Raw genomic sequence first — 115,343 nt, 5'->3', positions numbered from 1 at the left:
TCTGCTCTTTAAGCTGCTCAGCACCACGCACTTGAGTCACAGAGATAGTTCGAGTTTGATCTTTACAGTCTTGCAGAACAATTTGACCGACTTCTTCGGTCATTTCTTCCAGTAAACGGTTACGCTGCTTAAGCGTTAGTTCACCTTCAGTCACCATAGCGTTCAGCAGGATCTTGATGTTCACTTCGTTATCTGAACAGTCCACACCACCAACGTTATCCACGAAGTCAGTGTTGATTCGACCACCATTAGCTGCATATTCGATACGACCTAACTGAGTACAACCTAAGTTACCTCCCTCGCCGACAATCTTAGCACGCAGTTCGCCACCGTTGACCCGCAGAGCATCGTTAGCGCGATCGCCAACTTCAGCGTGGGTTTCACGTGAAGATTTCACATACGTACCGATACCGCCGTTCCAGATCAAATCCACTGGCATTTTCAACAGTTCTTTCATCAGCTCAGTTGGGGTCATAGAGGTTTTCTCTGTGGCCAACATTTGCTTCATCTCTGCCGATAATGGAATGGATTTAGATGAACGGAGGAAAATACCGCCACCTTTAGAAATCAACTTGCTGCTGTAGTCTTCCCAGCTTGAACGTGGCAGAGCGAATAAACGCGCCCGTTCATCATAACTTAATGCCGTATCCGGATTTGGATCGATAAAGATATGCATATGGTTAAAGGCTGCAACCAGTTTAGTGTGCTTAGACAACAACATACCGTTACCGAATACGTCGCCCGCCATGTCACCTATACCTAAACAGGTAAAGTCTGTAGTTTGGCAATCAATACCGACTTCGCGGAAATGACGCTTAACCGATTCCCAGCCGCCTTTGGCCGTGATACCCATTTTCTTATGGTCATAACCGTTACTGCCACCTGATGCGAATGCATCACCGAGCCAAAAGCGGTATTCGAGGGAAATCGAGTTCGCGATATCAGAGAATGTCGCTGTGCCTTTATCGGCTGCTACCACTAAATATGGGTCATCTTCATCGTGACGAACCACATCCAATGGATGGACGATTTCACCGTTCAAAATGTTATCGGTAATATCGAGCAATGCACGGATAAAGATGCGGTAACATTCTTGACCTTCGGTGAAGAAAGCTTCACGGCCGCCTTCAGTTGGCAATTGTTTACAAACAAAGCCACCTTTAGCACCCACAGGCACAATCACAGTGTTTTTCACTTGCTGTGCTTTTACCAAACCTAATACTTCGGTACGGAAATCTTCACGGCGATCTGACCAACGCAGACCACCACGAGCCACTTTACCGTAACGTAAATGCACACCTTCAACCCGTGGCGAATAAACGAATATTTCGAATTTCGGCAGTGGACGTGGCATTTCAGGGATCAGTGAAGGCATGAATTTAAACGAGATATAACTCTTAGATTCGCCTTTGGCATCCAGTTGGTAGAAGTTGGTACGCAGAGTGGCGTTAATCAAGTCTAAATAACGACGAATAATACGGTCATCATCTAAGCTAGACACTTCGTCTAAACGTAAATTGATCTGCTCCAAAAACTTGCCCAGAGTACGGGTTTTCAGTTTAGGGTTAAATTTACGGATGAACATCTTCACCAACAAATCAGCGATTTGTGGGTAACGACCGAAGGTTTCTTCAATATATGACTGACTGAAAGTTGCATCGATTTGACGCATGTATTTCGCATACGCGCGCAATACAGAGACTTCACGGCCGGTTAAACCTGACGCCAGAATAATGCGGTTGAAGCCGTCATCTTCTAACTTCTTTTGCCACACTTGTGACAGTGCAGTTTGGAATCTATCTTGGCTATCAGCGATGTTATCTGTGTTGACGACTTTAACTGTCATCAAGAAGTCTAAGATCCAGAAGGTAGAACCGTCTGAAGTCGTGACTTCATATGGACGCTCGTTGATCACGCGCAGACCAAAGTTTTCGAGCATTGGCAACACGTCAGATAGATGAATAGGCTCATCTTTATGGAATAGCTTTAAACGCACTTTGTTGTCGTTCAGCGCCGCTTCCTGCGGTTGATAGAACAACATGCCGAGCTTGTGTTCATCATCCAGTGCTTCGAGCTGTTGCATGTCAACGACGGCAGAACTTGGTAATACGTCTTCTTTATAGCTTTGTTCAAACGCATTGAAATAACGCTTAGTCAGATGAGTGCCAGCTTCTTCGCCGAGTGCACTGTTAAGCGCAGTGCTTAACTTATCTTCCCACGAACGTGCCGCTTCTATTAAGTTGTTCTCTATGGCAGCCACATCTACATCCATATTATTGTTATCAACTTTGACTATGTAGTGAGTGCGGGCTAGCGTCGACTCGGAAAAATAAGTCGTAAACTCTACATCTTCTTTGCTGTTAAAGTGCTGGGCCAGAATACGTTGAGTATCTTGGCGGAGTTTAGTGTTGTAACGATCCTTAGAAACGTACACTAAACAGGATAAGAAACGGCCAAAGCCATCTTTGCGTACAAAGAGTTTCAGCTTGTCTCTGTCTTGCATTTCTAACACGCCATGAGCCATGTGCGATAAATCATCAACATTGGCTTGAATTAGCTCGTCACGAGGTAAATTCTCAAGGATGTTTAGCAGGGCTTTATAGTCGTGTGAACGTGGGGTCAAGCCTGAACGATCTAACACACGCTGCACTTTTTCATTCAGCAGTGGGATTTCACGTGGGCTACGGTTATACAGGTTTGACGCATATAAACCGATAAATCTATCTTCGCCAATCACATTGCCTTTCTTATCGAAACGCTTAATACCGATATAATCGACATAAGCTGGGCGATGCACGCGGCTCTTAGCACTGCTCTTAGTGAGGATCAGTAAGCTGTGGTCTAAGGCTTCTTTGCGGGCACTATCGGAGAAGCTAGATAACAACAAACCTTGCTCAGGTTGCGCTTTAGTGTGCTTGTTCATCAAACCTAAACTAGAGGCGATATTAGGCACTAATTCAACGTCACCTTCGACACGCTTCAAATCGTATTGACGGTAACCTAGTAGCGTAAAGTGATGATTATTCAAGTAAGTCAGGAAGTTAATCGCTTCTTCTAACTCTTGCTTATCGCCCGGGAACGGACGTTTTGGCAATTCCTTGATCATCTCAGCCAACTTGGCAGACATGACTTCCCAGTCATTGACTGATGAAGCGACATCGGCAAGCACAGACTGAATTTCGCGCTCTAATGCTTTGATATCGACAGTGCTGCTTTGACGGTCAATTTCAATCAAAAATACGGCGACATGCTCAGTGCTTTCAGGGCTCTTATTAAGATAAGTGACATTCGTCACACCACTTTCTGAACGCTCAATCGCCAGTGGAGTGTGCAACATCATGTGAGCAGTAATACCCATTCGCTTCAATGCCATACCAACTGAATCGACCAAGAATGGCATGTCAGGTTGGATAACTTCAATGATCGAGTGAGTCGATTGCCAGCCGTGTTTGGCTTGGCTAGGATTGAACACTCTCAGATGAGTGTTACCTTTTGGTGTTTTGTTCAGGGCGTTCCATAAACTGAGAACCGCACCGTATAAATCACTGTCATTACGCGCATTGAGATCGTCTTTCGACATGTGGGCATAAAGGCAGGTGGCGAACTGTTCAACTTGCTTGGCTTGTGAATTAGGGACTTTAGCGTGAATTAAACTGACTACATTTTCAAGTAGTACTGAAGGCATTGCATCTTTCAAGGCCATGTTGCTGTTTCCTTAAGCGTCTATGGCAGCGCTTTTTTCATTATTTGGATGCTTCGGCTTAACAATCGCAGATAAATTAATGTGATCTAGATCGTCGCGCGAAGTTTATTACTAAAACCGCTGTATTTCGAGGAAAATTTTAGTGGTACATCCTCTTGAAATCCAGTATTGGCGTAAACAAGGAATGACAAATGACCAAACAATCGATAAAGCAGACTAAGTATTCAAAAGTAAATGGGGAGCTTAGCTCCCCATTTGTAGACTCTACTTAGGTTGGCGCCAGAAAATGGCGGCCAATGCAGGTAGGATAATTATGGCACCGAGCATATTTACCACAAACATGAATGTTAACAATATTCCCATGTCCATTTGGAATTTAAGTGCCGAGAAGAACCAAGTACTGACACCAATCGCCAATGTAAGGCCCGTAAAGATCACCGCACTACCCCGTTCGACCAACGCCTCATAGTAAGCCTGCTGTACTGGCATACCATTCGATAGCTTAGACGACATAGTCGAGAGGATATAAATACCATAGTCCACACCAATACCAACCCCCAGCGCAATGACAGGTAAGGTACTGACAGCTAAGCCAATATCGAGCTGAGTCATCAAAGCTTGTGCCAGTGTCGACACGACATATAACGGAATAATGACCGCCACAGTGGCTTTAAAAGATTTAAAGCTGATTAAGCAGAGTACAAACACTGCACCATAGACGTATATCATCATAGGTAACTGTGCCTCAGCCACCGCTTCGTTAGTCGCTGCCATTACACCCACAGGACCCGACGCCAGTTTAAACTGCAACTTCTCGTTGTCCATTTTCGCGGCGACGGCTTTGACCTTAGCGACCACAGTTTCTATGGTTTCGGCCTTGTGATCTTTCATAAACAGATACACAGGCATGACAGAACAATCGCCATTTAATAAACCTGAAGTCGTGGGAATTTGGCCAATAGCCTGTACTAAGCTCGCCGTTGTACGCGGCAACACTTCCCATCTTGGATTACCTTCGTTGAAGCCTGCATTCACTTTTTTAGCGACTGACGCCAAACTCACAGTCGACTCCACCCCTGGGGTATTGCGTACTAACCACTCAAACTGATCAATTTGAGTGAGCACATCGTGGTAAGTACAGGCTTCAGGTGCTGCCTCAACAATCACAGTCATCACATCTGTGGTGATAGAGAAATGATCTGTGATGAAGAAGGTATCGAGGTTATAACGCGAATCTTGATGTAACGCTGGCGCGCCGCCCTGTAAGTCACCAATCTTCATCTGATTGGCTTGTTGCAAACCCACAAAATACAACACCACAGTGGCAATAATGACTACCACAGCATATTTAGGCGTCGCAAAACGCGCCATGAAGCGCCAAATAGCCTCAGTTCGCACTTCTTCAGCAGTTGGTTCTGCGTGTTTATTGACTTTGATTTCAGTAAAAGAAATTACCAAAGGCAACAGGATAAGGTTAGTGAAAATGATCACGCCAACACCGAGCGAGGCAGAAATCGCCAGCTCGCGAATAATCCCAATATCGATAAATAACAGGGTAATAAAACCAACAGTATCAGACAGTAATGCCACACCACCCGGCACTAATAAACTACGAAATGCCGACGCCGAAGCCGCTTTTGTCGTTTGCCCGTCGAGCACTCGACGCCGTACAGCATTGATGATCTGCACCCCGTGGCTCACACCGATGGCGAAGACTAAAAACGGTACCAGAATCGACATAGGATCGAGACCGAAACCTATCACAGTCAATAAACCAAGCTGCCAGACCACAGCCGTTAAACTGCAGACCAGTGGCAGCATGGTCAAGATGATTGATTTAGAAAAGAGGTAAACCATGATGGCGGTGACCAAAATCGCGATCACGAAGAACAGCAATACACCCTTAGCACCATCAGCCACATCCCCCGCCATTTTGGCGAAACCTATGATGTGAATTTTAACCTTATCGGTTTCGAACTTGCCCCTAAGCTCTTTTTCTAATTGTGCAGCAAAAGCAATGGTATCAAGCGGTTTACCCGTCTGTGGATCAAAATCCATTAATTGAGCCGACACCATAGCCGCACTGTAATCGTTGGCAATTAATCGGCCGACAATCCCTGCTTTTTCAATATTATCGCGAACCGTTTCTAACCCAGACACTGAAGTTGAAAAATCCGCTGGAATAACTGGCCCGCCAGCAAAACCATCCTCAACGACTTCAGTAAAACGAGTGGAAGGCGAAAAAATTGATTTCACCTGCGCACGATCAACCCCTGGAATAAAAAACAGCTGATCATGCACGTTTTTTAAGGTATCAAAATAGTTAGCATTAAAAATATTACCGCTGGTATCCTCAACCGCCACCATGATGCTGTTGGCACCACCAAAATCTTTTTGGTGTTTCAGGTAGGTCTGCATATAACTGTGCTGCAGGGGAATATTTTTGATAAAAGCCGCATCCATTTTGAGTTGACTGGCCTGATAGCCAAAAAACAACGTCAAAAACACAAAAATGCCGACGACCCATGCGCGATTGCGAAACAAAAATGACTCAAATCCGTTGACCAGTTTTTCTAACATCTTCTCGGCCCTGTTATTTATTGTAGTTTTAAAATTTTATGGCTTAAGAATAAACAGCCCTTGGCTGCCGGATAACCACATATTCCCTTGATTATCCTTCGCAATAGACACTAAGTTTTCCCCTTGGCGACGAGTCACGATACTGCTAGTGTCGTCCTCATTTAGCTTGATCACTATCCCCGCATTACCCACTAAATATAGCGCGTCGTCAGAAACAACCATGGCACCGTTGATTGAGGATTGCACAGGCAGTTCTATTTGATTCCATTGGCTTAAAGTCACATCAGCTTTGAATATATGACCGCGAAGGCCCATCACATACACAGCATTTTTCGTTTCTACGGCGTTAAACATAGAACCATCGTAATCAAAATTGGTACGCGTAAATGTTTTACCTTGATCACCAGAAACAGCGACTAAGCCCAGCTCGCCAACCAATAATAAACGTCCATCGGTTAAGGTTAAAATACGATTAAAGTGCGGCAATAATGAAGCGCGCGCACTCAAATAGGCCGATTGATCGCTGCCTTTTAACTCCGCCAAATAAGCCACATCCTCTTCAGCTAAAAGCTCCTCATGGAACTCCTCGCGCCACTGGGCACCGCCATCGTTGGTGCGATAAAACAAACCGTAAGCGCCAATGGCAATACCATTGTTTTCGTCTAAAAACACCACATCGAGGAAAGGCTTTTCAATCTCTGGCGAATGCATTTGTAACTGCCAAGTTTGACCGCCATCCTGAGTATGTAAAATGGTTGCATCATGACCTACAGCCCAACCGCGTTTTTCATTGAGGAAAAAGACTTTGGTCAGCTGTGAACTCACGGGCGTTGCCACTTGATGCCAACTGCCGTCATATACCAGAGCATGACCACGTTCACCCACAGCCACTAAACCTGCGCCTACGTTGGCAATATCTAAAATCAAAGATGAAACAGCAAGAGGTTGAACTTGAGAAAAAATCGGATCAGAGGGCGTTGCAGATAACGTAGAAGGAAAAAAAGCGCCACCGAAACTTAATACAGCGACACACTGAAGGATGCGAAACGACATACAAACTTCCTTAAACTAATGAGGGGCGCTAAGCGCCCCTTTGTACGTGGCCTATTAACGGATACCTTCACGACGCAATGCATCGGGGGTAAAGTTAGCTTCAGTCAGTTTGGCATCGAAGTTATACATGCCACTTTGGTTGTCTAAGCCCATAGCGAGATAACGACGGGATTGCAAATCATGGAAGACTTCTAAAGTATCCCACTGTGCAGGTACTTCGTAGTAATTCAAGCCATGTGCAACGGCCACACGATATAACTGATCACGGTTGTCGTAGAGATCGGCGATTGACACTTGCCATGAATCTTCATCAAGGTACATATCGCGCACTTTATAAATGTGGCGCATACCATCTTTCAGCGTCGCCCTCACTTGCCATACGCGGTGTTTTTCCCAACGAACGTATTCAGGATTCACATGACCAGGTTTCAATATTTGGTCATATTTCAGCTTATCTGAATGCAGTTTGTAATCGTTGTACGGGATATAAATTTCTTTTTTGCCAACCAGTTCCCAGTTGTAACGCACTGGAGAGCCGTTAAACATATCGAAATCATCTGTCGTACGCAGACCATCTGACACTGTACCCGGTGTATCAAAAGCCACGTTCGGCGCTTTACGGACTCGACGTTGACCTGTGTTATAGGTCCAAGCTTGGCGTGGAAGCGCCTCTTGATCCATGGTTTCTTTAACCAATAAGGCTGTACCTGCTAAACGTGCAGGCTGAGTCACCACTTGCTTAAAGTAGAACAGCGTATTGCTGGCTTTAAGCTGAACTAAGGTAATTTCTGGACGAGAATATTCGAAGCGAATTTCCTCAGCCGTTTCCACTAAGCTATAGCTACCATCGGCTGTCGGTGCAGCTTGGCTACGGGAAGTTTCGATATCGATACCACGAAAACGCAAAATATGGTTCCAAATTGCTTCTAAACCATTTGCAGGGATCGGGAATGGAATACCAATAGCCGCGCCAGAAATACCATTGCCCTGTGCAATCAGTTCAGCACGAGTCGCGTTAACTTTAGTCGCATCGTAAACGAACTGTGGTACAGAAGCGCTACGGCGAGTCTTATACACATTCATCTTGTAGGTATCAGGATAAAGTTCGAACAACTTAATCTGACCCGGCGTTAAAAAATCTTTATATTGCGCTTTGTTAGCATTGGTAATAGTAAATTCAATCTTATCCTCAGGGAAAGGATCTGGGTGATGCATCCCTTTGGTATAACCCGCCACAGGCTTAGTAATACCACCATCCCACGCAGGAATAGAACCATCAGCATTACCTGCTTTTTCAGCACCTAAAGGGGTAAGTTCATTGCCAAGTTTTGCCGCATCAGCTTCTGATATCTTAGCCATAGCGACTGGTGCTGCGAACGCCAGCATGACTGCACTCGCCAATATCGTCAGTTTCTTCATTGTTTGAGTCCTTTTAGATCGAATACTTGATATTGAATGAAACATAATCACGATCTGCCATCGCATTCGTCGTACCGACACCGCCAAAGAAATTGTTATAGGAGATATCTGCACCCCAACGGTTTTGATAGTCGAAGTTAACGCCTAGCGCGACAGACTTACGTCCTTCCGTGAACAGGAACATAGGATCAGGTGTAATACCATCAACGTCATGGGAGAAAATCACCCGTGGAGACATATTGACCCCAGCAAATACGTTGTTGAAATCCGCCTTTCCAACTAAACGGTATCCCCAAGCAAAGTCGGTTGGAAACGGGTTAGTTTCAGGACCATTGTGCAAGGCTTGAATGATGCCGGGCATATCTGGGTTGCCGCCAGAACGTGACGTACCAGGACCATTGAGACGTAGCTCATCAAAACCTGGCATATCATGGATCCACACGCCACCCACTTCGGCCAACATAGTCAAGTTATCTAAACCTAACGTTGGACCAAATAAATGGGTGAAAGTCATCTGCGCCTGAGTGGTATCAAGACGGATAAAGCCATCCACGGTTTCACCCGGCTTAACATCTTTAATCTGTGAAATACCATCGAGATCTGGACGAAGACCAGCGTTAGCTAACTGCTGTGGCATACCGGCAAACAACAATTCCACGTCATCAATTTGCAACGGCTCATCTTGACGATGGGCAATTTCAGCCGCGACAGAGGTATCACCAACCAAGGTATTGAAACTGAAACCGTAAAGCTTGATATCTTCTGGATAAACGATTTGCGCCTTAGAGAAACTCTTCAAATTGAGCAGCAATTCACGATTGATATCACCCGCATTTAAGCCAATAGTCGCGAGATCCGATATGATTGCGGTATTACTAAAATCCGCCGCTGTACCACTGATCAGTGGACGACGGCTATGGTAGTTCATAAAATAGAAACCAAATTCGGTTTCACCCAGTGAAGGCGCGTAATAACCCAGCTTGATACCGTATTGGCCATCATTGCTTGGCTCTTCTTCGTCCTGTACTAGTGTCACTTTAGTAGGGTAAGCGAGGGCCATTGCCGCCAACTGTTCTATCGCAGGTTGGCCGCTGGCAATCATGCCCGCTAAACGCTCATATTCTTGAATCACAAAGTCTAAATTGATGTCAGGGTTAGCATTAAACCCAAGCTGAGCGTTTTGAGCGTAACCACCGAAACCCGCAAAATCGTTAGTCGCAAAAATAGAACCCGGCGTTGGTACCCAAATAGGTTGCCAATCATATTGATAGAATGCTTCTACCGTTAATGAATCCGTCAAACCAAGGGAAGCCCACACCATGCCTTGAGGTCTGAACGCTTCTTTGAGTTCAGCACCTGGCGCATTAAGTATGTTCAAGTCAACGGCGTTGATTTCACTGATCCCATGGGCAATCAGTGTACTTTCACCCCATGACACCACTTGATTACCTACACGAATAGATAATGGATTAGCGCCATCGTTGAGGTCAAAGTTGCCATACACAAACGCATCGAGTAAGCGAATATCTTTACATTGAACTTCTGAAGCACGGTTATCTTCGCAAGGGTCAAACTCTTTGCCCGTTATCGGATCATTAAAATCATAATTACCGTCATTGAGTTTGCGATCATAGAAATACATACCACGAGCGAATAAACCGTAGTTTTTGTATTTCAATGACAATTCATGCAAACCTTTAACGATTTCGGACGTAGTATCGCCTTGAGAATAAAGTAAATTACTTAAGTCATTGTTACTGGAATACGATCCGGGCTGGGCCCAAATCTCAGCAGAAGTATATTTAGTATTGCCAAATGCGCTGTAATTAGACCAATCGAATTGGGGTTGATTAACCTTACCAATTTGACCTTCCCAATCGCGCTCCCCTACACGCCAGCTCGCACCAGCAGTCCAAGTTGAGTCAAATGTGCCCTCAACCTCTCCCCAATTAAAAGATACTGCATTAACGCTTGGGATCATTAACAAACTCAATGCCGACGCCACCCCCAAAGCAAGCGCCGATTTGTTAAAACTATTTTTAACAATTTTCATTTTAGCTCTCCGTACCCTGCTGGATTCTTTGTTTTAGGAATTACAACCAACATCTTGTTAGCTCACAGGCAACATCATTGTTACAGCAATTAATCCCCTTGAGCAAGGCGCAGTTAGAGAAAATTTTCTAAAGAATTAAGCATGTAGGTACATTTGTACCGATAACTAAAAAGGAGAGATTTAAATTAGCGAAAAGCGGAATAGGAATGAAACATAAAAACACATTAAAAAATCATATAATTCATTAACATATTTAAAAATGAAATATCACAAAGCGAGCTTAGTAATCAGCCGACCGTTTAAAGTAATTGCTCTAAGTAAAGATAAACAAATTAAGACTAAACTCGATTTAATGAAACAAATTGTCCCTTGTCATCTAAAACCAATTTGAAATAGCCTTGAATGCCATTTTCGGTTAAAAAACGCCTAAAATGACGGCCATTAATCCACAAAATCCGCCCTTGAGTTTCACGAACCTCGACTTTATCGGCAAGCCCTTGATAATAAGGTAAGAAATCTCGATAGCTGATCGATAGTTTGAAATACAGTTCCATAATATCAAGGCAGCACAGACTGCTGCCCTCCTCCTACAAACTGCTATTTTGCCAATGCTTTAGAGACTTTTTCGTACATATCCTTAGATAAGTCAGGCAAAGCCAAAAGTTGCCCTAAACAGGCTTTTATCAATGTTTGGCGGTCTAAGTCGAATTTATGATACTGGATCAATGGCGTCACCATACGGGCCGCAACCTGCGGATTGAGCTTATTAAGGGTCATTAAGCATTCGGTTAAGAAAGCATAACCCTTACCGTCTCTACGGTGGAATTGATAAATATTACCAGCAGCAAAACTGCCCACTAAAGCACGCACTCGGTTTGGATTGCTCATACTAAAACACTTGTGTTGCTGCAACTGACGCAAACACTCAATCACATCATCTGCATCACGGGTCGCTTGCAACATAAACCATTTATCCATCACCAATGGCGTATCCTGCCAACGTAGCTCAAATGTCGTCATCAGTTCATCACGACAAGGTAAATTCCCAACATTGGCTGCCGTCAACGCACCAAGAGAATCCGTCATATTACTGGCGTTATCGAACTGAGAAATCACTAACCCCTCGGCCTCATCCGACACCCGAGCTAACCAAGTTAAACACTGATTTTTAAGGGCTCTTGCCTGCGTACTCTCTACTGCGACTAAAGAACGATATAGCGCAATCAATTCATCTTCACTATGTGAAGCGAGCTCTATTAGTACAAATTCACGTGCTAAAGCTAACGCATCTAGATCAACATTCTCTGTTTGCTCAATCAAAGCCGAAGCCGTAGGTATCGCTAATATTTCGGCGATCAATGCCGGATCAAGCTGAGTGTCTAACAACACACCTTTAAAACTATCGCGCACACGGGGATCGAGAGCCATAGCTTGTTGCTGTTGTAAACTCGCCACATTTTGCCAAATAGCTTGGCTCACTAGGGTCACAGAGGCTTCCCAACGCGCCACTTCGCTGCTAGCAAAACGCATCAAGTGGACGAGTTGATCCACATTGAATCGATATTGTAATTTGACGGGCGCGGAGAAGTTTTGCAATAACGAAGCGACGGGTTTATGAGTGAGTCCATCAAAGCTAAACACTTGTTCAGTTTGAGTAAAATTGAGGATTTCATTCACTAAAGAATGGCCCTTCGCATCTAAGAGCTCTAAGCTAAACGGAATATGCAGCGGTGATGCACAGTTCGCTAGACTTTGTTTAAGGGTCAATTGATAAACGCCCGTTTGCGCATCAAAACTGTCCATCGCAGTCACAATCGGCGTACCGGCTTGGCTATACCATAAACGGAATTGGGTTAAATCCACTCCGCTGGCATCTTCCATTGCCGCCACAAAATCATCACAGGTGACAGCTTGGCCGTCGTGGCGTTTAAAATACAGTTTCATTCCCGCCTGAAACTTTTCTTCGCCGAGCAAAGTGTGCATCATGCGGATGACTTCAGCGCCCTTGTTATACACAGTCACAGTGTAGAAATTATTCATCTCAATGACAGATTCTGGACGAATAGGATGGGACATAGGGCCAGAATCTTCTGCAAATTGCTGATTTTTGATCACTTTAATTGCATGAATTCGATTCACAGCACGAGAGCCTAAATCTGAGCTAAATTCTTGATCGCGAAAAACCGTTAAGCCTTCTTTCAAACTTAACTGGAACCAATCGCGGCACGTTACGCGGTTTCCTGTCCAATTATGGAAATACTCATGGCCTACAACCGATTCAATGCCGTGATAATCCTCGTCGGTGGCCGTTAAGGTATCTGCGAGCACATATTTAGTGTTAAAGATATTTAAGCCTTTGTTTTCCATCGCACCCATATTGAAAAAGTCGACGGCCACTATCATGTAAATATCTAAATCATACTCAAGATCAAAACGGCTCTCATCCCATGCCATGGATTTCTTAAGTGATGCCATCGCATGGTGTGCTTTATGTAAATTACCTTTATCAACAAAAACTTGCAGGATCACTTTACGACGACTGCGAGTAATGAACTCATCTTGCAATAGATCAAAATCGCCAGCGACTAAGGCAAATAAATACGCTGGTTTTGGAAATGGATCTTGCCAGCAAACATAATGGCGTCCGCCATCTAACTCACCTTGATCAATCAAATTACCGTTACTCAGTAAAAACGGGAATGCGGCGCTATCGGCTTCGATACGAACTGTGTATTTAGCTAATACATCAGGGCGATCAAGGAAATAAGTGATACGTCGAAAGCCCTCTGCCTCGCATTGCGTGCAGTAGGCACCATCGGACATATATAGCCCTTCAAGGCTCGAATTAGCTTCAGGATCGAGCTTAGTGATAATGTTAAGCTCAAACTCATCAAGCTCAGTTTCTAGAACTAATTGACCTGCACTAACATGGTAAGGCACAGCATCACCATTAACTGTCAGTGAAACAATGGTCAAATCTTCGCCATCCAACACTAAGGCTTGTGCATGTTTTGAAGTGCGTTTTATACGACTGATCGCCTGCACTTGGGTTTCATTGCCTGCCAAATTAAACGCTAAATCGATAGTCTCTATCGTAAAAAGTGGCGCTTGATAATCTTTTAAGTATTTTGCTTGAGCTTGTGTCATTTCTATCCCTTTAACGCTGATCTAAATAAGAAAAAACGCGCCATAAGCGCGTTTTGATATCGGATAAATCGACTCGACTAGCGCCTACTTAGCACTAGTTTTAGCCATTTTTTGCACATCAGCCATATCTAAGGTGATATAAGCGGTTTCGTCTAAAAATGCATCTGGCAATTCAGCGTCGTCTTTAATGTCTTCCATTGATTTAACCGGTGCTAAACCATTGGCGACTCGACGCTCGTTTGTTCTGTCGAGGACTTTTTTCTCATCGGCTTCGCGGGAAGCAATACGCTCACTTTCAACCAGAGATACTGTTTTCTCTTTGTGATGCTTTTTAAAGTCGGCAATATCTTGATTGATATAGGCAAACTCTACGCTGTTTTTTATACGGTTAAGGTGCTTAGATTCAAGGCTAGTCACTAACTCAGGCGTAACATCATTAAGCGTACCATATTGCGCCATTGGCACTTTATCCCAAGGTAAAGCATTTTTCTCTTCAGCTTCACCGTACTCGCCCGGCTCCAACGCACTTGGGTAAGCAATGTTGGGGGTCACACCTTTAATCTGTGTACTACCACCATTAATACGGTAGAACTTTTGAATCGTATACTGCACATGGCCAATTGGCTTCTCATACATGTCGTAGATACGGCCTAGGCTCTTATGCTGCTGTACTGTGCCTTTCCCAAAACTCGACTCACCGACAATCAGTGCACGGTCATAATCTTGCAATGCGGCAGCAAAAATTTCAGAGGCTGAAGCACTGTAACGGTCAACCATCACAGTCAATGGTCCTGCATAACTGGTTTTACCGTCGTTATCACGATGCGCAGACACTCGTCCATCGGCATCACGAATTTGCACTACAGGGCCCATATCGATAAAGAGTCCCGTCAGCAGCACGGCTTCCGTTAATGCCCCCCCACCGTTACCTCTAAGGTCGATGACTATGCCTTCTACTTTGGCGTCGTTTAACTTCACTAGCTCTTTTTCAACGTCCTGCGACAAATTCATATAAAAACCAGGAATTTGGATCACACCGACTTTGCGATTAGCATACTCACCGTCTTTAGGCTCAATCACCTTAGAGGTTGCAGCTCTATCTTCAAGACGAATTTTGTCGCGAACTAAGGTAACGTCGAACGGCTTCGCATTCGAACCGCCTTTCTTCGGTAAAATTTGCAAAACAACTTTACTGCCCTTAGGACCTTTGATCAGATCAACCACGTCGTCTAAACGCCAGCCGATCACATCAACAATTTCACCGCCTTCTTGACCGACACCGACAATCTTGTCTTCCGGTGACAGTTTTTCACTGCCCGCAGCAGGGCCGCCAGTAATTAAACTTTTAATGACAGTGTAATCGTCTTCGAGTTGCAGTTGAGCACCAATGCCTTCAAGGCTCAAGTTCATTTCCATTTGGAAACGTTCAGCATTGCGTGGTGAAAGGTAACTTGTATGTGGCTCAATGCTACGAGAGAAGGCATTCATCACGCCTTGGAACACGTCTTCACTGTTAGTTTGAATCAACCGTTTAATCGCGTTGTTGTAACGCTTTTGGAGGATATCAACAATCTCAGGCCATTGCTTACCTGTGAGTTTAAGATTTAGTGCATCGTATTTAACACGTTGACGCCATAACTCATTAATTTCTGTCTGGTCTTTTGGCCATGCGGCCTCATCGCGGTCGTACTCATAGGCATCACCGGGCGCAGAAAAATCCATCTCTTTATCTAATAGAGATAAAGCATAGACAAAGCCTTCATAGCGGCGCTTTTGGACGATATCAAACATTTTATAGGCAGGCTCAAGTTCACCAGAACTGAGCATGTCATCGAATTGGGTTGCATAAGGTTTAAAACTATCGACATCCGCTTGGGTTAACACATTGCGGCGATAATCCAACTGCTGCAGATAACGATCAAAAATTTGCGCAGAAAAGGCGTCATCAAGATTGAATCTATGATAGTGCGAACGAGTGTATAAGTCCGTTACCCTTTTGCTCGCAACCTTATGTTGCGCTTCCTGCTTGAGAGTGGGTAACTCGCTGATTTGAATCGTGGGTGGTACGGCCCAAGCCGAGAATCCGACAAAAACAGTGGCGATCGAGGTAGCCAAAGTGAGTTTTCGCATCAACAAGTTACTCCGTTTTAATAAATGATTACAGCAGGATATGTTCTGCTCTAACTTTAATCGTTAGGCCACTATCAAGCTGAACATGAATATCTTCCTTGTTAATGTCAGTAATCACACCGGCTACGGGTGTCATACCTAATTTAACATTGACGCGTTGTTTTTTCGTTAAATCAGTCAATTGTGCTTGAACATAATTGACGACTGGCGCTGCAGCTTTTGGTGCAGGCTTAGCAGGACGCTCAGTTTTAGGACGCTGAGGAACGGCCACCTTTTTAGGTGTTTTCTTCGCCGCGGGCTTAGGTGCAAGTGCTGCACGTTTCGCTTTGGCCTTATCCTGACTCTCTTTCAACATGGCTTGAGCATGATCAATGTGCTCTTGCTCTAACTCGCCGCAAGGTTCGCCATCCAGGTTTACGCGTTGTGCGCCTGCTTTAACGCACTTTAAATAGCGCCAGCTGCTGGTGTAACGTCTCAAGGCAACTCTGAGCTGAGTTTTACTGACTTTAGAATCATCAGCCAACCTTTCAGCCAAATCTTGAAACAATCCGATTTTTAATGGCTTAGTTTCACCTTCAGCAATAAAGCACAAAGGAAATGTTTCATACAAATACGCCAAAATTGCATTGGTGTCGGTCAACTTTTCTGTTGATTCCATCATTACTTCCACAGTCAAAAAGGGACATCGATTCGAGGTGATATATATCAGCTTCTTACATGTCGTTTATCTTCGTTAAACTCAATATTGAGTCAACGTACAAATTAGCATCCTAGCCGCGTTTACTAAAGTTAAAAAATATACCTTAACAAATTTTGTCAGCTCAAAACACTAAGCTTATTCATTGCATGCCAATCAAACCAGCTTAATGCGTGCAGGCGCATATTATAAGGCGCACGCCACCGATTGCGACTATGAATTATGCGTTATTGTACGCAAATTAATCAAATAGGCAGTTTTCAAAACTTTTAACCAGTAATTCCAGCCCCTTTTGGTCTTCTTCATCGAAACGATCGAAGATAGGACTGTCAATATCGAGCACGGCAACCACGTTACCTTGCGCACGAACTGGCACAACGATTTCAGAATTACTGGCAGAATCACAGGCAATATGACCATCAAATTGATGGACATCGGCCACTCGCTGAGTTTGATTAGTGAATGCTGCTGTACCACACACACCTTTTCCTAACGGAATGCGTGTACAAGCCACTTTACCTTGAAACGGGCCAAGTACCAGTTGTTCGCCACGCATGACGTAGAATCCCACCCAGTTCAGCTCAGTTAAATTATCATTGAGCAAGGCTGAAAAATTCGCCATCGCCGCAACAAGGTCATCTTCCCCTTCCAACAAGGCCAAGGCTTGACGGTTAAGTGACTCATAAAATTTCGATTTCATTACATTTCCTAACAATTTTATTCTGCTGCTTCGGTCTTTTTAGCCGCTTTTTTCGCTGCAGGCGGATTCGTTGGCGTACTATTAACCTGAACGGCGCCTTTAAGCAAGTTCGTCAGCTCATCTTTATTGTTAGCAAAATAGAATGCGAGCTTTTCGCCCACACTTTCATCTATACCCAAATCAGCTTTTTGAATGAAGGGGATAAGGTTATCGGCGATATCGAGCATCTTATCGTAGGCATCAGCCTCCTTCTTAGATGTGAATGTCATCTTTTCAACCCCTTCTCTGACCACGACAAACTGTGTTATTACTGCCATGACTGCCCTCGCACTGTTTTTATATACAGTAACTAGAGTGACATAGATTGAACTTGTGATGCAAGTGTTCTGATTAATCTGATATTATTAGCGTACTTTCGTTGCCAAGATTATAAAGCGCTAGACGTGGCTTAACAGCTAACTAGCACGACACTTTGTACCGATCTCGCTGTTATTACTCCTATTAGGCTAATATATATTTTTATATGCATGAAAACGCAGCAGAAAATTCAGTAACCCTATGCCGCTCCTGCGATTTAGCAGTCCGCAAACGTGCCTTGCCTAGCGGCGTTAGAGCAATCTGTCCTCGTTGCAGCACTGCACTTTATGACACGCCATACTGCTCTGTGAATGGTATGTTAGCCCTATGTATTTCTGCATTAGTGTTTTATTTCCCAGCCAATTTTTTACCCGTACTCGAGATCCACTTTTTCGGCAGTATTCGTACTACCACGGTTTTCCAAGGGGCATTTGCAGTATTTGACCAAGGCTATTGGGTTGTAGGTGTCGCCGTACTTGCCGCCGCGGTGATAGGCCCTGGCTTATTACTGTTATCGATATTGACACAGATTTTAATTGTGAAATGGGGATTGAGTAGCCTTTTTTGGCGTAACTCATTGAAGCAGTTATTAAAATTTCATGGTATCTTATCGCAGCTCACTATGCTGGAAATTTATGTGATCAGCTTCTTAGTTTCATCATTTCAGCTATCTGATTTTTCGGACATTTATTTTGGTATGGGCACATTTTGCTTCACTATGCTGTTTCTCGTGACCTTGTTTCTACAAAGAGAATACGATTTAGAACATATGTGGACGTTATTGGAAGGTCATAGCTGATATGAAACAACAAGGTAAAGATATCGGCCTATGTCTCTGTAAAGTGTGTCGCCAACTCAACAGCAGTGAACTCACGCACTGTCAGCGCTGTGAAACTGAGTTGCACGTCAGAGACTATTCCAGCCTGCAAAAAAGTTGGGCTTTGTTGATTACCGCTGCCATCTTACTGGTGCCAGCCAACATTTACCCTATCACTATGCTGACCAATCAAGGGCAAGTGCGGCACGACACCATTTTTTCAGGCATTTTGCATTTAGTGCATTCAGATATGCTGCCTATTGCCATCATAGTGTTTACCGCCAGTATTTTAGTACCATGGATTAAAATCATCGGCTTATCCATTTATCTGTGTGCGATCAGCTTTGACATTCCGATTTCAAAAAAGAAATTGATGGTGGGTTTTCACATCATCGAATGGATTGGCCGCTGGTCAATGCTCGATTTATTTGTCATCTCAATCACAGTTGCATTAGTGAACATGGGACAATTACTCGACGCGAAACCCGCGCCTGCGGCTACCGCATTTGCCTTGGTTATTCTGTTAACTCAGTTAGCCGCAAAAGTTTTAGACACTCGTTTACTCTGGGATCGATTGGAACCTCAAGATGACACAAATTGAATCGCCGAAAGTTGTAAAGAAAAAACTCTTTTCGCCCATTTGGCTGCTTCCTATTGTCGCGTTGGCATTAGGTGCTTGGCTGGGCATTAAGAGCATTAAAGAATCGGGGGTTGAAATTCAAATTCACTTTCCGAGCGCCACAGGGATTGATGTGGGTAAAACCTTAGTCAAATACCAAGGTTTGACTGTCGGTAAAGTTAAAGACATTGGCATAGATGACGATCTCAAAGGCGTGAACGTCAAGGTCATGATGGACTACCGCGCGAAGCCTTTCTTGAATAAAGAAACCCTCTTCTGGCTTGTCACACCTAAAGCAAGTATTACAGGTGTTGAAGGCTTAGATGCGCTGTTTTCCGGTAACTACATTGCTATTCAACCCGGTAAAGGCAATGCATCAACCTTCTTCGAGGCAGAACGCCAACCGCCGCCGATGCAAATCGGCTCAGAAGGTGTGATGGTCGAATTGACCTCCGATAAACTCGGTTCGCTCGATGTTGGCTCGCCAATATTTTTCCGCCAAATCCCAGTGGGTAGCGTGGTCAGCTATCGTTTAGATGGCAATCAAAGAGTCATTATCAGCGCTTTCATTCAAGAGCAATACGCGCGATTAGTGAAGAAAAATTCTCACTTTTGGAATGTTTCTGGCGTCAAAATTGATGCTTCACTAACTGGAGTTAAAGTCAGTTCAGAGAGTTTGGCATCCATTCTGGCTGGCGGCGTGAGTTTCAGCTCTGACGATAAAGCAGACATAGCTAAAAACGGTGACGTTTTTTCGCTTTATGATTCAGAAACCACCGCCCTTGGCGGCATAGAAATAAGCTTGACCATGGCTGACGCTAACGGTGTCGACAAAGGCACTCGTATCGTTTATCGCGGCATCAATATTGGCAGTATTTTAAGTAAACAACTCACGTCCAATGGTGTTACAGCCGTGGCTAAATTTGAACCTCAATACGGTTCACTGTTAACTAACGACGGCGTGTTTTGGCTTGAAGGTGCTGATATTTCCCTCTCAGGCATTAAGAATCCAGAACGCTTACTGACAGGTAGCGTGATCAACTTCCTGCCAGGCATCAACACCAAAAGCGCGGTACCAAGCAGCTTTGCCTTACAAGCCAAAGCGCCTGATTTACTGCAATCGAAGAAGCGTTTCTTGACCTTAACCTCAGCCGAAAACATGGGCATTTCAGCGGGCGCTCAAGTTCGCTTCAAGCAAATCCCCATTGGTTCAGTGCTTGCAGTTAAGTTAACCAAAGATTTATCGGCGGTGGAATACCAACTCGAGCTACAACCTGAGTTTGCCAGTCTAATACGCAGCGACAGCTATTTTGTGCCTGAGTCAGCATTAACGGTAAACGCATCGTTAGACGGGGTATCAGTCAAAGCAAGGGATTTTACAACACTCACTCAAGGTGCAGTTAGCTTGATCCAAGGTCACAGCGACACACCTTTAGTTGCTAACAGCGCTCTGCCCCTCTTTAGCTCTGTGGATGCCGCGACAGCTTTTTATGATCGTCAGCAGCAAGTGCATTTAACGTTAATCAGTCAAGATGGCGCCGATGTCAGCCAAGGCTCACCGATTTACTATAAAAAAATGCAAATTGGCACAGTTGACTCAGTGAACTGGCAAAGCAAAACCGAAGACTTCGCTATCAAGCTCGCTATCGACAAACAGTTTCAACCCTTGCTGAAAAAGCCAAAAGTATTCTGGCGTAACAGCGCCGTGGATATCAGTGCCAGTCTTGCGGGCATTGATGTTGCGGTCGCGCCGCTTCAAGGAGCATTAAAGGGCAGCATCAGTCTGGGATTACTTGATAGTAATGACAAAGCCAGCAATGCAGCTAACTTAAAACTCTATGAGAGCAAGCAGTTGGCATTAACTCAGGCGCAGGCAATTCGCCTCACATTACCCGCCTCCAGCAAACTGACGGCCAAGGCCGCGATTCGCTATCAAGGTCATCAAGTGGGTGAAGTGTCGCAGGTGAAGCTCAATGCGGATCTCAATACACTCACAGCTAGCGCATATCTCTACGGGGAATATGCCGAACATTTCAGCCGCAGTGACTGTGAATATCATTTAGTGGATGCACAAATTTCTCTGGCGGGGATCAAAGCGCCAGAAACCTTGATCACAGGTCCTTACATAGGAGTCTTACCGGGTAAGAGTAGTCAAAAAGCGACCCAGTTTGTTGCCAACCTCGCTGCCAGCAGCTATGCCAATGTTGCCGAAGATGCGCTGAAATTCATTCTAGAAGATACTAGCCTAGGCTCAATGAAAGTCGGCACACCTATCTTCTTCCGAGGGATTAAAGTCGGTCAAATCGACGGTTATAGCCTATCGACACAGGGGAATAGTGTATTGATGCAGGCCCATATCGAGGCACAGTACAGTCACTTAGTGAATCAAAGCAGTCAGTTCTGGGATGCCTCAGGGATTAAAGTCGATGTCGGCCTCTTTTCAGGTGCCCAAATCGAAGCGGGCTCGCTGGAAACCTTACTCGCTGGCGGCATCAATGTGGCGACTAAGGACACGACTCAAGGGGATAATCGTTTAGCGACTGGCACAGTATTAAGATTGCAACACAAAGCCGAAAACGAATGGCAGCAATGGGCACCAGCCCAGTAATTATTTTCATCAAAATACTTACACCAACGCACTAATATTAAAGCTCTTACAAATAAATCAGGCGCATAATGCGCCTGATTTATTTTTAGCTTCTCGCAATGTTATTGAGACATTCTAGGTAGCTCAATACTCTAGCCCCCTTATCCATAGAACCAATAACAAACGGCAATCGCGGCACTGATCCCCGCAAAATCCGCGGTTAAACCGCAAGCCAAGGCGTGGCGTCCATGGCGAATACCCACAGAACCAAAATACACAGCGAGAACATAGAAAGTGGTTTCAGTGCTACCCTGAAAAATCGCCGCTAATCGACCCGCAAAGGAATCTACTCCGTGGTGATCCATTGTCTCAAGCATCATAGCTCTGGCGCCTGAGCCACTAAAAGGTTTCATCAGTGCGGTCGGCATTGCATCGACAAAACGCGTATCAAAACCCAATATCCGCACACCAGTGGCAATCAACTGCAACAGATAATCCAAGGCGCCGGATGCACGCAGTAAACCAATCGCTAATAACATAGCAAGCAAATAAGGGATCAACTGGATAGATTGAGCAAAACCCGCCTTTGCCCCTTCAATAAACTCATCATAAACCGCCACCTTGCGAATGCCCGCAACAATCACGAAGGTAAATACCAATAACAGCAAAATACCATTGCCCATTGCCGTCGACACTGTGCCAATGGCCTCAGCACTTAAGGTCATCAGATAAAAACCACTCGCCACTAACCCTGAGAGCATCAAGGCGCCATAACCGAGCACCACTGAGTTTAATAATGAAATCCGCTGCACTAACGCCACAACCAGCAAGCCCGCCAATGTCGATGCCGAAGTAGCCAGTAAAATCGGCAAGAAAATATCCGCAGGCGCAGCGGCACCTTGCTGGGCACGATAAAGGAATACCGTCACAGGCACTAAGGTCACAGAGGAAGTATTGAGTACTAAAAATAAGATTTGCGCATTAGTCGCCACGGTTTTTAGCGGATTTAAACTCTGTAAATCATGCATCGCCTTTAAACCAAGTGGTGTGGCAGCATTATCTAACCCAAAGATATTCGCTGTTAAATTCATCGTGATACTGCCAAAGGCCGGATGCCCCTTGGGCACTTCAGGCATCAAACGGCGCAGTAATGGCTCAAACACAAAGGCAATAGCGCCGACAACGCCAGCCTTTTCTCCAACCTGCATCAATCCCATCCACAGAGAAAGCACGCCAATCAGCCCAAGGGAAATTTCAGCAGCAAGCTTAGCACTCGCAAATAATGCGGCGACCGAAGCCGATAGGACTTCTATGTGCCCATTGAACAGTTGCACCGCTATTGCAAGCAATGCTGTGATAAAAAAAGCCAACCACACGCGATTCAGCACGCTAATCCCCTTATTTTTATTTGTTTTTATTCTATTAGCTCATGGCTACTGAGTGCTAGCTTTATGGCGACTCATTCCAATATCGCTGAAATCGTCAAAGTATAAACATTAAATCACAATAGCAGCCTTGGCTGCTCGGGAGAAAATCTCAGACCCAATAAGGGATTATGATATACTCGCGCCAGTTGATACACAGTCTATTTTCCTATGGTTCAATGAAATCAATGGTCCAATTAAATCAAAATTTTATCGATACAATCACCCAAGAACTCCCCGCCCATTTATCCATGGACGAGTTTATTGCCGCCTGCGACAGGCCGCTTAGACGTTCAATTCGGGTCAATACCTTAAAAATCAGCAGCGACGACTTTAAGACCTTGATGCAACCTAAGGGCTGGACGTTCGATCCTATTCCTTGGTGTGAAGACGGATTTTGGATCAGTTACGATGAAGAAGAACAACTCGGCAATGCCTTAGAGCATATTCAGGGCTTATTCTACATTCAAGAAGCCAGCTCTATGTTGCCGCCGACCGCACTTTTTACACCGAATGCACATTGGCAGTGCGTTCTCGATCTTGCCTCCGCACCCGGTTCAAAAACCACGCAAATGGCCGCATTAATGCAAAACCAAGGCTTATTAGTGGCAAATGAATATTCGGCAAGCCGCGTAAAAGTATTGCACGCCAATGTGCTGCGCATGGGCGCGAGCCACTGCGCCCTCACCCATTTCGATGGCCGTGTATTTGGCGAATACCTGTACGAAAGTTTTGATGCCGTGCTTATCGATGCGCCCTGTGGCGGTGAAGGCACAGTGCGTAAAGACGCCGATGCGCTAAAACACTGGAGCCTAGACGATGTGCTGGCGATTAGCGAAACCCAAAAAGCCTTAATCGAATCGGCGTTTCTCGCCCTGAAACCCGGCGGCAGTTTGGTCTACTCAACCTGCACCTTAAACCGCCTCGAAAACCAAGGCGTGTGCGAGTATTTAAAGCAAGTCTACGGCGATGCGGTGCAATTTGAATCCTTAAGCGATTTATTTGATGGCGCAGATCGAGCTACAACGCCCGAAGGCTTCTTACATGTCTGGCCACAGATTTACGACAGTGAAGGTTTCTTTGTCGCTAAATTGACAAAAACCGCCTCAGTGCCGCGTTTACAGCCTGAGCCTAAACTGCAGAAAAACTTCCCCTTCACGCCCGCATCAGCGAAACAAGCCCAAGGGATCAAAGACTATTTTCAGCAGGATTTAGGCATCAGCTTACCGGACGAACTCATCATGGTTCGCGATGATGAATTCTGGCTATTCCCGCATGAATTCAACGCTTTTATCGGCCGTATGCGCTTTCAGCGTATTGGCATTAAACTCGCCGATAACAGTAAACACGGCTTTAAAGTCCGCCATGAAGCGATTATTGCATTAGCAGGAAAACAGCTCAGCCCAACCGCAAAAACGGTCGATGTGAGCGATGTTGAAGCGAAAGAGTATTTGATGGGGCGAGATATTGCCCTAAACACCGCAGTGAAAGCTCAAGGTGAAGTGATCGTCTGTTATGGCGGTGCACCATTAGGGATGGCGAAACATTTAGGCAATAAGTTAAAAAACAACCTACCCAGAGACTTAGTGAAAGATAAAGTGTTACTGCTACCAGAACAGACGAAATCGTTATAATTTCGCTGTTTTTTAGCGATAAATAACCTAAAAAAGGGGGAAAGTGAGCGCGACTATAAGACAAAAGCTCGACTACACTGAGTCTATTGTAAAGCGCACTGCATGGCGCTTTCACCTGTAGCGCACGGCTCTTCAATGAGCCATTCCCCTAGGCCCAAACAGCTTTAATCGTTTTGGGCCTTTTTTTATGCCTGTACGCTAACAATCACGCAATCGCATAAAGTGATTCAAAGCACTTGCTGCTAACGGCCAACTAAACGCGCTGCATCTTTGAATAAATTAAAGAAGTTATTGCTGGTGTATTCAGCAAGATCTTCGTAACGCTCACCTCTAAGCTCTGCCACAAACTCAGCCACATCGCGCACATAGGCAGGCTGATTCTCTTGTCCACGGTGTGGGATCGGCGCCAAATAAGGCGAATCAGTTTCAACTAGCAGACGATCCTGAGGCACTTTGCGAATAACGGTTCGCAGATCACCCGCATTTTTAAAAGTGACTATGCCTGAAACCGAAATATAAAAGCCGAGATCAATCGCCGCTTTCGCCATCTCCCAGTTCTCGGTAAAGCAATGCAGCACGCCGCCAACGTTATCCGCGTTGCCCTGCTTAAGCATATTGATCGTATCTTCACGTGCATCACGGGTATGGACAATTAAAGGTTTATTCACTTCGACCGCAAGGGCAATCTGCTGCTCAAAACATTGCTGTTGCAACAGCTTAGTGTCGTCTGCATAAAAATAATCTAACCCCGTTTCACCAATCGCGACCACTTTAGGATCGGTGGCAAAGCGGCGGATTTGCTCAACATCGAGGCCTTCTTTAACGTCTAATGGATGCACGCCCGATGATAAAAATACCTGATCGAAGGCTGCAACTTTATCTCGCATCGATTCAAATCCCTGCTGGCGCACGTTGACGCATAGCATATAGTCCACGCCACGGGCTTTCGCGCTGGCCAGAATATGTTCTAGAGTTTGTTGATCAGGCGCCGCTTTAAGGCGATCGAGATGGCAGTGTGAATCAATAAGCACAGGGATTTCCAAGCTGAATAACAAAAGGACGACAAGGATACCCAGCCAAGGGATCGAGGTCAAATTCAACAGAAGTAAATAGTCAGTTTAGGCAGTGATCAGACGTTTAAACCAGAGCAATAATGCAGGCTAACCTACATAGTACAGGTTAAATCGCCAGAGGCGAGTTCGCGGGACAGTAACTTTTCGATATGGTGTTTATGGCTATCTGGCTCAGAAATAATTTTAATGCCAATCCCCACAGGGCGGCCCCCCGACGCTCCTAAGGGATTAATCCACACCACAACACCACGAAATTCATTAGTGAGGGTTGCGCCGGGTAAACGATACGCAATCGTCAGCGGTTGGCCAAGATAATGACTTTCACTGGTCGCAATAAATAATCCTGCCGGCTTAATAAAAGGCATATAGGCACGATATAACTGATGTAAGGTATCAAAATTAACGACGAGATCTACCATGGCATATTACTTATTTGTTATCTCTCTATATTCTAAGACATAACTTTGACACAGGGCCAGATAATTGACGCTCGGCATTGTGCTTAAGCTATGACACATTCCCATGATCTTAGCCGCCAAATTCCCGAGCTGCGCATGAACAAACGCATCTTGATGGCTATTTTTCAGTAAAACCTGTCGTATAAGTAGGTACAAAACCTTAAGAACATCAATTATTTGTTGTTCACTTATTATTAACAAACTAGCACACAGATGACCAGACGACAAACTTTGTGCCCAATCTTTGCGAAATTGTAGCAAGGATTGATACCGACTCTGTTGGCTCCCCTCAGACTGCAAGCTCTCAGCCAACTTTAATGGCCCACCCACCACACTCAAACACCAAGTTACATCCTCTTGAATACCGCATCGCTGGGCAAGCCAGTTTTTGATGACCTCTCGACTCGGAACGACAAAAGGAATGCGTTGACAACGACTGCTAACCGTCGCCATCAAACGTGCAGGCGTATCCGACTGCAAAATCAGTAAGGTGTCTTTACCAGGCTCCTCAAGGGTTTTAAGGAGTGCGTTCGCGGCAGCGGAGTTAAGACGCTCGCTGTGGTGGATAATCGCTACACGCCTGCCACTTTGCTGTGCAGTGGCCGTCAGACGCGTACACAGCTCACGAATTTGATCGACTTTAATTTGATTGCCATCGGCGGCGATATGATAAAAATCAGGATGATTGCCCGCATCATAGAGCTGACAAGACTTACAAAAACCGCACGCTCCCACAGGCGTTGGCTGCACACACATAGCCGCGCGCGCCATAAACACACTCAGCAACTCACCGCCATAGGCTGAATCAATGCCCACGAGTTGTGCGTGAGGTATTTTTTGACGCGCTAATTGAGCTAAAAATGCCTGTCTTGGCCCTTCGAGCCAAGGTAATTGCTCAGCCGTAAATCCGGACTCGGCTACCATACCATCGCCTGAAGCACGGCTAAGATATCTTTGTGCACTTCGGCCATAGTTTGGCTCGCGTCTATAACCACAATACTGTCGTCTTCGCTGGCAAGTTTGAGATATGTAGCGCGTGCTCGCTCAAAGAAATCAATCGCTTGTTGCTCAATTCTATCAAGCTCACCACGTTTAGCTGCACGGGTAAGCCCAAGCTTAGGATCTAAATCTAAGTACAAAGTAAGATCGGGTTTAAATCCCTTTAGTGTTGCAGTGCTCACCGCTTCCACTAACGGCATTAACCCTCTGCCACCACCTTGATAAGCTAATGACGATAGATTGTGTCTATCACCCAATACCCATTGCCCTTGCGCAAGCGCGGGCTTTATGACATTGGCAACTAACTGAGCTCTGGCAGCATAAATGAGTAAACACTCGGCCTCATCACACAGGGGATCGTTCGCATCGGCAATCTTAACTAAATCACGGATACGTTCAGCCAATGGTGTACCGCCCGGTTCGCGGGTGCAAATCGGCGCTTTACCCGTATGTTTTTCAATAAAGTCGCGAATAAGGTTAATCGCACTCGACTTACCTGCGCCTTCTAAACCTTCAATAACGATAAATTTTGCAAAAACTGACATTGGATTTTCTTTCTCTGCATTTTTACTTTGGTGATTTTTCTGGCGTCGCTGGTTTTATCTTACGCTGATAGACGTCTACGGCGTGATTGTGTTCTTCAAGCGTGGTTGAAAACACATGGGTGCCATCGTTGCGCGATACAAAATAAAGGTAACTCACACTGGCGGGCTTAGACACGGCCATCAATGAGGCTTTACTCGGTGCAGCTATCGGCGTTGGCGGCAATCCAAAGATGCGATAAGTATTAAAAGGCGTCTCTTCGACTAAATCTTTGCGGGTGATATTACCCTTATAGCGATCACCCATGCCGTAAATAACGGTCGGATCGGTTTGCAGACGCATACCTAGGTTAAGACGATTAACAAATACACCGGCGATTTGCTCACGCTCATGGGCTTGGCCGGTTTCCTTCTCAACTATCGATGCCAAAATCAGCATTTCATAGGGCGATTTTAACGGCAAATTTGGCGCCCGTTCTGCCCACGCTTTGGCAAGCTCCTGCTCCATCATTTTATAGCTTTGAGTCAGCATGACTTTAGCATCCGCCTCGGCGGTATAATGATAAGTGTCGGGGAAGAATTTTCCTTCAGGCAAACCAGAATCATCGCCTTGTGCCATCAATACCGCTGCAAATGCTTCTGGTGACATTTGTAAATGCGGAGCACTGGTAAGCTGTTGTTCCCATTCCACAATAGTTTTACCTTCAACTAAGGTCAAACTGAAGGTTTTTACTTTGCCGGCAATCAAATCATTGAGTAAATCAGTAATCGTTTGTGAAGGTGATATTTCATAAAGTCCCGTGCGAATTTTGGCAAGCTCAGGACGAAACTTAAGTAGCCACTTGAGTTTCCACGTATCTTGAATAACGCCGTCATCGGCAAGTTGCTGCGCCAGTTGATTTACACTGGTGCCGCGTTCAACCTTCAACTCTTTAGGCTCGCTAAGACTCAGCGGCGTTTGACTGTATTCGACAACCGTTTGATAGCCCCAAAAGGCTCCCAAACAGACTAAGGTTAGCAAGGTCAACAGGGTTGAACTGGCGATAATAATGATTTTTTTCATAGAGTGAGTGAAAGTGTCTGTCTAAGTTGCGCGGTAATCGGAGCACGGGTGAACTTGAGCGAGTCTATCGCCAGTACATCCACAATCCCTAAAACGCTGTTAGTGATAAACGCTGAGTCAAATTCGATTAAACGCTCGGCGCCAACGGGCAAACATTCGATATTCATGTTCTGTTCAAGCAAGGCCAACATTATCTGTTCGCGCATCACACCCGCCACGCCACACAGGGCTAATGAAGGCGTGATAATGCGATTATCTTTGATAAAAAACACATTCGCCATCGAAGATTCAATCACATTCTCCTCGATATCTTTGACTAACCAGTCATCAAATCCCTGCGGTAAAGAGTGTGATTTAATCAAAACTTGTTCGAGTCGATTTAAATGCTTCATCCCTGCCAACATAGGCTGCAAACCCAATCGTACCGACGAAGTTTTAAGGCTAATACCCTGTTGCTGCCACTGAGCATAATGGCCGGGGATAGTATGAACTGAGACGATTTCGGTAGGATTAACCGTTTCTGGCGGTGTATAGCCACGGCCACCAGCACCACGGGAAACGATTAACTTAATGCAATGATGAGGATATTCAATGGCTAAGGTATTCAGTTGCTGTTGCAATGCTTCACTCATTTGCCATTGAAATCCAAGCCTTGCGGCGCCTGCGGTTAAACGGGCTTGGTGGGCTTCAAAAAACATAATCCCCTCAGCGTCCGTTCGCATCGTTGCAAACAGACCATCACCGTAGGCAAGCCCTCGATCGGAAGGGTCGACACTTGCCTGCGATGCGCCATTCACCCAGAACACGCGTGTTAGTCCTGACTGATACGGCTAGCCACCGCTTCTTGCTGATCTTTGTACTTGGCACTCTTACGGGTGTTATAAGGACGTGCAACCGCATGATTTAAGCGTTCAAAGTTAAGCGCACCTATAGTCATGCGTGGACGCAAAGCTAAAGGCAACTTGCCGCTGTTATAAAACTCGAGCACAATTTTACCTTGCCAACCCGGATCGATACGGTGCGCCGTTACGTGTACCATCAGGCCTAAACGCGCTAGAGACGAACGGCCATCAAGCCAACCGACGATATCAGCAGGTAAAGTTACGCTCTCGTAAGTCACAGCCAAAGCCAATTCGCCAGGATGCAAGAAAAATGCTTCCCCATCGGGGATTTCGATAATCTCACTCATCACCCGATCGAGCGCCGCTTGCATCTCAGCACTTGGACCACTCAAGTCGATAAAAGGCGCGGTATGATCTTTAAAGACGCGAAACTGTCCACCTAAGCGCACATCAACACTGACGCCTGAAATAGCTTCTATGCCTGGGCGAGGTTCTATTACGATAGTGCCGTTATCAAGGGCCTGTTCAATTTCGATATCGGTTAAGCGCATCTTGCCTATTACTCCTTGAGTTTTATGTCGTTATTTTGCCAGTAAATGTTGGATACGAGTCTTTAAAATATCGGTCGCAATACGATTTTTGCCGCCACGGGGAACGATAATATCGGCGTATTGTTTCGAGGGTTCGATAAACTGTAAGAACATAGGACGCACGGTTTTCTTGTACTGTGAAATCACAGACTCCATAGTACGGCCCCGCTCGGCCACATCACGAGTTAAGCGACGTAGGAAACAAATGTCCAGCGGCGTGTCCATAAACACACTCGCGTCCATCAGGGCACGTAACTTAGGATCGGTCAGCAATAAGATACCTTCTAAAATGATCACCTTTTTCGGTGTCATCTTTAAAGTTTCTGCAGTGCGTGTATGTTCTGTATAGCTATAACAAGGGATATCAACAGCTTCGCCAGACTTGAGCAACTGTAAATGCGTGCACAACAATTGATGGTCCAGCGCTTTTGGATGATCGTAATTCGTTAATACCCGTTCATCCATGGATAAATGACTCTGATCGCGATAGTACGCGTCTTCATTAATTACCCCAATTTGATCTGTGCCTAAATCGCGGCGCAATTCGTCAAAAATCGTTTTGGCAATTAAACTTTTGCCCGATGCTGACGCGCCAGCAATTGCAATAATGACACACTGCTGAGAATTCATACCCTTAAACCTTACTCGTCATCTGAAACACTAATAGAAACTGTTTTCTGGCTTTGCTTTAAAGCCAATTCTGCGCCCACTTTACGGGCAATTTCCCGATAAAGAGCAGCGACTTCACTGTCAGGATCGGCAACGACGGTCGGCGCACCATTATCCATGGCTTCACGGATATTGATGTGCAGCGGCAAAGCGCCTAACAGTGGAACTTGATAGCGTTCAGCAATTTTACTGCCGCCGTGTGTTCCAAATGGATGTTCTTTATGACCACACTCAGGACATAAATGGAAACTCATGTTCTCGACAATACCCAGCACAGGAATGTTCACTTTCTGGAACATATTGATGCCCTTCTTGGCATCGGCCAGCGCGATATCCTGCGGTGTAGTCACGATAACAGCGCCGCTCACAGGAACTTTTTGCGATAACGTGAGCTGAATATCCCCTGTGCCAGGTGGCATATCAACGACTAAATAATCCAGTTCTGGCCATTGGGTTTCATTCAGTAACTGGGCCAACGCGCCCGCGGCCATTGGGCCACGCCACACGGCAGCTTCATCACCACTGAGCATAAAACCAATCGACTGCGCGGCAATGCCATGGGCACTGGCGGCTGTCATATGTTTACCATCTGGGGAAAGCGGTCTGAAATTAGGAATACCTAACATCATAGGCACTGACGGGCCGTAAATATCCGCATCGAGAATACCCACCTGCGCACCTTCGGCCGCTAATGCCAAAGCTAAGTTCACCGCTGTGGTTGACTTACCCACGCCGCCCTTACCTGAGGCTACGGCAATCACTTGCTTCACATTGACAATCGGCGCAATAGAAGATAACGCTGAGTAGGCTTTAGGTTGAAAATCGATTTCACACTCGACTTCATCAATAGCATCGAGCACCGCTAACTTATTCGTCAGCGCCATAACAGTGTCGCGATACTGAGTCATACAAGGGTATGGATAGACTAAGCCAAGCTGCAAACGCTTACCTTCCAATGCCAGCTTATTTACGCATCCTGCGCTCACTAACCCTTTCGCGAGATACGGGTCAACAAATGAATCGAGAATAGCCAGAACTGGCCCGAGAAGATCGTCATTCAGACGATAATCAGTTTGAGTTGAAGACAAAAGAATTACCCCCACCAATAAATTTGCCCAAGTGTACCAGATAATGCAGAAAACATTAGCGCAGATTTAGCTCAATTGGCTCAGGTTTTGATGAAAATCATCCTGTAATCGGTTAGTATCTCTACCAATATTTTTGGCCCACCACGATATTTGAGACAAGATGGCAACTTCACAACGTAAAATTCTCGTGACCAGCGCACTTCCCTATGCAAACGGACCGATACATTTAGGTCACATGCTGGAATACATACAGACAGATATCTGGTCGCGTTATCAAAAGCTTCGTGGACATGAGTGCCACTATATTTGTGCCGATGACGCCCATGGCACGCCAATCATGCTTAAAGCACAGCAATTAGGCATAGCGCCAGAAGACATGATTGCCCAAGTGAACAAAGAACATCAGCATGATTTTGCCGATTTCAATATCGCCTTCGATAACTATCACAGCACCCACAGCGATGAAAACCGCGTACTGGCGAGTGATATTTATCTCAAGCTACGTGCGAATGGCTATATCAAGAGCAAGAGTATTTCTCAGCTGTTCGATCCTGAGAAATCCATGTTCCTGCCAGACCGATTCGTAAAAGGCACTTGTCCTAAGTGTAAGTCACCGGACCAATACGGCGATAACTGTGATGCCTGCGGCGCGACTTACAGCCCAACTGAGCTCATCAATCCAAAATCAGCGGTATCGGGTGCGACACCAGTGATGAAAGACACTGAGCACTTTTTCTTCGACCTGCCTGCCTTCGAAGGCATGCTAAAAGAGTGGACTCGCTCTGGCGCACTGCAAGTCGAGATAGCCAATAAACTCGACGAGTGGTTCGAGCAAGGTCTGCAGCAATGGGATATCACCCGTGATGCACCGTATTTTGGTTTCGAAATTCCCGATGCGCCAGGTAAGTATTTCTACGTTTGGCTCGATGCGCCTATCGGTTATATGGGTTCGTTCAAAAACCTCTGTGACAAACGCCCTGAGCTGAGCTTTGAGGAATTCTGGGGCAAAGATTCAACCGCCGAGGTGTATCACTTCATCGGTAAAGACATAGTCTACTTCCACAGTCTGTTTTGGCCAGCCATGTTACACGGCTCAGGTTATCGTCAGCCAAACAGCGTCTATGCCCACGGCTATGTGACGGTCAACGGCGCTAAAATGTCAAAATCCAAAGGCACTTTCATCAAGGCGCGAACTTATTTAGATCATTTAGATCCTGAATATTTACGTTACTACTACGCCGCCAAACTCAGCAGCCGTATCGACGATTTAGATTTAAATCTCGAAGATTTCGCCCAGCGCGTGAATTCAGACTTAGTCGGTAAGCTAGTGAACTTAGCCTCGCGCACCGCAGGTTTTATCACTAAACGTTTCGATGGCAAGCTAGCGAAAATTAACGACACCACCCTGACTGAGGCGTTTCTAGCCAAGCAAGAGGTGATTGCCGAATTTTACGAAGGCCGCGAATACGGCAAAGCAATGCGCGAAATCATGGCACTGGCGGATATTGCTAACGGTTTTGTAGCCGATGCTGCGCCTTGGCAAATGGTAAAACACGATGATCAACAGGAAGCGGCCCATCAAGTGTGTTCAAATGCCTTGAACCTGTTCCGTATTCTCGTGACGTATCTCAAACCTGTATTGCCACGTTTAGCCCAAGATGTGGAAGCCTTTTTCCAACTACCGCTCACTTGGAATGCATTGAACCAAGATTTAGCGGGTCATGAAATCGCGCCATTCAAAGCCATGATGCAACGTGTTGAGCTGGATAAAGTCAATGCTATGGTTGCCGACTCTAAGGATAACCTGCAAGTCACGGCCGATGCACCAAAGACGGCTGCGCCTGAAAAAACGGTTGAATCATCTAATGTCAGCAGTGAGCCTCTGGTTAACGATCCTATCAGTGAAACCATCAACTTTGATGATTTTGCGAAAATCGACCTGCGTATCGCTCGTATCGTGAAAGCCGAGCATGTTGCTGACGCAGACAAGTTACTGAAGTTGCAGCTCGACATCGGTGGCGAAACACGCCAAGTGTTTGCTGGGATCAAATCGGCCTATTCGCCAGAAGACCTTGAAGGCAAACTAACTGTGATGGTGGCTAACTTAGCACCACGTAAGATGCGTTTTGGCATGTCAGAAGGCATGGTTTTGGCCACTGGCCCTGGTGGCAGCGATCTGTGGATTTTAGAACCCCATGAAGGCGCACAGCCTGGCATGCGGGTTAAGTAATCTGCGCTAGATAACGCTCGAAAAATCAATAAGGCCGCATTTTATGTGGCCTTATTTGTTGGTATCGATTGTTTGAGCCGATTCGTGGTCGCAAGTGTCACGCAATCTTTTAAAAGACTGAGTTTAAGTCATTTAATTTTAACTGAGTGGTTTAAGAGACCGAGTTAAAACTCGTATTTCTATCGACAAGATATTCACGGCAATGTGACATTCATATCAGTGACAAGTCTAAAATCGACGCAGTGCTAAATGAATAACTCGAGGAGTAGTTATGGGAAATATCGTTGAGCAGTTGCTGTTTTCTGCCTCGATTACGGGTCCAATCTGTTTGATGTTAGCGCTCGGTGTGATCCTAAAACGCACCCAAATCATCAATGAAAACTTTATTGATGTCGCCTCAAAATTAGTCTTTAACGTGACGCTGCCAGCCTTGCTGTTCCTTAGCATCATTAGCTCAAATCACGATCTCGCCTCCAGTGCGCCCTTGATTGGCTATGGTTTAGCAGCCAATTTCCTGTTTTTCATACTCTCCACCTATGCAACTAGGCGGCTATTTCCCAAGCACAAAGACCAAGGCGTGATCATTCAAGGGGGGTTTAGGGCCAATACCGCTATTATCGGCTTAGCTTATGTTTCCAACGCCTATGGGAGTTCTGGTGTTGCCTTAGCCGCAGTCTATGTTGCCTCGATGACGCTGCTGTATAACATTCAAGCGGTTATTTGCCTAAGCCCTAAAGGTGAAGAATCCAGCCAACGTGCATTTGGCGTGATCATCAAGACCATCACCAAAAACCCGTTGATCATTGCCATTATGGCAGGAATGTTGTTCTATTTGCTTGCTATTCCAGTACCGAAAATGGTGCTCGATGCGGGACAATACTTCGCCAATATGACCCTGCCATTAGCGCTACTGTGCACTGGCGGTTCGCTCGATGTTGGTTCACTCAAACATGAAAAGCATACAACTTGGTTCTCGACCGCATTGAAACTGATCTTTGCCCCGCTTTTTATCACTGTGGGGGCCTTGCTGTTGGGTTATCGAGGAATTGAGTTAGCAATGGTCTTTTTAATGAGTTCTGCGCCCACCGCAGCCGCAAGCTATGTGATGGCGCGCGCCATGGGTGGCAATGCGCCCCTTGCGGCCAATATTATTGCGCTAACCACGGTCTGCTCGCTGATCACGTGCACCTTAGGCATCTTTGTATTGTCCACTTTGGAGCTAATCTAGCAGCTAAAGGCTAAGAGCTGATTGCACAATCAGTTAGAGGAACGGATTTGAGTGACTATAAGTAACAATAAAATCACAATAAAAAAGGCGAGCCATGCTCGCCTTTCGTTTAGGAATAAAACAGTTAGATTGTCATCATAAGCCGCTTTATGAATGGATTAGACCGGATTGGTGATATCCACAAAATGGTGCACGAGATCAAACTCGCGGGCGAGGTGACGGCCTAAGGCTTGAATGCCAAAACGTTCTGTCGCATGGTGTCCCGCCGCAAAATAATGTATGCCCTGCTCTACCGCACTGTGGAAGGTTCGCTCGGACACTTCGCCACTGATAAACGCATCCACACCTAAACTCGCCGCAACATCAATATAGTCCTGTGCACCACCAGTACACCAAGCTACATGTTGGATCTTAGCATCGCGATCACCAATGTGCAGTGGGGCTCTGCCTAACGCATTCTCAAGGGTGTGAGAAAATTCGCTAGCACTGACTGCAAGATCAAGTTTTCCACGCCACAGTAGCCCCTGAGCCACCTCTTCGATGGCTTCTGCGTCGACGATCCCAAGCTGTCTCCCCAAAGTCGCGTTATTACCGAGCATTGGGTGGGCATCTAAGGGTAAATGATACCCAAACAAGCTAATATCATGCTTGAGCAGCGCCTTAATTCGGCGTTGTTTCATGCCTGTGATCACTTCAGGTTCATTCTTCCAAAAAAAGCCGTGATGAACCAATATCGCATCGGCGTTTAATCGAATCGCTTCATCGATCAAGGCCTGACACGCTGTCACGCCCGTGACTAAGGTGCGGATCTCATCCTTGCCTTCTACCTGCAGCCCATTGGGTGCGTAATCCTTAAAGGCCGACACATGTAAAAAATCGGCTAAATATTGGCTTAGTTCTGTCCGTGTCATTGCATTACCGTCCGTTACTCAAGATGACCATTTACTGAAGATGAGAATTTATCCAATATGAGACCATCGCTTACATCGCGATATCAACACGCACGCCACCTTGCAGGTATACCACTCGAACTCTGTCACCCGCGTTAAACGTCATGCCAGCATCGTAATCTTGGATCACCATGACCTGAGTACCATCTTCTTGATTGATCATCAGTTCCACTAGCTTAAACGATTGCACGCTAGTACCACTGCCATAACGGTTACCAATACCCCCACCAATCAAGGCACCTAAAATCGTCGCCACATCTCGACCCGAACCGCCACCAAACTGATTACCAATCACCCCACCCGCTAAGGCGCCGCCGAAGGTTTTCCAACCTTGATTACGGTCTTCAATTAACTGGGTTTCGGTGATATTACGTACCGAAGTGATATCGCCATAGAGTACTTTCTCAACTGGCACGGCTTGATTGCGATCATAGCCAGCATTAGCGGGACTGATGATAAAAGCAAAAATAAACATAAAGCTTGCTAGAGTAGGTTTCCACATATCTGAATTTCCGCTAACTTAATAATAAGGTCTATAACTAAATCATACTCAATTGTGAAGTCACTGTCTTTCCTGAATCACGAATTTGACGCTTTTCCTTCGCCCGAGCTCGCCTTAACCGATCCTAATGGTTTATTGGCTATCGGCGGCGACTTACGTCCTGAACGTTTACTCTCTGCTTACTACAACGGTATTTTTCCTTGGTTTAATTCTGACGATCCCATCCTGTGGTGGTCGCCGGATCCCCGCGCCGTGTTTATTCCAGATGAAATTCACATCAGCACCAGCCTGCGTAAGTACTTAAAAAAGCAACCTTGGCGGATCACTATCAATCACGCTTTCACCGATGTGATGGCAGGATGCGCGCAGCCAAGAGAAAAACAGAGCGGCACTTGGATCACCCAAGAAATTCAAATGGCCTATCGCGAATTGCATCACACAGGTCATGCTCACTCCATTGAAGTGTGGGAAGGTGAACGTTTAATCGGTGGGCTTTACGGCTTAGCGATCGGCCAAGTATTTTGCGGCGAATCCATGTTTCACCGTAAAACCAATGCGTCCAAGGCCGCCGTTGCCGCACTGCAACAACATTTACTCAAGATGGGATTCAAACTCATCGACGCACAAGTGATGAATCCCCACCTAGAAAGTTTGGGAGCTAAAGCTATTAAACGCATTGATTTTATAACGTTACTGAGCAAACTGAGAAACAATCCCGTGGACCCAAATACTTGGGCCACTAAAGAGGTCATCCTTGAACTCGAGTAAAGCATCGATCGCTATCGGTATCAGTCAAATATTTCCCTGCAGCTACCTTGATGGCCAGCAGGAGCAGCTACTCGTCATCCAAGAAGATACGCTCGATCCCATTTTATTTGAGCGTTTGCTCGCGGTAGGTTTTCGTCGCAGTGGTAGCTCTATCTACAAACCACGCTGCCCTAGATGCAGTGCATGCCAACCAATCCGTGTGCCAACGCATGAATTTGTCCCATCGAAACGCCAAAAACGCACTTTAGCAAAAAACCAAGATCTGACTTGGCGAATTACATCGGAGCAAACCGCCGAGCAATATACGCTATATGAACATTACATTCGTGGGCGACATTTTGACGGCCCCATGTTTCCCCCGAGTGAAGATCAATATAATCACTTTCTTTTTTGCCATTGGTTACCGCCAACGTTTATCGAAGTCTATGATGGAAATAAATTATTGGCAGTTGCGGTCACTGATAGCTTGCCCAATAGTCTTTCGGCAATTTACAGCTATTTTGACCCCGACGAAGAACATCGCTCCCTCGGCGCACTGTTAATTTTAATTCAGTGTCGACTGGCGAAACTCATGAATAAAGAATTTGTTTATCTCGGATATCAAATAGATGAAAACCGTAAGATGTCTTACAAGCGTTTGTATCGCCCTTATCAAATTCTCACACCGACGGGCTGGGAGTATTCCCAAGTTTGCTAAGTACTTCCCCTTTACAGCGGGGGGAATTTGGGGCATGATACGCCCGTTTTTTATATTCGAAGGCTAATGGGATAATTAATTAATGGCGAAAGAAGACAACATTGAAATGCAAGGCACTATCCTTGAAACCTTGCCAAACACAATGTTTCGTGTAGAGCTTGAAAATGGTCATGTGGTGATAGCCCACATTTCAGGCAAAATGCGTAAAAACTACATCCGGATCCTCACTGGCGATAAAGTTACCGTCCAGCTGACTCCTTATGATCTGACCAAAGGTCGCATTGTCTTCCGCGCACGCTGATATAGCCTCTTAGATTTAAAAACCCGGCAAGGCCGGGTTTTTTTGTTTGCGAAAGATGAAAAAAATGGCTGCAATTGCAGCCATTTTTATGTCTAAAACTAATGGATAATCAAGCATTAAGCTTTTGTTGTCGCTTTTTCGTGACGTTCGGTACGAATGACAATCTCACCCTCCTTCACATCCACATACGCAACACCGCCTGACTCTAAGACACCAAATAAGATCTCGTCTGCCAATGGACGTTTGATCAATTCGGTCACGACCCGAGCCATTGGACGTGCGCCCATGTTCTTATCGTAGCCTTTCTCGGCCAACAAGGTTCTGGCTTCGTCGCTGACTTCCAAAGTAACGTGTTTTGCATCCAACTGTGCCTGCAATTCCACCAAGAATTTATCGACCACTTTGGCGATAATCGTCATATCCAAATGATTGAACCAAATGATGGAATCGAGACGATTTCGAAATTCTGGCGAAAATACTCGATTAATTTCAGATAATGCATCTTGGGTGTGATCTTGCTGGGTAAAGCCAATCGACTTACGAATAGTCTCCTGTACACCCGCGTTAGTGGTCATCACCAAAGTCACGTGTCTGAAGTCAGCCTTACGACCATTATTATCGGTCAAAGTACCGTGATCCATCACCTGCAACAGCAGGTTATAGACATCACGGTGGGCCTTCTCAATTTCATCCAATAGCACGACACAGTGCGGATTTTTAATCACAGCATCCGTGAGCAAGCCACCTTGGTCATAACCCACATAACCAGGAGGTGCACCAATCAGGCGTGACACTGTATGGCTTTCCATGTACTCAGACATGTCAAAGCGCACCAGTTTCATCCCCAAGCAGTTGGCCAGTTGGTTAGTGACTTCGGTTTTACCCACACCGGTGGGACCGGCGAATAAGAAGCTCCCCACAGGTTTTCGGTCAGCACCTAAGCCACTGCGCGATAAGCGAATGGCCGAACTCAGACTCTCAATGGCCTTATCTTGGCCAAAGACCACCATCTTAAGGTTACGCTCAAGATTACGCAGTAAGTCCTTATCAGTGGCGGATACCGACTTCTCAGGGATACGTGCCATTTTCGCCACAATCGACTCAATCTCGGCCTGGCCTATGGTCTTTTTACGTTTACTCATAGGCAGCATCACCATACGCGCACCCGCTTCATCAATCACATCGATGGCTTTATCGGGTAAATGCCTGTCGTTGATGTGCTTGGCCGACAATACTGCAGCGCTGCTGATCGCGGCCTGAGTATAACGAACCCCATGATATTCTTCGTATTTAGACTTAAGCCCCATCAAAATCTTAGTGGTTTCTTCCACTGAAGGCTCATTGATATCCACCTTTTGGAAACGACGTGCAAGTGCGCGATCTTTCTCAAAAATACTTTGATATTCTTGGAAAGTAGTCGAGCCCATGCAACGCAAATTGCCGCTAGATAGCAAAGGTTTCAGCAGATTAGAGGCATCCATTACGCCGCCAGAGGCCGCGCCCGCACCGATAATGGTGTGGATCTCATCGATGAATAGGATGGCATGCTTATCCGCCGCCAGTTCTTTTAACAGGTTCTTAAAGCGTTTTTCAAAGTCACCGCGATACTTAGTTCCCGCCAGCAGTGAACCTAAATCTAAGGAATACACTGTCGCTTCAAGCATTACATCGGGTACTTGTTTATTGACAATGCGATACGCTAACCCTTCAGCAATCGCTGTTTTACCTACACCCGCCTCACCCACTAACAGTGGATTATTTTTACGGCGACGGCACAGGGTTTGAATCGCGCGCTCAATTTCTTGGTCGCGACCAATCAAAGGGTCGATGATCCCTTGCTTTGCAAGTTGATTTAAGTTGGACGCAAATTGCGACAACATACTACGCTCTTCGCTGCCTTCGCCCTGCTCTTCGACACGTTCTTGATCTTGATGTGACTCAGCATCATCATTTTTGGCGAAACCATGGGAAATAAAATTCACTACATCGAGGCGACTAATGTCGCAGCGGCGCAGTAAATACACGGCTTGGGATTCTTGCTCACTGAAAATGGCAACTAACACGTTAGCGCCGTTCACTTCATTGCGACCCGATGACTGCACATGGAATACTGCCCGTTGCAGCACTCGCTGGAACCCAAGCGTCGGCTGAGTTTCTTTGTCATCATCAATATCGGCAATGATTGGGGTTGTTTGTTGGATAAAGCTTGCCACTTCATCTCTGAGTTTATCTAGATTCGCTCCACAGGCGATTAACGCTTCTTGAGCCGCAGGATTGTCGATCAGAGCTAATAACAGATGTTCCACTGTCATATACTCGTGACGCGCGTCTCTGGCTTGCTGAAACGCCAGATTTAAGGTGACTTCCAGATCTTTGTTCAGCATAAGCACCCCCAAAATTAACAACAGACTACAGAGTAAAGCGGTTTTATGCTTTCTCTAACGAACACAGTAACGGATGTTGGTTTTGTCTTGCAAATTGATTTACTTGTATCACCTTAGTTTCTGCAATCCCAAACGGGAAAATACCGCAAATCCCTTTTCCTTGGTGATGGATCGTCAACATGATATCGGTCGCTTCCTGCTCGTTCTTGCGAAAGAAAACCTGCAAAACTTCAATCACAAAATCCATTGGGGTGTAATCATCATTATTGAGTACCACCTTATACATCGAAGGCGGCATTAACTCTGATTCGACACGTTCTTCAACGTGTTCAATATTTCCTATCTTTGCCATTTTTTAATACTAGCCTCTCGTGTTGGCCTCTTCCAATTGATCCGTTCAAATTAATCAGTTGTTACCCCTTTGTTAATTTTAGCTTGACTTCCGCATTTACTCCTTACATTCTGTTGTGCAGACGGTGAACGAATACCCGTCTATACAGGTTTTACTATCTTACTGGTAAGTAGACAACAGAAGGAAGTGGAAGTATGGCAAGCGGAACTGTTAAATGGTTCAACAACGCCAAAGGATTCGGGTTTATTTGCCCTGATCAAGGTGGTGAGGACGTTTTTGCACACTATTCTACCATTGAAATGGAAGGCTATCGAACTCTAAAAGCAGGCCAACCCGTTCAATTTGAAGTAGAAGCCGGTCCAAAAGGGATGCACGCTTCAGCCATTTCACCAACAAAATAACGTTTGGTGAGGCCAATGATCTAAAAGGCAGGGACTTGTCCCTGCCTTTTTATTGCTGCGTGTTTCATCAATTCTCACCACTTAATGCTGCATCGCTCATCATCATTTCGCATGAATTTAATTCAAGTTCAATCGCCACACATCATCCATTGCATCCCAGAAAAAAGTTTTTATCATCGGTCTCGACAGCAAATTTAGGGTATAAAAAAGGATCTGCAATGCAGACCCTTTTTTAAAATCAGTCTAATGACTTACAACTTTACATCAACTTAGATGGCCAACACTGACGCGCACGCCATCTAAAAGTGATAACGAGCGGGATTAAGCAATCAACAGCTTGTTCAACGTCTCGCTTGGGCGCATGGCTTTTTCAGCCTTAGCCGCATCTAAACGGTAGTAACCACCTAAATCGACTGGTGCACCTTGTGCCATCGCTAATTCAGCCACAATCACTTGCTCATTCGCCGCGAGCGCATGCGCTAACGGAATAAAGTGTGCTTGTAACTGCTCATCGCTGGTTTGCGCTGCTAAGGCTTGTGCCCAGTACATGGCTAAGTAGAAATGGCTACCACGGTTATCCAGCTCACCGACTCTTCTTGATGGCGATTTATTGCTATCTAAGAATTGGCCAATGGCTTGATCTAAAGTATCGGCTAATACTTGGGCTTTTGGATTGCCCACTGTTTGGCTTAAATGCTCAAGAGACGCCGCCAGAGCCAAGAATTCACCGAGCGAATCCCAACGTAAGTGACCTTCTTTCTCAAGCTGTTGCACGTGCTTAGGCGCACTACCACCCGCACCTGTTTCAAATAGACCGCCGCCGTTCATTAATGGAACGATTGACAGCATTTTAGCACTGGTGCCTAGCTCAAGGATAGGGAACAAGTCAGTCAGGTAGTCACGTAGAACGTTACCCGTAACTGAAATGGTATCTTTGCCTTCTTTGATGCGAGCCAAAGACAAACGCGTCGCGTCTTCTGGAGACATAATGCTGATATCTAAGCCATCAGTGTCATGTTCTGGCAGGTACTGCTGCACTTTTGCAATGATTTGCGCATCGTGGGCACGTTTGCTATCTAACCAGAATACCGCAGGGGTATTGCTTAAACGGGCACGGCGCACGGCCAGTTTTACCCAATCACGGATAGGTGCGTCTTTAACTTGGCACATTCTCCAGATATCGCCCGCTTCCACGTTATGGCTCATCAATACCTTACCGCTGGCATCGACAACGTTAACCACACCGTCAGCAGGAATTTCAAAGGTCTTATCGTGGCTGCCGTACTCTTCGGCTTTTTGCGCCATCAAGCCCACGTTTGGCACGCTGCCCATGGTTTTAGGATCAAAAGCGCCGTGCTCTTTACAAAAAGCAATCGTTTCTTGGTAAATACCGGCATAGCAACGATCAGGGATCATGGCTTTAGTGTCATGCAGTTGACCGTCTGGTCCCCACATTTGGCCAGATGAACGAATCGCAGCAGGCATAGACGCATCGATAATGATGTCGCTTGGTACGTGTAAGTTGGTGATACCTTTGTCAGAATCAACCATAGCCAATGCGGGACGCGCAGCGTAAACGGCGGCGATATCGGCTTCGACTTCGGCGCGGCTATCAGCAGGTAATGTCGCTATTTTGGCATAAACATCACCAAAACCGTTGTTAACATCAACGCCTAATTCAGCGAAAAGCGCCGCATGTTTGTCAAATACTGGCTTGAAGAAGACCTTCACAGCGTGACCAAACATAATAGGATCAGACACTTTCATCATAGTGGCTTTCAGATGCAGCGATAACAGCACATCTTCAGCTTTGGCGTTTTCGATTTCACGCTCATAGAAGCTCACTAAGGCTTTTTTACTCAACACCGCAGCATCGATAATTTCGCCAGCCAGCAGCTTAAGACCCGATTTGAGCACCACTTCTTGACCATCTTTTTGGGTCAGCACGATATTCACGCTGCCCGCATCAGATAAAGTCACAGACTGCTCGCTACCGTAGAAATCACCGTCAGTCATGTGGGCAACGTGTGACTTAGAATCTGTAGCCCATTTACCCATTGAATGCGGGTTTTTCTTGGCGAAGTTTTTCACCGATAATGGGGCACGGCGATCTGAGTTACCTTCACGCAGTACTGGGTTTACCGCACTGCCTTTAATCTTGTCGTAACGGGTTTTAATTGACTTTTCAGCGTCGGTTTTTGGCTCATCCGGATAATTAGGGATGTCGTAACCTTTTTGCTGCAGTTCAAGGATACAGGCTTTTAATTGTGGGATCGAAGCACTGATATTTGGTAACTTGATGATGTTCGCTTCTGGCTGATTCGCTAACTCGCCAAGCTCTGTCAGATGGTCGCCAATCTTTTGTGCTTCGGTCAGTTGCTCAGGGAAACTGGCAATAATACGGCCCGATAACGAGATATCACGGGTTTCAACCGCAACGCCCGCGGCGTCGGTAAACGTTCTGATAATAGGTAAGAGTGAGAGGGTGGCCAGTGCTGGCGCTTCGTCTGTTTCAGTGTAAATAATTGTTGATGAGTTATCTTTCATGTTACATCCTACATTATTGTAAAATTTAATATTTTTTATAATAATTTTATAGCATGGCGAACAAATCTGAGCACAGGGAAAATATCAATCAAGGCAATCGACCACGCCCTTATCTTTCAAATTCTCAATGCCCTTCTGTCTTTGCGCGCAAGCTAAAATTTGTTACAACGACTCATTAAAACCTAATAAACATTTAGGCACAGATCACATTTTCTGGCCGACATCATAGAGCATTCGCAATAATATTCAAATTCCACTAACGGCGAATGCCAAGTACACTATGACCACATTAACGACTCAATCAAGTCAGGTAAGCGTGTCTCAACCTCCTGTTAGCAAAAGTATGAACAAAAACAAGTTTCAACCTAAAGGTGCCAATGCCAGCGCAAGTTCCCCAGCCAAGAGCCCGATTAAACCCGCTAAGCCCGCCAGCAGAGGCCCTGCCAACCGCGCTACCGCCGTAGATAGCAAAGTAGTGGCGCCAGCACGAAATGCCAATGGCAGTTTAAAGAAAGAACCCTTTAAAAATCCTAATCGACGCGCAATTGCGGCGGCAAAACCGGTGCAGAGCCAAACGCTCGCACCAATTATCGTGCTGTTTAATAAGCCTTTTGATGTACTTTGCCAGTTTACCGATGAACAAGGTCGCAAGACCCTAAAAGACTATATCCCCATTGCTGACGTGTATGCCGCAGGCCGCTTAGACAGAGACAGTGAGGGCTTGTTGTTGCTGACTAATGACGGTCAATTACAGGCAAGGCTGACAGAGCCAAAAAAGAAAACCTTTAAAACCTATTGGGTACAAGTAGAAGGCGTTCCGACGGAAGATGTACTGACAAAACTGCGCCAAGGTGTTGAATTAAATGATGGTATGACGCTGCCTGCTAAAGTCAAAATCATGGATTCACCCGACATTTGGCCACGTAATCCACCGGTGAGAGAGCGCAAAAATATCCCAACAACTTGGCTAGAAATCCAAATTCATGAAGGCCGCAACCGCCAAGTCAGACGCATGACAGCGCATATCGGTTTTCCGACCTTAAGATTAATCCGTTATAAAATAGGCCAATGGAGTCTAGATAATTTGCCATCGGGTGAGCACAAATGTATCCGTCTCGGTGATGAAGTCTAAATTTCAGCCTACTTTCTTCATTCAAATCCACTCAAAGGAGGCTCCATGAGTCAAAGATATAAACCCAATGTGACCGTCGCTTGTATTGTTCATGCAACTTCACAGGACAAATATCTGATGGTAGAAGAGTGGATTGAAGGCGAGCAACGCTTTAATCAACCCGCGGGTCACTTAGAAGCGAATGAAAGCTTGATCCAAGCCTGTGAGCGCGAAGTGTTTGAAGAAACGGGGTTATCACTCAAAGCCCAAGGACTCGTCGGCATTTATCAACTTAGCGCCAGTGAAGACTTAGCCTTTGTGCGCTTTACTTTTTTCGTGCAGTTAGATGATATGCCCTCACCTGCGCCGCAGGATAAAGCGATCCATAGTGCGCATTGGTTAAGTCTTGCGCAGATAGAAGCCATGCCATCTTTACTGCGCAGCCCCTTAGTACTCGATTGCTTAAAAGACTATCTCAATCAGGCACAAAATGGCCAAACTTATCCCCTTAGCTTACTCAATAGTGACCGCCTCACGATAGCCCAAGCGAGTAAGGCGTGATAGAATACCGCCCCGCATAAACGGCTGGTTAAGCTTAATGCGTGTGCTACTGCAGAGGCCTTGTACAGCAAATAAATAGTTGGCCGTAAATGCGAGGTTTACTGACAGTTTGCGGACTCATTTTATTTGATAGCGCTGGAAAAGTTTGATTTAGCAATCAGCAGCACAGCACCTAGATGTAAAGTTAGCTTGGATTTAAAGTGAGCTTGGATTTTTAGTTAGCCCATATTTTTAGTTAGGTTAGGTATTTTTGTTACGCGCTCAATGTCGCGGCTTAAATTCATCCACCTAGCCAACACACATACTCAATGGTTTTTAGGATTTATGACATCAATCGAACCCACTCATACAGGAAAAAAAGTCATTGTCGGCATGTCCGGCGGTGTAGATTCATCTGTTTCAGCCTATTTGCTTATGCAGCAAGGCTATCAGGTTGAAGGCCTTTTCATGAAGAACTGGGAAGAAGATGACAATAACGAGTACTGCGCGGCCGCAGAAGATTTAAAAGATGCCCAAGCCGTGTGCGACAAGCTCGGGATCAAGCTACATACAGTCAACTTTGCTGCCGAATATTGGGACAATGTATTTGAGTATTTCCTCGCCGAATACAAAGCGGGCCGCACGCCAAATCCCGATATCATGTGCAACAAAGAAATCAAATTTAAGGCATTTTTAGAATTTGCCGATGAAATCCTCGACGCTGATTACATCGCAATGGGCCACTATGTTCGCCGTCGCGATAACAGCGATGGCAGTACGCAAATGCTCCGTGGCGTTGATGGCAATAAAGATCAAAGTTATTTCCTCTACACCCTTAGCCATGAGCAAGTTGCCCGAAGCCTGTTCCCTGTCGGTGAGCTCGAAAAATATCAAGTTCGTGAAATTGCGAAAGAAATGGGCTTAATCACCCATGACAAAAAAGACAGTACTGGCATCTGCTTTATCGGTGAGCGCAAGTTCACTGAATTTCTAGGGACTTATTTACCGGCGCAGCCTGGCAATATTGAAACCCCAGAAGGCGAAGTCATAGGCACGCACCAAGGACTCATGTACCACACCTTAGGCCAACGTAAAGGCTTAGGCATTGGCGGCATGAAAAACAGCAATGACGATCCTTGGTATGTGGTCGATAAAGATCTTGAGCGTAACGTATTGATCGTGGGTCAAGGCGGACACCATCCCCGTTTGATGTCGACCGGCATGACAGTTAACCAACTGCATTGGGTAGATAGAACTGGGCCTGTCGATGGTTGTCATATCGCAGTGAAAACCCGTTATCGCCAACAAGATGTGCCTTGTACATTAACCTACACAGATGAACACACCTTGCGCGTGGTCTTCGATGAACCTGTAGCGGCGGTGACGCCTGGACAGTCTGCGGTATTTTATGATGGTGAAGTCTGCCTAGGTGGCGGCATCATAGATCAATTAATCCGAGGGTAAAGTGTGAACGAGCAACTCATTAATCGGACGATGGCGTTTGCAGGCATACTGCAAGCCATTGCCCAAGTTCAACATTTAGCGCGCCATGGCGAATTGGATAATGCCGAGCTCGCAGCGAGCTTAAACACCATTCTCATCACCAATCCTGACAATACGGCCGATGTCTACCAAGATAAAATCGTATTGCAAAAAGGCTATAAACTGATCCTGAATCAGCTCGGTGACAGCAGCCAAAAAGATGTTGAAATCACCCGCTATTTAGTGGGCGTGCTTGCCATTGAGCGTAAACTCGTGCGCTCTAACAGTGGCTTAGGCATGTTGGCTGAACGTATTAATCAAGTGAATCGCCAGCTACATCATTTTGCCATCACAGATGAGCAAGTTGTTGCCAATCTTGCCAGCATTTACAGTGACATCATCAGTAATTTAGGGCCAAAAATCCAAATATCGGGTAATCCTGTGTGTTTGCAGCGCCCTATTGTACAACATAAAATTCGTGCTCTGCTGCTTGCCGCTATACGCAGCGCAGTACTGTGGCGTCAGTTGGGTGGTAAACGTCGACATTTAGTCTTCGCCCGCAAAGCCATAGTCGATACAGCCAAGAAAAGTCTTACCCTATAATAAAATTAGCGTTCATCAAGGAGCTACACATGGATCTTTCCGCACTAACTGCTATCTCTCCGGTAGACGGTCGTTATGGTAGTAAAACCGCGTCATTGAGAGGGATTTTCAGCGAGTTCGGTCTTACCAAGTACCGTGTTCAGGTTGAAATCAATTGGCTAAAACTGTTAGCCGACTGTCCAGACATTAGCGAAGTGCCAACATTGAGCGCGTCAGCTATCGCCGTACTCGATGGCATTAAAGACAATTTCAACGAACAAGATGCGCTGCGTGTTAAGGCTATCGAAAGCACCACTAACCACGATGTAAAAGCGGTTGAATACTTCATTAAAGAAAAAATCGCGGGCAATAGCGAATTAGCCGCTGTGGGTGAGTTTGTTCACTTTGCTTGTACTTCTGAAGATATCAACAACTTAAGCCACGGTTTAATGCTGACTGAAGCCCGTGAGCATGTATTACTGCCTTACTGCAACGAGTTGCTGACGGCAATTAAAAAGCTGGCGATTGAATATCGCTCTGTGCCATTAATGTCACGTACCCATGGCCAACCCGCGTCACCTTCGACGCTCGGTAAAGAAATGGCGAACGTCGCAGTGCGCCTTGAACGTCAAATCAAACAAATCGCCAATGTTGAAATCATGGGTAAACTGAACGGTGCTGTAGGTAACTACAATGCTCACCTGTCAGCCTACCCTGAAGTTAACTGGCATGAGCTGTCTGAGCGTTTTGTGACTAGCCTTGGCTTGCACTGGAATGCCTACACGACGCAAATCGAGCCACACGATTACATTGCCGAATTGTTTGATGCGGTTGCCCGTTTCAACACTGTGCTGATTGACTTTGACCGTGATATTTGGGGTTACATCGCCCTAGGTCACTTCAAACAACGCACTATCGCCGGTGAAATCGGTTCATCGACTATGCCGCACAAAGTTAACCCAATCGATTTTGAAAACTCTGAAGGTAACTTAGGTATCGCTAACGCCCTGATGCAACATTTAGCGTCTAAGCTGCCGCTATCAAGATGGCAACGTGACTTAACTGACTCGACTGTACTGCGTAACTTAGGTGTGGGTATTGCCCATGCGTTGATCGCGTATCAAGCGACCTTAAAAGGCATCAGCAAGTTAGAAGTTAACGAAGCGCATCTGCGTGATGAGTTAGATCACAACTGGGAAGTGTTAGCAGAACCTGTACAAACGGTAATGCGTCGTTATGGTATTGAAAAGCCATACGAAAAATTAAAAGAACTGACGCGCGGTAAACGTATTGACGCGCAGCAACTGTCAGTGTTTATTGACGGACTTGAATTACCAGACTCAGTGAAAGCTGAACTGAAGAAAATGACGCCAGCCAATTACATTGGTCGCGCCGAAACGTTTGTCGACGAACTGAAGTAAGTTATTAATTAAAATTGGCGATTAACTAATATTAAGCTATTGACTGAAATTAGTTATTAACTGAAGTTGGCGACGGACAATACTCTTTCTTAAACAGAAATAAGGATTAAGGCGACCCACATCACCGCGATGTGGTCGCCTTTTTTAACACTATGTATACACTCAATCTCGATATCGCCCAGTTTCTTAGTGAATACTGGCAAAAGAAACCCCTGTTGATCAAAAAAGCATTTCCGCAATTTGAAGATCCTATCAGCGCCGATGAATTAGCAGGCCTTGCCTGTGAAGAAGAAATCTCTTCACGCATCGTCGTCACCAAAGATAATGATTGGGAAGTGGTGCAAGGTCCGTTTGAAGATTACGACAGCTATGGCGAAACCCATTGGCAATTATTAGTGCAAGCCGTCAACCATTGGTACCCAGATTCGCAACCATTAGTTGAAGCTCTACGCTTTTTACCTGACTGGCGCTTCGATGACTTGATGGCATCATTTGCAACCCCAAGTGGCGGTGTCGGCCCGCACGTCGATAACTACGATGTGTTTATCATTCAAGGCGAAGGTGAGCGTCGCTGGACTGTGGGTGACAATACCCCGCAACAACGCCGCGGTGGCAATCCCAACTCGCCGCTGGTTGAAGACTTCACACCCATTATCGATGTAGTGTTAGAAAAAGGCGACATGCTTTATATTCCACCTGGTTTCCCACACTGCGGCGAAACCCTAACTGTGGCAATGAGTTACTCGATTGGTTTCCGCGCTCCTAGCCAGCAAGAATTAGTCAGTGAAGTCGCCGATTATTTGCTCGACAATAACTTAGGTCAGCAGCGTTTCACCTCGCAAACTGAACCGAGTTCAGCCGGTATCGTCAGCCAAGACCATCAAGTGGGCATAATGTCACTCTTGAGCCAGCTGAGCCAAGATCCTAATAGCTACCAAATCGTGTTGGGCAAGTTGCTTAGTCAAAACCGTTTCGAGCTTGATTTGTGTGAAGGCGAAGAAGCTTACAGCATGGAAGATTTGCAAGATGCCTTCGCCCAAGGTGCTGGAGTGAGCCGTATCGGTGGTTTGAAAGTATTGCGCCTTGAAAATGACGCCACGCCGCGATTATTCATCAATGGTGATGCACACGAACTGCCCCAAACACCGGCAGACGTAATCGCACAGTTGAGCGATAACGTCAGCTTAAACGCCGATGAAGCGACTGAAATATGTCAGCATGAAGAAGTCCAAGCCTTACTGTTGAAACTCATCAATCAAGGTTTCTACTACTTGAGCGACAGCGAAGAATAAGCCCTATCGACTCTGCTCGATGACCTTGTTCTTAATATAAAATGTAAATAAAACATCAACATAAATAAGGCACTCAATTGAGTGCCTTATTATTTCAATTATCAGTATCAATCGACACAAGTGACTGTATTAACTCAATACTATCTAAATACAATCCTCAACTCATTTGAGTTTAAGCATTCCACAGTTTATCGTCATTGTGCATACGATATAAACTCTCGGCACGCGATACTAATAGTTGAGCAAATTTAGCCTGAGTGGCATCACGGGTTGCACCCGAACGCACTAAGTTTTCCGCCTGCATTTGCCACATCATAGAGAAATGACGCACGGCATCACGGGCCGTCGTCGCCACTTTCACATCGACAAAATCCGACGGTAAATCACCTGACATCACCCAATAGGTTTTGTTGCTTGGACGCTTTGATTCCATCTTCCAAATCGCCATATAAGGCGCAAGATAACGGCTTTCATCGGCTAGGACTTTGCTTGGTATCACGCCTTTTTCAGCGAGAAAACGATTGGCTTTTTGAAATTGAGTTCTGACCCACTCTTGACGCAGCTTTTCTATTTCTTCAGCTGATAAATTTTGTTGAGTTTGGTCGACAGCTTGTTCAGTCATACTTCCGTCCTATCTTATTGTTATAACGCGAGCCTAATTCTTGGGATCAGTGCGCGATTCATTCTATTCGTTACGTTAAATTCAGTACAATCCATTCTTAATCGCAAAGCTTACGTTTACGTAAAGTGGAAAGCTAAATTGCCACAAATAATGTATTTATTCGGTCATTATGCATGGTTGAGAGTATCGCTAAATGCTATGGTTCTGCAATAAATATAACAAGCAGTCGATAGAGGCTCACCTCGTCGGCTTTTTCATTGTGTATAGCGGAGAAATTCACGTGGCTGTATTTAATCATGTATCCTTTGACGAACATGAACAGGTTGTATTCTGTCATGATAAAGAAAGTGGCTTAAAGGCCATTGTCGCCATCCATAACACCAACCTAGGCCCTGCCGTGGGTGGATGCCGGATGTGGAATTACCAATCGGATGATGAAGCCCTGACTGACGTATTACGCCTTTCTCGTGGCATGACTTATAAAAATGCCCTAGCAGGTTTAACCATGGGCGGTGGTAAATCCGTGATCATTGCCGATCCGAAAAGACAAGATCGCGAAGCGCTGTTCCGCGCCTTTGGCCGTTTGATTAACAGCCTAGGCGGCCGCTACTATTCAGCGGAAGATGTTGGCACTACAACGGCTGATATTATGATCGCCCATGAAGAAACCCCTTATATGGCGGGTCTTGAAGGCAAAAGTGGCGATCCATCACCATTCACAGCCCTTGGCACTTATTTAGGCATCAAAGCTGCGGTTAAACATAGACTTGGTTTAGACAGCCTAAGAGGCCTTAAAATCGCCGTTCAAGGCGTCGGTCACGTTGGCTATTACCTGTGCAAACACTTGCATAACGAAGGCGCTGAACTGATTGTTACCGACATTCATCAAGCCTCGTTAGATAAAGTCGCTACCGACTTTGGTGCCATTGTTGTCGCGCCTCAAGAAATCTACGCGCAAGATGTGGATGTGTATGCCCCTTGTGCCCTTGGCGCAACCTTAAACGATGCGACCTTACCGCAACTGAAAGCCAAAATTGTTGCTGGCTGTGCCAACAACCAATTAGCCGAAGTACGCCACGGTGAACAACTGAAAGAAATGGGCATACTTTACGCGCCAGACTATGTGATCAACGCAGGCGGTATTATCAACGTGTCGTTCGAAAAAGATTACGACGCAGCAAAATCGACTGCTAAAGTAGAAGAAATTTACAACACGCTGCTAAAAATATTCAGCCAAGCCGATGCGCAGAACCGTACAACTGGCGCCGTGGCTGATGAAATGGCAAAAGCCATTATCGAAGCCGCTAAGCAGTAATTTTTTACGCGTTTATTATTTTTTATGCCCGTCAAATATTGAAAAAAGCGACCTCAGGTCGCTTTTTTGTTATCTAAAATTTAATCTATCACTAAGCTCATGGTTTAGCCGCGCTTTTAATTTCGACACAGAATATTCATTTAATCACGCTGGAAAACGTCATATTTGTCTGCTTGAATTAGTCTATCAGGTCCCAGCACAGGATAGCGCTATGATCCGTTTCAAATATGATCTCAACCAAGATGTGGTAGAACTGCAAGCCAGCAATTGGAGTGGTTTAGAGCGGGTCTTCGTTAATGGCCAAATGGTGTCGCACAAGCTTAACTTTAAGCCTCAAAGCGAGCATACCATTCAGCTTAAAGACGGCGCGCCTTGCAAGTTTGAACTGCTTATCGATCCCCAAACCGATGAACTCATGTGCCGAATTTATAAGCAACATAGACTCGTCGCTAGCCTAAAACAAGGCAAAGAAAATTTATTAGCCAGCCGGCGTTATTTACAGCACTCAGTGATAGCCGTCAGTCTGCTTTGCGTCTTTGCACTTTACTTGAATTAATCAAACCAGTTTAATCCCGCAAAGTGAGGCATAGTGGGTGAGATTAAACTGGGAAAATGATTTAGATAACCACATACAGATAGCAGTGAAAACGGCTAAACCACAGTTTCCCTCCATACCCATTAGATTCAAAATTTCAAGCCAAACGGTTGATTTTATTTAATAGTAAAATGAATGTCTGTTGTTCATCTTCACTTAGATTTGACAGGAATTTTTCATTGACCCGCTCAGCTTCGCAGATAAGATCTTGCTCTAATGCTTTGGCTTCATCGGTCAAAAAGATTTGGAAAGCACGCCGATTATCGACTTCTTGATGACGAGTAATAAGACCTTGCACCTGCAACTGATCGAGTAAGCGCGTCATAGTGTAATTTGCCACATCGCAACGCTTAGACAATTCAGTTTGGCTTATGCCCTCTTCTTGCCACAAAGCAAACAGCACAGGCCACAGTTTTATATCGAGTTGATATCGCTTAAGATGCAGATCAAGCTCATTTTGCAGCTCGATATTTAAGTGGGATACAAGATAGCCTAAGCTTTCATGACGATTCAAACAGCACCTCCTACAGCAAAGGTTTAACGCGTTTTCACTTACTCTGCACGCCATCATAGGAACCCAGAGTTAGTTTTAATACTACCACTTAACCCATAATAAACTAGCTTAGACCACAGCAAATTATGCGATTAACCTACGAGCTCATTCCTCATCTAGATCAGATAAATTGAATTCATTCACAAAATTATAGTAACAGGCCCGACCTAATTTGCCCCATAAACCGCGCTCAAGCGGCAAATAAACACTGTCATCGGTGAGCTTCATCTGTTTTATATCGACTTTATGATGCTGTGTTTCAATACTGGTTCTTACATTGAGCAGCGAATGGGGTTGCGCTCGCTCGAAATCGACAATCAGTAAGGGAGCATCTTCAACCCGCACTCGCACCTTCTCCACTGGGGTAATTAAGAAATACTCATCATCGATGCAATGTAAAATACTGGCGAACAACTTAGCAAACTTTGCTGGTAGCGATGTGCCTAGATATGTCCAATCACCCAAGGCGTTAATGTCAAACAATGGGACTTCACTGCACAATGGCACAACCGAGGTTAGCCTACTATCAGCGGCGAATTGTTTGAGCGTGTGTTGAATACTGTCAGTCATCTTTTCCATCTAGGCCTCCATCATCCATAAAAAAACCAGCCTTGCGGCTGGCTTTAGTGTGACATTCAACACTGGGATATACCAGTGAGGATAATTACGATCTGACTAGCGCAATCAAAACGACATAAACACCACTAGATATTTACTAACTCGAGTAAGGCCTCAAGTGGATGCTTTGGCTTGTATCCGGCAAAACGTTTTACCTGACTACGGCACGAATAGCCAGACACTAACACTTGCGGCTGCTCAATTTTCGCTAGCGTTTGCTGCCAAGACATATCAAACAAGGCCTTAGAGCGCTCGAGGTTTTCTGCCTCATGACCATAGGTTCCCGCCATACCACAACAACCTAAATTGACTGCGGTTAACTTAGCGCCAAAATGGGCAAAGATTTTAGTCCACTCATTGGCGGTATTTGGCTTGGCCGTCGATTCGGTACAATGACTAAACCAAGTATATTGCTTACCTTGCGCAGCTTTTGCAGGTAAATCTTTGATGACATTCAGTAGCCATTCGTTGGCTAACTTGACCTCAAAATTACCGCGATTAGCCCCTAAGACTTCACGGTATTCATCGCGATAACACAAGACTAAGGCAGGATCGATACCGACCATGGGCATGCCCAGTTTATGGACTTGGTTCAGAAAGTCCGCACTCGACTGCGCCGTTTTAGCAAACTTATCTAAAAATCCCTTGATATGTGTTGGCTTACCATTGGGTTTGTAGGGCAATAACACCGGCTTTAAGCCGAGTTTTTCAATCAATTGGATAAAGCGCAGCACAATACCTGAATCATAGAAACTGTTAAAGGGATCTTGTACCACCAACACAAACTGCGAGCGCTTCTCTTCTGGAATCGCTTGCAACGCAGCTAAGTCGTAACCGCGGCTTGCATGACCATCGAGTCTTTGCTTCAAAGTCGGCACAGATAACGCAGGCGCATCCACATAACCAATCGCCTGTTTAATCACCCATTGGCTCAATGGATTTTGTGCAACAAAGTTAGTGAGACGCGGTGCCGCGGCCATCAGTGGCAAGCTATCTTCAATTCCTGCAACGAGATAGTCTTTCGCGGGTCTTAAATAGCGTTGATAGTAAATATTGAAGAACTGCGCCCTAAACTTAGGCACATCCACTTTGACCGGACATTGTCCAGAGCAAGCTTTACAGGCTAAACAGCCCTTGAGCGATTCCATCACCTCGTGGGAGTAATCATAATCACGTTTGGCATTGATGGTATTTTGTATGCGCTGCAATATACCAAAAGGTTTCGCTTTTGCGAGGGCATTAACATCAACCCCTTCAGCCTCAAGCAGTCTTAGCCACTCTCTCATGAGCCCTGCACGCCCCTTAGGTGACTGCACTCTGTCACCCGTCACCTTAAACGATGGGCACATGGGCGAATAGCTACTGTAATTAAAACACAGGCCATTACCGTTACAATTCATCACATCGGGAAACGCATCACGCACATCAACGGGGATTTGTCGATCAAACTTACCGCGCTTAGCACTGTCGACATCGTAATAGAGGGCACCTGTATCTTTAGGCGCCACCAGCTTGCCGGGATTGAGTCGGTTATCGGGGTCAAACAAACCTTTAATATCTTGCAACACTCCGAAAAGTTCATCACCAAAGACAGCTGGACCGTATTCACCGCGCACGCCTTTACCGTGCTCGCCCCACATTAGGCCGCCGTATTTAAGCGTCAGTGCCGCGACTTGATCAGAAATGACTCGCAGTAATTTTTCATCTTCAACATCGCACATATCGAGCGCTGGACGAACATGCAACACGCCCGCATCCACATGGCCGAACATACCGTATTGCAGATTATGCCCGTCGAGTAACGCGCGAAACTCCATAATGTAATCGGCGAGTTTTTCGGGCGGTACCGCAGTATCTTCTGCAAAGGCGATGGGCTTACGGCGACCTTTAGTGGCGCCGAGTAAACCAACGGCTTTTTTGCGCATGCCGTAGATTTTTTCGATACTCGGCTTATCTTGCGTCACTTGGTAACCCAATACACCGCACTCGCCTTTACTGATCTGCTCAGTTAACACAGCTTCCAAACTCGCGAGCTTTTGCTCAACTTCGACCGTGTCACCTGCAAATTCGACCATATTGAGGCCATCAATAACTTTACCTGGCACTTCTTGGATAAGATCAGCCACTGAATGCCAGACAATATCTTCACGGGCTAAGTTAAGCACTTTTGAATCGACGGTTTCGACCACAGTCGCCCGCGCGGCAACTAAGGATGGCGCATGACGCAATGCCGATTGGAACGAATCGTACTTAATGTTCACCATAGCGCGCTCAGTCGGCAGCGGGGTGAGATTAAGTTTGGCTTCGGTTATCACCGCAAGCGTGCCCTCTGAGCCCGTCAGAATTCGTGATAAATCGAATTGCGTCAGCTTGTCGTTCCACACATGTTTTAAGTCATAGCCAGTGAGGAAACGATTGAGCTTAGGAAATTGGTTTTCTATCTGAGTTCGCTTTTCGCGGCATACCGCCGCCACAGCAGAAATCAGTTTCTGCCCCAGCGGATTATCACTGACATTATCTGGGTTACACAGTAGTCCCGCATCTAGGGGATGCGTATCCAGCACACTGCCATCGATCAACACGCTACGCAGCGCCAGCACGTGATCTGACGTCTTACCATAGACCAGTGAGCCCGCACCCGAGGCATCGGTATTGATCATGCCACCAATAGTGGCGCGGTTTGAAGTGGATAAATCGGGACTAAAGAAGAATCCATGGGGACGCAATGCATCGTTCAGCGCATCTTTAATCACGCCAGCTTCGACTCGAACCCAACCTTGCTCAGCATTCACTTCGAGCACACGGTTCATGTAACGCGACACATCCAAAATCAAACCATGGGTCAGAGATTGTCCGTTGGTGCCCGTACCACCGCCCCGCGCACTGAAGGTCACGCTGCGAAATGCGTCTGTAGCAGCCAGCGTCAATGCAATTTGAATATCCTGCTGATTTTTAGGATAAAGCACGGCTTGAGGCAAAAATTGATATACAGAGTTGTCGGTGGCTTGCACTAAACGGGCGCTGTAACGTTTGTCTATATCACCGGAATACTCACTTTGCTCCAGTGCATCAAGGTATGCCAAATACACTGGCTCTAATGTTTGTTGATGTGATAGCAGGGGTAGCATAGATGGCTTCTGTCAATTATCGTTATGGCGCCATTATAAACAAAAAAAAGCCGCTAAAAAGCGGCTTTTTTAACAAGTTTATAAAATTACTATCTAGATCAACCGTGCGCTTCGGCTAAATACAACCAAGTATCAATCACAGTATCAGGGTTTAATGACACTGTATCTATGCCTTGTTCTACCAACCAAGCTGCAAAATCAGCGTGATCTGAAGGACCTTGACCACAAATACCTATGTAAGCGCCCTTCGCTTTAGCCGCTTTAATGGCTAATGAAAGTAGCATTTTAACGGCTTCATCACGCTCATCGAATAAATGGCTAATGATACCTGAGTCACGGTCAAGCCCGAGTGTCAGCTGAGTTAAATCGTTTGAGCCGATAGAGAAGCCATCGAAATGCTCAAGGAATTGGTCTGCTAACAGGGCGTTTGAAGGCACTTCACACATCATGATGACACGTAAACCGTCTTTACCACGCTCTAAACCTTGCTCTTTGAGCAAGCCGACCACTTGCTCAGCTTCTTTCACTGTGCGAACGAATGGGATCATGACCTCAACGTTTTTCAGACCCATGTCATTACGAACGCGTTTAATCGCTTCACACTCAAGGGCAAAACAGTCACGGAAAGATTCAGAGATATAACGGCTCGCACCGCGGAAGCCCAGCATTGGGTTCTCTTCTTCTGGCTCGTATCTGTCACCACCAACCAAGTTTGCATATTCGTTAGACTTAAAGTCTGACATACGTACGATCACTTTCTTCGGATAGAAAGCTGAACCGATAGTCGCAATACCTTCAACTAGACGAGCAATGTAGAACTCAACGGGTGATTCGTAACCAGCAATCATTTCGTTGATTTCAGTTTGCAGCGCTGCATCCTGTTGATTGAATTCGAGCAGTGCCTTTGGATGGATGCCGATCATACGGTTGATGATGAATTCTAAACGCGCTAGACCCACACCTTCGTTTGGCAAACGAGCAAAATCAAATGCACGATCAGGGTTACCCACGTTCATCATGATTTTCATTGGCAATGCAGGCAGAGAGTCAACACGGTTTGAAATCACTTCAAACTCTTGTTTACCTTCGTAGATAAAGCCAGTGTCACCTTCGGCGCAAGAAACAGTCACGATTTGACCATTCTTGATACGGTCAGTCACGTCACCACAACCCACCACCGCTGGCACACCTAATTCGCGGGCGATAATTGCCGCATGACAGGTACGACCGCCACGGTTTGTGACGATAGCACTTGCGCGCTTCATGATAGGTTCCCAATCAGGATCTGTCATGTCTGTCACTAACACATCACCAGGTTGGATTTGATCCATATCGGCGATTGAGGTTAATACTTTGGCTACACCAGTACCCACTTTATGACCGATAGCGCGACCTTCACAGATCACAGCGCCACGGCTCTTTAAGTGATAACGTTCAATCAATTGCACATCTTCACGGCTACGAACCGTTTCTGGACGCGCTTGAACGATATACAATTTGCCATCGTTGCCGTCTTTTGCCCATTCGATGTCCATTGGACGACCGTAATGTTTTTCGATCACCATGGCTTGTTTGGCTAATTCTTCAACTTCAGCGTCATTGATAGAGAATTGACGACGTTTGTCAGCAGTCACGTCTTCAATTTTGACTTGTTTGCCGTGAGCAGCATCATCTGAATACACCATTTGGATGAGCTTGCTACCGATATTACGGCGCACAACAGCCTTGTGACCTAAGGCTAAAATAGGTTTATGAACATAAAATTCATCTGGGTTTACCGCGCCTTGAACAACCATTTCACCCAGACCAAAAGATGAAGTGATAAACACCACATCGTTATTGCCAGATTCAGTGTCCATAGTGAACATCACACCTGAAGCCGCTTTATCTGAACGAACCATGCGTTGTACGCCAGCAGACAAGGCAACACCGTGGTGCTCATAACCTTGATGCACACGGTAGGAAATAGCGCGATCGTTAAAGAGTGAAGCGTACACATGCTTGATCGCTGTCAGTACGGATTCAAATCCTTTCACGTTTAAGAAGGTTTCTTGCTGACCTGCAAAAGAGGCATCTGGCATATCTTCAGCTGTTGCAGAAGAACGTACCGCGAATGACGCTTCGCTAGTTTCAGCGGCAAGTTTATCGTAAGCTTCACGAATCGCTTGCTCTAATGCTGGTTGAAATGGAGTGTCGATAACCCACTGTCTGATCTGTGCACCTACTTTAGCCAGCGCATTGACATCATCTACATCCAGTGTGGCTAGAATGTCATAAATCTTCTGGTTAACTCCGCTTTGTTCAAGGAACTCGTTGAACGCATGGGAAGTTGTCGCAAATCCGCCAGGTACTTGAACACCGGCATTGGCCAGATTGCTGATCATCTCGCCTAGAGAAGCATTTTTACCGCCAACCAAGTTGACGTCACCCATGCCTAATTCTTGATACCAGAGTACGTATTGCTGCACAGTTCTATCTCCGCAAGTTTATTTCAGTGGCCCCTTCACACGAGGGCAGCGGCATTTTACACTCCTGTCGAACACGCGTAAATCTATAATTTTATTTGTAATTTTATTACTACAAGAGGTCAGTATGGCACCAAAAGTATTCTATATCTCCGACGGGACAGCGATCACAGCTGAAGTTTTTGGTCATGCGGTTCTCTCGCAATTTCCATTAGAATTTGAGTCACTTACGATTCCATTTGTCGAAACTCTGACGAAAGCGGAGCAAGTTAAGCGACAAATTAATGATTGTTTTATTACAACAGGTGAGCGGCCGTTAGTATTCCATTCCATCGTAAAAGCCGAGATCCGCGACATCATCTACTCGAGTGAAGGGGTTGATTATGATTTTTTGAATACTTTTGTGGCCCCACTCGAACAACATTTAGGTGTTTCTGCCTCTCCAGTTGTACATAGAACCCATGGAAAAGCGAATCACGGCTATGAAGCGCGTATTGATGCCATTAATTTCGCCATGGATAACGATGATGGCCAGACCATGAAACATATGGATCAAGCCGATCTGGTTTTACTTGGGGTCTCTCGCTGTGGCAAAACGCCATCGAGCCTGTATTTATCAATGCAGTTCGGTATAAAAGCGGCAAACTACCCTTTCACCGAAGATGATATGGATAACCTTAAGTTACCTGAAGCGCTGAAACGCAATAAGAAAAAACTGTTTGGTTTAACGATTGATCCCGTGCGTTTACATGAAATCCGTCAGAGTCGAATGGAGAATAGCCGCTATTCATCGCTCAAACAGTGCCGCTTAGAAGTCAAAGAAGTGGAAATGCTGTTTAAACGCGAACGCATTCCTTACATAGACACCACTAATCATTCCGTGGAAGAAATTGCCACTAAAATATTAGATGTCACGGGCCTAGAACGGCATATGTTCTAAGCCTAATAAGCCAAAATCAGCAAAAGAAACCGAGTGAATTTAGTCTAAAAGAAACTAACTTAAATCAAATTCATTGCACAGTTGCCGACAATTAACGCAATTGGCACTGTGCAACTCGGTTCGATTCGTTATAATCCGAGGCAATCTGGCGAAAAGCGCCGCACGCAAGCTCGGTATTTTGAATGACCATAAAAACAGACGAACTACGCACTTCCTTATTAGCAAAAGTCATCTCACCTGCGCAACTGGCATCTGAGTTCCCATTAACTCAAGATGCAGCCGATTATCTGGTTCAGCAACGTCGTGAAGTCGAAGCCATCATTATGGGTGAAGACCAACGTCTATTAGTGATCATAGGCCCATGTTCAATCCACGATACTAAAGCGGCATTAGATTATGCTCAACGCTTAGCCGCGTTACACCAAGAATTGAAAGATGACTTGTGTATCTTAATGCGCGTCTATTTTGAAAAACCCCGCACAATTGTCGGTTGGAAAGGATTAATTTCTGATCCCGATCTCGATGGCAGTTTCGAACCAAACAAAGGTTTACGCATTGCCCGCGAATTGCTGCAACAAATCACTGAATTAAAATTGCCTATCGCCACCGAATTTTTAGATATGGTGAACGGTCAGTACATAGCGGATCTCATCACTTGGGGTGCTATTGGTGCGCGTACTACGGAAAGCCAAGTCCACCGTGAAATGGCTTCGGCACTGTCTTGCCCCGTTGGTTTTAAAAATGGTACTGATGGGAACATCAATATTGCCGTTGATGCAGTGCGTGCCGCACAAGTGCCACATGTTTTCTATTCACCGGATAAAGATGGCGCTATGGCGGTCTATCGCACCCACGGCAACCCGTTTGGCCATATCATCCTACGTGGTGGCAAAAAACCTAATTATCACGCACAAGATATCGAAGAAGCGCGTCAACAGCTTGCATCTGTTGGGGTAACTCAACGTATGGTTATCGATTTCAGCCACGGAAACAGTGAGAAGAACCATCTCAAACAGCTGATGGTCGCCGATGAAATTATGACTCAAATGCGTGCTGGCAGCACTGCCATCGCAGGTATTATGGCTGAAAGCTTCTTACAAGAAGGTAATCAAAAAGTCGTTGAAGGCCAGCCACTATGTTATGGCCAAAGTATCACAGACGCCTGCTTACATTGGGACGACTCTGAAATTCTGCTACGTAAGCTCGCAGCGGCTTCCCGCGAAAGAAAAGCACTGTTAACCAAATAAATCTGAAGTAAAATAAATCGTCCAATAAAAAACCGATCTCATTTCGGTTTTTTATTGGAAGCATGACATTATCCTCAGTCATATGCCTACTGCGCCTTAAAGCCTGTAGTTTTCTATCTTTAACCACCATAAATCTTTATAATTCGAGCTTATTTTGCTGCATTACCTTAGGTTGCTGTATGTCGCTTACGCCCATTTCTCCAAACACCGAAAATACCTCACGAATCGAAGCCGCTGAAACACCCTTTTCTGACGCAATTCAAACTCGAATTGATTCCTCAGAAGCGCGTGTGATTAAAGCAGTATTCCCCTCTATCACCAACCATCACAATACCTTATTTGGTGGCGAAGCTTTAGCGTGGATGGATGAAACAGCCTTTATTGCGGCAACTCGTTTCTGCCGTAAAACCTTAGTCACAGTGAGTTCCGATAGAATTGATTTTAAAAAGCCTATCCCAGCAGGCACACTAGCCGAACTCATCGCTCGTGTAATCCATGTAGGTAATACGTCATTAAAAGTTGAAGTCAACATCTATGTCGAAGACATGTATCAAGACTATCGAGAGCATGCCATACGTGGTGTGTTCACCTTTGTTGCGGTTGACGAACAACGAAATCCTACAAAAGTGTGGACATATGGGTAGTTTTTAGACGATTTTAAAGTATAGGTTAGCCCGTACTTTCGGGCTTTCAATTGAAACCATACGGTCCATCTTTTTCCATGTAAAACTCCAACCAAAATCTAACAACCAGAAACATATCAAAATTTTGTCCTTATTCCTGAATAAAGCAATAGGATCCTTGCTTACTTTTCTGTTACATTGAGTTCAATCTTCACGCGCACCGAACATAATCATAAAAGCCATGAAGCTAGAAAACTTAAATATTATTATCGCAGACGATCATCCATTGTTCAGAAATGCACTACGTCAAGCACTGACCAGCGCTTTCGAACATGCACAGTGGTTTGAAGCCGACAGTGCTGACGCACTGCAATCTGTATTGGATGTTCGAAGCGTCGATTACGATCTTGTACTGTTAGATCTGCAGATGCCCAGGTCCCACGGCTATTCCACGCTTATCCACCTACGCTCACATTATCCTGAGTTACCCGTTGTGGTGATTTCAGCCCACGAGGATATCAATACCATTAGCCGTGCGATTCATTATGGCAGCAGTGGTTTTATCCCTAAATCAGCTTCAATGGAAACCCTAAAAGAGGCGCTAAGTGCGGTGTTATTCGGTGATATTTGGTTGCCTAAAGGCACTGAGATTATTGCTATCAATGACGATGCCATTGATAAAATGGCCAACAAGTTATCCGATCTCACGCCGCAACAATATAAAGTGTTGCAGATGTTTGCCGAAGGTTTATTAAATAAACAAATAGCCTACGATCTTGGCGTGTCTGAGGCGACCATCAAGGCGCACGCGACTGCCATATTTAGAAAACTTGGCGTTCGCAACCGCACTCAAGCAGTTATTGCCCTTGCGCAACTCGAGATGGATAAAGTCGATTTATCTTAATCGCTAAACCCATAAAAAATGCCGCTTTTATTAGCGGCATTTTTATGTTTGTAAATCATCCAAGTTAACGCATTGGCAGATTTTTATCGGCAAACATTTCATCTATGAGCTGTTGATCCCGTAATGCTACGGCTTTCTCCACCACATCACGGGTTAAATGCGGCGCAAAGTGCTGAATAAAATCATACATATAACTGCGCAAGAAACTGCCCTTCCTAAAACCAATTTTAGTCGTACTGTGGGCAAACAAATGATCAGCATCAATAGCGACTAAATCTTTATCAACATTTGGATCAATGGCCATAGACGCGATGACCCCCACGCCTAATCCTAAACGAACATAGGTTTTAAGCACGTCGGCACTGGTCGCACTAAAGACAACACGCGGCTCTAAATTGGCCCGATTGAACGCTTTCTCAATTTCAGAAGCACGGTCAAAACCAAAGACATAGGTCACTAAGGGGAAACGGGCTAAATCTTCGATACTAATCAAGCTGCCTTGATTGCGGGTCGCAAGAGGATGGTCTTTGGGCACAACGATAGAGCGGTTCCAGTGGTAACAAGGCAACATTATCAGATCTGAATATAAATGCATTGCTTCGGTCGCAATGGCAAAATCTGCATCACCGCGAGCCGCCTGTTCGCTGATCTGCGACGGTGTCCCTTGGTGCATATGCAAGTTCACTTTAGGATAGCGATCAATAAACTGACGAATTATCGTCGGTAATGCATAGCGTGCCTGAGTATCTGTTGTGGAAATATTTAACTCACCTTGATCTGGCTTAGTATATTCTTCAGACACTTTTTTGATACTTTCAACTTTACCTAAAATATCATTGGCAATGCTGATCACTTGCAAACCCGCAGGTGTGACATGGGTTAAATGCTTACCGCTACGACCAAATATTTGGATCCCCAACTCATCTTCAAGCATACGAACTTGTTTACTGATCCCAGGTTGAGAGGTATACAAGTTTTCAGCTGTCGCCGATACATTGAGGTTATGTTTTACGACCTCAGCAATATACCTGAGTTGTTGCAGTTTCATCTTATTTCCTTGTCTCAAACACGCAAAATGCCATTAACAACTGAGCCCTCAAAGCACTCTCAGCTATAATCAATCGTTATAGTATATAGTAAAAATTAAAGCAAATAGGAATATAGAGCACAAGTCTACAGATTCATACGACAGAAATGATAACCTAGGCTAAGATAACTATGCTAGTTTATTGATTTATTGTAGCATTAGCTCAATTGGATAAATAATGGAACATCTATGTCATTCACCTTGGTTCTGATCCTCATCGGTGCGCTTTTACTGCTTGTTATCGGAATTAACGTATTACAGCAACAAAAAGAACGTGTAGAGGCTGAGCGTCGCATTGAATTTGCCCGTCAAAGAGCAATTATCGATGAAACTGAAACTGTGTTATCAAACACAGGAATGATGCCTTGTAGCACGAATATAGTATTGGTTTTGTACCGGCGTGTACAAGATGCCTTGCAGTCTGCAACAGCGATCAGTAATGGCCAACAACAGTCTGACTACCAACGTCGCTTAGCCGATATTAATAATCAAATAACAAGCTTACAGTCTGGACAACCTCAAACTCCTCCAATTGAGAATTTCAGACTACCCGATAATGACAAACAAATTTTAGCGCTTGTTCAAACCTTAAAAAAATTAAAGGCAATACTCAGAGCCGAGCATAATAAAGGTAAAGTCGATCCGAGCATTTTTGCTCAAGAAGAAAGCCGCATCGACAGTTTACAGCTCAGAATTAATGTCGATTCTATGCTTTCTCGTGCCCGCGCGGCCAGTTTTATGAAGCAATATGGCTCATCAAAACAAATGGTAACCAAAGCCCTATCAACATTACACGCCATTAAGGCACAAACGCCTAATGATCCCTTCATTGGGCGTAAAGTCGATGAGGCTAAACAATTACTTGATGAAATTATGGGGGCACAGAAACAATCTGAGCCCAGTGCGCCTAGACCTAAAAATGAAGAAGATGATATCGATATGCTGTTTCAACCTAAAAAGAAATGGTGATCAGTCTCTATTTGCTTACCGTTAAGTTGAATTAGCGACACATTTGCCACTCATGCTACCGCGTCATTGTGAGTCAGTTTGTATCTGCAGGTGTAAAGTACTCAACATGTTTGAATTATTATCTATAGCAACAAATTAATATCGAAAACACACAAACAAAAAGCCAAGTCATATTTGACTTGGCTTTTTGTTGTTCTATTAGCGTTAAGCTAGCTTAATCCATCGCTATGCGCCTTTCTTGGCCTTCTTGGTAGATTCACTCACCCACTTCCCATTGACGTAATGCGCAGACCAACCCGTGGCTTTGCCATCGACTTCAGTCGCAACGTATTGCTCTTTCGTCTTACGGCTAAACTTCACCGCAGCCTTATTGCCTTCATCATCAGTGACTGGCGCATCCGCTAAATACTGATACTTAGGCCATAGCAGGTCACGGTATTGAACCAGCTCCTCAACCAGAGGTGCACGGGTTTCACGTGATTTAGGGAAAGTACTGGCCGCTAAGAAGATACCCGCTGCACCATCACGTAATACGAAATGGGCATCCGATTTACTGCATTTCAGTTCGGGTAAATAAATAGGATCTTCTTTTGGCGGCGCCGCCTCACCATTTTTCAACAGTTTACGAGTATTTTTACATTCCTCGTTAGTACAACCGAAATACTTACCAAAACGACCATTTTTCAGTTCCATATCGTGACCACAGCGATCACACTCAATCAGTGGACCTTCATAGCCTTTGATCTTGAATTGGCCTTCTTCGACTTCATAGCCTTCACAGATTGGATTGTTACCGCAGACGTGTAACTTACGCTTCTCATCGATCAGGTAACTGTCCATTGCCGTGCCACAAATACTACAACGGTGCTTCGCACGCAGTGCATCTGTTTCGGCATCTTCACTGTTTTCGCTAATCGCCTCAACGCCAGGCGTGAGGTTCATCGTCGTCTTACAGCGTTCTTTAGGGGGCAATTCATAACCAGAGCAACCAAGGAAAACCCCAGTCGTTCCAGTGCGGATCCCCATAGGACGACCACAAGTTGGGCACTTGATATCCGTCATCACCATTTGGTTAAGACGCATGCCACCTTCTTCGGGATCTAGCTCCGCTTTTTCTAATTGCTTAGTAAAGTCAGCATAGAAACCATCGAGTACTTTTTTCCAGTCTAACTCGCCCCGAGCCACATCATCTAATGTTTGCTCCATGCTGGCGGTAAAGTCATAGCTCATCAAATCAGCAAAACTGCTCACCAATCGTTCGCTGACAATTTCACCCATTTTTTCGGCATAGAAACGACGATTTTCGACTTTTACATAACCACGATCTTGAATCGTTGAAATGATGGTTGCGTAGGTTGATGGGCGGCCAATGCCGCGTTTTTCTAATTCTTTTACTAAAGAAGCTTCGCTGTATCGTGCTGGCGGCTTAGTAAAATGTTGTTTAGGCTGCAATTCTTTTAATGCTAATACATCGCCTTGTGCCACAAATGGCAACGTATTGTCTTCTTCGTTTTTCTTCTTGAGTGCTGTTTGCACGCGAGTCCAACCATCAAAACGTAAAGTACGTCCAGTAGCCTTGAGCTCATAGTCACCCGCTTTCACGGTCAACTTAGTGGCATCATATTGTGCAGGTGTCATTTGACATGAGACAAACTGGCGCCAAATAAGCTCATATAAGCGCTGAGCGTCACGTTCCATGTCAGATAAGGTCGCTGCTTGCACTTGAACGTTCGATGGACGAATCGCTTCGTGAGCTTCTTGTGCGCCTTCTTTTGATCCGTATCGAATCGGTTCGGCGGGTAGATACTTATCACCAAATTCTTTAGCAATCATATCGCGCAAGTTTTCAACGGCTTCTTGACTCAAATTGGTCGAGTCGGTACGCATATAAGTGATATGACCAGCTTCGTAAAGTCGCTGAGCCATCATCATGGTCTTCTTTACACCAAAACCTAAACGTGTACTCGCGGCCTGTTGCAGTGTCGACGTAATAAAAGGAGCCGATGGTTTACTTTGAGTCGCTTTATCTTCGCGGGCCAGCACAGTAAAACTTGCCGCAGATAACGCTTGAACCGCAGCCATCGCTTGCTGTTCATTGATAGGATTAAAGGCAGCATCTAGATGCTTAACCACTTCCATCCGCAAAGCTTCTTGAGCGGGCGTATTGAGCTCTGCGTGTACATCCCAAAATTCTTCAGGCACAAAGGCTTTGATTTCGCTTTCGCGTTCGACCACTAAACGCACGGCAACCGACTGCACTCGCCCAGCGGATAAACCACGAGCAACTTTTTTCCACAGCAGTGGCGACACCATAAAACCGACAACTCTGTCTAAGAAGCGGCGCGCTTGTTGGGCATTAACCATGTTAGTGTCGAGTGTCGACGGTTTACTAAAAGCATCTTGAATCGCAGATTTAGTAATTTCGTTGAAAACGACACGTTGATACCGTGAAGGATCACCACCAATCACCTCTTGCAAATGCCAGGCGATAGCTTCTCCCTCACGGTCTAAGTCGGTTGCGAGATAGATTTGGTCAGCAGAATCGGCAAGTGCCTGTAACTCTTTAACGACTTTTTCTTTACCCGGCAAAATTTGGTACTTAGCCGCCCAGCCCTTTTCAGGGTTTACGCCCATACGAGACACTAGCGCTTGCTGATCTTTCACCTTTTTATATTGAGCTTTTTCTTCTGGCGACATCTTCTTAACTTCGGCAGCGGATTTAACCTTTTCATTGCCTTCTGAAGTCGATGATGTCGGCAGATCACGGATGTGACCTACGCTCGATTTAACGATGAATTCTTTGCCAAGATATTTATTAATAGTCTTAGCTTTGGCCGGTGATTCGACAATAACTAGCGATTTACCCATAGTTTAATTTGCGCCAAAAAATCTCAAGAAGGTGGAAATTGGCACCATATATAGAGGGTTGTACTGATAGTTTCAAGTTAATCCCTCTTTTATATGTACCAGCGAGTCACTTTTTAATCAAAGTTGAAAAAATGTAAAAATATAATATGCGTAATTAAAAACTAATATTTCATTATTTGCCAGCAAGCAAGAAATAGTTATGCATTTATCGTGAAAAAGTCGCTTTGAGCACAAAACCGTCCGCTTGTGCACTCGAAAAGCTTCAGTATACTGGGTTCCCTCAGGGACCATATGAACAAATAATAACTTTCCCTATCACAAGGATAAGCAATGAAGCACTTTGAAGCGAATTTTGATGGACTCGTTGGACCAACACACAATTACGCAGGGTTGTCTTTTGGCAATGTCGCCTCACTTAGCAATGCCGCCTTAGTTTCCAACCCCAAAGCTGCTGCAAAACAAGGACTCCAAAAAGCCAAAGCACTAGCCGATATGGGCATGGTTCAAGGAATATTAGCTCCTCAAGAGCGCCCAGACCTCTATACATTGCGCCGAATTGGATTTTCTGGCTCTGATGCTAATGTATTAAAACAAGCGGCAAAAGAAGCGCCCATATTACTTAATGCCTGTTGCAGTGCTTCCAGTATGTGGACAGCCAATGCCGCTACAGTCTCACCAAGTGCAGATACACGTGACGGCAAACTGCATTTTACCCCAGCAAATTTAGTCGATAAACTGCATCGCAGCATCGAGCCTTTGACAACGGGGCGCATATTAACAGCAACTTTCAGTGATCCCCACTATTTTCATCACCATAGTCACTTACCTGAGCATAATAGCTTCGGTGATGAAGGTGCCGCTAACCACACTCGTCTCTGCAATGAATACGGCCATGCTGGTGTTGAGCTGTTTGTTTATGGACAAGAAGCCACCAATCCCAACGCCCCTAAACCGCAAAAATATCCAGCAAGACAAACCTTAGAAGCATCGATGGCAGTCGCACGCTTACACCAGCTGGAAGACGATAATTGCGTCTTCATCCAACAGAATCCTGATGTGATTGATCAAGGTGTATTCCATAACGATGTTATCGCAGTAGGTAATCAAAATGTCCTGTTCTACCACGAACAAGCCTTCTTAAATACCCAGAATAAGATCGATGAAATTAAACGTAAACTCGACACTGAGCTGTATTTCATTGAAGTGCCAACCGCGAAAGTAGCAATTAACGACGCAGTCAAAAGCTATTTATTCAATACTCAAATTATTACGTTGCCATCAGGTGAAATGGCAATTATTGCCCCAACAGATTGCCAAGAAAATCCCGCGGTATTTGCCTATTTGAACGAATTACTCACGTTAAACACACCGATTAAGCAAGTGCTTTATTTCGACGTAAAACAAAGCATGCAAAACGGTGGCGGCCCTGCCTGTCTTCGTTTACGTGTCGCCATGAATGAAGTGGAAGTCGCAGCGGTAAATCAACACACTCTGATGAATGATGCTTTATTTACTCGTTTAAACCTTTGGGTAGACAAACATTATCGAGACAGATTAACCACCCAAGATCTTGCAGACCCTCAGCTAATCATCGAATCTCGAACAGCTCTAGATGAACTTACACAGATCATGAAACTAGGTAGCGTGTATCAGTTCCAGCGTTGATTTTAATCTAATCACACTAAAATAAAAGATAAAGGCGATAATATAATCGCCTTTAACACTTCTAAATCAACTTTAAACAAGTAGATTAACCACCATCAGTAACATTCACAGCCACACTCACAGGTGAGCCTTTTGGTGTTTTGATCGTAATAACAAGAGCACCAGATAATTTTTGGTTAGGCTTGTCTTCTTGACCGATTGTAAATGAATATATTAACGGTTTATTCGATACATTACTTGCAATTGAGTAACTTCCTCCTACAGGGACAATGAGCTTACCGTTATCTATTGAAGTAGTTATTTTAGTCTCGTAAGGTAACGTATTGTTATTAATATCAGAAACAAACAAATATATAGTCTGAGGCCCTTTCTCTACAGGTTTTGTTGGATCCGTTCTATCCATTAGATCTATTTCAGTAACCGCGGTCATCGTATCACCATCAATAGAAACTAACCGTATCATAGGGGTACTGCCTGACATAACAATGGGTATGTTTTTGAATATATTTAACTGGGCTCTATTATCATCCAAACCAGTATCAGTACAGGCTAGGCCGGAACCAGAAGCACATAATAACCCTGTGTATTTTTTATCAGCTTTATTAAATTTACCATCACTATTATAATCAACAAACTCCTCATCTACTGCACCCGCTGGTTGGATAAGCAAATCAGCTAATGAGGAACTCTGTGATATTTTACGATAAAAACCATCCTCGTTATCATCTGTAAAAGCTTCAGAGATATCAGTAAAAGGTTCTGTCTCACCCTTATCAATATCTATTACACCATCGCTATCAGTATCAACAACATCAAACAAGCCATTACCATTTAAATCAACAAAACTTTCCTCACCAATAGCATAAGCTGTGATAGTCGCTCTACCAGGTCTAGGTTGAGGTAATAATGAATTTATACCAGAATCAAATAGTACCTTTGATGTTCCCATACAAGGAGGATTAGTATCGCCATTAAATGGTACGGGACATTCCACAAGTGTAGTATCAAAAGGTCTAGGGTTCTGACTGCGCCATTGAACGCTGCAAGCACCATCAGGATTAGTTAAACCACCCGTTGTACAAGAGCCTGGTATAGCACCTCCTTCTGCAGTAAAAACGATTACTGTTCCGGCTGGTACCATGTTATTAAAGTGATCTGCTGCTAAAACATTAATATCTACAAGTTCATTATCATAATCCCAACCTTCTGGATTAAATGTAGATGCTGAGACAGAGAAACTATTATCATCTGCAAGGCCTGTTGTGATTGCAAGTTGATCTGACACATTTGAAATAACGCCATTATGACCTGCAGCAGTACTACCAGCCCATAATGCAAACACTTTTACAGGAGTCGCTCTATCACCACTTCTTACAATAACAGATGCTAGTCCTGCACTGTCAGTTACAGCAACGGCATATTTATTTGGAGCATTTAAATCAACAGGATAATTAGGAGTATTCGGCTTTGGAAAATTAGGGCAATCAAGATAATCTTGTGCTAATGGAGCAGGACTTAGACTAATACCACCTACTGCTGTGCTTAGTTCAAAACACACTCTTTCTTGCCCCGCTGGTGCAGCAGTTTCATCTAATAACTTGAATGTTACTACTGATGTTTCAGAACGAGCGCCTGCACCTGCGATCCCACCAGTACCTTGTAATGCTAACAATGTCGGGGTTGCTGAAACATACTGCAAAGCTCCAACTTTAATAGAATCAATATTGATAACTACTGTTGAACTTACACTTCCCCCGCCAGTTATAGCAGAAACAGATACTGTATCTTGTGTTTCGCACCCAGTACTTCGGTAAGTAGCGTATCCCTTTCCACCATTTGTAATAACAGGTGAATCAATTATTGCTTTATTTGATGCTTGGCATTCAGAAGTAAATACAAGAGTAAAAGGTTGACCTGTTGCTAATGAACCGTCTGGATTTAAAACTGTGACATCCAAAATGGTAGAACCACCAGCAGGTAGTAAATTAGTACCAAGAGAGGTTTCTAGTTTTAGAGAAATGTTTACTCTACCAATTTCAAACGCTTTCGTTGAGGTAACATCTTTTACTTTTAAAGATACTTCACCCGCACCAACACTACCATTAGCATATAGGTCTAAAATCGCTTTACCGTCAGCATTTGTAATAGCTGTACCAGAATTAGGGCTTATTGCTCCTAATGTTGTCGCGGCAGTAACAAGAACTTGCTGCAGGGCTTGCGTACTACCAGAACGCGTAACTTTAACACCAATAATACCGGGTTTATCGTTTGTAATATTGTCGGTTATCTTACAAACTTCAAAGTTTTTTAGTGTTTTATCCCAAGCTGCAACACCATTACAATTATATATATCAAATGTAATTTCTGGACTAGCCTCTACAGGGTCTATTTCATCCCCTGCTGTAACAAATCCAATAATTGCTTTAGCAGTTCCGTAAGCAGCACTGATTTCGCCTGCGCCTTCAATACTTCCAGCGGTTAACATAATCGAAGCCCGACCAATTGAATCTGTTAACGCTGTACCTTTCGTTGGAAGGAAGTTTCCTAAGGAACTACTAAAACTCACCACTTTACCAACTAATGGAGTGGCATCTTTATCAACTAAAGTAACCGTGACCTTGCTCGGTTGTGCTGCACTGACATTAGTGGTTGGCAAACCCGTCTGGCTATTAGTCAATTGAATTGATAAAGAATTAGCCTCGCCATTTCCACCAGGTGCATCTCCAACGACCGCAACATTAAAATCAGGGGTTGTTATTGTTTCCCCCTCGAGCGAAAAACTCGCAATAACAGTCGCCACGCCAGCGTCTGTCCCCGTGACTAATGTTACAGATGCTTTTCCATTAAGATCAGTCAATGCAGTTCCTGATGAAGGATTAAGTGATCCCTGTCCAGCCAGAGTAAAAGAAATAGTTTGATAGCTTGTAGGTACACCATTCTTTAGCAGAGTCGCGATAACAGTTCCAGGAATGCTATGGCTAATATTTCTAAGCTCTTGCCCCTGTGAATCGCTAATTGCAAGTTCAATACTGTAGGCATCAATTGGTTTAACAACCACTTCATCGCCTAAGGTATTAAACCCAAGCGGCGCTGATTCTGCGTTACCAAGTGCATAAGTTGCTGTAATACTGCCAGAGCCTAATTTATCTCCGGGCAAAACATCAATAGACACTTTACCTTCAGGACCTGTAACACCACTGTTAGGAGTTAAAACACCTTGGCCTTCTAAATTAAATACAATTCGAGCGCCAGCAAGTGGATTGGCATTTTTAGTCAAAGTCGCATTAAGCTTACCTGGCGTTGCATTAGAAATATTGGTTATGGTCTGTCCATCAGCATTAACTAATTCTAATTTAATGACATACTTGTCAACTGGAGGCGTTGTACCACCATCATCAGAGATACTGCCTCCACCACCACATGCTGATAATAAAAGCGAACACAATCCTGCGAGAAAAACCTTATACGCTGACTTCATTGTCAGGCTCCCTGTTACTCTGATGATAATACCTAAGCGAGACGCTTATTACTTATAGGCTAACATTACACAATTTTCACGCAACTTTCCCATAACTATCTTATTTTATTTCGCAAATCTGATAAATACTTTAACATTAATTGTCATTTCATCTTCACGATTTTCTTGCTAGTCTTGTGAGCGCCAAAAAATAGAATGTATAAAAAACACACAGGACTCTCTATGGCAATTTCTATAAAAAATAAACTCGGCCTTACAAGTAAAATTCTGATCGGTATGGGAACAGGTATTGCTTTAGGCCTCTTTCTTCGTAATGCCTTTCCAGAAAGCGATATAGTAAAAGATTATATTACCGAAGGTTTCTTGCATGTTATCGGTACTATCTTCATCTCCAGCTTAAAAATGTTAGTTGTTCCTTTAGTCTTTATTTCATTAGTTTGCGGAACTTGCTCACTGAGTGAACCTTCAAAATTAGGCCGCTTAGGGGGGAAAACCCTCGCCTTCTATTTATTCACGACCGCCATTGCTTTAGTGATTGCGATTGTCAGCGCAGCCCTAATACATCCAGGAAACGCCTCACTGGCGTCAGAAAAAATGGAGTACGTCGCAAAAGAAGCCCCAAGTCTTGCTGATGTGCTGATAAACATAGTGCCTACTAATCCGATGCAGGCATTGAGCGAAGGTAATATGCTGCAAATTATTATTTTTGCGGTCATTTTTGGCTTTGCTATTGCCCATATTGGTGAGCGCGGCAAACGTATTGCGGCGTTGTTTGAAGATTTAAATGAAGTCATCATGCGTGTCGTGACACTGATCATGCAACTCGCGCCCTATGGTGTGTTTGCGCTGATGGCAAAACTTGCATTAACACTCGGTTTAGAGACCTTTGGTAGTGTGGTTCAATATTTCTTCGTGGTCTTAGGTGTATTACTGGTCCATGCGTTTATCGTTTATCCAATCCTTTTAAAACTTTTCTCAGGCCTCAACCCCTTAATATTCATTCGTAAAATGCGCGATGTGCAGTTGTTTGCTTTTTCAACCGCCAGTTCAAATGCCACTTTACCCATTACCATAGAAGCGTCTGAGCATAGATTAGGTGTCGATAATAAAATTGCCGCTTTTACGCTACCGTTAGGCGCTACCATTAATATGGATGGCACAGCAATCATGCAAGGCGTTGCCACTGTGTTTATTGCGCAGGTTTTTGGCATTGAGCTCTCACTAACCGATTATGCCGTTGTTGTTGTGACAGCCACGTTAGCATCAATTGGTACCGCGGGTGTTCCAGGTGTCGGACTTATCATGCTGGCCATGGTGTTAAATCAAGTTGGCTTACCAGTGGAAGGGATTGCCCTGATTATCGGTGTCGATCGCTTACTCGACATGGTACGTACTGCTGTAAACGTCACTGGTGATTGCGTAGCAACTGTAATTATTGCTAAATCAGAGGGCGAATTTAACGAGCAAGTGTTTAACAACACTCAAGCGGGTAAAGTTGCTAGAAGTTTTGATGAGCAAGTTCATCATTTAGATAAATCGAACTAAACCTCACAAAGACCAAAATGACGCCCAGCTTCAGTGTTGGGCGTTTTTGTTTGAACGCAATACAGTTAACATGTCTATTGTTAGCAAAATATGAACGCACCAATAGTACGGAAGTTTGTTTTTAGATACATTATGTTTACTATTTTAATACGCTTAATGGGAGGGGTATAAATGTGGTGGAGAAGTCTTTGGATCCTGATTGCATGCTGGTTATTGAGTGCCCACTTCGTACGTTACGAACAAATTAACTTTGCTATTCCTTTTGCACTTGCGCCTTTGGTCTTATTTTTTAACTCAGTTTACTTACTTCGTTTATTACAAATTTTATTATTTATAAGTGTCTTTGCCGTATGGGGCGTCACAACCATTGAAGCGGTACATCTGCGATTAGCGCAAGAAATGCCTTGGTTGAGATTGTCTTTTATCATGATGGCGGTGATGTTATTTACCTTAGGCGCGATTATGTGTGGCAACGGCATTTTGCGGATCAGAAAACAAAAATCGCCTTGGGGAAATTCCCCGATACGCTAACACTTTAACGGCAAAACCTTCTTATTCAACAATTAATTAGTACTTATTTTGACCACAAGTTCAACTCGGTCAGCAAAGGTTAAGTTCAACTAAGATATGCTGATCCTCTATTTGGTTATCAGTGTGATTTTGCGTAGACTAGTTTGCTAAAGCTTTAGCTCATACACTTTAAGGCATTATATTATGAGAATTTTGGTTGTTGAAGACGATCCTATTTTATCCCACCACTTAAAAGTGCAATTAAGCGATCTCGGCAATCAAGTTCAAGTGGCACTGACTGCCAAAGAAGGTTTTTATCAAGCCACTAATTATCCCATCGATGTCGCCATTGTCGATTTAGGGCTACCCGATCAAGATGGTATTAGCTTAATTCAACAGCTCCGTGAAGCGGGTCTTAAAGCACCGATATTAATTCTCACGGCACGAGTTAATTGGCAGGATAAAGTTGAAGGCCTTAACGCCGGAGCCGATGACTATTTAGTGAAACCCTTTCAAAAAGAAGAGCTTGTCGCAAGGCTTGATGCCTTAGTGCGCCGTAGCGCAGGTTTTGTTAAACCCGTGATTTGCAGTGGAGAATTGAAACTCGATCTCGCCGCCAAACAAGTCACTCTGGGTGACGAAGTCATGGAGGTCACTGCCTTTGAATATTTAATCCTTGAATATTTGATGCGCCATTGTCATGAGGTTGTCGCCAAGCAACGTTTACTCGATGTGATTTATGGTGATAAGGAAGGCGATCCCAATACGATTGAAGTCATGGTCAGCCGCCTGCGTAAAAAACTGACCCGAGATGGTATAGATAACCCCATAGTGACCATCCGCGGCCAAGGATATAAATTTAACCTGCCATGCAATTAAGATTAAAATTCAAGAAACGTCTGCTGACACGGATGTTTCTCACCTCGCTATCAATTATTACCTTAGTGGGTTTTGGTCTCGCATGGATGGTTAATATTCTGCATGCGCAAAATAGTTATAACGAAGAAACGGCCCAACTCATTGCCGAAATTCCCCAAGTCGCCGCCGAATTACGGGAGCACGATCTTATCCCCGATACCAGTGCTTGGCTGGAAGAAAATAATAAACAAGAGCGTTATGTGATAGCGAGCTGCGATGACAAATTTAAGCAGGTTTGGACCTCATCCCTCGCAGTAGATCGTGGCTTATTTGATACCTGTGAGCGTTTTAACGAAATCCGTAACGACTCCCCGCCCTACTACCTCACCATGGCTGACGACAGAGGTTATTTCGTCTATTTGCTCGCGGTAGAAATTGCCAGTGTGCATTACAACCTCCTCGTCATGAAAGATGCCGCCAAACTGGAGCAAGAATACAGTAAGTTCAGTAAACGTACTTATATTCGTTTAGCCATGGTATTGGCCTTAGCCTTAATTCTATTGGTCAGCGCCGCCTATTGGGGCATGCGTCCCTTGGTACGGATGCAAAATGAACTGCAATCAATTAACCAAGGTAAGAGTAAATCACTTTCTGAGGGCTATCCTGTTGAACTTGAAGGCGTAACGCAAGCACTCAACCAGATGTTGCAACAATCTAGTGCCCAACAACAGCGCTATCAAAATGCGATGAATGACTTGGCACACAGTCTTAAAACCCGCTTAGCCGCCGTGCATGCCATTACAGATGACGCCAGTTTGAGTAAACAATCGGCAAGCGAAAAGATCATGGAACAAGTCAGCCAGATGGATCAGCTGGTCAAATACCAATTAAAACGGGCCATGTTAGGCCGCCAAGGCCTGAAGCAAGAACAAACTGTTATCGCGCCCTTAGTCGATCAATTAGCACAAATGTTGTTTAAAATTTATCGAGAAAAACAAGTGCAGTTCTCGGCCAACATCTCCCCTTCCTTGATGTTCCCCGGCAACAAGGGTGACTTAATGGAGCTGTGTGGCAACCTTATGGAAAATGCTTTCCGCCTGTGTATCAGCCAAGTGCATGTATCGGCTAAAATTAACTCACAAGGTGAGTTTGAACTCATTATTGAAGATGATGGCCCAGGTGTTGAAGAAAGCTTAAGACAGAAGATTATCCAACGTGGCGTGCGAGCCGATACTCAGTCCCCAGGGCAAGGGATCGGATTAGCTGTCTGTGATGAAATCGTTCACAGCTACGGTGGCAGCTTAAAAATTGAAGAAAGTCGCTTAGAAGGGGCGCTCTTTAGGATCCGTATCCCAGTGTAAGAAACTGGGATATTATCAGGCAATCACCGCATATAACTGTTCGGCTCGATTAAACATGATCCAAGAAGTGGCAATATATTTGTCACCACTCACAGGTTTATTTCCCCGATGTGAATGAGTAAATCCCGCAGGCGCTATCACCATAGTGCCTTTTTTGGGGGAGATTTTACGCTGTTGATAATAAAATTCGGTTTCGCCGCCCTCTTCCACATCATTTAAATAAAACATATAGAGCACGACGCGATGCAGAGCTTCATTGTGGCCATTCTGCGGGAATTGTTCCGAATGCCAATGGGGATAACCGCCTTTATTTTGCTGATACTTTTGAATATTAATACTGCCACTGCGATACAAATACTTCACTAAGCCATCGGCCCTAGGCGCACCCAGCGTCGCAAAATTAGTCGGAGTTAGCGTTACAGGTTGGCCCTGCTCATCACTCACTGACACAGCAACCGCACCCATTAATGCCATTGAATATTTTGTAAAATAATCTACCGCGCCCCTTAAGGTATAACCTAAGAGTTCGTTTCTGATGGGCTGCAGGTCGACGAAACTATCTAAGGTCAAATCGCGGCTGATCTTCTTCTCCAGATCAACGCCATTGCCCGTGTGTCCATCAACAACGCCAGCATGTTGCTCAAATGCCAGAATGAGACGGTCACATAAGTCATTCGGCAACGCATTAGGGTATACTTCAATAAAGTCCATACTTCCTCAATGGAGTGGCTACTTTCTAGGCTTACTATGCTGACATGTTAGTTAAGTAATTGTAAAGCAGCATCATTGAGATAAAATAACCCACATTACGCTTCACGATAACAAGAATATGAAAAAAAGCTGTAAAGTTTCAGTCCATCAACTTCAAGTCGGCAACTTTGTGCGTTTGCCCGTGGCTTGGAAAGATCATCCCTTTTTATTCAGTAGCTTTCATATTAAACAAGCTGCGCAAATCGAGTTGATTAAAAATCTGGGCATCGAACATGTCATCGTCGATTTAGAACGCAGCGACGTCGCCCCGATACATGCTGATGCGGTCAACCCTATCAAATTGCCGCCAAGTGCTGAAATCAATGTGCTTAAAAACGACATGGATCAATACAAGGCTGAGCAAATCGAAGTGCAAAAAAAATTACGCCGTGACATTAATAAAACTGAGCAAAATTTTACCCGCTCAGTAGCCATGATGCGCAGCCTCATCTCTAAGCTACGTAATCGCCCCTTAAATGCGGTCGATGACGCCAAAGATTTGGTACACACCATAGTCGAACAGCTGCTCAACTCAGATAACTTAGTGCTGCATTTGATGAGTGATGCTAAGCAGGATGAAAGCATTTACTACCACTCCTTGAATGTTGCGATCCTCTCTATGCTGATCGCCAAAGAAATGGAATGGGATAGAAGTGAAATCGAAACGGTCGGTCTCAGTGCCCTGTTCCACGACGTGGGTAAATTAAAAATTCCACCACAAATTCTAAAAAAATCGACACCTTGGTCAGCACCAGAGCTTAATTTTATCAAGCAGCATCCATTACTTGGGATTGAACTGCTCAAATTAGCCGATAATTTTCCCCAAGCAGCCTTACCTGCAATCACCAATCACCACGAGTTTCTCGATGGCAGTGGTTATCCCAAAGGCCTAAAGGAAGAGGCTCTCGATAAGGTATCGCAACTGATTGCGGTAGTGAACGAATATGACTCCTTGTGTTACCCAAGCCAACAGGGCAAAGCCAGAATGCCCTACGCCGCACTAGGGCATTTGTATAAGCAATATAAAACTAAGCTAAATCAAGAGTATATTGGCAAGATGATCAAGATGCTGGGCATTTACCCCCCAGGCAGTGTAGTGGAATTATCCAGCGGTCAATATGCCATGGTGATGTCGGTTAACTTAACTAAACTGCTATGCCCTAAGATATTGGTTTACGATGCGTTAGTTCCTAAAGACCAAGCGCCTATCGTTGATTTAGAGATTGAAGGGATCAGCATAGTGCGTTGCTTACCACCTGCGGCGCTTCCTGAAAAAGTCCACGAATATTTGAATCCGCGCGAGCGAGTGAGTTACTACTTTGGCGGCGATAGTCGTAAGTAGTTGATTAAGAAACTGGCTTAACGATTATGTCTAACGAGCTTCACTCATTTAAGCAAAGTCATCGAGTCTCACTCATTGAATAAAAGTCATTGAATGAACGTAGTTAAATGGCAGTGATAAAAATAAGGGTCGAATATTGCATTCGACCCTTATTTTAAATTCGAGAAAACCAACACAGCTAGCGCCAGACTTATAACCAATGCTTACGTTTAAAGAAGAAGTAAGTACCTGCGGCACTGGCTAACATCATCACAATCGCCATAGGGTAACCGTATTGCCACTCAAGCTCAGGCATGCTGGCAAAGTTCATCCCATAACTACTGGCAATCAAGGTCGGTGGTAGAAACACCACAGCGGCAACCGAGAATATTTTGATGATTTTGTTCTGCTGCAGACCACTGAAACCCATGGCCGCATCGAGCAGAAAGTTTAACTTATCGAAAATAAACTGACTGTGGGGCATCAGCGACTCGATATCCGACAACATTTCCCGCAAGTCCTTTAAATGTTCATCGGATAACTGGCCACGATAATAACGCTGCATATAACGCAGTGAGCGCTGAGTATCGAGCAAACTTAATCGGATTTTACCATTAGAGTCTTCTTGCAGAGTGATGAGTTTAAATACATCGTCAAGTTCGTCGTTATCAAATACTTGCTCACCGACATTTTCAAGTACAGTGTAAACGTCTTCAATTAAGTCAGATAGATAATCCACTTTCAGATTAAATAACTCGAGAAACAATTCCTGCGGTGTCGATACTTCTAACCGCCCTAAACGCAAATAGTTACGCAGCAAACGGATAAGACCTACGTCTTCTTCCCGAATTGTCAGTAAAAAATTGCTACGAAGGTTGAAGGAAACGTTAACGCCGCGCACATCTTGGCCGACACGCTGTGGGAATAACGAATTAATATGCAAGCCGTCACTGTTTTGATAAAAACGTGCTGAGGCCTCAATTTCATTGATATCTTCTTCGTCAGGCACTTCTTCAACAGAAAAATGACTTAACCACTCTCGCTCCTCATCATCGGGTTTATACAGATCTAACCAAATGGTCGATGCGGGAATACTGTCCAGTATGCCGAGCTCTGTCACAGTAAGGTGACGATTATCATAGACATAAGCAGTAATCATTTGTCCTCCTGAAAAAAAACTTAAGTTAACGATTCCACTTAAGTGCAGGCTAAAAAATTGTCGCTAGTTTACCGCATAAGTTGGCAATGAAAAGGCGTGCAAGGTAATTTAGTAAAATAAATATGCCTTAGTCGGTTTCGATAATTGCCAACCGTTCTTGGGTCGAAAAGCGAATATGGATGCCATCGATAGTGACCATTTTCGAGTCTGAGATATCCCCTTTTCGCACACGATACTCGCCGTTATTGTCGGCATTCGGTGACACAATTCTCACAGTGACAATTCTATGCTGATCGCGCCAATACCAAACACTGTAACTCAGCAGGCTAAATCCAATCACCACAAATACACCGGTCAACAGGTATCGGCGCCACAGCGGTTCACTAAAACGCTTTGAACTGAGATTAACAGCCTGAGGTTCAATCTGACGCTTGCGTTTCACCAGTAAAAACCAAGCGCCAACAATAACTAAGACTGTTAGTAAAATTTTAATGAGCATGGCTCTTTCCTCTGATAAACGTCCGCTTGTGCTCAATTGTCTCGATCAAGCCAGCAGCAATCTTGCATTGACCCTTCAATGCCACACAAGTTAGCGCATTATACGCAGACTTATGTGGATAAACTGTCTTTGGGATCAAGCTTAAAGTGCACAGTCAAATAGATAAGGCGAATGTATGAGCCACACACATGCACATAGACATAGACAAAGCAGAACGTTGAAACAGAGTACAACAGACTTATGACAGGGCGAAAACACTGCGGGACCTATACCTAAAATTGATTGCTACAGATCACAACACTCAACATAAGTAAGTACCTGAAATTAAAAATCTTCAAATCCCTTCGCCATCCGCTGAATTTGTGCCAAAGGAACGCAGTGGCGATTACGTTTCGCGCATTCTTGCTGATGAGCCAGACTGCTTGGTTCACCCACAAGCACAATTCTAACTTGATAAGCTAAGGCTTTTGCCGCCGCTTCATAGGCCATGTATTCCCAGTGGCACAGATTGGTATTGTCACAAATCACCACGGGCTCGCTTGAAGAAAGTGCCTGAATAAACCCCGTCAAATTACATTGATGAAACTCAGGTAATTTCTTGGCATCGAAACGGTATTCATCTTCATGGTAGAAAAAACTATCGGTCGAAAATACGCCACGTTGCCGCACGCTAATGGCTTTTTCTAAAGGAAGGGAAAGAATATAAGTTTCAACCCAATGTGACTTACCACTGCCCGGTAAACCACGCATTATAATCGCAACTTTTTCGCTCATGTGTTCGACTCACTGCCAATCACTCGACCCGCTAAAATGGTATCAACCAACTGAGGCACTAACTCCCCCGCTTTTCCTGTGAGATGATATTGAAACTGACTGTGTCTATCAGGTGCCATCATATTCACTTCGACTGTTTGAGCCCCATGATGGTTAGCAGTATCCACAAAGCCCGCGGCAGGATAAACAGTGCCAGAGGTGCCAATGGCGATAAACAAGTCGCAGTTATCCAGCGCATCGTGAATTCGATCCATCCCTAAGGGCATTTCACCAAACCACACCACATGGGGGCGTAATCGCTGAGCCGGAATACAACAAGTACAGCAATTATCGGCACCAAAGGGCTCACGTAAAATAAAGGTCTGACGTGAGCGCGGACAACGGCCTTTGGATAATTCACCGTGCATATGCAATAAGCGGCGCGAGCCCGCACGCTCATGCAAATCATCAATATTTTGTGTGATGATAAGTAATTGACCTTTAAAGTCCGCTTCCAACTTTGCCAAGGCCACGTGCGCTGCATTGGGTTCAACCGTGCCACTGTGCAGTTGCAACCAACGACTATTGTAAAATCGCTCTACCAATTCAGCATCACGCTCATAACCTTCTGGTGTAGCAACGTCTTCAATATGATGCTCTTCCCATAGACCATCTTGATCACGAAAGGTGCGTAAACCCGACTCAGCAGAGATCCCTGCGCCGGTTAACACCACAATTTGCTGGTACATGCCGATTCCTTATTATTTTATTTATTTGAATTATTCTCACTGACTTTGGCAGCCGTGAATATTATTCCTTGGTATAACCATACAAAAACTATGCTTGAATTGCCGCAAAATATTGTGATTTAACGCCTATTGACACAATTTATCTGCATATCGCCCTAGAAAGCCAGAACAAAGGTTTAAGTTTTCAACCTGAGCACCTATAATGGCAAACACTATCCACGGATGAACCTATTGGTTCTGCAATCAAGAGATTAGCAATGACAGATGGAAATCAAGCGCTAAAAAAAGCGGGTTTGAAAATTACCCTGCCACGAGTCAAGATCCTAGAACTGATGCAAGGACCTGAAAACCAACATATCAGTGCAGAAGATTTGTACAAGAAGCTGCTCGATATCGGTGAAGAAATTGGTCTAGCCACCGTCTACCGTGTGTTAAACCAATTTGATGATGCAGGTATTGTCAGTCGCCATCATTTTGAGAGCGGTAAAGCCGTTTTCGAACTATCGACTCAGCATCATCATGATCACTTAGTTTGCCTATCGTGTGGCAAAGTGATTGAGTTTTCAGATGAAGTCATCGAACGTCGTCAAGATGAAATTGCCATGAAACACAACATTAAGTTGACTAATCACAGCTTATATTTGTACGGCACTTGCACCAACGATACCTGTGAGCATAACGACGCCTAAGTCGGCCATTGTGTTTATAAAGAATTAAGCAAAAAACCAGCCTAAGGCTGGTTTTTTATTGGATGATGTTTACGGGTAAACCGCTATAACACCTTGGCGTAGATATTCACTTTATGGCCCATAAACTCATTTTGCTCACGCCAATACATGCCCACACGCTTAGCTACGCCTTCAGAACCGAGATTCCCTGCTAAGATAAGTGCAATCGTCTGATCAATACCAAAACGTTTAAATTCGGCTAATGCAGCAAATGCGGCCTCAGTACCAATTCCTGTTCCCCAATACTCAGGGAAATAACGATAACCTAGTTCGACTTCGCTGAATTCTGGAATAAATTTCGGACCACAAAAACCAATCACCCGCTTATCAGCTTTATGCTCTACCGCCCAACGACCAAAACCATGTTGCAGATAATCGACTTGGATCACCTTGTGAAACAACTCAACCGCCTGCTCGCGAGCTGTAAATGCCGCGGTGGGAATGTATTTCAGCATCGCGGGATTACTGTTCATCAAATAAAGCGCTTCACAATCTTGCTCAGTAAATGGTCGAATAATTAACCGTTCAGTTTGGGTTATCATCTTTGCTCCTTCAAAAATGGCACTTAAAAATCAACCAATGGTTCGCTTAAAGTGCACTGGCGTAACGTCAACGACACTACGCCAATACCTCAAGCTTAACGGTGGAAATCACCACTGCGTTCAGGCTGATACAGGATTTCCTCAATACGCACTTTTACCATAGAACCACCCGGACCTGGCCATTCAATTTCATCACCTTGAGAGAGCCCTAATAATGCGCTGCCCACCGGCGCCAAAATAGAAATCGTCCCTGCGCCGTTCACGTCTTTTGGATACACTAAACGTAAACAGAAAGTCTCATTACTGGATGAAACGCTAAACTTCACTTCTGAATTCATGGTCACCACATTCGCGGGCACCTGTGATGCAGGCACAATATCGGCTCTGTCTAATTCAGCCTCCAATGCCGCTTTGCCCGGAAACGCATTTGCCGGCAGTGACTCCAATAATCGCTCTAGTCTTTCTAAGTCAATTTCCGAAATAATGATTTTAGGTGTTTTCACAGTTTTTCCCTCGTAAAAAATGTGATGTTTAAGCCGTTACTGTGGCTAACATCGACTCTGTTGCTTACCCTCCCCCAATGCGATAAGCCCCATAAAACAAATACGCTCGCAACGATAGACTGCAACCGTGTTAAATAAATTTGAGTTCAAGATTTTTTGCAGAACAGCACTGAAGCCATAAGCACTTAGCTCATGGTTAATGGCTCTACTCACATTATCCTCGCCAATGACACAGACGAGCGCGTAGTAGAGAAGCATCAATCTAACCCGTAGAAGAAAAAATATCTAGTCTTCATGGTGTTAGCTCAATCTCATTCCTGTCATTTACTGCGATTCGCTGCCGAAATTACAGCCAATAAAAAAGGCGCCTTAGGCGCCTTTTATATTCGAAAGGTTAGCTTACCAACCTGTACGAATACGCAGCGCTTTGCCGATATCAGCAAGCGAGCGGACAGTTGTCACGCCCGCTGCTTCTAATGCAGCAAATTTGTCTTCTGCAGTACCTTTACCGCCAGCGATAATCGCGCCAGCATGGCCCATACGCTTACCTGCAGGTGCAGTGACACCCGCAATATAAGACACAACAGGCTTAGTCACGTGTGCTTTAATGAAAGCCGCCGCATCTTCCTCAGCGTTACCACCGATTTCACCGATCATAACGATCGCTTCAGTCTGTGGATCGTTTTGGAACATTTCCAGTACATCAATGAAGCTAGTACCTGGAATTGGGTCACCACCAATACCTACGCAAGTAGATTGGCCGAAACCTTCATCCGTTGTTTGCTTAACCGCTTCATAAGTCAGAGTACCTGAACGAGAAACGATGCCCACTTTGCCTTTTAAGTGGATGTGACCTGGCATAATACCGATCTTACATTCACCAGGGGTGATAACACCTGGGCAGTTAGGGCCGATCATGCGAACGCCAGTTTCTTCAAGCTTCACTTTAACTTGCAGCATGTCCAGTGTAGGAATGCCTTCAGTGATACAAACGATAAGCTCGATGCCACCGTCGATAGCTTCAAGAATGGCATCCTTACAGAACGGAGCCGGAACATAGATCACAGAAGCAGTCGCACCAGTCGCAGCCACAGCGTCTTTCACAGTGTTGAACACTGGCAGACCTAAGTGAGTTTGACCACCTTTACCAGGAGACACACCGCCCACCATTTGCGTACCGTAATCGATAGCTTGTTGTGAGTGGAATGTACCTTGACCGCCAGTGAAACCTTGGCAAATTACCTTGGTATCTTTATTGATTAAGACAGACATTATTTGCCCTCCGCAGCTTTAACTACTTGCTCAGCCGCGTCAGTTAGACTGGTAGCTGCAATGATATCTAGACCTGATTTAGCTAATACTTCACGGCCAAGTTCAGCGTTAGTACCTTCTAAACGAACCACAACAGGTACTTTAACGCCCACTTCTTTAACTGCGCCGATAATACCTTCTGCGATCATGTCACAACGTACGATACCGCCGAAAATGTTAACCAGAACCGCTTTCACATTGCTGTCAGACAGAATGATTTTGAATGCTTCTGCTACACGTTCTTTCGTCGCGCCGCCGCCTACGTCTAGGAAGTTCGCTGGCTTGCCACCGTGCAAGTTAACGATATCCATAGTGCCCATCGCCAGACCAGCACCGTTCACCATACAGCCAACGTTACCGTCTAATGCAACGTAGTTCAGCTCGAACTTAGCAGCGTGAGCTTCGCGGGCATCATCCTGTGATGGATCGTGCATGCCTTTGATTTTTGGTTGACGGTAAAGTGCGTTACCGTCGATACCGATTTTACCGTCTAGGCAGTGTAGGTTGCCTTCAGTGGTAATAACCAGTGGGTTGATTTCAAGCAATGCGAAATCATGATCAACGAACATAGTCGCCAGACCCATGAAAATCTTAGTGAACTGCTTCATTTGAGTTGGGTTTAAACCTAACTTGAAGCCAAGATCACGTGCTTGATAACCTTGTGGGCCAGTCAAAGGATCTATGATTGCAGTGTGGATGAGTTCTGGCGTTTCTTCTGCCACTTTCTCAATTTCAACACCACCTTCAGTCGACGCCATGAACACAACACGACGAGTCGCGCGGTCAACAACGGCACCTAAGTACAGTTCGTTAGCGATGTCGGTACAGCTTTCTACTAAAATTTTAGCAACCGGCTGGCCTTTCTCATCAGTTTGATAAGTCACCAGATTTTTGCCTAACCAGTGTTCGGCAAAGGCTCTGATTTCTTCTTTATCGCCAGTGACTTTAACGCCACCTGCTTTACCGCGGCCGCCTGCGTGTACTTGACACTTAACAACCCATAAATTTCCGCCAATATGGCCTGCCGCTTCTACAGCTTCTTGGGCTGTATCACATGCAAAACCTTCTGACACTGGTAAACCATATTCGGCAAATAAGGATTTTGCCTGATACTCATGCAAATTCATGATGATCTATCCGTATACTTCTAATCAAATCCAACTGGCCCGTTTGGGCCAGTCACGAGGGTATGTCTGGCTATTTCTTTAAGCGCAATCTCTTATCGAGTTGTGTTACAGATCAAGCAGCAGACGAGTTGGGTCTTCTAGGAAGTCTTTAATCGCAACCAAGAAACCAACAGACTCACGGCCATCAACAATACGATGGTCATATGAGAGTGCTAGGTACATCATGGGCAGGATTTCAACCTGACCATTGACTGCCATTGGGCGATCTTTAATGGCATGCATGCCTAAAATCGCACTTTGTGGCAGGTTAAGGATCGGTGTAGACATCAGTGAACCGAAAACACCACCGTTAGTCACAGTGAAGTTACCGCCAGTCATGTCAGCCACAGTCAGCTTACCGTCACGGCCTTTAAGGGCTAAGTCACGAACTGCTTTTTCGATTTCAGCTAAGTTCATGGTATCTGTATCACGTAACACTGGTGTTACCAGACCGCGTGGTGTTGATACTGCGATGCTGATGTCGAAGTAGTTGTGATAGACGATATCATCGCCATCAATAGACGCGTTGACTTCTGGGAAACGTTTCAGCGCTTCAGTCACGGCTTTGATGTAGAAAGACATAAAGCCTAAACGGATACCGTGGCGCTTTTCAAAGATATCTTGGTATTGCTTACGGATATCCATGATTGGCTTCATGTTCACTTCGTTAAACGTCGTGAGCATAGCGGTAGAGTTTTTCGCTTCTAACAAGCGGTTTGCGATTGTCTTACGCAGACGTGTCATTGGCACGCGCTTCTCGCTACGGCCAGCCGCTAACGGAGCTACAGCAGGTGCTGCTGGCGCCGCAGCTTTAGGGGCAGACTTAACGAAGGCTTCTACGTCTTCTTTCGTAATACGACCACCCACACCAGTGCCTTTTACTTTGCTGGCATCAACATTTTGCTCTGCCAGTAAACGGCGAACAGATGGGCTTAACGCATCACTGCTTTCATCGCTGGTTTCAGCTGCTGGCGTTGCCGCTTCAGCTTGCGCTTTAGTGACTTCTTTGCCCGATACAGCACCGGCGATGAATTTAGCGATCACTTGTTCACCTAGAACAGTGGCGCCTTCTTCAAACAAAAACTCGCCAATGTGGCCATCTTCTGGCGCAACCACTTCAAGAACCACTTTATCGGTTTCAATATCAACCAGGTTTTGATCACGAGAAACTTGCTCGCCCACTTTCACATGCCAAGTGGCAATCGTGGCATCGGCAACAGATTCTGGTAGTACGGGTACCTTGATTTCGATACTCATGAAAAACTATCCTTTTATAAAATGTCTATTACTACAGTGCGATTGTAAGTTTCAGGGCACTGTTCACTAAAGATTCTTGCTGATGTGTGTGCAACTCAGGGTAACCACACGCTGGTGCAGCTGACGCTTCACGACCAGCATAAGTTAACTGTGCACCTGCAGGAACCGCGGCCCAGAAATGGTGTTGACTAGAGTACCAAGCACCTTGGTTCTGTGGCTCTTCCTGACACCAAACAAAATCTTTCACATGTTGGTAATCAGCCAAAGCAACGATCATTTCATCATGTGGGAACGGATATAACTGTTCGACACGGATTAACGCTACGTTAGTGATATTTTCTTTACGACGTTTTTCCAGCAGCTCGAAGTAAACCTTACCACTGCAGAAGACAACTCGGTCAACCTTGCTTGCTTCCAACGTATCGATTTCACCGATCACATTTTGGAAACTGCCATTGGCTAATTCTTCCAAGCTTGAAACCGCTAATGGATGACGTAGTAATGACTTAGGCGACATGACGATAAGTGGTCGACGCATAGGACGCACTACTTGGCGGCGCAACATATGGTAGACCTGTGCAGGTGTTGAAGGCACACACACTTGCATATTGTGGTTAGCACACATCTGCAAGAAACGCTCTAAACGGGCGCTTGAATGCTCAGGACCTTGACCTTCATAGCCATGGGGTAACAGCATAGTCAGACCACATAAACGGCCCCACTTCTGCTCACCCGATGACAAGAACTGATCGATTACCACTTGGGCACAGTTCGCAAAGTCACCAAACTGCGCTTCCCAAATAGTCAATCCGCCGGGTTCAGCTGTGGCATAACCATACTCAAACGCCAGTACTGAGGCTTCAGATAATACTGAGTCAGTAATATCAATTGGGCCTTGTTCATCAGCAATATTGCGCAGTGGCATGTAAGTCGTGCCATCGTTTTGATTGTGCAATACAGCATGACGATGGAAGAAAGTACCGCGGCCAGAATCCTGACCTGTAATACGTACACGCTTGTTGTCTTCCAGAATCGAGGCATAAGCCAGCGTTTCTGCAAAACCCCAATCGAGTGGTTTCTCGCCTTTTGCCATCGCTAAACGGTCGCTATAAATCTTAGCCACCCGTGATTGCAATGGATGACTTTCAGGTACATAGCTCAGTTTGTCAGCCAGACTTTGTAAACGCTCAGCCGACATAGAGGCTTGATACGCTTCGTCCCACTCACGACCGATATACGGAGTCCAGTCAACAGAATGCAGCGTCATTGGGCGCCATTCTTTAACCACACAATCACCTTGATCTAATGCATCACGGTAATTATTGATAAGACCAGTCACATCATCAGCAGCCATCACATTTTCAGCGATTAGCTTGTCTGCATAAATCTTACGTGGCGTTGGGTGTTTCTTGATCTTGGCATACATCAGCGGCTGAGTTGCACTTGGCTCATCGGCTTCGTTATGGCCATGACGGCGATAACACACCAATTCAACCACCACATCACGTTTGAACTCGTTACGATAATCAACGGCTAACTGCGACACAAAAGCAACGGCTTCGGGATCATCAGAGTTAACGTGGAAAATCGGTGCCTGAACCATCTTAGCGATGTCAGTACAGTATTCAGTCGAACGAGTGTCCGCATGGTTAGAGGTCGTGAAGCCCACTTGATTGTTCACTACGATGCGAATACTGCCGCCGACTTTAAAGCCACGGGTTTGAGACATGTTGAATGTCTCTTGTACTATCCCTTGACCCGCAATGGCAGAGTCACCGTGAATAGTAATAGGCATGACTTGTAAGCCATCCTTACAACCGCGACGGTCTTGACGGGCACGTACAGAACCAATGACCACAGGGTTAACGATTTCAAGGTGCGATGGGTTGAAGGCCAGTGCTAAATGCACATTGCCGCCCGGCGTTTCAAAATCAGAGGAAAAACCTTGGTGGTACTTAACGTCACCAGAACCGTGGGTATCAGCATGCTTACCCGCGAACTCGTCAAACAGTTCAGCTGGACGCTTACCTAATACGTTCACTAACACGTTCAGACGACCACGGTGAGCCATACCGACGACGATTTCTTTAGTACCGGCTTCACCTGCACGATAAATAATTTCGCGCATCATAGGCACTAACGCATCACCGCCTTCTAACGAGAAACGTTTCGCACCAGGGAATTTAGCACCTAAGTATTTTTCAATACCTTCTGCGGCGTTAAGGCCTTCAAGAATGCGTGTCTTAACACTTTTATCGTAGTTAGCTTTACCTAAGGAAGGTTCGAGACGTTGTTGGATCCAGCGTTTCTCATCGGTATCGGTAATGTGCATATATTCAGCACCGATAGAACCACAGTAGGTGGCTTTCAGCGCTTTTACCAAATCCGCGAGCTTCATGGTTTCGCCACCATGAGCAAAAGAACCTGTATTAAACTCACGTTCCATGTCTTCTTTAGTCAAGCCGTGGAAGGCAGGATCTAAATCAGCTACGGGTTCACGTTTCCACAGTTCGAGGGGATCAAGATTAGCACCTTGGTGACCACGGAAACGATGGGCGTTAATTAATTGCAGGACTTTAACTTGTTTAGCATCCATTTCAGGATCCGTCACACGAGCTGAGCTCTTATGGCGACCTTCTAACGCTAAACTGCGAAAATAATCACGTACTTTTGAGTGAGCAGCTTCAGGCGCATCAACAGAGGCACCGTTCACAGGAGGGAGATTATCAAATACCGCACGCCAATCATCGGCGACTGACTGTGGGTCTTCTTGATAGGCTTCATACATCTCTTCTACGTAGGTCGAATTTGCACCACTTAAGTGAGATGATTCGAGCCAGGCTTTCATGATGCCTTGGTGCATTTCTATTCCTTTCAAACTTTATACACGTGCTTAGCCATAGTATTAAATATGCAGTCTGTAGAGATTACCTTCGACGCATAATTTCTGCCGCCCCTAGATGTCCAGATATACGGCGCGTTGTCTTCCATTACATACGCAAAAGAGTCACCTTCTGCTACCAGAAAGTGACTCTTCAAGAGCTATATTATTATTGGTTTCAGCTCGGGTTCTCGCATTACACTGCTCGCTTCAACAGCATGGACTTAATATGACCAATTGCTTTAGTCGGATTAAGACCTTTTGGACAAACGTCAACGCAGTTCATGATGCCATGGCAACGGAACACACTATAGGCGTCGTCCAGCTCAGATAAACGTTCTTCTGTTGCTGTATCGCGACTGTCGATCAAGAAACGATATGCGTGAAGCAGACCGCTTGGACCGATAAACTTATCAGGATTCCACCAGAATGATGGGCAAGCCGTAGAACAACAGGCACACATGATACATTCGTACAAACCATCTAAATGAGCACGCTCTTCAGGGGATTGTAAGTGTTCACGAGCAGGTTGTTTCTCATCATTGATGAGGTAAGGCTTGATCTTCTCATACTGCTTATAGAACTGAGTTAAATCAACAACTAAGTCACGAACAACTGGCATACCTGGTAATGGACGTATTTCTAATTTCTTACCTTTAAAGGTTGAAATTGGGGTAATACACGCCAGACCATTCTTACCATTCATGTTCACGCCGTCTGAACCACACACGCCTTCACGGCATGAGCGACGGAATGACAAAGTCGGATCTTGCTCTTTCAACTTGATCAGTGCATCGAGCACCATCATGTCAGAGCCTTCAGCCACTTCTAAGCTGTAATCCTGCATATACGGTTTAGTATCTACGTCAGGATTGTAGCGATAAACTGCAAATGTCAATTTCATCTTTGCAACTCCTAGTAGGTACGTTTCTTCGGCGGGAATGCTTCACGTAACTTAGGTGCCATGTTCACTGCACGACGATCCATCGTTTCAGTGATTGGGTCAAATAAGCTGTGGCATAACCAGTTCTCATCATCACGCTCTAAATAATCTTCACGTGAGTGAGCACCGCGGCTTTCAGTACGGAAGTTAGCCGCATAAGCCGTGGCGATTGCCGTTGCCATCAAGTTATCTAACTCTAAACATTCAATACGTTGAGTATTGAATTCACGAGAGTTATCAGACAATTTAGCATTTGCAAGACGTTCACGAATCACTTTCAACTGCTCTAACCCTTCAGCCATAGCATCGCCACGGCGGAATACAGAGAAGTTTAATTGCATACACAGTTGCAGATCCTTACGGATTTGCGCTGGGTCTTCGCCATCTTTGTTGCTTTCCCAACGATTCAGACGCGCCAGAGAAGCTTGAATATCTGCATCACTTGCGTCTTTTGGATCGTCAGTCTCATCCAAAGCTTTACCTAAATGCTGACCTGCTGCGCGGCCAAAGACCACTAAGTCAAGCAGTGAGTTACCACCTAAACGGTTTGCACCATGTACAGATACACAGGCAATCTCACCCACAGCGAACAGACCAATAACATCTTGTTCAGTGCCGTCTTCATTCTTACGAATAACTTGACCACTGACCTTAGTTGGTAGGCCACCCATCATATAGTGACACGTTGGTAGTACTGGAATTGGACCATCGGCTGGATCGATATGGGCAAAAGTACGAGACAATTCACACACGCCTGGTAAACGTGCTTCTAATGTTTCTTTACCTAAGTGATCAAGCTTCAGTAAACAGTGTGGGCCTAATGGACCGTCTAAACCACGACCTTCGCGGATTTCAGTCATCATTGAACGTGCTACCACGTCACGTGATGCCAAATCTTTCGCGTTAGGGGCATAACGCTCCATGAAACGCTCGCCGTCTTTGTTCAGCAGATAACCGCCTTCACCACGACAACCTTCAGTCACAAGTACACCCGCGCCGGCGATGCCAGTTGGGTGGAATTGCCACATTTCCATGTCTTGCATTTGCACGCCAGCACGCATTGCCATACCTACGCCGTCACCGGTGTTGATATGCGCGTTAGTCGTCGAAGCGTAAATACGCCCTGCACCGCCAGTCGCAAGAATCGTTGCTTTAGCTTTGAAATAAACGATATCGCCCGTTTCAATTTCAATCGCAGTACAACCCACAACGGCGCCATCATCGTTTTTAACGAGATCTAATGCATACCATTCTGAGAAGACTTGCGTCTTATGCTTAACGTTTTGTTGATATAAACAGTGAAGCAAAGCATGACCAGTACGGTCGGCAGCTGCCGCAGTACGCGCAGCCTGCTCGCCACCAAAGTTCTTAGATTGACCACCAAATGGACGTTGGTAAATCGTACCATTTTCGAAACGAGAGAAAGGCAAACCCATTTGCTCAAGTTCAATCACGGCTTCAGGACCGGTTTTACACATGAACTCGATCGCTTCTTGGTCACCGATAAAATCGGAACCTTTCACGGTATCGTACATGTGTTGTTCCCAATGATCTTCATGGGCGTTACCTAACGCAACAGTGATACCACCCTGCGCAGATACGGTATGAGAACGGGTTGGGAATACTTTTGATAAAAGCGCACAGCTTTTACCTTCTTTGGAAATCTGCAGCGCTGCACGCATACCAGCGCCACCGGCACCGATCACTACAGCATCAAATTCGCGTACTGGAATACTCACTTAGACACCCCACACAATAACAATGCCGGCCGCTAAATAACAAAATACGGTAACGACAAAGGTGAACTGTAAAACACCACGTAACGACGTGCACTTAACGTAATCTGTCAGCACTTGCCATACACCAATCCAAGCATGTACTAATAAGGCTACCAGCGTCAGAAGTGTAAACACTTTCATTGGCAGAGCACTAAATAGGCCATGCCAGACGTCGTAGGTGAGAGGGGAACTACATGCAATAAAGCCAACCAAGAAAATGGTGTAACAGGCGAGGATCACTGCACTAGCGCGTAGTAGAATATAGTCATGAACACCACTGCGTCCAAAACTTGCTGCATTGGTTACCATACCCAGATCCCCGCTATGATTGAAAAGGCTACCGTTAAGGCAAATACAGCTTTCGCTGATGCGGCACCCGATGACAATTCCTCCCAACGACCGGTATCCATTACTAAGTGGCGCAGGCCACCAAACAAGTGATACGCCAGTGCAGTCATAATGCCCCATAGGATAAACTTCATCACGAAGTTATCGAATAGAGACTGTACGCCAGCGAAACTTTCAGCTGATGCTAAAGATGAATTTAGCAACCAAATGAGAATGCCAACTGCGAACAGCATGATGACACCGGAAACACGGTGAAGAATTGACACAATCGCTGTTGCAGGAAAGCGAATGGTCTGCAGATCTAAATGGACAGGTCTTTGCTTTTTCACGTTCTGCTCACTCAGCTCCATTGAGCATTTTTTTTGTTATGTGAACCGCTTTTGTACAAACTTTAAACAGGAGGTTGATCACTGCAAAAGTAAACACAAAAGCAAAGTTTAAACAAACAGTTAACTATCTGAGCACGCACTCATTTAACATGTAAACAAAGGGTGCTTTATAATCGTTGTTTGCGGCCCTTATTGGGCGAGGCAAGTATACTCGCGGCAAATGTCAAATACAAACATCACAGAATGCAAATTATGTTTTTTTGACTATTTTTTACTGTAAGTGCCAGTTACAAATAGAAAAGTAAAGGCTTTTATACCATGGTCTAACAAATTTAAACGCTTATTTAAATTGAAATGTGATCTAGAATGGCTGTAAAGTAATGGCGGTTTGACATGCCGCACTCACAGATAAGAACTAAGTAAGGAGAACGGGGTATGGCTGATTTAAAAGCCAAATTAGAATTACCAGGGAACGACTCGATAGAATTGCCAGTAAAGCAGGGAACCGCTGGTTTTGACGTAATCGATATCAGTAAACTTGGCAGCAAAGGTTACTTTACTTTTGATCCAGGTTTTCTTGCGACTGCCTCCTGTGAATCTGCAATTACCTATATTGATGGTGATCTGGGTATATTGTTACACCGTGGCTATCCAATCGATCAACTTGCCGTTGACTCCGATTACCTAGACCTGTGTTATTTGCTGCTTTACGGTGAACTGCCGACCAAAGCGCAATATACTGAGTTTGTACATACAGTTAAAACCCACACTATGGTTCACGAGCAGCTAGCCTTCTTCTTTAGAGGTTTCCGTCGTGATGCTCATCCTATGGCCATGTTATGTGGTGTGACGGGTGCATTATCTGCATTTTACCAAGACTCTCTGGATGTCAACGATCCACGTCACCGCGAAATCGCCGCTTATCGCTTAGTCTCAAAAATGCCTACGATAGCAGCCATGTGCTACAAGTATTCTTCAGGCCAGCCATTCGTGTACCCACGTAATGACTTAAGCTATGCAGGCAACTTCTTAAGCATGATGTTTGCTGTACCGTGCGAAGAATACGTCGTGAACCCTATTGTTGAACGTGCAATGGACAGGATCTTCATTTTACATGCAGATCATGAGCAAAATGCATCGACTTCAACAGTACGTTTAGCCGGTTCTTCAGGTGCAAACCCATTTGCGTGTATCGCAGCGGGTATCGCATCTCTTTGGGGCCCTGCACACGGCGGCGCTAACGAAGCCTGTTTGCAAATGTTAGAAGAAATCGGTTCAGTAGACCGTATTCCTGAATTCATTGAACGCGCTAAAGATAAAAATGATCCTTTCCGTCTGATGGGCTTTGGACACCGTGTTTACAAAAACTTTGACCCACGAGCCAAAGTGATGCGTGAAACTTGTCATGAAGTGCTGAAAGAACTGAAAGTACAAGATCCACTCTTGGATGTGGCAATGGAGCTTGAGCGCATTGCACTTGAAGACGAATACTTCATTTCTAAAAAGCTGTATCCAAACGTCGACTTCTACTCTGGCATCATTATGAAAGCCATTGGTATTCCAACCAGTATGTTCACTGTGCTGTTCGCACTGGCACGTACTGTAGGCTGGATTGCTCACTGGAAAGAAATGTTAGATCAACCAGGCCACAAAATCAGCCGTCCACGTCAGTTATATACTGGTGAAACTGCGCGTGATTTCGTCGCACAAGACAAACGCTAAGTCCCACGACTTACGCATTAAAAAGCGCCTAAGGGCGCTTTTTTCATTTCAAATAATCCTCTTTTAAACTTCCTTCTCCTGACAAAATACATTGTTGCAATTGCGCACTTGTGTAATCTTAATTAACCGCGTTTAGTTATTCTCATCACTTTTTAAACCTTTTAGCTACATTTAGTAAGAATCACAAATCACACTTAGCCAAAAATACGGCTAACAATTTGAAATTAAACAACTTTAAATATTGGCATAGTTTCTGCTAACAACTGACATCACAATAAAGACAACAGGTAACATTCTTATGGAAAAGTCAAAAATTGCTCAATTCACCCTGCCACTGCTAATGATTTCGATGCTAGCAGCCTGTGGTGAGGAAGAAGTGGTCAAAAAAGAAGAAAAATATGCCATTCCCGTCGAAACCACTACAGTGATGCAAGGAAACGTTTCATCTTTTTACAGTACAACTGCCACCTTAGAAGCGCCACAGGAAGCCAATGTAGTGAGTCGTATATCAGGGCTCATTGAATCTCTCGCTGTTGAAGAAGGTGACCGCGTTCAAAAGGGACAAGTGCTGGCTGTTATTGATGCCAAGAGGCAGCAATATGATTTAGACCGCTCAGAAGCCGAAGTCAAAATCATCGAGCAAGAATTAAATCGTCTGAAGAAAATGAGCAACAGAGAATTTATCAGCGCGGATTCAATGGCCAAACTTGAATATAACTTGCAAGCCGCTATCGCTAAAAAAGATCTCGCCGAACTGCAAGTAAAAGAAAGCCGCGTACTGTCCCCTATCAGCGGTGTAGTTGCTAAACGCTATGTGAAAGCTGGCAATATGGCGAAGGAATTTGGCGATTTGTTTTATATAGTCAACCAAGATGAACTTCACGGTATAGTTCATTTGCCAGAGCAACAGCTTGCGAGCTTAAAACTCGGCCAAGAAGCACAAGTGTTTAGTAATCAACATAGCAAGAATGCTATCCACGCCAAAGTGTTGCGCATAAGCCCGATTGTGGACCCACAAAGTGGCACCTTTAAGGTGACACTTGCTGTGCCGAATCAAGAGGCGCGCCTTAAAGCTGGCATGTTTACCCGAGTTGAGCTCAAATACGATACCCACGAGAACGTGATTACCGTTCCCTACAGCGCCTTGATTAACCAAGACAACAAGCAAGCGCTTTATGTTATTGATGGTACCAATGCGAACCGTCGTGAAGTCGAAATTGGCTACCGTGAAGGTGATTCGGTAGAAGTGATTACAGGTATTAATCCCGGTGAGCAAGTCGTTACCCGTGGCCAGCAAAACTTGAAAGACCAATCCTTAGTCGAAGTGATCACCCCACTCGATCTTGCTTCCGCTAAGAACTGATAGGAGCCTTTCATGTCAATTATCAGCACTTCTGTTAAACGGCCAGTCACGGTATGGATGTTCATGCTGGCGGTGATTTTATTCGGTATGGTGGGATTTTCCCGCCTAGCGGTGAAGTTACTGCCAGACTTAAGCTATCCCACATTAACCATTCGCACTATGTATGACGGCGCGGCGCCAGTTGAAGTCGAACAGCTCGTCTCTAAACCAATTGAAGAAGCCGTTGGCGTGGTCAAAGGCTTACGTAAAATCAGTTCTATTTCGCGCTCCGGCATGTCAGATGTGGTGCTCGAGTTTGAATGGGGCACAACAATGGATATGGCGAGTTTAGATGTACGTGAAAAACTCGACACTATCGCTCTGCCGCTCGATGTTAAAAAGCCCTTATTACTGCGTTTTAACCCCAACCTTGACCCTATTATGCGTCTTGCGCTGTCTGTGCCCAATGCATCTGAAGCCGATCTCAAACAAATGCGCACCTATGCAGAGGAAGAGCTTAAGCGTCGTTTAGAGGCGCTATCTGGGGTCGCCGCCGTGCGTTTATCTGGCGGCCTAGAGCAAGAAGTGCATATTCTGCTCAATCAAGAAAAACTGTCGCAGCTCAATCTCAATGCCGATGATATTAAACGTCGTATTAATGAGGAAAACATCAACCTCTCTGCGGGTAAAGTGATCCAAGGTGATCGCGAATACTTAGTACGAACGCTAAACCAATTCAACTCATTAGATGAACTCGGCCAAGTGATCGTCTATCGCGACGAGCAAGCTTTAGTCCGTTTATTCGAAGTTGCTACCATCACAGATGCCTACAAAGAGCGTAGTGATATCACCCGCATCGGCAGTCAAGAATCGATTGAACTGGCCATTTATAAAGAAGGTGATGCAAATACTGTCGCTGTCGCCAAAAAACTGCGCGATGAACTCGTCAAAATCAATCAAGACCCTAAGCAAAATAAGCTCGAAGTGATTTACGATCAGTCTGAGTTCATCGAAAGTGCGGTCAGCGAAGTCACCTCTTCTGCGCTGATGGGCAGCTTGTTATCTATGCTAGTGATTTACCTGTTCTTGCGTAATATCATCCCGACACTGATTATTTCTATCTCGATTCCCTTCTCAGTCATCGCCACCTTTAACATGATGTATTTTGCCGATATCAGCTTAAACATCATGTCATTAGGTGGTATTGCCCTTGCCATCGGTCTCTTGGTCGATAACGCCATTGTGGTATTAGAGAACATAGACCGCTGCCGTAGCGAAGGCATGAGTAAATTAGAAGCTGCAGTGACGGGGACTAAAGAAGTGGCAGGCGCAATTTTTGCCTCAACACTCACCACTCTTGCGGTGTTTGTGCCGCTAGTATTTGTGGATGGGATTGCTGGCGCCCTCTTCTCAGACCAAGCGCTAACGGTCACTTTTGCGCTGTTAGCATCGCTATTAGTCGCGTTAACGTCCATTCCAATGCTGGCATCACGTGAAGGCTTTAAAACCTTACCCGCGCTGATAAAAACGACACCTAAGGATAAACCCACCACTAAAATGGGCAAGCTTAAACACTATAGCGCGACTGTGTTTTCCTTTCCTATTCTATTAATTGTTAGTTACTTACCCAGTGCACTACTGACCTTAGTGTTGATTTTAGGCCGCTTCTTCTCATGGCTTATTGGTCTAGTGATGCGCCCGTTAAGCTCAGCATTTAACTTTGTCTACCACAGTATTGAGAAGGTTTATTACAAGCTTCTGGCCTCGGCGCTGCGCCAACAGAAAGCAACACTGTTACTCACGATTGCGATAACAGGCGCTTGTATTAGCTTGTTACCGCGACTTGGTATGGAGCTTATTCCGCCAATGAATCAGGGCGAGTTTTACGTGGAGATCTTACTGCCGCCGGGTACGGCAGTGAGCGAAACCGACAAGATATTACAGCAACTTGCACTGTCCATTAAAGACAGAGCCGAAGTTAAACATGCTTATAGTCAAGCCGGTAGTGGCGGTTTGATGACTTCGGATACTGCCCGCGGGGGTGAAAACTGGGGCCGCTTGCAAGTGGTGCTTAACGACCACAGTACCTATAACGCAGTCACTCAAGTATTACGTGATACTGCGCGCCGCATTCCTGAACTTGAAGCGAAAATAGAGCAACCTGAGTTATTCAGCTTTAAAACGCCACTGGAAATTGAACTCACAGGTTACGATTTAAACTTACTCAAACGCAGCGCAGATAGTCTCGTCAAAGCATTATCCGCCTCGGAGCGTTTTGCCGACGTGAACACCAGTCTACGTGATGGTCAACCTGAGCTAAGTATCCGTTTCGATCATGCAAGGTTAGCAGCTCTAGGAATGGATGCTCCAACGGTTGCAAACCGTATTGCCCAACGTGTTGGCGGTACTGTTGCCAGTCAATACACAGTGCGTGACCGTAAGATTGATATTCTAGTGCGCAGTGAACTCGCGGAGCGGGATCAAATCAGCGATATCGATGCCTTAATCATCAACCCGAATAGCAGTCAACCTATTGCATTAAGCGCAGTTGCAGAAGTTTCATTACAATTAGGCCCATCTGCGATTAACCGCATCAGCCAACAACGTGTAGCTCTCGTATCAGCTAACCTCGCCTATGGTGATTTAAGCGATGCGGTTGCACAGGCGCAACAGATACTATCGCAACAAGTGTTACCCGCATCGGTCCAGGCCCGTTTTGGTGGTCAAAATGAGGAAATGGAGCACTCGTTCCAATCACTCAAAATTGCCCTTATCTTAGCGATTTTCTTAGTGTATTTAGTGATGGCGAGTCAGTTTGAGTCACTACTGCACCCCTTGCTTATCCTTTTTGCCGTACCTATGGCATTAGGTGGCAGTGTACTTGGGCTTTATATCACCCAAACTCACTTGAGTGTGGTGGTATTTATTGGCCTTATCATGTTGGCGGGGATCGTCGTGAACAACGCGATTGTGCTTGTGGATCGGATCAATCAACTGCGTAGCGAAGGTGCTCAAAAACTTGATGCCATTCGTGATGCAGCTAAATCGCGCCTACGCCCGATTATGATGACAACCCTCACCACGACCTTAGGCTTATTGCCGATGGCGCTAGGTCTAGGTGATGGCTCAGAGGTGCGCGCACCGATGGCGATTACGGTGATCTTTGGTCTGAGTTTATCAACACTACTGACCTTAATTGTGCTCCCAGTGCTCTATGCCCTGTTCGACCGTAAAGAATACGCAGTAACTGGCTCACATGTAAACGTAGAGGAGGCTCGCCCATGAACCTCACCCGTTTAGCCATTAAGCGCCCCGTAACCACCAGCATGTTTTTCTTTGCTATCTTGCTGTTTGGTCTCGCCTCGAGTCGCCTATTACCGCTGGAAATGTTCCCCGGTATTGATATCCCACAGATAGTGGTGGAAGTGCCTTACAAAGGATCGACCCCCGCTGAAGTGGAGCGCGATATAACCAAAGTGCTGGAGGAATCCCTCGCTACTATGGGGGGGATTGATGAGCTTGAATCAGAATCCTCCCAAGAAGGCGCCGAAATCGAAATCAACATGAAGTGGGGGGAAAACGTTGCCACTAAGAGCTTAGAAGCGCGGGAAAAAATCGATGCAGTGCGGCATTTACTGCCCAAGGATGTGGAGCGGGTCTTTATCCGCCAATTCTCCACCGCCGACATGCCTGTGCTCACCATACGCATCTCAAGTGATCGTGAGCTTTCAGGTGCATTCGATCTACTCGATAAACAGCTCAAGCGTCCGCTTGAACGTGTTGAAGGTGTCTCTAAGGTCAGCCTGTACGGCGTTGAGCAAAAGCAAATTGAGGTACGCATCAATGCCGACCGCCTTGCCGCCAGTGGATTTTCAGCCACAGATTTGCAACAACGTCTCGGCAGAGAGAACTTTGTGCTGAGCGCAGGTACACTCAGGGCCAGTAGTATCGTTTATCAAGTTTCACCTAAAGGTGAGTTCAGAAACCTTGAAGATATCAAAGCACTAGTACTGATCCCCGGATTGACCTTAGGCGATATCGCCGATGTGCAATTTGCCCTACCTGAACGTATCGAAGGTCGACATTTAGATAAGCACTATGCCGTGGGTTTGGATGTGTTTAAGGAATCTGGCGCTAACTTAGTCGAAGTGTCAGACCGTGTCATGAAGGTGATTGAGCTTGCGAAGCAGGACCAACAGTTCCAAGGTATTCGCCTATTTATCATGGAAGATCAAGCCTCTGGAGTAAAATCTTCACTAATGGATTTGCTGCTTTCAGGGTTAATCGGTGCACTGCTGTCCTTTGTCGTGCTGTACTTATTCCTGCGTAATTTGAAAATGACTTTAGTGGTTGTGTCATCCGTGCCTATTTCAATCGGTATGACGCTCGCCGCTATGTATCTACTCGGTTACAGCTTGAATATTCTGTCTATGATGGGACTCCTGCTCGCCGTCGGTATGCTGATTGATAACGCTGTGGTTGTCACTGAGAGCGTACTGCAGGAAAAACAAGGTAAACACCCTAAAGACAATGAAGAGTCAGTCATGACGGGGGTCGATAAAGTGTCTCTGGCGGTATTGGCAGGCACAATGACAACCGCCATTGTATTTTTACCTAATATTTTTGGCGTAAAAGTCGAGATCACCATTTTTCTAGAGCATGTTGCTATTGCGATTTGTATCTCACTCGCCGCGTCGCTATTGGTCGCAAAAACCTTAATCCCTTTGATGTTGACTAAGTTCCACTTCGACATCGCCCCCGAAAAGGATGCGGGTAAATTACAACGTTTCTACAATAATACCCTAGATTGGGTATTGCTCAGACCTTGGCGCTCAGGTGTGATTGCTGTAGCGATCCTCGCATCCACCGCCCTGCCGCTATCTATGGTTAAACAGGATCAAGAAGACAGCGAGAGCAATGAACGAATCTACATTAACTACCAAGTAGAAGGTCGACATAATCTCAATGTCACTGAGGCGATGATCAACCAAATGGAAGAGTATCTTTATAACAATAAAGAGGAATTCCATATTGATTCTGTCTACAGCTATTATGCCTCTGACGATGGCTCATCGGTGATCCTCCTAAAGAAAGATTTGCCTATATCAGTGGATGAGTTAAAAAAGAAAATCCGTAGCGGCTTTCCTAAGTATTCCATCGCCAAACCACAATTTGGCTGGGGTAATGACAACTCTGGCGTGCGAGTCACACTGACAGGACGTTCAACCTCTGAGCTGATTAATTTGAGCGAACAAGTTATTCCTTTGTTGCAAAATATCAAAGGATTGCAAGATGTTCGCTCCGAGCTTAACGGCGCTCAGCAAGAAGTGATTATCCGCATTGATAGACAAATGGCGGCACGGTTAGATTTAAAACTCAATGAAATTGCCTCAAGTATCTCCATGGCACTGCGCGGTTCACCGCTGCGATCCTTCCGCCACGATCCTAATGGCGAGCTGCGCATCGAAATGGCCTACGAGAAAGAGTGGCAAAAGTCACTTGAGAAACTCAAGCAGTTACCCATAGTACGCCTCGACCAAAGAGTGTACACCTTAGATAATCTGGCGAAGATTGAGATCCAACCCCGCTTCGATACTATCAAACACTTCAATCGCCAAACCTCGCTGTCGATTGGGGCTAACTTAGAAAACCTCACCACAGAAGAGGCGCAAACTAAGATCAAGCAAGTGATGGAAAATATCCGTTTCCCCGATGGTTACGACTATTCACTCCGTGGTGGCTTCGAGCGCCAAGATGAAGATCAGAACGTGATGGTGACTAATATGCTCTTGGCTGTCGCGATGATTTATATTGTTATGGCGGCGTTGTTTGAATCTCTACTGTTACCAACGGCGATTATTACCTCGATCCTATTTTCCATCACAGGTGTATTCTGGGCGCTGTTTATCACTGGCACCCCTATTTCTGTGATGGCAATGATAGGTATCTTGATTTTAATGGGGATAGTGGTGAACAACGGTATCGTTCTGGTGGATCAAATCAATCAGATGACACCGGATCTCGACAAATTGTCTGACACCATTCGGGAGGTGTGTATCACCCGTTTGCGGCCAGTGTTAATGACAGTAGGTACAACAGTACTGGGATTAGTCCCACTGGCGATGGGTGATACCCAAATCGGTGGCGGCGGCCCGCCATATTACCCCATGGCAATCGCCATTATCGGTGGCTTATCGTTCTCGACAGTGACTAGCTTGTACTTAGTCCCCCTGTGCTATCAAGCATTTTATCGGATGCGTCACCGCGCAGCGATTCGCTTAGGCCAAGCCGATCACTTTGCCAAAAAACTGTTACCTTGGACGGTTTAGTTGTCTTGGATAGCTGATGTTCTTGAACAGTTCAGCAATCTTCGGCAACTTAATATGCCATTGAATTTGTAATAAAAAGGCTGCTGTGCGGCCTTTTTTGTTTTACAAAATTACGCTCTATACTTTTACTGCGGTAAAACCCTAAACTGGATCATAAACAATTGCTCAAGACCGGGATAAATTTCTGCAATCACATCACGTAGCTGCGGCAACGTCATATTCTCTTGCTTAGCATGAATGTCTGAGAGCTCAGTTAAGGTCACTGGCACGACATCAATAATATGGATATCACAAAACCAGCGGTCGGTTTCGAAGGTTGAAACGGGAAGTGTTTGACCTGCAATCACATGAGATTCCGTTTCATCACGCAATGTAATGGTTTTAGTGCCACTTAATATATCGTGCTCAAAGCGCTCAAAAAAAGTGATTTTAGTTAATAACACACATCTTCCTCGGCTCAGGATATGAGCAATAAAATAACAGTAGAGTCAATTTTTCAAACTCATAATGCTAGGCAATATAATGGCTTTTGATCCACACTGACAGCCTACACCACAGAATTTGCAGCATTTGTCGTGTGAAATACTAACAGTACCGTTTGAGTCAAATTGTTATGCTAACGCCATATAGCAAAACTAGTTCCCAAAGAGTAGCCGTTGTTTTCGACAAAATTCAGCAAAACATGGTCAGTTCGCTCAGATTGAGTTAGAATCCCGCCTCAATTGAGCCCTTGGCCTCATATTCCTGCGCGTAGCGGGTGCGAAACGAAATTAGAGACGTCATGAACAAGAAACAAAAGATCATCAAGAAAATAGCTAAACGCGCTAAGGCCAGACTAAATAAAGTCGACCCAGTGACTATCGGCTCACCTGCAAAATCAGGTTACATCTCTAAGGCTGATCGCGCAAAAATGGCAGCATCAGAAGCCGCGACTGAACAAGTCGAAGGCCAACAAGACACGCCAAGTATTGAAGAATAAGCAGTACCGAAGAATAAGAAGTTCAGCAGAATAGTCTTTTAGCGGCGTATTTTGGCATTGTTAGCTTAATTAAATGAAGTGCAAACGCCGTTTCAAACAAAATGCCACAAGCAATCTTGTGGCATTTTGTTTTTCAGCATTCCTATCATTAGCAGCTTTCTGACTGCTCCTCATTATTAAGAGCTCATTTTTATCTGCGTTCTTGCCCACTGCTTCTACACGGCACAGCTAAGCCACATAACGTCAATTAGGCTTTTTCCCCTCGTCTAAATAGGGTAATACGGGCTCATTCTCTTGCTCCTCCGTTAATTGCGCCATCTGCACGCAAGAGGATGAAAGCGGATTGGTCGCACTCGGTAAGTTCTGTGCAACACAATTAGCGATTTCCTCTTCCTCAGTCAGTACGACATTGCGGGGGATAGCATTCGCAGCATCAAGATTAGGCGCAGCTGAAAACTGTGCCTGCGCCGCCACTTTATCCACTAAACGATAGGCAACCCACACACCTAATGTACCAAACAAAATAGACCCTAAAATTTGCCCAATCAATACGCCGTAAACCCCGCCCCAAAGCGCACCAAAATACACAAAGGGCACAGTGCCTAAAGTGGCTTTACCTACGTTAAACAGTGTGGAATATTTGGCCTTGCCAAGGTTATTAAAGGACGCATTCGCCACGAATAAAATCCCCGAAAAGATAAAGAATACTGCGATATAACTGCAGAAAAAGTGAATAAGATCAGCGCTGTCGCCCTTCATATCAAACACACTGACCAAATGTGACTTAAGCATAAACAGCAGCAAAGACATTACCAGCACATACACAGTACAAAACTGAATCGCCCGCGTTAAACTCTCACGTACTCGGTCAAACTGACCTGCGCCAAAGTTTTGCCCAACAATAGGTCCAATCGCGCCGGACAGTGCAAAGATCATCCCAAAGGCCACAGGGATTAAACGTCCTAATACTGCCCAACCTGCCACATAAGCGTCACCGAAATCGGCGATCGCTCGGGTCACAAAGGCATTTCCGATGGGAGTTGCCACATTGGTTAACATCGCTGGACCTGCAATGGCAAAGATGGGCTTAAGATCGGCGATAAAATGTGCCTTATCGAAATGGCCTAACAATTTATGCTTAACCACCACACCGCGAGCGGCAATCACAAATACCGCCACCCGCGCTAAAACGGATGCCAATGCAGCGCCTTCAATCCCCATGGCGAACATGAAGATAAAAATCGGATCGAGTACCGCATTAACGCCGCCCCCCGCTAAGGTCGACATCATAGATAACTTTGCATCACCCACGGCGCGCAAAGCCCCGCCGAGCGCCATCGCAAGACAGATAAAAGGCAAGGAAGGCACGAGAATATACAAATAGCTCGCAGCAAGTTCTGCCGTATGACCACTCGCGCCCACTAAGGCAACTAGCTCAGGAATGAAGGTGGTGACCACAGCCGCCACCAGCACACTGATCAGTGTCGTCACAACCGCGCTATTGAGTAATAAGCGCTTTGCCAACACCACCTCTTTTGCGCCAATCGAGCGAGACACTAAAGCCCCTAATGCAATCGATAAACCAATTCCAATCGATGTGGTAAAAAACGAAATACTCCCCGCATATCCCACAGCCGCCGCGAGTTCATGCTCTCCCAATAGGCTCAGGAAAAAGATATCCAGTAAATCCACGACAAATAAGGCAGAAATCCCTACCGCTGCGGTCGAACTCATCACTAAGATATGGCGTAATATGGGGCCTTCAACAAACTTGGCTTGCGTCATACGTGTCTTTTACCTACAAAAAATAAAAAGTGTTCGCCGAAGTCATCATGAAACGCCTTTATCAACGGGCACATCCAAGCTATCTAACTCACATCCGCAACGACTACAATACATGGCATCAATATCATGACCTGTCTTATGACATTGATTACACGAGCGTAAATCTCGATGACGCCCTACTTCTTGGGATATCTCGGCGGTTAAAATCCCCGTTGGGATTGCGATAATCGAGTAACCAATCAGCATAGTAAAAGCCGCAATCGCCTGACCTAATCCGGTTTTCGGGGTAATGTCGCCATAACCGACTGTAGTAATAGTCACAATTGTCCAGTACACAGATTTAGGGATTGAACTGAAACCATTATCAGGCCCTTCAACCACATACATTACTGAACTCAGTACCATAACGATCAAACTGACCGAGAAGAAAAACAAAAAAACCTTACGACTCGACTGCATCATCGCCCTAAGTAGAACATTTCCTTCACTCAAATAACGCAGTAATTTGAGTACGCGGAAAATCCTAAACAGCCTAAGTATCCGGATGACTAAGGTAAAGTTAGCACCAGGGATCAGCAACGCCAGATAACTTGGCAATACCGATAACAAATCCACTAAACCATAAAAGCTGCGAGCATATAACACTGGATGAGTCGCGCAGTACAAGCGTAGGCCATATTCAATCGTAAAAATAATGGTGAATACCCATTCCAACACAGAAATAAGCTGGCCGTATTCGCGATGGAATATCTCTACTGTGTCGAGGAACACTAAGCCGACACTCAACACAATACACACCATGAGGGCGATATCAAAATAGCGGCCAGCGGGAGTATCAGTGCCAAAAATAATGGTACGTAATTGACGTTTTAACGGGCTTTCGGATTCGATATTCTCAGACATACAAACTTTTACTTCCTTGCAACAAACTGACTAACACAGGGATTACAGCATAAATATGCCACGAGTCTGCCATGCAATTGCACCTAGCTCAAAATTATCTACTCACAGTAGGATAAAATTGCGGTATGATGCCGAAAAAAGCCAACAACCTGTGTTTATTTTCGAGGACTTCATGCGCGCCACCCTACTTTCCACATTGACATCTCTCACTGTGACTATCGCGGCTCTCGTTTCACCCGAATTACATGCCTCTGGCATGGGTAAAGTGGATCTGGTGGTGATCACTAAATCCGAATCCAGTATGGCTTTATTGCGCGATGGCAAAGTGCTCAAACAATATCGCATCGCAATGGGTGACCTACCCGCTGGACACAAATTAAAGGAAGGCGATCAACGCACACCACAGGGGCGTTATACCCTAGATTATAAAAAGCCAGATAGTGCTTATTATAAATCAATCCATATTTCCTATCCTAATGAAGAGGATAAACTCAGAGCCAAAGCCTTGGGCATTAGACCCGGAGGCATGATCATGATCCACGGCCAAAACCCTAAGTCTTCACTGCCGCCAGAACAAGCTCAGCAATACAACTGGACTGACGGCTGTATCGCGATTACCAACGCCGAAATGGATGAAGTGTGGAAAGTGGTCGATGAAGGAACGCCGATTGAGATTTGGCCTTAATCTTAGCCCGCTTCCTAATGGCAAAATGCCAAATAGATAATTGAACGATATCAAACACGCCCAGCTTAATGGGCGTTTTTATTTAACCTTTTAAAGCATGATGTTAGTTGTAATAGTCTCGGTCATTTACTTAAGGGATAAAACTAACGCCAATAGAAATGCCTTGGAGTATTTATGCCTAAATTCAACGAGCCTGTTGCGCCGCACAGTGCAAACCTCAGCTATGAGCAATTAATCCAAGGCTGGCCAGCCTTCGAAGCACAGATTTTAGCCTTGCTTGAAACCTTAGACTTAGCAGATAAAGCACTGGTTTGCGACCATGTCGCGCTGCGCGTCAATTCCATCGCCAGTGCCGATGCCCTGCGCGACGCCTTTAGCCGCATAGGTAAAATCATTTCAGACAACATCATCAATGGCCGTACGATTCTGATCATCGAGCTAGACACGCCACTCACACTCGGTCAATTTAGCATTGCCTGCGTCGAGCTTCCCTATCCTAGTGATAAAGTTTATCCACAGGAAGGCTGGGAGCACATAGAATTAGTTATTGATTCTAAAGCCAAAGATTACAATACCTTGAGCCAAGATTTACTGGTCTTATGTCCAAGACTCCGCCCTTTACTCAACCAAGGACTGAGTCCATTGCCGCAATCTGAGCAGACAGCTGAATCAGAGCAGTCAAGATTACCAGACTTGCCATCCCAAGCTGAGATTAAGGTCAAGATGAGCTCGCCCAAAGGCGATAAAGAACGTTTAGCCAATCCAACTATCGCCTTTAAACGCGGCAATGTGTGCATTAAAGTACATCCCCATGGCATAAAAGCGGTCATCGCGAGCGAACAAGTATCTGAATGTTAAGTCAGACTTAAACTCAGGCAGATAAAACTGAGCTTAGATTTTCATCGGCACTTGCCTTAGCTAAAACCTACGACAGTACCTGAGTTAATATCTGAGTTGATGACAATTTAATCAAATTCAATATTCTCGTTATTTTTAAGTCAGTTTTTGGTGGTTTTGTCAAAAATCGCCAAAATTAAATCTAAAAAACAGCATATTTAGCGTAACTTAGGACATATAACTCGCAGATGCCATCAGGCACAAATTATCGTGTCCAGTAGATGGATGCTATGTGCAAACAGAGGATCGCCAATGAAGCCACACAAGAACGAAGCACAAATATTGAAGTTCGCCATGGAAATCGGCGTGGGCTATGCCAAAAAACGCGGCTATGCAGACTTCGACAAAGGCATCTCACCCAAAGACAAAGTGGAATGTATTTACCGTTTATTGATCACCGACAACTTGATTCAGCCACTGGCCAAAGATAAAGAAGATGGGCCAAACATGAAACACAAACTGATTTTATGGATCACCCGCCAACTGCCTGCTGATCATCCACTGTTGAAGTAATCTTTTTAGACGACTCGGTTAAAAATGATTATTGGCAAGCGGACATTTGAAGTTAGCCTAGAAAGAAACCAACTCACTAAGTGTTCACGATAAGGATCACCATTAAATGGCGCATCATTGCGCCATTTAAGTGAGCCAGAACTGGATATCGAACCTAGCCCTTTTTGGCCGCTTTGTTAGCTTTCTCATTCGCCAGCACTGTTGCCATTGGCGGCACTATGGTTGTAGGGTCGAGGCGCATTTGATACCAGTTCACTCGCCAATCTAAGTGTGGGCCATTTGCACGGCCTGTTGCGCCCACCTCTGCAACAGCTTGGCCTTGCTTAACCACTTCACCCGCGTTGACGTACAATTTACTCAAGTGCAAAAAACTCGAACTCACCCCATAACCATGGTCGATCACCATAGTCCCGCCCGAATAAAACATGTCAGGCACAGAAAGACTAATAACACCATCGGCGGGGGCGACCACTACAGTGCCGGTTTTCGCCGCCACATCCACCCCAAAGTGTGGATTACCGGGTACATCGTTATAAATACGCTGGCTACCGTAAACACCAGAAATACGCCCCGTCAAAGGCCAAATAAACGTCTGTAAAAATGCAGTTTGCTCACTAAATGTTGCCCGCGCCGCTTTCACCTGCGCCGTGTCTTTCGCCGCTCTTTCCTGCGCGACAGGATCGGGCTTCATAATCTTCGAGCTAATGCCCTTTACACTTTGAATATCGTACTCTCGCTTGGTTAAGGTTAAAGGCTTAACCTCAGTCAAACCATCGGGATAAACCAAGGTTAGCTGCTGGCTCAGTTCACCGTCGCGATCAAAACCAAAGGCAAAATGACCATCAGGCGTGATCTTGATGGCTTCACCATTTAAGCTAATCTGAGTGCCCGCTGGCGCTTGACCCCGCATTAATGCGCCTTGCTCTAACTTACCCTGTAAACTCACCTCAGCTTGTACCTGAGGCGCAATGAGCACTAGGCCCAAAGTGAATAATGCCGATAAGCAGCGTATTGGATTTGAACTTAGGGGGACTCCACCGTGAGATAAAAATTGCGATACTTTATTTCTCAACATCTTATTATTTTCCAGCATCTTAGTTTCCAATATCCTAGTTTCCAACATCTTCAAAAAATCCTTATCGATGGGCAATAGGGATCAAGACCCACTCAATACATTCATCGCGACACAAAACGCAGCCGAATTCAATCAATGCCACGTTAACCTAACGCACCATAAAAATCGATTCTGCAAACCCACATCCCTGTCGTAATTTCAGTTCAGCCTATGCTAAAAACCCACAAAAAAGCCCCGATAATCTACCGAGGCCTATTAAATCCGTGATTAAAAGGTGAATAGTTTAAGTCCATTCACTTATATCAGCTCGTAGTGCCTATCCCTTAACGACGATCGCGCCCTTGCCAACACCTTCAAACGCCACCACTTTAAACTGACTTCCTGGCACTTTAGCGACTAATGTCGTGGCAATATAATCGGCTAACAACTCAACCGTCGTGTCGTGGGGAATTAAATCACAGCATTCCTTTGGCATTGCCAATTGGAAATCCCCTTGGGGCGCTTGATAGTGAAAACCATAGTGGCTGTCATCGGTTATCCGCGTTTGCGGCGAAAGATTAAGGGTCTTAACTGAAACCAAGTCCTCTTCACTGCCTAAATAAATATCGTGCCAACGTTTGGCCCAATACTCATCCCACTTAGGTGCTGGACTGCCATTTTCATAAACGTGAATAGGACTACGATGCCCATGGGCGATACGCTGACAATTACCATCATGTTTACGTAAACCATGGCTGTAATGGTAATAAGGCGTATCGAGGATTTCGTGTCTCAAGGTGAGTGTGATCCCTTCGACATTTTTAGGTAAAGCTTCGCGCAACGCTTTCTGTAAAAAGGCATTCACGCTGGGAATATCAATCTCTTCGGTCGGCACTAAGGCAAAGGCTTGGGAAGGACAGGCCAAATGAATTTCACCTAACTGACTATCAAAATCCATCCATACTCTATCGCCCTGCTGTTGCCATCGCACACTGCTGCAGGCCGTAGGCACTAATAAACGATGATCGGCCACCGCATCTATGGTTTGCTTGATCGTGCGTTTGACTTTAGCAAAATCGAGTACCATGTTTTGCTCGTCTAATCCGCCCTCTAGCAGAACATCAACAATCCAACTCTCCCCCACCATGCCGCGCTTTGGGCACAAATAGGAAAAATCGATCACAGTTAAATCTTTGACAAACAATTGCATTAACGCTCCTCGGCAGAAAAACAGTCCGCCTATGTAATTTTATAGCACCGCTTGGCGATGGCCGAGCATGCTAACTTGAGGCACTCAACACGAGTTAACTCAACATGAATGGAGATTCTAATCAATTCCGTCTGTTGTCGCGACAAATGAATCCACTCGGCCCAATATTTTGTATCAGATGTTTGTATCAGATGTGTGTATCAGGTTTTCGAAAATCCAGCAATGCAACTCATTGCAACCATCAGGTACCGATAGGCAGAAAGCAACAATGCATCGACCTTGTCGATTAACAGATAAAGCCTTAACAGAAACATCACTCAACCTAGCAAAATAACAACGTAAAAACAGCGAATTAGATCGCAAAAGCTTAATCCGCAACAGCGATAGACCCAATCGAAACAAAGCATTATCACTCAGCATCATTAACCGCTAGCATCCCTGTTAAACCATACAAAAACCAAGGTTATACAGGGAGAAATAAGATGACCAAACTTACATCTATCGCCATTTTCATCGCAGGTATGTTAGCCAGTACCCATGCTATCAGTGCAGAACCCATCGAAGTCATTACAGCAGCCAAGATCACCGAACCTGAAAAAGTTGAATTAGGTAAAATGTTATTCTTCGAACCCAGACTGTCTAAATCTGGCTTTATCTCTTGTAACTCTTGCCATAATTTATCCACTGGTGGTGTCGATGCACTGCCAACGTCTATTGGTCACCATTGGCAGGAAGGCCCAATTAACTCGCCCACAGTGCTTAATGCCGACTTTATGCTGGCTCAATTTTGGGATGGTCGCGCCAGTGATTTGAAAGAACAAGCTGCGGGCCCTATCACCAACCCGAAAGAAATGGGCTTTACCCATGAACTGGCGACCAAAACAATCGCCTCTATGCCTGCATATCGCGCACGCTTTGCCAAGGTTTATGGCGATGAAAACGTCACCATTGACCGTTTAACCGATGCGATTGCCACCTTCGAGAAAACCTTAGTCACCCCTAATAGCCCCTTCGATCAATATCTTCTGGGTAAGCAAGATGCCATCAACGCCGATGCCAAAGCGGGTTATCAACTCTTTAAGGATAAAGGTTGCGTGAGCTGCCACAATGGCCCTGCGGTAGGCGGCACTATGTTTATGAAGATGGGTTTAATCAAGCCGTTCCATACCAATAACCCAGCAGAAGGCCGTAAGGGTGTCACAGGTAAAGAAGGGGATAAATTTGTCTTTAAAGTGCCCACACTGCGCAATATTGAACTCACCTATCCCTACTTCCACGACGGCAGTGTTTGGACCTTGGAAGAAGCGGTGAATACCATGGCAGACATTCAATTAGGGCAAAAACTCTCTGATAAAGAAGTCAAAGAGATGGTCGCCTTCCTTAATTCGCTCACGGGTGAACAGCCACAAATCACGCTGCCAATTCTACCGCCATCGAATAAAGAGACGCCTCGACCAGTGCCTTTTGCGACAGGCTCTCAGTAGAGCAACGCTTAGTGTCGTTATAAGCGTCAGAAACACAAAGGCCGAGGAATGATCCTCGGCCTTTGTCTTTTGTTTAATGCTTGATTCTTAAGCGATATTATCCCAATGGGATTATTCGCCCTTAAGACGTCGATCGAGCTGATCTTTCAAGTTTGCCGGTACGCCTTTAATCAAAATGGTGTCGGAGATGGGATCGTAAATCACCCGTTGGCCTAGGTGGCCGCCATCGAAACTTAAGGTGACGCCGCCGCCTGTTCCCGAAAACTTCTTCAACTGACGTAGGGTCGATTTATCCGCGGGAAACTCTTCATCGAGTTCATAGCTGCCACCACGGGCAAAATCGTAGAAGGAATCCATACCCTGATCGGCTAACTCATCGGCCAAGTCTTTGATCTCGATGTCAGCGCCCTCATCGAAACGCTCACTGCAATATTCAAACACTTTATTGCGACATTGCTGGCGTTCTTCTTTAGTCAATTCACTGCTGGCAACAAAATCCTCCACCGCATTCATCAAGGTTTTGTTTTGCGCCTTAGTATTCACCCCTTCGACGCAGCCCATAAAGTCGAGGAAAAAGTCAGCAACTTTTCGCCCCGCGCGGCCACGGATAAAGGAAATGTACTTGCGTGAATCCTTATCGGCCTGCCACTCGGTTAAATCGATACGCGCTGCCAATTGGATATTGTTTAAATCCAAGTGGTTATTTTGCGACAGTTCCATATCGTCTAACACTGTCATCGACGACTTAGCACTTAATAGGGCGACAAACAGGTAATCGCTGGTGATGCTGGTGTAGCAGGACATCAGCAGGAATCCGCCTTGGCTAAAATCATATTTTGCCAGTTCTTCCTGCAGCAATTTACTGGCTTGCCCCGAAAACTCCACAAAACCGAGCTCGCCGCTACGGTAAGCGCTCAAGGCCGTCGCAAAGGCGGGGTTAGCCTCACCGTCGTCACCGTGAATGCCGAAATAGCCGAATCCCTTACCCGCTTTACTGGTATAAGTCTGATGCAATTCGTCCAGCATCACCTCGACCGCCT

General features: G+C 45.2%; 94 protein-coding genes (2 of these 94 running past the window's edge). 39 read left to right on the top strand and 55 right to left on the bottom strand.

The features are described 5' to 3' along the window. From L5L97_RS07075 to L5L97_RS07025, 11 genes are all read right to left on the bottom strand, one after another. Nucleotides 1-3,703, bottom strand: the 5' portion of a protein-coding gene (locus L5L97_RS07075) for an NAD-glutamate dehydrogenase (protein ID WP_263181516.1). Its footprint begins 1,142 nt before the window's first position; 3,703 of the gene's 4,845 nt are visible here — the first part of the coding sequence; the start codon lies at nt 3,701-3,703; its stop codon lies off the left edge, out of view. Between the two features lie 264 nt (nt 3,704-3,967). Further along, nucleotides 3,968-6,283, bottom strand: coding sequence for an efflux RND transporter permease subunit (locus L5L97_RS07070; protein WP_113940560.1), 2,316 nt, complete (start codon nt 6,281-6,283; stop codon nt 3,968-3,970). A 36-nt stretch (nt 6,284-6,319) separates the two neighbouring features. Beyond that, nucleotides 6,320-7,336, bottom strand: coding sequence for a WD40/YVTN/BNR-like repeat-containing protein (locus tag L5L97_RS07065; protein WP_263138620.1), 1,017 nt, complete (start codon nt 7,334-7,336; stop codon nt 6,320-6,322). Nucleotides 7,337-7,390: 54 nt separating this feature from the next. After that, a complete protein-coding gene (locus L5L97_RS07060; protein ID WP_263138618.1) occupies nt 7,391-8,755 on the bottom strand; it encodes a DUF1329 domain-containing protein in 1,365 nt (454 codons plus the stop codon). 13 nt (nt 8,756-8,768) lie between these two features. Beyond that, entirely contained in the window at nt 8,769-10,808 is a 2,040-nt protein-coding gene (locus L5L97_RS07055; protein WP_263138617.1) for a DUF1302 domain-containing protein, read from the bottom strand. Between the two features lie 338 nt (nt 10,809-11,146). Then, nucleotides 11,147-11,362, bottom strand: coding sequence for a DUF2835 domain-containing protein (locus tag L5L97_RS07050; protein WP_028759764.1), 216 nt, complete (start codon nt 11,360-11,362; stop codon nt 11,147-11,149). 43 nt (nt 11,363-11,405) lie between these two features. Next, on the bottom strand, nt 11,406-13,955 hold the full coding sequence (gene pepN, locus L5L97_RS07045) for an aminopeptidase N (protein WP_263138614.1): 2,550 nt from the start codon (nt 13,953-13,955) through the stop codon (nt 11,406-11,408). A gap of 84 nt (nt 13,956-14,039) precedes the next feature. Continuing rightward, the gene (gene prc, locus L5L97_RS07040; protein ID WP_173244557.1) at nt 14,040-16,085 is read right to left on the bottom strand and encodes a carboxy terminal-processing peptidase; all 2,046 of its coding nucleotides are present in this window, start codon (nt 16,083-16,085) and stop codon (nt 14,040-14,042) included. 28 nt (nt 16,086-16,113) lie between these two features. Further along, the gene (gene proQ, locus L5L97_RS07035) at nt 16,114-16,743 is read right to left on the bottom strand and encodes an RNA chaperone ProQ (protein WP_263181530.1); all 630 of its coding nucleotides are present in this window, start codon (nt 16,741-16,743) and stop codon (nt 16,114-16,116) included. Between the two features lie 280 nt (nt 16,744-17,023). Next, nucleotides 17,024-17,482 carry a GAF domain-containing protein gene (locus tag L5L97_RS07030; RefSeq protein ID WP_028759760.1) on the bottom strand — a complete coding sequence of 153 codons (459 nt, stop codon included), beginning with the start codon at nt 17,480-17,482 and terminating at the stop codon, nt 17,024-17,026. A gap of 17 nt (nt 17,483-17,499) precedes the next feature. Continuing rightward, entirely contained in the window at nt 17,500-17,799 is a 300-nt protein-coding gene (locus tag L5L97_RS07025; protein ID WP_105252655.1) for a YebG family protein, read from the bottom strand. 206 nt (nt 17,800-18,005) lie between these two features. On the opposite strand from L5L97_RS07025, the gene L5L97_RS07020 reads away from it, so the two are divergent. Genes L5L97_RS07020 through L5L97_RS07010 form a run of 3 tightly spaced genes read left to right on the top strand, consistent with a single transcriptional unit; the run spans nt 18,006 to nt 21,883 of the window. Next, nucleotides 18,006-18,638, top strand: coding sequence for a paraquat-inducible protein A (locus L5L97_RS07020; RefSeq protein WP_173244555.1), 633 nt, complete (start codon nt 18,006-18,008; stop codon nt 18,636-18,638). Between the two features lies 1 nt (nt 18,639). Then, nucleotides 18,640-19,257, top strand: a complete 618-nt coding sequence (locus L5L97_RS07015) for a paraquat-inducible protein A (protein ID WP_105252657.1) — start codon at nt 18,640-18,642, stop codon at nt 19,255-19,257. After that, nucleotides 19,244-21,883, top strand: coding sequence for a PqiB family protein (locus L5L97_RS07010; RefSeq protein ID WP_263181515.1), 2,640 nt, complete (start codon nt 19,244-19,246; stop codon nt 21,881-21,883). The genes L5L97_RS07015 and L5L97_RS07010 overlap by 14 nt, the downstream gene beginning before the upstream one ends. A 140-nt stretch (nt 21,884-22,023) precedes the next feature. Here L5L97_RS07010 and L5L97_RS07005 read toward each other — a convergent pair whose 3' ends face one another. Next, the gene (locus L5L97_RS07005; RefSeq protein WP_263168969.1) at nt 22,024-23,250 is read right to left on the bottom strand and encodes a nucleoside recognition domain-containing protein; all 1,227 of its coding nucleotides are present in this window, start codon (nt 23,248-23,250) and stop codon (nt 22,024-22,026) included. A 224-nt stretch (nt 23,251-23,474) separates the two neighbouring features. Here L5L97_RS07005 and rsmF point away from each other — a divergent pair, with 224 nt between their 5' ends. Further along, the gene (rsmF, locus tag L5L97_RS07000) at nt 23,475-24,920 is read left to right on the top strand and encodes a 16S rRNA (cytosine(1407)-C(5))-methyltransferase RsmF (protein ID WP_263148415.1); all 1,446 of its coding nucleotides are present in this window, start codon (nt 23,475-23,477) and stop codon (nt 24,918-24,920) included. A 242-nt stretch (nt 24,921-25,162) separates the two neighbouring features. On the opposite strand, the gene L5L97_RS06995 is transcribed toward rsmF, so the two are convergent. From L5L97_RS06995 to apbC, 9 genes are all read right to left on the bottom strand, one after another. Next, the gene (locus L5L97_RS06995; RefSeq protein ID WP_263181514.1) at nt 25,163-25,951 is read right to left on the bottom strand and encodes a TatD family hydrolase; all 789 of its coding nucleotides are present in this window, start codon (nt 25,949-25,951) and stop codon (nt 25,163-25,165) included. A gap of 134 nt (nt 25,952-26,085) precedes the next feature. Further along, a complete protein-coding gene (locus L5L97_RS06990) occupies nt 26,086-26,412 on the bottom strand; it encodes a PilZ domain-containing protein (RefSeq protein WP_028759752.1) in 327 nt (108 codons plus the stop codon). A 6-nt stretch (nt 26,413-26,418) separates the two neighbouring features. Beyond that, a complete protein-coding gene (holB, locus tag L5L97_RS06985; RefSeq protein WP_212600206.1) occupies nt 26,419-27,375 on the bottom strand; it encodes a DNA polymerase III subunit delta' in 957 nt (318 codons plus the stop codon). Next, nucleotides 27,369-27,995 carry a dTMP kinase gene (tmk, locus tag L5L97_RS06980; protein WP_028759750.1) on the bottom strand — a complete coding sequence of 209 codons (627 nt, stop codon included), beginning with the start codon at nt 27,993-27,995 and terminating at the stop codon, nt 27,369-27,371. Before tmk ends, holB begins: the two co-directional genes overlap by 7 nt. A gap of 22 nt (nt 27,996-28,017) precedes the next feature. Further along, nucleotides 28,018-29,055, bottom strand: a complete 1,038-nt coding sequence (gene mltG / locus L5L97_RS06975) for an endolytic transglycosylase MltG (RefSeq protein ID WP_173244534.1) — start codon at nt 29,053-29,055, stop codon at nt 28,018-28,020. Beyond that, complete coding sequence (gene pabC / locus L5L97_RS06970; RefSeq protein ID WP_263162748.1) at nt 29,052-29,861, bottom strand: aminodeoxychorismate lyase; 810 nt, start codon at nt 29,859-29,861, stop codon at nt 29,052-29,054. The genes mltG and pabC overlap by 4 nt, the downstream gene beginning before the upstream one ends. Nucleotides 29,862-29,866: 5 nt before the next feature. Further along, the gene (dcd, locus tag L5L97_RS06965; protein ID WP_028759747.1) at nt 29,867-30,448 is read right to left on the bottom strand and encodes a dCTP deaminase; all 582 of its coding nucleotides are present in this window, start codon (nt 30,446-30,448) and stop codon (nt 29,867-29,869) included. 30 nt (nt 30,449-30,478) lie between these two features. Next, nucleotides 30,479-31,117 carry a uridine kinase gene (gene udk, locus L5L97_RS06960; RefSeq protein ID WP_028759746.1) on the bottom strand — a complete coding sequence of 213 codons (639 nt, stop codon included), beginning with the start codon at nt 31,115-31,117 and terminating at the stop codon, nt 30,479-30,481. An 11-nt stretch (nt 31,118-31,128) separates the two neighbouring features. Further along, entirely contained in the window at nt 31,129-32,244 is a 1,116-nt protein-coding gene (gene apbC, locus L5L97_RS06955) for an iron-sulfur cluster carrier protein ApbC (protein ID WP_263181512.1), read from the bottom strand. A gap of 160 nt (nt 32,245-32,404) precedes the next feature. Between apbC and metG the strand changes: the two genes are divergently transcribed. After that, on the top strand, nt 32,405-34,474 hold the full coding sequence (gene metG / locus L5L97_RS06950; protein ID WP_263181511.1) for a methionine--tRNA ligase: 2,070 nt from the start codon (nt 32,405-32,407) through the stop codon (nt 34,472-34,474). Between the two features lie 271 nt (nt 34,475-34,745). Further along, nucleotides 34,746-35,702, top strand: coding sequence for an AEC family transporter (locus tag L5L97_RS06945; RefSeq protein ID WP_263181510.1), 957 nt, complete (start codon nt 34,746-34,748; stop codon nt 35,700-35,702). A gap of 158 nt (nt 35,703-35,860) precedes the next feature. Here the strand turns inward: L5L97_RS06945 and L5L97_RS06940 are convergent, their stop codons facing one another. Both L5L97_RS06940 and L5L97_RS06935 read right to left on the bottom strand, forming a co-directional pair. After that, a complete protein-coding gene (locus tag L5L97_RS06940; protein ID WP_263162763.1) occupies nt 35,861-36,613 on the bottom strand; it encodes a Nif3-like dinuclear metal center hexameric protein in 753 nt (250 codons plus the stop codon). Nucleotides 36,614-36,683: 70 nt separating this feature from the next. Next, a complete protein-coding gene (locus L5L97_RS06935; protein ID WP_028759742.1) occupies nt 36,684-37,154 on the bottom strand; it encodes a glycine zipper 2TM domain-containing protein in 471 nt (156 codons plus the stop codon). Nucleotides 37,155-37,208: 54 nt separating this feature from the next. Here L5L97_RS06935 and aat point away from each other — a divergent pair, with 54 nt between their 5' ends. The 3 genes from aat to infA all read left to right on the top strand — a co-directional run bounded on the left by aat (nt 37,209) and on the right by infA (nt 38,920). Next, entirely contained in the window at nt 37,209-37,922 is a 714-nt protein-coding gene (gene aat / locus L5L97_RS06930) for a leucyl/phenylalanyl-tRNA--protein transferase (RefSeq protein WP_263181509.1), read from the top strand. Continuing rightward, nucleotides 37,909-38,619: an arginyltransferase gene (locus L5L97_RS06925; protein WP_028759740.1), complete on the top strand. Its 711-nt coding sequence runs from the start codon at nt 37,909-37,911 to the stop codon at nt 38,617-38,619. The genes aat and L5L97_RS06925 overlap by 14 nt, the downstream gene beginning before the upstream one ends. Nucleotides 38,620-38,701: 82 nt before the next feature. Beyond that, nucleotides 38,702-38,920 (top strand): translation initiation factor IF-1, encoded by a 219-nt coding sequence (gene infA, locus L5L97_RS06920; protein ID WP_006081934.1) that lies wholly within the window; start codon nt 38,702-38,704, stop codon nt 38,918-38,920. Between the two features lie 116 nt (nt 38,921-39,036). On the opposite strand, the gene clpA is transcribed toward infA, so the two are convergent. Both clpA and clpS read right to left on the bottom strand, forming a co-directional pair. Further along, nucleotides 39,037-41,304 (bottom strand): ATP-dependent Clp protease ATP-binding subunit ClpA, encoded by a 2,268-nt coding sequence (clpA, locus tag L5L97_RS06915; RefSeq protein ID WP_131523328.1) that lies wholly within the window; start codon nt 41,302-41,304, stop codon nt 39,037-39,039. 43 nt (nt 41,305-41,347) lie between these two features. Then, nucleotides 41,348-41,656, bottom strand: a complete 309-nt coding sequence (gene clpS, locus L5L97_RS06910; RefSeq protein WP_006081936.1) for an ATP-dependent Clp protease adapter ClpS — start codon at nt 41,654-41,656, stop codon at nt 41,348-41,350. Between the two features lie 194 nt (nt 41,657-41,850). On the opposite strand from clpS, the gene cspD reads away from it, so the two are divergent. Next, a complete protein-coding gene (cspD, locus tag L5L97_RS06905) occupies nt 41,851-42,057 on the top strand; it encodes a cold shock domain-containing protein CspD (protein ID WP_006081937.1) in 207 nt (68 codons plus the stop codon). Between the two features lie 321 nt (nt 42,058-42,378). Here the strand turns inward: cspD and L5L97_RS06900 are convergent, their stop codons facing one another. After that, entirely contained in the window at nt 42,379-44,604 is a 2,226-nt protein-coding gene (locus L5L97_RS06900) for an NADP-dependent isocitrate dehydrogenase (RefSeq protein ID WP_263181508.1), read from the bottom strand. Between the two features lie 343 nt (nt 44,605-44,947). Between L5L97_RS06900 and rluE the strand changes: the two genes are divergently transcribed. The 6 genes from rluE (at nt 44,948) to L5L97_RS06870 (ending at nt 51,032) form a co-directional block, all read left to right on the top strand. Then, nucleotides 44,948-45,736, top strand: coding sequence for a 23S rRNA pseudouridine(2457) synthase RluE (rluE, locus tag L5L97_RS06895; protein ID WP_263138565.1), 789 nt, complete (start codon nt 44,948-44,950; stop codon nt 45,734-45,736). Between the two features lie 45 nt (nt 45,737-45,781). Beyond that, complete coding sequence (locus tag L5L97_RS06890) at nt 45,782-46,276, top strand: NUDIX hydrolase (protein ID WP_212600198.1); 495 nt, start codon at nt 45,782-45,784, stop codon at nt 46,274-46,276. Nucleotides 46,277-46,600: 324 nt separating this feature from the next. After that, nucleotides 46,601-47,719, top strand: coding sequence for a tRNA 2-thiouridine(34) synthase MnmA (mnmA, locus tag L5L97_RS06885; protein ID WP_263138563.1), 1,119 nt, complete (start codon nt 46,601-46,603; stop codon nt 47,717-47,719). Nucleotides 47,720-47,722: 3 nt separating this feature from the next. After that, entirely contained in the window at nt 47,723-48,340 is a 618-nt protein-coding gene (gene hflD / locus L5L97_RS06880) for a high frequency lysogenization protein HflD (RefSeq protein WP_263181507.1), read from the top strand. 29 nt (nt 48,341-48,369) lie between these two features. Then, nucleotides 48,370-49,740, top strand: a complete 1,371-nt coding sequence (purB, locus tag L5L97_RS06875; protein WP_113940534.1) for an adenylosuccinate lyase — start codon at nt 48,370-48,372, stop codon at nt 49,738-49,740. Nucleotides 49,741-49,892: 152 nt separating this feature from the next. Then, nucleotides 49,893-51,032, top strand: a complete 1,140-nt coding sequence (locus tag L5L97_RS06870) for a cupin domain-containing protein (RefSeq protein ID WP_263181506.1) — start codon at nt 49,893-49,895, stop codon at nt 51,030-51,032. Nucleotides 51,033-51,204: 172 nt separating this feature from the next. Here L5L97_RS06870 and L5L97_RS06865 read toward each other — a convergent pair whose 3' ends face one another. After that, complete coding sequence (locus L5L97_RS06865) at nt 51,205-51,654, bottom strand: DUF4826 family protein (RefSeq protein ID WP_263176753.1); 450 nt, start codon at nt 51,652-51,654, stop codon at nt 51,205-51,207. A gap of 280 nt (nt 51,655-51,934) precedes the next feature. On the opposite strand from L5L97_RS06865, the gene L5L97_RS06860 reads away from it, so the two are divergent. Both L5L97_RS06860 and L5L97_RS06855 read left to right on the top strand, forming a co-directional pair. Beyond that, nucleotides 51,935-52,969 carry a Glu/Leu/Phe/Val dehydrogenase gene (locus L5L97_RS06860; protein ID WP_173244498.1) on the top strand — a complete coding sequence of 345 codons (1,035 nt, stop codon included), beginning with the start codon at nt 51,935-51,937 and terminating at the stop codon, nt 52,967-52,969. 211 nt (nt 52,970-53,180) lie between these two features. Beyond that, nucleotides 53,181-53,525, top strand: coding sequence for a hypothetical protein (locus L5L97_RS06855; RefSeq protein WP_011789104.1), 345 nt, complete (start codon nt 53,181-53,183; stop codon nt 53,523-53,525). 136 nt (nt 53,526-53,661) lie between these two features. Here L5L97_RS06855 and L5L97_RS06850 read toward each other — a convergent pair whose 3' ends face one another. The 4 genes from L5L97_RS06850 to ppsA form a co-directional block, all read right to left on the bottom strand. Beyond that, nucleotides 53,662-54,078 (bottom strand): MarR family winged helix-turn-helix transcriptional regulator, encoded by a 417-nt coding sequence (locus L5L97_RS06850; RefSeq protein WP_028759729.1) that lies wholly within the window; start codon nt 54,076-54,078, stop codon nt 53,662-53,664. A 144-nt stretch (nt 54,079-54,222) separates the two neighbouring features. Next, on the bottom strand, nt 54,223-54,696 hold the full coding sequence (locus tag L5L97_RS06845) for a DUF1285 domain-containing protein (protein WP_212600194.1): 474 nt from the start codon (nt 54,694-54,696) through the stop codon (nt 54,223-54,225). 125 nt (nt 54,697-54,821) lie between these two features. After that, on the bottom strand, nt 54,822-57,863 hold the full coding sequence (locus L5L97_RS06840; protein WP_263181505.1) for an FAD-binding and (Fe-S)-binding domain-containing protein: 3,042 nt from the start codon (nt 57,861-57,863) through the stop codon (nt 54,822-54,824). A gap of 98 nt (nt 57,864-57,961) precedes the next feature. Then, nucleotides 57,962-60,331: a phosphoenolpyruvate synthase gene (gene ppsA, locus L5L97_RS06835; protein ID WP_028759726.1), complete on the bottom strand. Its 2,370-nt coding sequence runs from the start codon at nt 60,329-60,331 to the stop codon at nt 57,962-57,964. Between the two features lie 124 nt (nt 60,332-60,455). On the opposite strand from ppsA, the gene L5L97_RS06830 reads away from it, so the two are divergent. The 4 genes from L5L97_RS06830 (at nt 60,456) to L5L97_RS06815 (ending at nt 64,042) form a co-directional block, all read left to right on the top strand. Then, nucleotides 60,456-61,268: a pyruvate, water dikinase regulatory protein gene (locus L5L97_RS06830; RefSeq protein ID WP_028759725.1), complete on the top strand. Its 813-nt coding sequence runs from the start codon at nt 60,456-60,458 to the stop codon at nt 61,266-61,268. Nucleotides 61,269-61,450: 182 nt separating this feature from the next. Continuing rightward, on the top strand, nt 61,451-62,515 hold the full coding sequence (locus L5L97_RS06825; protein ID WP_028759724.1) for a 3-deoxy-7-phosphoheptulonate synthase: 1,065 nt from the start codon (nt 61,451-61,453) through the stop codon (nt 62,513-62,515). 179 nt (nt 62,516-62,694) lie between these two features. Next, nucleotides 62,695-63,159 carry an acyl-CoA thioesterase gene (locus L5L97_RS06820; RefSeq protein WP_263181504.1) on the top strand — a complete coding sequence of 155 codons (465 nt, stop codon included), beginning with the start codon at nt 62,695-62,697 and terminating at the stop codon, nt 63,157-63,159. Nucleotides 63,160-63,379: 220 nt separating this feature from the next. Then, a complete protein-coding gene (locus L5L97_RS06815) occupies nt 63,380-64,042 on the top strand; it encodes a response regulator transcription factor (protein ID WP_263181503.1) in 663 nt (220 codons plus the stop codon). A 64-nt stretch (nt 64,043-64,106) separates the two neighbouring features. Here the strand turns inward: L5L97_RS06815 and cysB are convergent, their stop codons facing one another. Then, nucleotides 64,107-65,090, bottom strand: a complete 984-nt coding sequence (gene cysB, locus L5L97_RS06810) for an HTH-type transcriptional regulator CysB (RefSeq protein ID WP_263181502.1) — start codon at nt 65,088-65,090, stop codon at nt 64,107-64,109. 228 nt (nt 65,091-65,318) lie between these two features. On the opposite strand from cysB, the gene zomB reads away from it, so the two are divergent. Beyond that, nucleotides 65,319-66,098 carry a flagellar motor control protein ZomB gene (zomB, locus tag L5L97_RS06805; RefSeq protein WP_028759720.1) on the top strand — a complete coding sequence of 260 codons (780 nt, stop codon included), beginning with the start codon at nt 65,319-65,321 and terminating at the stop codon, nt 66,096-66,098. Nucleotides 66,099-66,323: 225 nt separating this feature from the next. On the opposite strand, the gene topA is transcribed toward zomB, so the two are convergent. After that, nucleotides 66,324-68,966, bottom strand: coding sequence for a type I DNA topoisomerase (topA, locus tag L5L97_RS06800; RefSeq protein ID WP_113940531.1), 2,643 nt, complete (start codon nt 68,964-68,966; stop codon nt 66,324-66,326). 330 nt (nt 68,967-69,296) lie between these two features. Here topA and astB point away from each other — a divergent pair, with 330 nt between their 5' ends. Beyond that, nucleotides 69,297-70,631 (top strand): N-succinylarginine dihydrolase, encoded by a 1,335-nt coding sequence (astB, locus tag L5L97_RS06795; protein ID WP_131523320.1) that lies wholly within the window; start codon nt 69,297-69,299, stop codon nt 70,629-70,631. 85 nt (nt 70,632-70,716) lie between these two features. Here the strand turns inward: astB and L5L97_RS06790 are convergent, their stop codons facing one another. Then, nucleotides 70,717-74,109, bottom strand: a complete 3,393-nt coding sequence (locus L5L97_RS06790) for an invasin (protein ID WP_263181501.1) — start codon at nt 74,107-74,109, stop codon at nt 70,717-70,719. Nucleotides 74,110-74,331: 222 nt separating this feature from the next. Between L5L97_RS06790 and L5L97_RS06785 the strand changes: the two genes are divergently transcribed. The 4 genes from L5L97_RS06785 to L5L97_RS06770 all read left to right on the top strand — a co-directional run bounded on the left by L5L97_RS06785 (nt 74,332) and on the right by L5L97_RS06770 (nt 78,383). Next, on the top strand, nt 74,332-75,654 hold the full coding sequence (locus tag L5L97_RS06785) for a dicarboxylate/amino acid:cation symporter (RefSeq protein ID WP_028759716.1): 1,323 nt from the start codon (nt 74,332-74,334) through the stop codon (nt 75,652-75,654). A 171-nt stretch (nt 75,655-75,825) separates the two neighbouring features. Further along, complete coding sequence (locus tag L5L97_RS06780) at nt 75,826-76,185, top strand: hypothetical protein (protein WP_028759715.1); 360 nt, start codon at nt 75,826-75,828, stop codon at nt 76,183-76,185. A 183-nt stretch (nt 76,186-76,368) separates the two neighbouring features. Then, entirely contained in the window at nt 76,369-77,043 is a 675-nt protein-coding gene (locus L5L97_RS06775) for a response regulator (protein WP_028759714.1), read from the top strand. Continuing rightward, on the top strand, nt 77,034-78,383 hold the full coding sequence (locus L5L97_RS06770) for a sensor histidine kinase (RefSeq protein ID WP_263181500.1): 1,350 nt from the start codon (nt 77,034-77,036) through the stop codon (nt 78,381-78,383). The genes L5L97_RS06775 and L5L97_RS06770 overlap by 10 nt, the downstream gene beginning before the upstream one ends. A 15-nt stretch (nt 78,384-78,398) precedes the next feature. On the opposite strand, the gene L5L97_RS06765 is transcribed toward L5L97_RS06770, so the two are convergent. Next, nucleotides 78,399-79,094: a 2OG-Fe(II) oxygenase gene (locus L5L97_RS06765; RefSeq protein ID WP_263181499.1), complete on the bottom strand. Its 696-nt coding sequence runs from the start codon at nt 79,092-79,094 to the stop codon at nt 78,399-78,401. A gap of 118 nt (nt 79,095-79,212) precedes the next feature. On the opposite strand from L5L97_RS06765, the gene L5L97_RS06760 reads away from it, so the two are divergent. Further along, nucleotides 79,213-80,475: an HD-GYP domain-containing protein gene (locus tag L5L97_RS06760; RefSeq protein WP_028759711.1), complete on the top strand. Its 1,263-nt coding sequence runs from the start codon at nt 79,213-79,215 to the stop codon at nt 80,473-80,475. A gap of 190 nt (nt 80,476-80,665) precedes the next feature. On the opposite strand, the gene corA is transcribed toward L5L97_RS06760, so the two are convergent. From corA to cobB, 4 genes are all read right to left on the bottom strand, one after another. Next, nucleotides 80,666-81,613, bottom strand: coding sequence for a magnesium/cobalt transporter CorA (corA, locus tag L5L97_RS06755; protein WP_105252689.1), 948 nt, complete (start codon nt 81,611-81,613; stop codon nt 80,666-80,668). 127 nt (nt 81,614-81,740) lie between these two features. Continuing rightward, nucleotides 81,741-82,112 carry a hypothetical protein gene (locus L5L97_RS06750; RefSeq protein ID WP_263181498.1) on the bottom strand — a complete coding sequence of 124 codons (372 nt, stop codon included), beginning with the start codon at nt 82,110-82,112 and terminating at the stop codon, nt 81,741-81,743. Nucleotides 82,113-82,436: 324 nt separating this feature from the next. Then, nucleotides 82,437-82,886, bottom strand: a complete 450-nt coding sequence (locus L5L97_RS06745) for an ATP-binding protein (protein WP_263181497.1) — start codon at nt 82,884-82,886, stop codon at nt 82,437-82,439. Continuing rightward, complete coding sequence (gene cobB / locus L5L97_RS06740; protein ID WP_028759707.1) at nt 82,883-83,614, bottom strand: Sir2 family NAD+-dependent deacetylase; 732 nt, start codon at nt 83,612-83,614, stop codon at nt 82,883-82,885. The genes L5L97_RS06745 and cobB overlap by 4 nt, the downstream gene beginning before the upstream one ends. A gap of 257 nt (nt 83,615-83,871) precedes the next feature. On the opposite strand from cobB, the gene fur reads away from it, so the two are divergent. Beyond that, nucleotides 83,872-84,303: a ferric iron uptake transcriptional regulator gene (gene fur, locus L5L97_RS06735; RefSeq protein WP_028759706.1), complete on the top strand. Its 432-nt coding sequence runs from the start codon at nt 83,872-83,874 to the stop codon at nt 84,301-84,303. Nucleotides 84,304-84,386: 83 nt separating this feature from the next. Here the strand turns inward: fur and L5L97_RS06730 are convergent, their stop codons facing one another. The 10 genes from L5L97_RS06730 to sdhC form a co-directional block, all read right to left on the bottom strand. Next, nucleotides 84,387-84,884 carry a GNAT family N-acetyltransferase gene (locus L5L97_RS06730; protein ID WP_263181496.1) on the bottom strand — a complete coding sequence of 166 codons (498 nt, stop codon included), beginning with the start codon at nt 84,882-84,884 and terminating at the stop codon, nt 84,387-84,389. 95 nt (nt 84,885-84,979) lie between these two features. Continuing rightward, nucleotides 84,980-85,387, bottom strand: coding sequence for a nucleoside diphosphate kinase regulator (rnk, locus tag L5L97_RS06725; RefSeq protein WP_028759704.1), 408 nt, complete (start codon nt 85,385-85,387; stop codon nt 84,980-84,982). Nucleotides 85,388-85,786: 399 nt separating this feature from the next. Next, nucleotides 85,787-86,659, bottom strand: a complete 873-nt coding sequence (gene sucD / locus L5L97_RS06720) for a succinate--CoA ligase subunit alpha (protein ID WP_028759703.1) — start codon at nt 86,657-86,659, stop codon at nt 85,787-85,789. Beyond that, nucleotides 86,659-87,825, bottom strand: coding sequence for an ADP-forming succinate--CoA ligase subunit beta (sucC, locus tag L5L97_RS06715; RefSeq protein WP_006081976.1), 1,167 nt, complete (start codon nt 87,823-87,825; stop codon nt 86,659-86,661). Before sucC ends, sucD begins: the two co-directional genes overlap by 1 nt. Nucleotides 87,826-87,930: 105 nt before the next feature. Then, nucleotides 87,931-89,121: a 2-oxoglutarate dehydrogenase complex dihydrolipoyllysine-residue succinyltransferase gene (gene odhB, locus L5L97_RS06710; RefSeq protein WP_263181495.1), complete on the bottom strand. Its 1,191-nt coding sequence runs from the start codon at nt 89,119-89,121 to the stop codon at nt 87,931-87,933. Between the two features lie 31 nt (nt 89,122-89,152). Beyond that, the gene (sucA, locus tag L5L97_RS06705; RefSeq protein WP_198572331.1) at nt 89,153-91,984 is read right to left on the bottom strand and encodes a 2-oxoglutarate dehydrogenase E1 component; all 2,832 of its coding nucleotides are present in this window, start codon (nt 91,982-91,984) and stop codon (nt 89,153-89,155) included. Nucleotides 91,985-92,198: 214 nt separating this feature from the next. After that, nucleotides 92,199-92,906 carry a succinate dehydrogenase iron-sulfur subunit gene (locus tag L5L97_RS06700; RefSeq protein ID WP_028759701.1) on the bottom strand — a complete coding sequence of 236 codons (708 nt, stop codon included), beginning with the start codon at nt 92,904-92,906 and terminating at the stop codon, nt 92,199-92,201. Between the two features lie 11 nt (nt 92,907-92,917). Continuing rightward, nucleotides 92,918-94,684 carry a succinate dehydrogenase flavoprotein subunit gene (gene sdhA, locus L5L97_RS06695; RefSeq protein WP_011847025.1) on the bottom strand — a complete coding sequence of 589 codons (1,767 nt, stop codon included), beginning with the start codon at nt 94,682-94,684 and terminating at the stop codon, nt 92,918-92,920. Beyond that, nucleotides 94,685-95,032: a succinate dehydrogenase, hydrophobic membrane anchor protein gene (gene sdhD / locus L5L97_RS06690; RefSeq protein WP_028759700.1), complete on the bottom strand. Its 348-nt coding sequence runs from the start codon at nt 95,030-95,032 to the stop codon at nt 94,685-94,687. After that, the gene (gene sdhC, locus L5L97_RS06685; protein ID WP_012089416.1) at nt 95,026-95,421 is read right to left on the bottom strand and encodes a succinate dehydrogenase, cytochrome b556 subunit; all 396 of its coding nucleotides are present in this window, start codon (nt 95,419-95,421) and stop codon (nt 95,026-95,028) included. Before sdhC ends, sdhD begins: the two co-directional genes overlap by 7 nt. A gap of 414 nt (nt 95,422-95,835) precedes the next feature. On the opposite strand from sdhC, the gene L5L97_RS06680 reads away from it, so the two are divergent. The 4 genes from L5L97_RS06680 (at nt 95,836) to L5L97_RS06665 (ending at nt 104,793) form a co-directional block, all read left to right on the top strand. Beyond that, nucleotides 95,836-97,122: a citrate synthase gene (locus L5L97_RS06680; protein WP_105252697.1), complete on the top strand. Its 1,287-nt coding sequence runs from the start codon at nt 95,836-95,838 to the stop codon at nt 97,120-97,122. Between the two features lie 298 nt (nt 97,123-97,420). Next, nucleotides 97,421-98,485, top strand: coding sequence for an efflux RND transporter periplasmic adaptor subunit (locus L5L97_RS06675; RefSeq protein WP_105252698.1), 1,065 nt, complete (start codon nt 97,421-97,423; stop codon nt 98,483-98,485). Between the two features lie 12 nt (nt 98,486-98,497). Further along, complete coding sequence (locus L5L97_RS06670) at nt 98,498-101,749, top strand: efflux RND transporter permease subunit (RefSeq protein WP_263181494.1); 3,252 nt, start codon at nt 98,498-98,500, stop codon at nt 101,747-101,749. Further along, nucleotides 101,746-104,793, top strand: coding sequence for an efflux RND transporter permease subunit (locus tag L5L97_RS06665; RefSeq protein WP_263179869.1), 3,048 nt, complete (start codon nt 101,746-101,748; stop codon nt 104,791-104,793). The genes L5L97_RS06670 and L5L97_RS06665 overlap by 4 nt, the downstream gene beginning before the upstream one ends. 125 nt (nt 104,794-104,918) lie before the next feature. On the opposite strand, the gene yqfB is transcribed toward L5L97_RS06665, so the two are convergent. Further along, a complete protein-coding gene (yqfB, locus tag L5L97_RS06660; RefSeq protein ID WP_113940516.1) occupies nt 104,919-105,236 on the bottom strand; it encodes a N(4)-acetylcytidine aminohydrolase in 318 nt (105 codons plus the stop codon). A gap of 338 nt (nt 105,237-105,574) precedes the next feature. On the opposite strand from yqfB, the gene L5L97_RS06655 reads away from it, so the two are divergent. Beyond that, nucleotides 105,575-105,772: a DUF2986 domain-containing protein gene (locus L5L97_RS06655; RefSeq protein ID WP_028759693.1), complete on the top strand. Its 198-nt coding sequence runs from the start codon at nt 105,575-105,577 to the stop codon at nt 105,770-105,772. A gap of 243 nt (nt 105,773-106,015) precedes the next feature. Here L5L97_RS06655 and L5L97_RS06650 read toward each other — a convergent pair whose 3' ends face one another. Next, nucleotides 106,016-107,557 carry an MATE family efflux transporter gene (locus tag L5L97_RS06650; RefSeq protein WP_263181493.1) on the bottom strand — a complete coding sequence of 514 codons (1,542 nt, stop codon included), beginning with the start codon at nt 107,555-107,557 and terminating at the stop codon, nt 106,016-106,018. A 45-nt stretch (nt 107,558-107,602) separates the two neighbouring features. Beyond that, entirely contained in the window at nt 107,603-108,460 is an 858-nt protein-coding gene (locus tag L5L97_RS06645) for an ion transporter (RefSeq protein ID WP_028759691.1), read from the bottom strand. 172 nt (nt 108,461-108,632) lie between these two features. On the opposite strand from L5L97_RS06645, the gene L5L97_RS06640 reads away from it, so the two are divergent. The 3 genes from L5L97_RS06640 to L5L97_RS06630 all read left to right on the top strand — a co-directional run bounded on the left by L5L97_RS06640 (nt 108,633) and on the right by L5L97_RS06630 (nt 110,555). After that, a complete protein-coding gene (locus L5L97_RS06640; protein WP_028759690.1) occupies nt 108,633-109,145 on the top strand; it encodes a murein L,D-transpeptidase family protein in 513 nt (170 codons plus the stop codon). A gap of 174 nt (nt 109,146-109,319) precedes the next feature. Further along, entirely contained in the window at nt 109,320-110,003 is a 684-nt protein-coding gene (locus tag L5L97_RS06635; protein ID WP_263181492.1) for a VOC family protein, read from the top strand. A gap of 291 nt (nt 110,004-110,294) precedes the next feature. Continuing rightward, nucleotides 110,295-110,555 carry a DUF5062 family protein gene (locus L5L97_RS06630; protein WP_263181491.1) on the top strand — a complete coding sequence of 87 codons (261 nt, stop codon included), beginning with the start codon at nt 110,295-110,297 and terminating at the stop codon, nt 110,553-110,555. A 154-nt stretch (nt 110,556-110,709) separates the two neighbouring features. Here the strand turns inward: L5L97_RS06630 and L5L97_RS06625 are convergent, their stop codons facing one another. Both L5L97_RS06625 and L5L97_RS06620 read right to left on the bottom strand, forming a co-directional pair. Continuing rightward, nucleotides 110,710-111,648 carry a M23 family metallopeptidase gene (locus L5L97_RS06625; protein WP_372838946.1) on the bottom strand — a complete coding sequence of 313 codons (939 nt, stop codon included), beginning with the start codon at nt 111,646-111,648 and terminating at the stop codon, nt 110,710-110,712. 298 nt (nt 111,649-111,946) lie between these two features. Next, nucleotides 111,947-112,819, bottom strand: coding sequence for a 6-carboxytetrahydropterin synthase (locus tag L5L97_RS06620; protein WP_028759687.1), 873 nt, complete (start codon nt 112,817-112,819; stop codon nt 111,947-111,949). Between the two features lie 482 nt (nt 112,820-113,301). Between L5L97_RS06620 and L5L97_RS06615 the strand changes: the two genes are divergently transcribed. Beyond that, on the top strand, nt 113,302-114,303 hold the full coding sequence (locus L5L97_RS06615; RefSeq protein WP_263181490.1) for a cytochrome-c peroxidase: 1,002 nt from the start codon (nt 113,302-113,304) through the stop codon (nt 114,301-114,303). Between the two features lie 111 nt (nt 114,304-114,414). Here the strand turns inward: L5L97_RS06615 and yejK are convergent, their stop codons facing one another. After that, nucleotides 114,415-115,343: the 3' portion of a nucleoid-associated protein YejK gene (yejK, locus tag L5L97_RS06610; protein ID WP_263181489.1), read on the bottom strand. The gene runs 100 nt beyond the window's last position; only the last 929 of its 1,029 coding nucleotides appear in the window; its start codon lies off the right edge, out of view; its stop codon occupies nt 114,415-114,417.

This window comes from Shewanella sp. SM71, from assembly GCF_025653905.1.
GTDB lineage: Bacteria > Pseudomonadota > Gammaproteobacteria > Enterobacterales > Shewanellaceae > Shewanella > Shewanella oncorhynchi.
The sequence above is the reverse complement of the archived record's forward strand: the minus strand, read 5'-3'. Positions and strand labels throughout refer to the sequence as shown.

Excerpts from the sequence above, each read along its gene's own strand:
- L5L97_RS07070 (WP_113940560.1), bottom strand. The coding sequence starts at position 6,283 with ATGTTAGAAAAACTGGTCAACGGATTTGAGTCATTTTTGTTTCGCAAT.
- L5L97_RS07065 (WP_263138620.1), bottom strand. The coding sequence starts at position 7,336 with ATGTCGTTTCGCATCCTTCAGTGTGTCGCTGTATTAAGTTTCGGTGGC.
- L5L97_RS07060 (WP_263138618.1), bottom strand. The coding sequence starts at position 8,755 with ATGAAGAAACTGACGATATTGGCGAGTGCAGTCATGCTGGCGTTCGCA.
- L5L97_RS07055 (WP_263138617.1), bottom strand. The coding sequence starts at position 10,808 with ATGAAAATTGTTAAAAATAGTTTTAACAAATCGGCGCTTGCTTTGGGG.
- L5L97_RS07050 (WP_028759764.1), bottom strand. The coding sequence starts at position 11,362 with ATGGAACTGTATTTCAAACTATCGATCAGCTATCGAGATTTCTTACCT.
- pepN (WP_263138614.1), bottom strand. The coding sequence starts at position 13,955 with ATGACACAAGCTCAAGCAAAATACTTAAAAGATTATCAAGCGCCACTT.
- prc (WP_173244557.1), bottom strand. The coding sequence starts at position 16,085 with ATGCGAAAACTCACTTTGGCTACCTCGATCGCCACTGTTTTTGTCGGA.
- proQ (WP_263181530.1), bottom strand. The coding sequence starts at position 16,743 with ATGGAATCAACAGAAAAGTTGACCGACACCAATGCAATTTTGGCGTAT.
- L5L97_RS07030 (WP_028759760.1), bottom strand. The coding sequence starts at position 17,482 with ATGAAATCGAAATTTTATGAGTCACTTAACCGTCAAGCCTTGGCCTTG.
- L5L97_RS07025 (WP_105252655.1), bottom strand. The coding sequence starts at position 17,799 with ATGGCAGTAATAACACAGTTTGTCGTGGTCAGAGAAGGGGTTGAAAAG.
- L5L97_RS07020 (WP_173244555.1), top strand. The coding sequence starts at position 18,006 with ATGCATGAAAACGCAGCAGAAAATTCAGTAACCCTATGCCGCTCCTGC.
- L5L97_RS07015 (WP_105252657.1), top strand. The coding sequence starts at position 18,640 with ATGAAACAACAAGGTAAAGATATCGGCCTATGTCTCTGTAAAGTGTGT.
- L5L97_RS07010 (WP_263181515.1), top strand. The coding sequence starts at position 19,244 with ATGACACAAATTGAATCGCCGAAAGTTGTAAAGAAAAAACTCTTTTCG.
- rsmF (WP_263148415.1), top strand. The coding sequence starts at position 23,475 with ATGGTCCAATTAAATCAAAATTTTATCGATACAATCACCCAAGAACTC.
- L5L97_RS06990 (WP_028759752.1), bottom strand. The coding sequence starts at position 26,412 with ATGGTAGATCTCGTCGTTAATTTTGATACCTTACATCAGTTATATCGT.
- holB (WP_212600206.1), bottom strand. The coding sequence starts at position 27,375 with ATGGTAGCCGAGTCCGGATTTACGGCTGAGCAATTACCTTGGCTCGAA.
- tmk (WP_028759750.1), bottom strand. The coding sequence starts at position 27,995 with ATGTCAGTTTTTGCAAAATTTATCGTTATTGAAGGTTTAGAAGGCGCA.
- mltG (WP_173244534.1), bottom strand. The coding sequence starts at position 29,055 with ATGAAAAAAATCATTATTATCGCCAGTTCAACCCTGTTGACCTTGCTA.
- dcd (WP_028759747.1), bottom strand. The coding sequence starts at position 30,448 with ATGCGCTTAACCGATATCGAAATTGAACAGGCCCTTGATAACGGCACT.
- udk (WP_028759746.1), bottom strand. The coding sequence starts at position 31,117 with ATGAATTCTCAGCAGTGTGTCATTATTGCAATTGCTGGCGCGTCAGCA.
- metG (WP_263181511.1), top strand. The coding sequence starts at position 32,405 with ATGGCAACTTCACAACGTAAAATTCTCGTGACCAGCGCACTTCCCTAT.
- L5L97_RS06945 (WP_263181510.1), top strand. The coding sequence starts at position 34,746 with ATGGGAAATATCGTTGAGCAGTTGCTGTTTTCTGCCTCGATTACGGGT.
- L5L97_RS06940 (WP_263162763.1), bottom strand. The coding sequence starts at position 36,613 with ATGACACGGACAGAACTAAGCCAATATTTAGCCGATTTTTTACATGTG.
- L5L97_RS06935 (WP_028759742.1), bottom strand. The coding sequence starts at position 37,154 with ATGTGGAAACCTACTCTAGCAAGCTTTATGTTTATTTTTGCTTTTATC.
- infA (WP_006081934.1), top strand. The coding sequence starts at position 38,702 with ATGGCGAAAGAAGACAACATTGAAATGCAAGGCACTATCCTTGAAACC.
- clpA (WP_131523328.1), bottom strand. The coding sequence starts at position 41,304 with ATGCTGAACAAAGATCTGGAAGTCACCTTAAATCTGGCGTTTCAGCAA.
- clpS (WP_006081936.1), bottom strand. The coding sequence starts at position 41,656 with ATGGCAAAGATAGGAAATATTGAACACGTTGAAGAACGTGTCGAATCA.
- cspD (WP_006081937.1), top strand. The coding sequence starts at position 41,851 with ATGGCAAGCGGAACTGTTAAATGGTTCAACAACGCCAAAGGATTCGGG.
- L5L97_RS06900 (WP_263181508.1), bottom strand. The coding sequence starts at position 44,604 with ATGAAAGATAACTCATCAACAATTATTTACACTGAAACAGACGAAGCG.
- rluE (WP_263138565.1), top strand. The coding sequence starts at position 44,948 with ATGAACAAAAACAAGTTTCAACCTAAAGGTGCCAATGCCAGCGCAAGT.
- L5L97_RS06890 (WP_212600198.1), top strand. The coding sequence starts at position 45,782 with ATGAGTCAAAGATATAAACCCAATGTGACCGTCGCTTGTATTGTTCAT.
- mnmA (WP_263138563.1), top strand. The coding sequence starts at position 46,601 with ATGACATCAATCGAACCCACTCATACAGGAAAAAAAGTCATTGTCGGC.
- purB (WP_113940534.1), top strand. The coding sequence starts at position 48,370 with ATGGATCTTTCCGCACTAACTGCTATCTCTCCGGTAGACGGTCGTTAT.
- L5L97_RS06870 (WP_263181506.1), top strand. The coding sequence starts at position 49,893 with ATGTATACACTCAATCTCGATATCGCCCAGTTTCTTAGTGAATACTGG.
- L5L97_RS06865 (WP_263176753.1), bottom strand. The coding sequence starts at position 51,654 with ATGACTGAACAAGCTGTCGACCAAACTCAACAAAATTTATCAGCTGAA.
- L5L97_RS06855 (WP_011789104.1), top strand. The coding sequence starts at position 53,181 with ATGATCCGTTTCAAATATGATCTCAACCAAGATGTGGTAGAACTGCAA.
- L5L97_RS06845 (WP_212600194.1), bottom strand. The coding sequence starts at position 54,696 with ATGGAAAAGATGACTGACAGTATTCAACACACGCTCAAACAATTCGCC.
- L5L97_RS06840 (WP_263181505.1), bottom strand. The coding sequence starts at position 57,863 with ATGCTACCCCTGCTATCACATCAACAAACATTAGAGCCAGTGTATTTG.
- L5L97_RS06830 (WP_028759725.1), top strand. The coding sequence starts at position 60,456 with ATGGCACCAAAAGTATTCTATATCTCCGACGGGACAGCGATCACAGCT.
- L5L97_RS06825 (WP_028759724.1), top strand. The coding sequence starts at position 61,451 with ATGACCATAAAAACAGACGAACTACGCACTTCCTTATTAGCAAAAGTC.
- L5L97_RS06820 (WP_263181504.1), top strand. The coding sequence starts at position 62,695 with ATGTCGCTTACGCCCATTTCTCCAAACACCGAAAATACCTCACGAATC.
- L5L97_RS06815 (WP_263181503.1), top strand. The coding sequence starts at position 63,380 with ATGAAGCTAGAAAACTTAAATATTATTATCGCAGACGATCATCCATTG.
- cysB (WP_263181502.1), bottom strand. The coding sequence starts at position 65,090 with ATGAAACTGCAACAACTCAGGTATATTGCTGAGGTCGTAAAACATAAC.
- zomB (WP_028759720.1), top strand. The coding sequence starts at position 65,319 with ATGTCATTCACCTTGGTTCTGATCCTCATCGGTGCGCTTTTACTGCTT.
- topA (WP_113940531.1), bottom strand. The coding sequence starts at position 68,966 with ATGGGTAAATCGCTAGTTATTGTCGAATCACCGGCCAAAGCTAAGACT.
- astB (WP_131523320.1), top strand. The coding sequence starts at position 69,297 with ATGAAGCACTTTGAAGCGAATTTTGATGGACTCGTTGGACCAACACAC.
- L5L97_RS06790 (WP_263181501.1), bottom strand. The coding sequence starts at position 74,109 with ATGAAGTCAGCGTATAAGGTTTTTCTCGCAGGATTGTGTTCGCTTTTA.
- L5L97_RS06785 (WP_028759716.1), top strand. The coding sequence starts at position 74,332 with ATGGCAATTTCTATAAAAAATAAACTCGGCCTTACAAGTAAAATTCTG.
- L5L97_RS06780 (WP_028759715.1), top strand. The coding sequence starts at position 75,826 with ATGTGGTGGAGAAGTCTTTGGATCCTGATTGCATGCTGGTTATTGAGT.
- L5L97_RS06775 (WP_028759714.1), top strand. The coding sequence starts at position 76,369 with ATGAGAATTTTGGTTGTTGAAGACGATCCTATTTTATCCCACCACTTA.
- L5L97_RS06770 (WP_263181500.1), top strand. The coding sequence starts at position 77,034 with ATGCAATTAAGATTAAAATTCAAGAAACGTCTGCTGACACGGATGTTT.
- L5L97_RS06765 (WP_263181499.1), bottom strand. The coding sequence starts at position 79,094 with ATGGACTTTATTGAAGTATACCCTAATGCGTTGCCGAATGACTTATGT.
- L5L97_RS06760 (WP_028759711.1), top strand. The coding sequence starts at position 79,213 with ATGAAAAAAAGCTGTAAAGTTTCAGTCCATCAACTTCAAGTCGGCAAC.
- corA (WP_105252689.1), bottom strand. The coding sequence starts at position 81,613 with ATGATTACTGCTTATGTCTATGATAATCGTCACCTTACTGTGACAGAG.
- L5L97_RS06750 (WP_263181498.1), bottom strand. The coding sequence starts at position 82,112 with ATGCTCATTAAAATTTTACTAACAGTCTTAGTTATTGTTGGCGCTTGG.
- L5L97_RS06745 (WP_263181497.1), bottom strand. The coding sequence starts at position 82,886 with ATGAGCGAAAAAGTTGCGATTATAATGCGTGGTTTACCGGGCAGTGGT.
- cobB (WP_028759707.1), bottom strand. The coding sequence starts at position 83,614 with ATGTACCAGCAAATTGTGGTGTTAACCGGCGCAGGGATCTCTGCTGAG.
- fur (WP_028759706.1), top strand. The coding sequence starts at position 83,872 with ATGACAGATGGAAATCAAGCGCTAAAAAAAGCGGGTTTGAAAATTACC.
- L5L97_RS06730 (WP_263181496.1), bottom strand. The coding sequence starts at position 84,884 with ATGATAACCCAAACTGAACGGTTAATTATTCGACCATTTACTGAGCAA.
- sucD (WP_028759703.1), bottom strand. The coding sequence starts at position 86,659 with ATGTCTGTCTTAATCAATAAAGATACCAAGGTAATTTGCCAAGGTTTC.
- sucC (WP_006081976.1), bottom strand. The coding sequence starts at position 87,825 with ATGAATTTGCATGAGTATCAGGCAAAATCCTTATTTGCCGAATATGGT.
- odhB (WP_263181495.1), bottom strand. The coding sequence starts at position 89,121 with ATGAGTATCGAAATCAAGGTACCCGTACTACCAGAATCTGTTGCCGAT.
- sucA (WP_198572331.1), bottom strand. The coding sequence starts at position 91,984 with ATGCACCAAGGCATCATGAAAGCCTGGCTCGAATCATCTCACTTAAGT.
- L5L97_RS06700 (WP_028759701.1), bottom strand. The coding sequence starts at position 92,906 with ATGAAATTGACATTTGCAGTTTATCGCTACAATCCTGACGTAGATACT.
- sdhD (WP_028759700.1), bottom strand. The coding sequence starts at position 95,032 with ATGGTAACCAATGCAGCAAGTTTTGGACGCAGTGGTGTTCATGACTAT.
- sdhC (WP_012089416.1), bottom strand. The coding sequence starts at position 95,421 with ATGGAGCTGAGTGAGCAGAACGTGAAAAAGCAAAGACCTGTCCATTTA.
- L5L97_RS06680 (WP_105252697.1), top strand. The coding sequence starts at position 95,836 with ATGGCTGATTTAAAAGCCAAATTAGAATTACCAGGGAACGACTCGATA.
- L5L97_RS06675 (WP_105252698.1), top strand. The coding sequence starts at position 97,421 with ATGGAAAAGTCAAAAATTGCTCAATTCACCCTGCCACTGCTAATGATT.
- L5L97_RS06670 (WP_263181494.1), top strand. The coding sequence starts at position 98,498 with ATGTCAATTATCAGCACTTCTGTTAAACGGCCAGTCACGGTATGGATG.
- L5L97_RS06665 (WP_263179869.1), top strand. The coding sequence starts at position 101,746 with ATGAACCTCACCCGTTTAGCCATTAAGCGCCCCGTAACCACCAGCATG.
- L5L97_RS06655 (WP_028759693.1), top strand. The coding sequence starts at position 105,575 with ATGAACAAGAAACAAAAGATCATCAAGAAAATAGCTAAACGCGCTAAG.
- L5L97_RS06650 (WP_263181493.1), bottom strand. The coding sequence starts at position 107,557 with ATGACGCAAGCCAAGTTTGTTGAAGGCCCCATATTACGCCATATCTTA.
- L5L97_RS06645 (WP_028759691.1), bottom strand. The coding sequence starts at position 108,460 with ATGTCTGAGAATATCGAATCCGAAAGCCCGTTAAAACGTCAATTACGT.
- L5L97_RS06640 (WP_028759690.1), top strand. The coding sequence starts at position 108,633 with ATGCGCGCCACCCTACTTTCCACATTGACATCTCTCACTGTGACTATC.
- L5L97_RS06635 (WP_263181492.1), top strand. The coding sequence starts at position 109,320 with ATGCCTAAATTCAACGAGCCTGTTGCGCCGCACAGTGCAAACCTCAGC.
- L5L97_RS06630 (WP_263181491.1), top strand. The coding sequence starts at position 110,295 with ATGAAGCCACACAAGAACGAAGCACAAATATTGAAGTTCGCCATGGAA.
- L5L97_RS06625 (WP_372838946.1), bottom strand. The coding sequence starts at position 111,648 with ATGCTGGAAAATAATAAGATGTTGAGAAATAAAGTATCGCAATTTTTA.
- L5L97_RS06620 (WP_028759687.1), bottom strand. The coding sequence starts at position 112,819 with ATGCAATTGTTTGTCAAAGATTTAACTGTGATCGATTTTTCCTATTTG.
- L5L97_RS06615 (WP_263181490.1), top strand. The coding sequence starts at position 113,302 with ATGACCAAACTTACATCTATCGCCATTTTCATCGCAGGTATGTTAGCC.